The following is a 112,400-nucleotide window of genomic DNA, read 5'->3' as shown; positions in this document are numbered from 1 at the left end:
CTCCCCCTGAATAAACCGTCATGCCGCCGGAGGCCCCCCATGGAAATCGAAGTACAGCAACGCCAAAACGAACTGGCGACGTTGATCGAACGCTTCACCCCGGCACAAGGCCCCATGCAAACCGCCATCGGCCCGCTCAGCCTGATCCGCTTCGACCAGCCCACGCCAATATCGCGCGGCGTACACAAGCCGGCGCTATGCATCATTGCCCAGGGCCGTAAAGAGGTGCATCTGGGCGGTGAAAGTTATGTCTACGACGCGCTGAATTACCTGGTGGTATCGGTCACCCTGCCGGTGACTGGCCAAGTCACCGAAGCCTGCCCGGACAAACCCTACCTGTGCCTGCGCCTGGACCTCGACCCGGCGGAAATCACCCGCATGATCAGCGATGCCGGCCCCGTCGGCCTGCCGGCACGCCCGGCCAGCCGCGGCATGTACCTGGACCGCATCGACACCTCGCTGCTCGACACCGTATTGCGTCTGACCCGTCTGCTCGACACGCCACGGGACATTCCCATGCTCGCGCCCCTGGCGCTGCGGGAAATCTACTACCGCCTGCTGCGTAGCCAGCAAGGACAGCAATTGATCGAAATCGCCATGGCCGACAGCCAATCGCACCGCATCACCCGCGCCATCGAATGGCTCAACGCCAACTTCGACCAACCGCTGCGCATCGAAGACCTGGCGCGCGTCGCCAACCTCAGCGTGTCCGCCCTGCACCACCGTTTCAAAGCGGTCACCGCCATGAGCCCGCTGCAATACCAGAAGCAACTGCGTCTGCAGGAAGCGCAACGGCTGATGATGAGCGAAGGTCTGGAAGTAGCCGCCGCCGGCTACCGGGTCGGCTACGAAAGCCCCTCGCAATTCAGCCGCGAATACCGCCGCCTGTTCGGCGCGCCGCCGCTGAAAGACCTGGCGCGGCTGAAAAACATCGCCTGAGTGCTACAACGCCGCCAGCAACTCGGCGGTGGTCAATACCTATCGCGGCCGAAGCCCTTCATCGGGTTGGGCGGTCCCTGTGGGAGGGGGCTTAAGCCGCGAGCGGTTGATCTATCGGCGAACTACTTCGAGCAGTACAACCCCGCCAACTCCACGCGCCCGAACTTGGCCTTGTCGTTCAATGGCGTAATCGCCAGCAAACGATCAATGCGTAACTCCACCTTCTCGTCGTCCACCTGTACCAGCAGAAACTCTTCCTTCTGCGCATTGGTTCGGGTATCCAGCGCCACGGCTTCAAACCGCCCGCCTTCAACCATCTCCACCAGCAAGCGGTACTGGTACAAACAGGCCATTTCCAGGTAGTCGTAAAGGTTACAGTCAAGCGGTTGATACGGGGTGTCGGGGGTGGTCATGGGGCAAGTCTCCGTGCGGCAGTGGGAGCAGCGTAGCGGGTTCTCCTGCCGAGTGTCGAACGCTGATCCATACGCCAAACCAGCCCCCATTCCGCGCACCCGGAAAAAACCCATGAGCGGTGCCCAGCCAATTGAATCCGGCCCTGGCCTGGATGTGCTTGAGCTGACTCACGAGAGCTTCTTTGTCCGCTAGCTCAACGGCCGAAGCCCTTATTGGGACCAGGCCTGTGTAGCGCTGCATGGCTGGTCGGCCAGCTGCCCGGGGCTTTACCGGTTTAGCCGCGCTCAGCCGTTGACCACAGTGCCGCCATTGACGTGGATGACTTGCCCGCTGACATAGCTGGAATCGGCACTCGCCAGGTAGACAAAAGCCGGTGCCACCTCCGACGGTTGGCCCGGTCGGCCCATGGGCGTGTTGCTACCAAACTCGGCGACTTTCTCGGCGCTGAAGGTGGAAGGAATCAGCGGCGTCCAGATCGGCCCCGGGGCCACCGCGTTGACGCGGATGCCGCGCTTGGCCAGGTTCAGCGCCAGGGAACGGGTAAATGAGGTGATGGCACCCTTGGTGGAGGAGTAATCCAGCAGGGTCGGATTGCCTTTGTAGGCGGTGATCGACGTGGTGTTGATGATGCTTGCACCGGCATTCAGGTGCGGTAACACCGCCTTGGTCAGCTGGAACATGGCGAAGATATTGGTGCGGAAGGTTTTCTCCCACTGTTCTTCGCTGATGTCTTCCAGGTTGTCCTGCGGGTGCTGTTCAGCGGCATTGTTGACCAGCACATCCAGGCGTTTCCATTCACCCAGACAGTTGTCCACCACGCCCTGGCAGAAACCTTTGTCCGCCGCATCACCGGCAAATAGCAGGCACCCGCGGCCCATGGCGTGGATCTGGTCGCGGGTATGCGCCGCATCCTCGTGCTCGTCCAGATAGACAATCGCCACATTCGCGCCTTCACGGGCAAAGTGCACCGCCACGGCCCGACCGATACCGCTGTCGCCACCGGTAACAATCGCCACCAACCCTTCCAGCTTGCCGGCGGCCTGGTAGTACTCGCTGATGGTTTGCGGCTGCGGCTGCATGTGCGCTTCGCTGCCGGGTTGCTCGGTTTGGTGCTGAGGTGGCAGGGTTTGTTCTTCGCTCATTGTTCCCTCCAAAAGTAATGGCTTGCCAACGTCCCAACAGCAATGGCTCCTTAGCGTTATCCCAGCGCAGGCTGGGATCCAGTGTTGCGCAGGAGAGCGGTGTTTGCCGCACGATTCTGGGTCCCAGCCTGCGCTGGGACGACGGGGTATTAACCGATATCACACCGGCTTCTCACCCAGCTTTTTCCACTGCGCGCGGGTGATGCGCTGGCGGTTGTGGTAGTCGTGCCAGGGGTCTTGCTTAAGGCTGTCGAGGCGATCGCGCAGGTTGTCGACCGTCCATTGCCCGGCGCTTTTCAGTTCGCTGAGTTCGTCACGGCGAATCGGTACCGATACCGGCAACCCCGGCCGTGCGCGTACCGAGTAAGCGCTGACGGTGCTGGCACCGCGCTGGTTGCGCAGGTAGTCGAGGAAGATTTTCCCCACCCGGTTCTGCGGCCCCATCTTGTCGATAAAACGTTCGGGAATCTGCCGCGTCATAAAGCTCGCCAGGGCCTTGGCAAAGGCTTTTACGCTGTCCCAGCCGGCCTGCCTGGCCAACGGCACGACGATATGCATGCCCTTGCCGCCGCTGGTTTTCAGCCAGGCCTGCAGGCCCAGTTCGTCGAGTACCGCCAGGGTCAGCTGGGTGGCTTCCAGCATGCTGCGCCAGGGCAGCGCCGGGTCCGGGTCGAGGTCGAGAATCAGCCGGTCGGGTTTCTCCACCGTGGCGCTTTGCGCGCCCCAGGTGTGCAGTTCGATGCAGCCCATCTGCACCGCCCCCATCAGTGCCGGCAGGCTGTCGATCTGCATCAACGGAGCATGGCCAGGGTCGAGTTTTTGCCCGAGCTGGGTGATATGGGGAATGGCCAGGTGCTGCGCATGTTTTTGAAAGAACTGCTCGCCCTCCACGCCTTCCGGGGCGCGCAATAACGATACCGGCCGGCCCTGCAGATGGGGCAGCAGCCAGGGCGCGATGTGGTGGTAGAACTGCGCCAACTCGATTTTCTGCGTGCCGCTCTGGGTGTCGATCACCCGCTCGGGATGGCTGATGGCAACGTCGTCGAGGGTCTGCCGTGGTTGGCTTGCGCCGCGGGCATTGGTTTTGCTTGGTGGTTTATCCGCGGGCGGCGCAACGGCCTGTTCGCGGCTGATCTGCTTGGCCGGTTTGTCGGTGCGCTCGGCAATAAACGAGGCCTGGCGCACCAGCCCTTCGCGGGTCCATTCGGCGAATTCCACTTCCGCCACCAGGCTGGGTTTCAGCCATTGCACGCCACGCGCCAGGGCTGCACTCAGGGGCTTGGCCAGCGGCGTTTGCTGGCGTTTGAGGGCGTTCATCTGCTTGTGCAGGTGCTCCAGGCGCTGCTCGTCAAAGCCAGTGCCAACCCGCCCGGCATAACGCAGCTTGCTGTCTTCATACACGCCCAGCAGCAGCGCGCCAAAGGCACTGCGGCTGCCGTTCGGCGCGGTATAGCCGATCACCACAAACTCCTGACGCATACGGCATTTGAGCTTGATCCAGTCATCGCTGCGGCGTGACACGTAGTGGCTGCCGGCGCGCTTGCCAATCACCCCTTCCAGGTGCATGGCGCAGGCACTGGCGACGATATCTTCGTGGCTGGCGACAAAGGCCTTGGAAAACCGCAGCGGCCCGCGTTTCTGTTTGAGCACTTTTTGCAGCGCCTCGCGGCGTTGCTCCAGGCCGTGCTGACGCAGGTCCTGGCCATTGAGAAACGGCGCATCGAACAGGTAGTAGAGAATTGACTGGCTCTGGCCCTCATCGAAGGCATTCTGCAGTGCCTGAAAATCCGGCAGACCTTCCTCGTTCAGCACCACCACCTCGCCATCCAGCCACGAATCGCCGAGCTGCAAGCTGCGCAGCGCCTCCACCTGTTTCGGCAGGCGCGCGCTCCAGTCATTGCCGTTGCGGCTGAACAGGTGCACCTCGCCGCCCTGGATACGGGCGAGCATGCGGTAGCCGTCGAACTTGATTTCATACACCCAATCGCCGGCAGGCGGCTGGGTAACCAGGGTAGCCAGCTGCGGTTTGAACTGCTCCGGCACTTCACCATGGGCATGGTTGGCGGCCTGGGTGTCGGCCGGGCGCACCTTACTGGTACTGGCCCTTGATTTGGCTTTGCCGGCTTTACTCGACACCTTTTTATCCTTGCCCAGCGGGTTGCCGCTCAGCACGCTGAGGGGCAATTCATCCACCACGCTGTATTCACTGGCCGGGCGCGCCACCTCGTCACGCTCCTTGATCAACAGCCACTGCTCCTTGTCGCCGCTGCCTTTGAGCCGGGTGCGCACCAGGGCCCATTCACCGCTGAGCTTTTCCCCCACCAGCGTGAACTTGAGCTTGCCGGCCTTGTAGCTGTCCTGCGGGCTGCCATGGGGTTGCCAGATGCCCTGATCCCAGACGATTACATCCCCCGCGCCATACTGGCCCTTGGGAATGTTGCCCTCAAAGCTGGCGTAGCCCAGCGGGTGATCTTCCACATGCACGGCCAGGCGTTTGTCTTTTGGATCGAGGCTCGGGCCTTTGGGCACCGCCCAGCTTTTCAGGGTGCCATCGAGCTCCAGGCGAAAGTCGTAATGCAGGTGGCTGGCGTCGTGCTTTTGAATCACAAAGCGTAAGGCCCCGGGGCTTTTCGCCGGCTGGCGAGCGGTGTCTTCCGGCGGCTCCGAGGTGATGCTGAAGTTGCGCTTGCGGTTGTATTCGCTCATGGCCAAGCCCTCGACGCCTTAACTCGCCTTGCTGGTTTTGCTGGTTTTTTTCCCCGCCGGTTTGCTCGCTTTCGCGGCTGGGGCCTTGGCTGTTCTGGCCGGCGCTGACTTGGCCGACGCCGGCTTGCCGCCCAGGCTGCGTTTAAGCAGTTCGGTCAGGTCGATCACATCGGCGCTACGGCGGGTCTCCTCGCCCGGCGGCTGTTCCACCACTGCCACCTTGCCCTGCTGCGCCTTCTGCTCCACCAGCTGCATGATCTTCTCGGTAAAGCTGTCTTGATACTCGTCCGGGCTCCAGTCGGCGCTCATGTCTTTGACCAGACGTTTGGCCATCTCCAGTTCGCCCTTGGCCAGCTTGGCACTGCTGACTGCCGCCGGCAGTTCCAGGCTGGTCAGGCTGCGCACCTCACTGGGCCAGCGCAGCATCACCAGCACCATGGCGTCTTCCATCGGCATCACTGCCGCCAGGTGCTGACGGGTGTGCAACACCACCAGGGCCAGGGCGACCTTCTGCGTACTGGCCAGGGTTTCGCGCAGCAAGGCGTAGACCTTCTCGCCGCGTTTGTCCGGGCTCAGGTAATAGGGGGTGTCGATGTTTTGCAGGGGGATTTGCGCGCTATCGACAAAGGCAAAAATATCGATGGTCTGCGTCGAGGTAGGGTGCGCTTGGCGAATTTCCTCTTCGCTCAACACCACATAGCGGCCCTTCTCGTAGGCCACCCCTTTGACGATATTTTCCTTATCGATTTCCTTGCCGGTGACCTTGTTCACCCGCTTGTAGCCCACCGGGTCCATGCTGCGCTTGTCCAGCCAGTCGAAATCCACGCCCTGGGCGCTGGTGGCCGAACTCAGCGCGACCGGGATATGCACCAGGCCAAAACTGATGGCCCCTTTCCAGATAGCTCGTGGCATGGCGGCTTACCTCGTGGCCCGGGTGAGCATCACAACATCACCCCGTCGCTATAGGTCACCCGGTCCAGCTGGGTGATATCGGCGATCTCGCGCAACATATTGTCGGCAGCGGTTTCCGCTTCGTTCTCGCACACGCATCCCGGCACTATCACCCACAGCACGCGCACTTCAGCGCCCATGCGCTTGGGTTGGTATTCGATCAGACCAACGTAGTTGTGCCCTTCTTTCATGGCATCGGTCCAGGCGATGCAAGTGTCGAAATCGCGAAACATGGCTGGCCTCCCCTTAGCTGGCTTTATCGACTTCACAGCAATTGGGACGGCACTGACAAAGAAGAGTTGCAGTTTTGTTTGCCGCGCCTGTTCGGCGAAGTTCTCCGAATTAAAACCGCGCTCCGACCAAAAGATTGGAAATAAGTTTTGGCCATTGGTCGGAAGTTGCCGTTTCGCTTGGCAATTTAATGGCGCATGGCCCACGCCGAACTAACCTGTCGATGGCTCTGCCACGACCCCCCCTATTTGATCGCCTTTAATTAGCAGCAAAGTGCCATCAAATGCAGCAGAAGGATCTGTGTCAGCAACAACTTCCTCCGCACTTTGTCACCGTACTAAGTACGGCGATGGGCGGTAGCCTTGTGCTTTAAAAGGCTTGTTTATTAGCGAGTTAGCAAACTAAGCAAGCCTGCTAACGAAGTGTTAACTCAACGTTACAGATAATTATGGAACTTAGGTACCAACTAACCGCTATAAATAAGCACGATTAAAAGTACTAGCCAATTAATGGCCCTTAGGTAACTAACGAAATACACCCGCTTTATTTCCGTTATATCTCAACACCTGCCAAGGAAGAGTTAGCCGTACTTGTCGTCGGGTGGGTCCTCTGCATCGCATAGGAGTCGGCGTTATGGTTCAAGTCAGTTATCCCGGTGTGTACATAGTCGAAAAGGCCAGTGGCGTGCGCACCATTACCGGTGTCGCTACTTCCGTTGCCGCCTTTGTCGGCTATACCCGCAAAGGCGTGCCCGACAAGGCCGTGGCCATTACCAGCTTTGCCGACTTCGAGCGCGGCTATGGTGGGCTGGACCGAGACAGCCCGGTGTCCTACGCAGTGCGCCAGTTCTTTCTCAATGGCGGCACCCAGGCCCTGATCGTGCGCGTGGCCAACGGTTTTGCCAGTGCCGGCTGGGTGCTCGACAACAGTGCCGCAGCGCCCGCGCTCACGGTCACCGCCGCCAGCCCCGGCGGTTGGGGCAATGGCATCCGGCTGAGCGTTGAGCACACCGGCGTGCGCAATCCCGACAGCGACTTCAATCTGCTGGTAATCGACGGCACCACCCTGGCACCGCTGGAAACCCACCGCAATCTGAGCCTGGATTCCAAGTCTCCGCAGTATGTCGAGTCGGTGGTCAACTTCGCCTCGGCCTATATCCGCGTCGAGGTCGATGGCGGCCTGGTGTTTGCGCAAAACGGCCAGGCGGTCAGCGGCGCGATCACCTTCCCTCTGGCCCCGAGCAACAACACCCTCGGTGGCACCCTGGATGGCACCACGCCCTTTCTGTTGACCTTGGAAGATGGGCCATGGGCCGATATCGGCGATCTGGTTACCGCCGCCAATGACGCGATCATCGCCGCCGGCCTGGCCGCCAAGCTGCAAGCGTCGGAGACCGGGGCCGACGGCCAGGCCGGCAATGACCACCTGAGCCTGCAATCCCTCTCGCCCGGCGAATCGTCCAGCGTGGTAATCGCCGGCGGTGCGTTCGGCGGCCTTAGCGCCGTGGCCAAGCTCGGCGCGGCCAATGGCGGGCGCGAGTTCACCGGGGCCGCCGAGCATCGCCCGGCAGTGGTCAGCAAGGTTGCGCCAACAGCGGTCGGTGTGGATGGCAATCGCGGCACGGCCGTAGACCTGGTGGGCAGTGAACTGAACAAAACCGGGATCTACGCCCTGCTCGATGCCGACCTGTTCAATCTGCTGTTGATTCCGGAAACCTTCGATATGACCGGTGGCCAGGAAGGCGTGGTGGTCACCAGCGCCACCGCGCTCTGCGAAGCACGCCGGGCTTTCTATATCGTCGACGCCCCGGCCGGCAGCACCCTTACCGGCATCGTCAACTGGGTCAATGGCGCGCCGAAATCACGCAACGCTGCCACCTACTTCCCCGCCGTGCGCATTGTCGATCCCCTCGACGGCCTGCGACCGCGGGCCATGGCACCGTCCGGCACCCTGGCCGGGGTGTATGCGCGCACCGATGCCACCCGTGGCGTGTGGAAAGCGCCAGCCGGTACCGACGCTACCCTGAATGGCGTACTCGATCTGGCCTTGCCGGTGAACGACCTGGAAAACGGCCAGATCAACCCCTTGGGCATCAACGTGCTGCGCAGCTTTCCCGCCTACGGCCGGGTGGCCTGGGGCGCGCGTACCCTGAAGGGCGCTGACGCCCAGGCCGACGAATACAAGTACATCCCCATCCGCCGCCTGGCACTGTTCCTCGAAGAAAGCCTGTACCGCGGCACTCAGTGGGTGGTGTTCGAACCCAACGACGAACCGCTGTGGGCGCAGATCCGCCTCAACCTCGGCGCGTTTATGAACGGGCTGTTCCGCCAGGGCGCGTTCCAGGGCAAGACCCAGCAGGAAGCCTTCTTTGTGAAGTGCGACAAGGAGACCACCACCCAGGCCGACCGCAACCTCGGCATCGTCAATATCCAGGTGGGCTTCGCGCCGCTTAAACCAGCGGAATTCGTCGTCTTAACCATTCAGCAGATCGCTGGCGATCTGCAATAAAAGGAGTCGGACCATGGCCCAATTCGCGGTTAACACCCATCGCTTCGATCCCTACAAAAACTTCAAATTTCGCATCAAGTGGGATGGCCGCTATGTGGCCGGGGTCAGCAAGGTCGGGGCGCTCAAGCGCACCACCGAAGTGGTCGAGCACCGCGAAGGCGGCGACCCCTCGACCTCGCGCAAATCCCCCGGGCGCACCAAGTACGACGCCATCACCCTGGAGCGCGGCGTCACCCATGACCTGGAGTTCGAGGCCTGGGCCAACAAGGTCTGGCATACCGGCACCGGGCTGGGGGCGGAAGTCAGCCTCAAGGACTTTCGCAAAGACCTGATCCTGGAGGTGTACAACGAAGCCGGCCAGGTGGTGCTGGCCTACAAACTGTTCCGCTGCTGGGTCTCTGAATTCCAGGCGCTGCCAGATCTCGACGCCAACGCCAATGCCATTGCCATCCAGACCCTCAAGCTGGAAAACGAAGGCTGGGAACGTGACAGCGAAGTGGCCGAACCCTCCGAACCGGCGCTGGTGGGCTGAGCGCAATGGACAGCCGCACCCACACGCCACGGGCCTTTGGCACGCTGGAAGATCTCGACCTGGACTTTGCCAACGCCGACCGGCCGCAACTGGTCACCAGCCTGTTGGCCCAGTGCAGTGCGCCGCAGGACGCTGAGTTCTGGTGGCAGCAGCCGGTCAGCCTGCGCACGGCCGCCCTGCTGCAGTTGGCGGCGCGCACCGACGGCCTGCAGGTGCTGGCATTTAGCGCGCAGTGCAGCCTGTGTGCGGAAACCTTCGAGTTCGAGTTGGCGCTGGCCCCCTTGTTGGCCGCCAGCAGCGCCGTGGCCCCCCTGCAGGTGCAACTGCACAGCCGCACCCTGGCCCTGCGCCGCGCCACCGGCAATGACCTGCGCGATTGGCGCGCCGCCCGGCCGGGCAGTCGACAACAGGCAGTGCAACTGATGCTCGACAGCCTGCTGCTGGAGGGCGAAGTGCGCGCTGAAGAGCATGCCCTCCTGGCGGCCGCGCTGGCCGATGCCGATCCGCTGGCCGCCTTTGCCGTGGCCTGTCAATGCCCGGCCTGTGGTGCCGAGCGCGAAGTGGATATCGACCTCGACGCTGCCGCCCTCGCCCGTCTGCAGCAGCGGCAACGGACGCTGCTGCGCGAAGTGCATAGCTTGGCCAGTCGCTATGGCTGGAGCGAAGCCCAGGTGCTGGCCATTGCGCCGGCGCGGCGGGCCCAGTACCTGGCGTTGATCGAGAGCCATCATGAGTGACTACTTTGCCGCGCTATTGCGCGCCAGCGGTCTTGACGCCGCTACCGTCGACAGTCCGGCTGGGGAAGATGCTGGTTTACCCGAAGTGGAAACCTTCACCGCGGCACCGGCTAGCGCAGCGCCCACAGAAACAGTGCCGGCAGCCCAGGCCAGGCAGGCGCAAGTGGTGATTGCCGAGCAGCAACCGGCCATGCCTGCCGAACCGCGCGCCAACGTCGTTAGCCAGCCCCTTGCCGTCGCCCAGCCCGTACTTGAGCCGGCTGCCCTAACGCAGCAACCGGTTATCCACCCGAGCACCGCAACACCGCCGGCTGATGCGCCCATCAACCAGCAGGCGTTGCTGCAATCGGTGCTGCGCTGGGTGGCCAGCGATCCCCAGCCAAGCACTGCGCACGAGGCCGCCTCGCTGACCGCCAGCAGTCTGAATCTGCCGACCAGCGTGGCGGTTGCGAGCGCCGCACCAGCGGCACCGGCGGCGTTTGATTCAGCTGTTTTCAACGCGCCTCAACCGTTAGTGGCCGAGCCGCTGGTAACACCGCCCAACCAACAGCAAGCGAGCATTGCCATCGCCGCGCCGGCTGCTGTCAGCGCTGGCATAAACCAGCCGGCAACCCAGCTGCAACCGCCCGCAGCCAGTTTTATAGCAGCGCTGCCTGAAACCCCTGCCACGCCAACCGAACAGCCCATCAGCGTCTCCATCGGTGCCATCCATTTGCGGGTCGAAGCGCCACCGGCCCCGGCGCAACCTGTCGCTGCGCTAAAACCCGGCACCGGCAAAGCCAGCGCCGCCCCGCGTGGCGTCGCACCGGTCCGTAGCGGCCTCAGCCGCCGTGCCCTGAGGCATCTCTGACCATGGCCCTGGCCGATTCCGGACGCGCCATCGGCGCCGTCACCCGCCTGCTGCAAGACCAGCTGATTCGCCGGGGTTTTGAAGTGGCCGTGGGCAAGCCCGAACAGGCGGCGAAAACCAATACCGAGCAGAAACTCAATCTGTACCTGTTCGAAACCGCCTTCGACAGCCACCTGCGCAACCAGGTGCTGCGCGACGGCGAAGCGCCGCCCTTGTGGCTGGTGCTCAAGTACCTGCTGACCGCCTTCGATGTCGGCGAAAACAGCGACAGCGCCGCCGCCCACGAGCTGCTCGGGCGCGGTATCGCCGCCCTGCAGGAACTGGCTTTCTTACGCCTGGATGCGCTGGTGGCGCTGGATGTGCGCAAGGCCCTGGAAGGTAATCCTGAGCCCCTGAAACTGAGCTTCGACGATGCCCCGGTGGAGCTGATCGCCAAGACCATGCAAGGCAGCGACGAGCGTTATCGGCTGTCGGTGGCCTTCCAGATTCGCCCGGTCATGATCGTCCCCGCTGTGCTACCCCGGGGTGCCTTGCTGGTGGGCGTCGACTACAGCAGCGCGCCGCAGACCGTGATCGGTCGCGACGGCGTGCAGATCGATGTCAGCGCCTCCCTGGGTGCCACCTTGCTGCGGGTGGAACCGGCGCGTTTCGAACTGGGGGCGAGCTTCACCCTGTATGGCGAAGACCTGAATGCCAGTAGCCATGAAGTGCTGCTCGGCGACGTGGCGCTGACCATCCTCGAACGCGCCCCGGATCGCCTGCGGGTACAGGCCCAGGCCGCCAGCGGTGCCGCCCTGGAAGACGGCGCACGGCTGTCTGCCGGCGAGCTGCCGTTGCTGGTGCGCAGACGCCTGCTCAATGGCCGGTTTCGCTCCAGCAATCTGCTGGCTGCCAGCCTGTTGCCGACTCTCACGGGTGCCAACCTGGTGGGCGGCAACCTGCACCTGCAGGGGCTGCTGCTGGGCAAACAGGACGACGATGTCAGCGTGCTGTTCTATCGCCAGGACGACGGTGCCACGGTGCATCTGTTCGACACCTTCACCGCCAGCGCCGACCAGCACAGCCTCAGCGTGCCCGGTGCAGCGGCGGCCGTTGGCACCGGCAGTTATCGGGTGATACTGCGGGTCAACAACCAGCAGGCCCAGGGCAGTCCCCTGGTGACTGTGCCATGAGCGGTTTTGTGCCAGGCCTGCAGGCCCGCGACGCCACCGCGCAATATTGGCTGAGCCAGGTCAGCCTGCGTCTGCGCCGGGAAGTCTGCTGGCTGTGGCGCGAGCGCGGCGAACAAGGTACGGCGGCACTGCCGGAGGCGATCAACAGCAGCCTGTTCGCCCTTGATCTGCAGCGCTACCAACAGGACAAACAGCAATTCTTCGCCAGCGATATCACCGCCCGTTACCTCAGCGAACAGCTCGAAGCCGCGCCGCCCGCTGCCAGCACAAACCCTGGCAGCTTCGCCTGGCTGGTGGAGCAGTTGCAGCTGCAGGCCGTGGAGTGTTTTGTCCTGGCCCTGGCCCTGCTGCCGAGCTTTGATAGCGCAGCAGGCGCGGTGCTCGCCTGCTGCCAGAACGACCCGCAGCGCCAGGCACCCACCCTGGCCCTGGCACAACGCCTATGGCAGCAGCCGGATGAGCTGCTGCGCTGCTTCGACCCCGGTCACCGGCTGTTCAGCCATGGCGTGCTGAACGCCATCACCAGTTGGGATGCCCCCCTGCAGGTGCCCGCCCTGGTGGCCCGCGAGCTGCTGGTAAGCGGTGCCGAATTGCCAGCCGCATTACGCAGCATCAGCCCGCAGCGCCAAGCACTTCCAGCGCTGGCCACGACCCGGGTGCAGGCCGCGTTGCAGCGTTTAGCCCAGGGTGTGCAGGTGATTCCCCTGCTCGGCGCAACCGATGCGCCCCTGGCCGAAGTGGCCGCCGCCAGCAGCGCCCAAGCCGGGCTCAGGACCCTGCAACTGAGCCGCGCCCTGCCCCGCGAACATCTACCGGCGGTGATGACCCTGTGTTGGCTACGCCGCTGCGCCCTGTATCTGGATGCAAAAACCCTCAGCGACGAACACGGCCATGAACCCGCGACCCTGAGCCTGCCGCTACCCGCCTTGCCGCTGCTGCTATGGCTTGGCGCAGCAGAGGCGGCCAGCCTCAAGGGCCTGGGCAACACCCTGCCAGCGCTGCATCTGCCGCCACTGAACTACAGCCAGCGCCTGGCCCTGTGGCAAACGCTGCTGCCCAAGGCCCCGGCATTGGCGGAACTGGCCCGGCGTTTTCGCTACGAACAAGCCGCCATCGAACGGGTCGCGGCCGAAGTAAATGCTCGGGGCACAACGCCCGCCAGCGAGCAACTGTTCGCTGCTGCGCGGGCCGACCTGGACCTCGGCAGCCTGGCGCAACCGGTGCAGCCACGCTTCGCCCTCGACGAACTGATGCTGCCCGTAGCCCAAGCCACTCAGCTGCAGGAAATCATCACCGCCATGGGCAACCTGACCCGCGTCCACCATGACTGGGGCACCGCCCGCCCCTGGAATGAAGCTGGCCTGGCGGTACTCTTTGCCGGCCCCCCGGGCACCGGCAAGACCATGGCCGCCGAAGCCATCGCCAACCAACTGCAGCTGCCGCTGTACCGCATCGACCTGTCGCAAGTGGTGAACAAATACATCGGTGAAACCGAAAAGAACCTGCGCCGCCTGTTCGACGCCGCCGATGCCGCCGACCTGATCCTGTTTTTCGACGAAGCCGACGCCCTGTTTGGCAAACGCAGCGAAGTCAAAGACGCCCACGACCGCTACGCCAACCTGGAAATCAGCTACCTGCTGGAGCGCATGGAGCGCTGCAAAGGCCTGACCATCCTGGCCACCAACCGCCGCAAAGACCTCGACGAAGCCTTTCTGCGGCGCCTGCGCTTCGCCATCGAATTCCCCCTGCCAGGCCCGGAAGAACGCCTGCGCATCTGGCGCAGCGTGATTCCCCAAGGCGTAGACGCCAGCGCCCTGGACCTCGAATTCCTCGCCCAGCGTTTTGCCCTGGCGGGCGGCCATATCCGCGGCATCATCTTCAGCGCCTGCCTGCAAAGCGCCCAAGCCGACGCCGCCAAACGCCTGGACATGCCCGCCGTCGTGCGCGCCATCCAACGCGAATACCAAAAACTCGACCGCACCAACAGCCTCGACCAGTTCGGGCCGTATGCAGAGTGGGTGGTGGGGCAGCGGGTGGAACGATGAACGCCCTGCTCACGGTGTGCGCCGAAAGACTCTGGATCCCAGCCTGCGCGCAAGGCGCGAAACCAATCCCCACCCAACCGCGGTAATGCAGACAATCACCAAAAGGAGCGCAACCCGATGGACCAAAAAACCAAAAGCATCGCGGCTAAAGCCCCTGCCACAGGTGCCCTATTCCCTGCGGAACCCGGCATCACAATCGACAACCTGCACCTCAACCTGAAAGGCATTCCCCCAGCCACCGCCGAGGCCGCAGTCCACCTGCTTGGCCCAGCCCTGGCCCATGCCCTGCACCACCCACAAAACCTGACCATCACCCACACCAGCAACGCCCAAGACCTGGCCACCGCCATCGCCAACCAACTGGCCCAGCGCCTCAGGAGCGCCCAACCATGACCCTGCTGCGCGGTGCGCTGATCGAATACGGCACCAGCCTGATCGGCCCGATCCCCAACGTGGTGATCTTCCAATTCAACCCCGAATCCCTCTCCCGCGCCCTGGAAATCCCGCCGCGCCCCGGCGGTGCCACGCCACGGGAAACCACCCAGGCCGGCGAGAAAACCTACGAAAAGATCACCTTCAAGGCCCACTTCAGCGCCGCCAATATGCTCGACGAAGGCAAGGTCCTGGCCCAACTGTTCGGCATCGGTCCACAACTGGCGGCGCTGGAAAAAATGGTCCTGCCCAGCGCCAAACTCGCCGGCCTGCTGGGCGCTGCGCTGGACGCCATTGGCGACGCCCTGGGCGGCGGTGGCGGCGACGACCCGCCGGCGCAACCCATCCCCCGGGAAAAATACCCACGCATCCTGTTTATCTGGGGCCTGACCCGGGTGCTGCCGGTGACCATCGACTCGATGAGCATCAACGAACTGGAATACGACGCCCTGCTCAACCCCACCCGCGCCGAAGTGGACCTGCAACTGAGCGTGAACGCCGTCGACGACTGCTCCGACGACATCCTCGCCAAAGGTGCCCTGGAGTACTCGACCCTGGCCAAAGAAGTCCAGGCCATCGCCAACCTGGCCAATACGGCAGAACAGATTGTTGAGTTGATACCGCTATGAATTACGTCGCCTGAACGATTTATCGCGGTTAAGGCCCTCCCACAAGGTCACTCGATCCTGCTGGGAGGGGCTTTAGCCGCGATGCTCTTCAACCCCGGAGACACCTTATGTTCCTGCCCAACTCGCGTTACGCCAAAGTAGCCACGGTGCAAACCAGCAATGGCCCGGCACTTAAGTTGCGCCGTCTCACCCCCTTAACCGGCGACCCGCTGATGGTGCAAGCCGGCGACCGCCTCGACCTATTGGCCCAGGCGCTGAACGGTGACGCCACGCAGTTCTGGCATATCGCCGACGCCAATAGCGCGCTGGACAGCCGCACCCTCACCGCCGAGCCCGGCGATACCCTTGTGTTGCCCAGGAGCTGAGCATGGCCGAGCAGCAGTTTCGCCTGTGGTTTGGCAGCACGCCGGCCACTGCCGAGCAATTGCGGCGCGTCGAACGCATCGAGGTGACCCAGGAGATGGATGCGTTCTGGGAAGCACAGGTGCAGATAGTGTTGTGCCTGGATGCCAATGGCGTATGGCTGCATTGGCCGGGTGATAACCAGGCACCGTTTTCCCGGGTGCGTGTCGAGCTGGATATCGGCAATGGCCGTTTTGTGCCGCTGATCGATGGCCCGCTGGTGAGCATCGACGCCGCTCTGGATGCCTTGCCCGGGCGCAGCACCGCCACCCTGTTGGTGCGCGATGACAGCGCCTTTCTCAATCGCGAGGAACAAACCGAGCCGCCGTTCGAGCACCGCAGCGCCAGTGCCATCGCCAGTGAGCTGTTCGGCCGTTTCAGCCAGTTGGCCAGCACCCAGGTGGATGCCACCAGCAACACCCCGGAAACCACCACCCGGCGCGGCACCGTGTTGCAGTTTCTGCGCGAGCTGGCCCATGCCAACGACCGCCACACCTACGTGCTGCCAGGCGCTACCGCCGGAGCCAGTATCGGCTGCTTCCGTGCCGACCCCGAAGGCCCCGCCGGTCTGCCGCCGCTGGTGCTGATCGGTGCCAATCGCAACCTGGCCAATGCCAGCGTGACCCAGGACCCCGATGGCGGGGCGCGCACCCAGGCCCAGGTATTGCGGGTCGATGACCAGGGCGTCACCCGGTTCGAAACCAGCGCCACCGACCTCGGCCTGATGCGCAACCTGCCGGCGCTACCGGCCGACCTGGCCCCGGTACACCTGCTCAGCCCCGCCGACAGCAGCCGCGAAGACCCCACTGCGGCTGCCAGCGCCGCCGCACGCCGGGCCGGCTATGTCTATCGGCTGCACAGCGAAGTAGTCAGCGGCTGTTATGCGGCCGTGCTGACGCCCTACCAGAAGGTGCGGGTGGATGCCGGTGCCACGCCCTATAGCGGCGACTACCTGTTGACCAAGGTGGTGCACCTGATCACCCCGTCGGCCTACACCCAGAGCTTCGAGGCGAAAACCAATTCCACCAGCGAGGTCTCCGGCGCAGCGGTCGCCGAAGCCCTGGGCGGTGGGCTGAATATTTCCGTGTCGGTCAGCGTCAGCATCTTTTGAGTGGAGACGGTTTGATGGACGGCAACCTTGAGCAATTGGTGGCGCAACTGGTGGAACGCGTGGGCAGCCGCTACTACGGCAAGTACCGCGGTGTGGTCACCGATGTCAGCGACCCCAATAACCAGTGCCGGATCCGCGCCACCGTGCCGGCGGTGCTCGGTGAACACCCCTGTGGCTGGGCAATGCCGGCGGCACCTTTTGCCGGCGACGGGCATGGCGCGGTGCTGCTGCCGGAGATTGGCTCCGGGGTGTGGATTGAGTTCGAGGCCGGGCAACTGGACAACCCGATCTGGGCCGGTGCCTGGTGGGCCAGCGGCGAACGCCCGCAACCCCAGAGCGAGCAGGTGCGGGTGATAGTTTCCAAGGCCGGCCACCAGGTGATCCTCGATGACGCCGCCAATGAAGTGAAGATCGTCCATGGCGACAGCCTGATCGCCAAGACCATCACCCTGACCGCCAGCGATATCGTGATCAGCTGCGGTGCCTGTGAAATCAAGATCAGCAACGAGTCCATCTCGTTGAATAACGGCCTGATCAAGGTCGGTCTGGCCGGGGTCAGTCTGGTCAACGGTGCGATGACTTTCGGAGTGCCGCCGACATGATCCCGATCCTTACCGAAACCAGCACGGTGATCTGCCCCCATGGCGGCATGGCCGTGCTGACCACCAGCAATGTCGAGGCCAAGGTCGATGGCGCGGCCATGCTGCTGATCAGCGACCAGCACAGCATCGCCGGATGTCCCTTTACCACCACGGTGCCCATGCCCTGCTTGCGTATTCAGTGGCTAACGGCCGCCACCCAGACCAACCTGCATGGCATTCCGGTGCTGCTGCAAAACAGCGTCGGTCTGTGCCTGAACGTGGCCATGGCGCCCCAAGGCACGGCCGTGGTGGTGCAAACCCAGCAAAAGGCCAAAGGCATATGAGCAGCGCACATCCCCATGGCCGGCACCTGGCCTTTCCCTTTCGCATCGGCAGCGATGGCCGTACCGCCGCACCGGTAGACGACGCCGCCCAGGTGCGCGATGAACTGCTGCAACTGCTGCTGACCAGCCCGGGCGAACGCCTGTTTCTGCCGGAGTTTGGCGGCGGCGTGCGCAAGCTGGTGTTCGAGCCGGCCTCCGAGGCGTTGCGCGGGGTGGTCAAGGCACGCATTACCAACGGCCTGTCGCGTTGGCTGGGTACCCGGCTGACGGTGGAAATGATCGACGTCAACTGGGACGACAGCGCCGCCACCCTGGAGGTGACGGTGAAATACCGCCCCGCCGGCAGCCCGGATTCGCGGGTAGTGAAGTTTCAACGCAGTTCCAGATAAGTCGCCAAGCAGCGACCAACAAGGACTTGTTAAACCATGACTGCCATTACCTTCCCGGACTTGCTCGACGACCGTGCCGATGTGCTGCAAAGCCATGGCCTCAACGGCCTGAAACTGGCCCTGGTCAGCCTCGGCCCCGGCAGCAACCCGGCCTTTGCCGATATCGAGCTGAGCTTTTTCAATGGCCTGCACCTGGCCGCGATTGTCGCCGAGCTGAGTGCCGACCCCAGCCGCGTGCATCAGGTTTTTCGTCTGCGCGGTGGCAGCCGTCTGCTGGCTGGCAATGCGGCGGGTCAGGTGCAGGTGACGGCGGTCAGCGCCATGGACAGCCTGCGTTTGCGCCTGCGCATTGCGCCAGTAGGCGACTACTCCACCTACCGCCTGGAGCTGGTCTGGAACGCCAATCTGATTGATCCATTCTTCAGCAGCATCGGCTTCAAATTCCGCCCCGGCTGTTTCACCAATGACTGCGCCCCGGCACAACGGGGTCGCCCGGCCTTGCCCGGCCCGGCCATCGACTATCTGGCCAAAGACTACGACTCCTTCCGCCATACCCTGATGGTGGCCATGGCCGAACGGGTGCCCGGTTGGACCAGCACCAGTGAGGCCGACCATGACCAGGTGCTGATCGACCTGTTTGCCGCGGCCGCCGATGAGCTCAGCGACTATCAGGACCGGGTGATGGCCGAGGCCTATCTGGGCAGCACGCGCAAACGGGTGTCCCTGGCCCGCCATGCACGGCTGATGGATTACCACCTGCACCAGGGCAACCAGGCCAGTACCTGGCTGGCGGTGGATGTGATGGCCGGCCAGGCACCCTTTACTCTGGCTGATCAGGAACTGCTGGTGCGTACCGGCGAGGCCCAGGCCAGTGCTGATGCGGTGTACTTCGCCAGCCGACAGCAGCGCCTGCCGGCGGTGCAACGCCAGCGCCTGGACCCCTTGCTTAACCGCCTGCGTCTGTACACCTGGCGCGATGCCCAACCGGCCCTGGCCGCCGGCAGTACCAGCGCCGACCTGGTGCCCTTCGATGGCCTGGCCGATCAGGCCGCCGCCGATGCCCTGCGCGACCTGGTACGCAGCGGGCAATGGCGCGAGCTGCTGCTGGCCGAGCGGCTCAACCCCCTTACCGGTCAGGTTGCCGGTCGCCATCGCGGCAAGCGCCAGTTGCTGCGTCTACTCAGCGGCAACGACGGTGCCGAAACCCTGTTCGACCCGCTGCTTGGCGTATGGCTGGTGCGGGTCAATTGGCGCCGCGACGATGCCCTGCGCCACGACTACAGCTTCAGCACCTTTTGCCCCGGCCCGCCGCCGCAGACCATCCATGATGTCTCGGTGTTCTACGGCAACCTGCTGCCGGTGTATTCCGGGCGGCCGCTAAGCGTGCAGTTCCATGAGCCGGGTGGCCTGCTGCCTAGCGATAGCGCTGTGCTCAAGCACCGCCATTTCCAGCGCCTGGACCGTCATCAGGACGGCCGCGACTGGGTGCTCGCCGAACTACCCGATGAAGGCCCCTTGGCTTATCTGCCGACCGCGCAACGTGCCGGTGAAGTGCCGGCACAGTCCACCCTGTGGCTGGAGGTGGAGGCCGCCGGTGGCGCACGGGAAACCTGGGATGAAGTGGAAAGCCTGGTGCACAGCGATGACTCGGCGGAAAACGGCGACCACTTTATGGTCGAGACCGATGAGCTGCAGCGCAGCCTGTTGCGCTTTGGCAATGGCAGCAATGGCCGGCTGTTGCCGCTGGGTGCCACGCTGCATGCGCGTTACCAGATCGGCGGCGGCCCGGCCGGCAATATCGGTGCCGACCAGTTACTTCACAGCGAACCGCTACAAGGCGCGCTGAATGGCGCGGTGATCGCCAGCAGCAATCCCTTTGATGTAACGGACGGCCGCGACCCCGAACCGGCCGAGCGTATCCGCCGCAATGCGCCGGAAGCTTTTCGGGCCCGCCAGCTGCGGGCGGTGACCCTGGCCGACTACGTCAAACGCGCCGAAGAAGTGCCCGGGGTGTCCCGCGCGGTGGCGCGCTATGCCTGGACCGGTAGCTGGCGCACGGTGCGTATCACCCTCGACCCTGCAGGCTTTACCGCCCTCGGCGATGAACACTCGCAAGCCCTGTGGGACGAACTGCTGCCGCGGGTCTCGGCGCACCTGGAAGCCGTGCGCCTGATTGGCGAAGACCTGGAAATTCGGCCGCCACGTTATGTGCCGCTGGAGCTTCAGGTGGTGGTTTGCGCGGCGGCCGACTACTGGTGCGAAGACCTGCGTTTCGTCTTGGAGCAGGAGTTCTCCGAGCATTGGACCAGCGATGGCCGACCAGGCTTTTTCCACCCTGATCAATGGACCTTTGGCCAGGCCCTGCACCGCAGCCAGATTGAAGGCCGGCTGCTGGGGATTGCCGGCGTCGCCCATGTACTGAGCATCAGCATGAAACGCTTTGCCTCACCGCTGCCGGCCCTGGTGAATGGCGAGCAGTTGGCCATGGCCAGCGATGAAGTGCTGGTGCTGGCCAACGATCCCGACCATCTGGAACGCGGCCTGATCCGCTTTACCGTGCAGGGAGGACGCCGCTGATGGCCTGCAATCCGCTGATCACCGATCCCTTTGTCTTTCCCCTGCCCATCGATAACCGCCCGGGCTTGCCGCGCATTGCCGTGCGCATCGGCCGTTACGGCGAGTTTGTCGAAGCCATGACCCGTGGTATCGACGCCGCCCCGGAACTGGCCGCCTGGACCCACCGCGAAGCCGATGACCCGGGTATTGCCCTGCTGCAAGGCGCAGCGATTCTGGGCGATATCCTCAGCTTCTATCAGGAGCACTACGCCAACGAGGCCTACCTGCGCACCGCCAGCTGGCGTGAAAGCGTCGCCGAACTGGTGCGTCTCAGCGGTTACCGCCTGGCCCCGGGCATTGGCGGCCGGGCCACCCTGGCCTTCGAAGTGCGCGGCACGCAGCCGGTAACCTTGCGCAGCGGTTTCCCGATCAAGGCCGAACTGGCCGGACAGCCGAGCCCGGCAGACTTCCAGACCGATGCCGAGCTGCTGGCCTGGCCCCATCTGGGCCGTTTCCATCTGTACCGGCCCCGCAGCTATGCCGCCACATTGGCCGTCGGTAGCAGCCGTTTCGAGCTGCATAGCGTCGATGGTTACAACGACAGCCAGAGCCTGGCGGACTTCCAACTGAAACCCGGCGACCGCCTGTTGCTGCAAGCGCCGGAACCGGCCTGGACCAGCAGCGGCACCACCCTCAGTGCGCAACAGGCACCACAGATCATCAAGGTAAAAACCGTCACCCAGCTGCTCGGCCGGGTGCTGGTGGAAACCGACACGCCGCTGCAACAGGCCTGGAACCAGCCGGTGGCGGCGTACCGGGTGAATCGCTCGTTCCGCCACTTTGGCCATAACGCACCGCCCAAGACGGTGGCCAGCAAAACCAGCGGCAACGATATAGTCGGCGCCAGCGAATCCAGCACCACATTTTTCCGCCATCTGTACGCCGGCCATGGTTGCACCAACAGCAGCGCCAGCATCGCCCTGGCACCTGAGCTGCTGCCACTGGATGCCGAGTTCAGCGATCTGCATGCCGGCATGCGCGTGGTGGTGCAAGCGCGAGTCAGCAGCGCCAATACCAGCACAGCGGTGCCGCTTAGCGTGGTGCGCCGGGTCAGCGCAGTGCAGAGCGCCAGCCTTGGCTTCGGCAATCTGAATGGGGCCAGCACCTTTCTCAGCCTCGACCAGCCGCTGATTCGCCATGCCATGAGCACCCAGCCGGGCAGCGATGTGCGCGATATCGTTGTGCATGAAGTCAGCAGCCCGCCACTGACCCTGAAACCGCTGAATGCCCCGGCGGACGGCAGCTTTACCACTGGCAGCAATGCCCTGCACTTCTATGGCACCCAGGCCCAGGCGCGGGCGCTGGCCGGGCGGCGTCTGTATTTGCAGGGCGATGATGGTCGCCAGGTGGAGTTGTATTGCACCAACAGTGTCGCCAGTTTCACCACCTCGCTCCCCGAGGTGCCAAGGCTGTGGTGGCTGACCTTTGATCGCCCGCCCACGCCCTTTACCCGTGCCGATTTCGATGAGGTGGTGCCCCGGGTCACGGTGTTCGGCAACCTTGCCGATGCCAGTCAGGGCAAAAGCGAACCCCAGGTGGTGCTCGGCCATGGCGATCATCGCCAGGCCTGGCAGACCTTCGCCCTGAGCAAAGCGCCGCTGACTTACTTTCTCGCCCCGGCCGCTATTCCGGCGCAGCAGCCGGCGCTGCAGATCTGGGTTGAAGGACGCTTGTGGCAACGGGTCGACAGCTTCTTTGGCCATGGCCCGCAGGAGCCGATCTATATCGTTCGTGAAGACGCCCAGGGCAAAAGTTTTGTGCAGTTTGGCGACGGCGAAACCGGCGCGCGACTGCCCTCGGGGTTGAACAATGTGCTCGCCAATTACCGCAGTGGCAGTGGCGCATTCGGCGCGTTGAAAGCCGGCACCCAGCTCACCGCCAGCGAGCGTCCGCCGGGTTTCGACAAACTGGGCCTGGCCGGCATTGTCAGTGGCGGTGCCGCAGCGGAAGCGGCGGAAAAAGCCCGTCTGGCCGCGCCTGGCAAGGTGCAGAGCCTGGGCCGCTTGGTGAGTATTCAGGACTATGAAAGCGAAACCCTCGGCGTGCCCGGTGTGGTCACCGCCAGCGCTGCCTGGGATCTGCATGCCGGTGTGCCGGCGGTGATCCTGCGGGTGCTGCTGGAAGGCGGTCGCGAAGCCGAGTTCAACGCGGTAAAGGGCACCCTCGGCCATGCGCAGCGCTGCCGTGGGCCGGACCGTTTCCCCCTGATCGTCGAGCAGGCGCTGCTGCGTTATGTGTTTGTCGACCTCAGCTATGCCCGCGTGCCCAGCTATCCACAAGCCGATGTCGAAGCCGGCATTCGTGCGGCCCTGGGCCTGGTGGCCGATGGCGAGCATGAACGCAGTGGCCTGTTCGGTCTGCATAAACGCCGGCTCGGTGAGCGCGAATATGCCAGCAGCATCGAAGGCGTGGTGCAGAACGTGGCGGGCGTGCTGTGGTGCAAGGTCACGGCCTTTGGCCGCCTGGCCGACAGCGTGCAGCAGCCACTGACCGCGCCCCTGCCCTATGCGCCGCGCAGCCTGGCCGGCAGCGTGCCGTGCAGCGGCCATGAACTGCTGCAACTGGCCGCCCCACACCTGAGCCTGAGCGCCCTGGCCGAACCCAGCGCAGGGGAATGCCCATGAAGCGCGTGCCGCTATTCGAACGCCTGCCGGAGATCTACCGCACCCGCGATGCCGAGGCGGTGCCGGCCAATCAGCTGCGCGCCTATCTGGGTGCCATCGAGGGACCCTTCGCTGCCCTGCATGCCGATATCGAGCGGCTGTACGACAACCTGTTTATCGACACCTGCGAAGACTGGGTAATCCCCTATCTGGCCGATCTGCTCGGCACCTCGCACCTCAGTGGCGAGTCGCGCACCCTGCGTGCCGACGTGGCCGACAGCATCGCCCTGCGCCGGCGCAAAGGCACCCTCGGGGCCATCGAACGCCTGGCCTTCAATCTCACCGGCTGGAGCTGTCGCAGTGTGGAGCTGCGGGAAAACCTCAGCTGGACCCAGCACCTTAACCACCAGCGCGCCGATGCTGGCGGCGCTCCGCCCTATGCCAACCCCGCGCACAACCGCTTTGCGATTCCCCGTGGCGGCACCGCACCGCTTCGCGACCCGGCGGCCCTGGCCTTGCTCGGTACGCCGTTCGACCGTTTTGCCTATAGCGCCGACTGCAAGATCGCCCAGGACGGCAACCGCCCTATCAACCTGCCCAACCTGGCGATTTTTCTCTGGCGTCTGGCGGCGTATCGCCTGCCACGGGTGTTGCCGCTGTGCAAAGGGGTAAGCAGCCTCGGTGCCCTGCCCGCCGGCCTGGCCCGTCGAGCGTTGCGCTTTGATCTGCATCCGCTGGATATCCCGGTACAGCTGTTCAATACCGGGCGGCCGGGGTTTCTCACTGGCGAAGCCCTGACCCAAGCGGACGCCGTGCCCGGTCCCATGCTCGCCCCACGCCTGACCAGCGGCAGCGCCGATGGCCAGCCCGAGGCTTATGTGCAGCTGGATTATTTCGATGCCGCCAGCGATCCCCTGAGCGGCTTCGATCTCGCCGATAGCGGCCTGCAACTGTTTATCCCCCAGGGCCTGCAGGCACTGCTGCCGGCAGACTGGGTGTGGCGCTACCGCGGCGACAATCTGTGTGCCTGGGAAAGCGGATTGCGTCGGCCCTTGCAGCTGGGCGAGATCGTGATCGACCCGGCCATCGGCCGCCTGTTGATCGGCCTGCAAAGCACCGCCCAGGCCAATCAGCTGGTCAGCGACAGCGGCGGCCAGTTGCAGTCGCGGCTGTACACCAGCTTTACCTACGCCGCCGTCGGCCCGGTGGGTGCGCACCCGGTTGCGCGCAGTGTGCCGGTCAACCCGAGCGACGCCGAGATTCGTCGGGTCGGGGCGATTGCCGGGGGCATCAGCCTGCAGGCGGCGCTGGCCGATCTCGACAGCGCCAGTGGCCCGGTGATTATCGAAATCCACGACAGCCTGGTGCATAGCATCGATCTCGCCGCCCTGCCCGGCACCGCCATCGATGGCACGCGTTCCTTGCGCCTGGCGCAGTCCCTGACCCTGCGCGCCATGGGTGAACACCGGCCCATCGTATTGCTGGCCCAGCCGCTTTCGCTGCGCCCGGTGGATGCCGCCGCGGCCACCCCGGAATACCCGCAGGTGCGTTTGCAGGGCCTGTACCTGGCGGCGGCGCCGGGCTTTGCCGCTGGCGCCGCACTGATCGAACGGGCCGCCGTGGCGCGCCTGGAACTGCTGGGCTGCACCCTGGCCCCCGGTGGCCATGGCCTGCGCGACGGCAGCCGCGCGCCGATGCAGGCGGCACTGCGTTTACTCGACGGTTATGGCTTTGCCAGCAGCGCCGAGCGCGACGCCTTTGTGCCGACGCCAGACATCGTGATTCAACGCTGCATGGTCGGTGCCTTGGCCGTGGACAGCCGCTACCGCCTGGATATCCAGGACAGCGTGGTGGATGCCGGCCTCGGCTTCGCTGACGCAGCCACTGGCCTGCTGGCCATCGGTGCCGCCAGCGATCCGGCGAATGCCTGGGGTGCAGCGCTGGACTTTGCCGGCATCACCTGTTTTGGCGGCGTGCGGGTGGCCGCCGTGGGTGGCAGCGGCGGCATCTTCACCCAAGCCTTTCAGGTGCTCGATAACCAGCACGGCTGCATCAAATGGAGCGCCTTTGCCGCCGCCGACAACCGCAAACCGCCCAACCATTTCTGCGTGCAAGGCGCACGCATCGTCTTTACCGCCGAACGCTTCAATGCGCCGGGGTATGCACAACTGCAACGCGAAACCGACCGCCGCGTCCGTGAACTGGGCCCGGACGACGACGCCATGGGTGCCTTCGGCTTTCTGCTGGAAGCGCACAAGTGGACCAATCTGCACGTGCGGCTCAGGGAGTTCACGCCCATTGGCGTGAGGCCGCTGGTGATACCCATCAGTTGACGGAGGGAACCATGCAAGGCGATTTTTCCGTACTCAATTTTGTCCCCCACGAGCATGACAACGGCGTTGCCACGCCGGCTCAGGGCCTGCTGCGCAACCTCAACGGCGTGCTGCACCAACAGGGCCGGGTTACCACTGACGCCGACCTTACCGAGGGCCAACTGCTGGAGCTGGCCTGGGAGGGTCAGGCCGGACGCGACATCATCGGTGCCGGGGTGTGCGCAGTGCCGGCCACCGAACCCCAGGGCTTTCATGTGGAAGTGGCTGCGGTGGTCGATGGCCTGGTGCAGGTACAACTGCGCCCCGGCCGCGCCTGGGTGGATGGCATTCTTACCCGCCTGGCAGGCAGCGCAGCGGCACCGCTGGAGCCGGTCAGCCGGCAGGCCAGCTACCTGGGCGCGCCGCTCAGTGCGCCGCTGCCAAGCGTCGCCGAGATCGACGACAACACCCGCGACGCGGTGATTCTTGAGGTGTCGCAAGAGGCCGTGCATGGCTTCCAGTACCCGCAGCGTTTGCTCGAACCGGCCCTCGGTGGGCCGGACACCGCCGAGCGCGCTTTCGTCAATTTCCGCCTGCGTCTGCTGCGCCTGGCCCAGGGTGAAGACTGCACCAGTATCCTTGGCAAACTGCGTGACGACCCGGCCAGCAAGGGCCATCTCAGCGTCACCCTGACCCCGCAAGTGGCCATCGGCGGCGACTGCCCGGTGGTCGGTGGCGGCGGTTACAGCGGCTTCGAACACTGCCTGTACCGCATCGAGATTGCCGAGGGCGCCATCCCGCGCTTCAAGTGGAGCCAATGGAACGGCGGCCTGGTCGGCCGGGGCCGCTTTGACCCGAGCAGCGACCCCGACCGCGTTTACCTGGATGCCGGCCGCGCCGCCATCGTCAATTCCGGGCTGACCGAGTTCTACCTGGAGGCCCTGCAATACGACGAGGCCAGCGGCAGCTGGGAAGTGGTGTATGGCAGCCGCGCCACCCTGAATACCGACCACGATCTGGAACTGGCTGCGCCGGCCAGTTTCGGCACCTTGCCGAGCAGCGGCGACTCGGTGTTTATCCGTCTGTGGAACGGCCTGGGCGATATCGCCAGCTTTCCCGCCAGCGCCGCACCGCAGGAGTTGCACGACGGCATTCACCTGGCCTTCGATGCCGTCAGCGCCGGCAATTACCGGCCCGGCGATTACTGGACCTTCAGCGTCCGCGCCGGGGCCATCAGCAACCCGCAGGTATTGCTCGACCACCAGCCACCCAGTGGCATCGTCTACCACCGCGTACCCCTGGCGGAAATCAATTGGAGCGCACGGCGCAATACCGAAATCAGCGGCAGCCTTGAAGACTGCCGCAAGCGCTTTCGCCCGCTGGTCAACCAGAAGGTCTGCTGCACCTGGCTGGTGGGCAATGGCGTCAGCAGTTTTGGTGACTTCAACTCCTTGGAAGAAGCCGCCGAGCACCTGCCCGCCAGCGGTGGTGAGCTCTGCCTGTTACCCGGCGTACACCGCACCAACCTGCACCTGCGCGGCCGGCATAACGTGAAGATTCACGGCTGCCGCTGGCGCTCCCTGCTGCTGCCCGGCAGCGAGCAACGCCAGCAGCCCCTGCTGCGGTTTAGCGACTGCGTGGGCATTGAGGTGTGCGACCTCGATCTGGTGACCTTCGACGGCATCGCCGTGCTGATCGATGGCCGCAGCGAAGACAGCTGCCGCGATATCCAGGTGCATGACTGCCGGATGATCGCCCGTCGAAACTGCATCCGTCTGGACAACGCCGCCGCCGTGACCCTGACCAGCAACCGCCTGCACCTGCTGGATACCGTCGATGGCCTGGCGAGCATCTCCCTGGCCGCCGACGATGTGCTGCTGGAGCGCAATACCCTGGTGTTGCTGCCCTTTAGCGAGCCCAAGGGCGAGCAACCGCAGGAACCGGATGACGACCCCGGTCGCGACCCGGCGGACCCCTGCGCCAAGCCCGAAGTGTTGTACCTGTTTCCCTGGCTGATCCAGGCCTACGCCTTTAGCGTGTGGGGCATGCTGCTGGCCAAATTGCTGCCGCAGCAGCCCTATAAGGCCCTCGGCGGTATCCATGTGCGCGCCGGCAGCGAGCGTGTGCGCATTCTGGAAAACCAGTTGGTTGGCGGTGCCGGCAATGGCATCACCCTGGGCGGCGATCTCGACCCGCAAGCTAGTGAAGAGAACAATCCCGACGCCCCACCCGTAGCCACCGTTGCCGCCGCGGCCGAAAGCGCGGCAAACGACCCGGACCAGGCCAGCGTCACCGTCACCGCCAATGGCCAGTTCCTCGCGCTGCTGCAGGATGAAAAAGGCAAGCCGCTGGCCGATGTGGATATCTACCTGCAGGCCGCCAGCGTCGTCACCGACCGCAGCGACGCCCAGGGCATGCTCAGTATCAAGGCCGCGCCCGGCATCTACCGCCTGGACGTGGCACCGCCCTATCAGGTGCTGCGGGTTGGCGAGGCCTCTGACCAGGGGGTGCTGGTGACGGCGATTACCCTGGGCACCCGCGCCGTTAAAGAATCACGCGGCTTTATTCATGACCTCAGCATCGAAGCCAACGACATCGCCTTGATGGGCCTGTCGGCCATCGGTTTTGCCCCGCGTGCCGGGCACTCGCTGCTCGGCGAAACCCGGCAGATTCCGGCCAACGATCCAAAGGCCGCGTTGCTCGCCTATATCGACGCCGCCCTGCTCAATCTGGCGCTTACCCCGCTGCTGCGGGCCACCGATCCGGTGCGCGACCTGCTGATACTCAACAACCGCCTGCACCACAATCTGCAGAACCCCTTTACCGAACAGCTGCTCAAGGAGGCGCAATTTATCGGCCGGGGCGGGATTTCTCTGGCCCTGGTGGAGGCGGCACGGATCAGCGGCAACCATATCCACGACAACGGCCCGCGTGCTGCCGACCCGGTGTGCGGGGTGTTTATCGGCTATGGCGACAATATCGAAATCAGCGACAACCGCCTCAGCGCCAATGGTGCCGACACCCTCGACTACGAAGACAAGCGCAATGCCGGTCTGCGTGGCGGAATCTACCTGCGTTTCGCCGCCGCACTGACCAGCCAGCTATCCAGTTCCAGCGGCCGCAACGCGGCCCTGCGGGTGCACGACAACCGCGTCGAGCAACCGGTCGGCCGGGCCCTGACTGCCTTTGCCTTTGGCCCGGTTTCGGTGGGCAACAACCATTTCAATAGCGAATACACCGGGCTGTTCGGCCTGCTCGATGCCTTTATCGGCGGGGTGCTGCTGATCAACCTCGGCGGCATTCACCGCCTGCTGGCGCGCACCTTTGCCAAGTACCTGGAGCCACCGGTCACCAGTGCGCCCGGCAGCGATGCGCAGCACCTGTACGGTGCCAAACAGCGCTATGCCACGGTGGCCGAACAGGCGTTGCCCGGCGGCGAAACCCTGTTCAACGACAATTACATCCGTCTGGGCCTGGACAACCGCTCGCTGACCTCTCAGGTGCTGGCCTCGCTGGACGACCTCGGTTACTCGGCCAATACCTCGGCGGTGTACCGCGGCGACCCGTTTTTCGCCAATGCCGTGCTGCTTGGCGACAGTGTGCGGGCCACGGCCTCGCGGCTGCGTGAAGACGTGACCCGTACCCTGTCGTTGCTCAGCATCGGTATGCGCATGAACAACACCAGCCTGAATCAGGCCGACCACTGCATCGTGGCGCTGCCGACCGCCAAGATCAGCCCGTTGCCGACCATCGCCCAGCTCAATCAGGTGTTGGACGCCGACGTCTGCGCCAAGCTGTTTGCCGATCCCTCGGCCATCGGCCAGTTCCTGATCAGCGTGCTGCAAGCCAATGCCGCGCAGTTGGGCGGCAACCTCGGCAAAGACAGTTTCAGCGACAACCAGGTGGGCGAACTGACGCAGCACTCGGCGGCCCAGGCGGTCGGCCAGATCAATGCCACCCAGGTGCAAACCACCCAGCTGTACCAGTCCGAGGCCTACCGCATGGAGATCAAGCACGGCAGCCAATTTGCCGCCGTGCAAACCCTGAAAAGCCAAGCCTATGCCGGTGCCCAGACCAATCGCCTGCTGGTCACCAGCAAGGAAACCCTGAGCTTTCGCGACAGCCGCAAAAGCAACGACGGCGCGGCCTTTAGCGGTCGCCTGCTGAATGATCGCGACCAGGGCATTGGCGGCTACACCGTGGAACTGCTGCGCAGTAACGGCACCCTGGTGGAAACCGTTGGCCAGAGCGATGCCAATGGCTTCTTCAGCGCCAGTTACAGCAGCGAGCAGACGGCCGCCCTGGAGAAACAGAGCCCGCTGTTCGCACGCGTCAGCGATGGCAACGGCAAACAGGTGCTGCGCGACAGCACCACCCTGCAGTTTGCTGCCGGTGCCGAGCTGCAGGTCACCCTGGTGCTGCCGCTGCGCGCGGTACCGAAGTCAGTTTTTAAAGACGCCAGCGTGATCTTCGGCAGCCGCACCGACACGCCCGCTACACCGACACCACCTACCACGCCCAGCGAGCCGAGCACACCGACAGAGCCCAGCGTGCCCAATGTGCCGCCGAAACCGGCCGAGCCTGTGCCCGAGCCAAAGGTGCGTACCCCATTGGCCAAACTCGAACTGGATGAAGCCACCCTCAAGCAGCTGGCGCGGCTAAAGGTCATCGACGTTGAGGGTGTGCTGGAAACCGACCGTGAGCGCCTGGCCAAGGTGCTCGGCAGCGAAGAACAAGCCCAGGCCTTGCTGGAACGGGCCAAACGTATTCTCGACGGCGGCAAACCCAGCGGCAAAACCACGCCAGCGGATGTACGGATAGACAAGGTGGCGATCCCGACCAAAAAGGCTGTGGTGGTGGGCAAAACGCTGACCACCCGGATCACCAAAGCCAGCAACCCCGCCGGGGCGGCAGGTAGCAAAAAGGCGGCGAAAAAACCGCCGAGCAAGCCAACCAAGAAACCGTAGGTTGGGTTGAGCGCAAGCGAAGCCCAACAGACGATCTATCAGCGGAGCCCTGTGGGCTCCTTGTTGGGCTTCGCTGTGCTCAACCCAACTTACGGAGAATCACCCATGTCGAGCTTTTCCGTCGCCGAACAACTGCAACGCCACAATGCCAGCTCGCGGACCACTGCACCGGTGCCGCAGGCCAGCCCTGCCGAGGGCAAAAGCCAACTACCCGGTGCCTGCGCCTGTGGCGGTGGTTGCCCGCGTTGCCGGCACAAACAGCCGCTGCAAGCCAAGCTCAGCGTCAGCCAGCCTGGGGATCGCTATGAGCAGGAAGCCGACCGCGTCGCCGCCCAGGTCATGGCCAGCCCCAGTGCGCCGCAGTTGACTGCGCCAGTGCAGATCCAGCGCCTGGCCACTAGTAGCGGCGAGCACGCCCAGGCGGTGCCCGACAGCGTCGAGCAGACCCTGGCCGGCAGCGGCCGCCCGCTGGAACCGGCGGTGCGTGAGAGCATGGAGCAGCGCTTTGGCCACAGTTTTGCCGATGTGCAATTGCACCTCGGTGGCCAGGCCCAGCAGTCGGCGCGGGATGTTGGCGCAGAGGCCTATACCGTCGGCCGCAATCTGGTGTTCGACGCTGGCAAATACGCGCCCCAAACCAGCGCCGGGCAACACCTGCTGGCCCATGAACTGACCCATGTACTGCAGCAGACCGGCCCAGCGGCAGGCGTCGGCGCGCAACGGATGCTGGCGCGTTATCGTAATCCGAAGAGCAAGAATTCCATCGCCTTCGAAGGTGCCGACGAAACCCTGACCGACTCGAAAAACCAGCCCTGGATCGCGCATATCGATGTCGCCTTCACCGGTGCCGCTGTCGATACCGGGCATGTTGCCGACGCCAAGGCCGCCGGTGACCCGCAGGTACCACGGATGCCCACCGGCACCCTGACCGCCACCTACAGCGCCAAGTCCAGCACCACGCCAGGCCCGCTGAGCGTGCCCATAGTCGGCGGTTCGACCATGCGCGGCATCGGCCTGACCGATAAGGTCACCAACAACAAAGTGAGCCGCATGGAGGGCTCTGGCTACACCGACTCGGACAATGTCAGCAGCGGCAACCTCAGCGATCCGGTAGCAACCAAAGGCTGGGGCTCGCGCTATTCGAAAAGCGGTGACGGCACGATGAACTACGCGATCTTCTTCGCCGGCCCCCAGGCCATTCACGAAGGCGCGCTGGACACCGGTTCCCACGCCTGCGTGCATGTGGAAGACCACGACAAGATGCGCACCCTCAACCACCACACCTGGCGCGGCAAGACCACGGTGACCGTCACCTATACCGACGCCACCGCCAAAGACCTCTGCTGCACCCGCAAAGCCAATGGCAACCCGGGCTGGAAAAACAACCCGTGCAAAGGCACCAGTTGTCCATAGCTGCCGCCCCGGGCAGGAGGAGCAAGCCTATGTTCAGCCACGCCAACCAAGCCAGCATGGCTTCGCGCTGCGAGTCGTTGCTCGACCCGCCCCCCTTGCCCCTGCCCTGACACGTCCACCCTGTGCCCGAGGTGTTGCCATGTCCACGCTCTTCGAAGACCTGATCAGCCGCTACAAAACCCTCAATATCGCCTTCCCCGCCCTCAAGCCGGTAACCCTCGCGCAGTGGACCCTGGAGTCCGGCCACGGCACCTCGGAGCTGGCCAGCCAGCACCTGAATTTCGCCGGCCTGAAGTGGCGCTCGGAGATGGTCGGCTTCGCCACCCCGGTGGAGTACCACGCCCACGACGGCCAGGACTTCTACTGCAAGTTCGCCAGCCTGGAGGCGTTTATCCTCGGCTACTGGAAGTTTATTTCCCGCTCGCCGTACAAGGGCTGGGAAGACCACGCCGGCGATGGCAAAAGCTTTATCGAGTTTGTCGGGCCGATCTATAACCCCTCCGGTGCCGCCTATGTCAAACAGGTGCTGGCATTGGTGAGCGACGCAACCAAGCGCCTGAGTGACGCCACCAGCGTGGTGCTGCCAGCCACTCCAGTGGTGGCCGGCGCGCCGGCGGTGATCGTGATCGACCCCGGCCATGGCGGGCTGGCCAAAACCGGTGGCAGCAGCCCCAACAATGCCCACTCGCCGTCCGGTGAACTGGAGAAAAACTGGACCCTGGATTTTGCCAAGCGCACCCGCAACGCCGTGCTCACCAAGGCCCTGGCCGGCGGCAAGAACGTCAAGGTGCTGCTGACCCGCGAGAGCGATATCAATATCGGCCTCAACGCCCGCGCCAACGTGGCGAAAAGCAACGGCGCCAAGCTGTTTCTAAGCATCCACTTCAATGGCTTCAACGGTAAGGCGCGGGGTATCGAGGCGCTGGTCAGCAAGGTCAATAGCAACCCGGCGGCCGACCGCGCCTTTGCCCAGGTGGTCCACGACAAGGTGCTGGCGGTGCTGAAAAAACTCGACCCGGCCAGCGTCGCGCGCGGCGTCAAAGACCAGGCCCTGGGGGTGCTCAGCGATATCGAACTGGGCAATAGCACCGCCAGCCAGCCGTGCCGCGCCTGTCTGGTGGAGCTGGAGTTTATGGATGTGCCGGCGGTGGAGGCGTTACTGCGCCTGGAGCCGCCCCAGGCCGCGGCGGCGAAGAAGACCGCACAAAACCGCCAGGCGATTGCCGATGCCTTGGCCGACGCGCTGTTGAGCCAGGTCTGAGGGACCTTGCTCAGCGAACTGGCTGCCGCCCGACCAACATCGGCGCGTCTTGTTTATGGCCCAGATAATGGGCTGAGCCATTGCCCGAAAAACTGCTGGGCACAACGATCGAATGGTTCGCCAGATAGGTGCAGAGGCCCAGCATCATCAATCGGTAACAAACTGCGTTCACTCTGGCCCTACGCAATCTATGCGTGTGTGCTCGATTACGTGCCGACCTTGTGTTGGCATTTTTTTTGACCGGCTGAAAGCCAGCCGCAGGAGGCGAAAATGGATATCGCAGTGCAAAAAGAGACAACCGCCAGTCGCGAAACCTGGACGGTGAAAACCGGCAGCATGGCCATCTCCTTTTCCGATCAGAGCTCGGCCATCAACTTCGCCGACAAGCTCAAGGAGCGCGTGGAAGCCCCCCACCCGTTGCTGGGCGAGGTGCTGTTGTCGAGCTATGCCGGCTTGGGTGAAGTGCCCCAGTAAGGCAACGCTATTACGGCTGATGCCTTTGCCGGAGAAATCAGCCCAATTCCCTTTCAGCCTCGGTTTTTCACCAGGGTAAACATCCGGACCCGGTCGCTGATTTGCTGAAAGGTATGGCGAAAGGCATCCGCTTGGTCGCTGCTGCCGGGATCGGCAAAGTTCCACACTAGGGCTTCACCCGAAGTGGGCAGCAGTTGTTCTTCCTCCGATGACTTGTCGCACAGGTCGATCAGGTAGTCGAAATGCTGGCCGGCGAACTCCGCAATGGATTTGCTGCGCAGCCCGGCGGCGCTGACGCCGGCGTGTTCCAGGGTTTCGATGGCGCGTGGATCGAGCGGCCGCGGCCGGGTACCGGCGCTCTGTGCCTCGAAGTGTTCACTCTCCAGATGACGCAACAGCGCCTCGGCCATCGGCGAGCGGGCGTCGTTGGCGACACAGACGAATAGCACGCGAAGTTTGTCGGTCATGCCGTGTTCCTCCTGGGTGGACGGTCCCCAGCGGAGCATAAAGGCATTCGGTTACAGCTCTGTGTTGCCCCGCCAGGCCCTGCAGCAGGCGGATTTTGTTGCAACCAAAGCCCGCGACCGACGGTCCTTAATGCAGCCATCAAACCGCAATATCGCCGCCTTACAGTGCAGCCTCGAATTCAGGAGTTACCCCTTGTGAGCCGCGCCATCCGTTCCCTGTGCAAAACCCTCGATCTGATCGCCGCCAATAACGAAACTGCCGCCGTCGCCGTGATGCGCGCCGCCGAGGCCAGCAACGATCAGGTGTTGAAGCAGCAGCTGCTGAATGTCATCCATCGCCTGAATGTGGATGCCACCCTGCTGCAGGCCGCCCGCCATGAAATTGCCCATGAGGGTTTGAAGCGCGCCTGATCCGCTGCTTTTGGCCCGCTGGGCTGGCCCGAACGGCTGGCCATACCGGTCGTCGGCGTGTAAGGTTGCACCCGGGTGTCGCGACTGCGGGTGCAGTCAGGCAGGTTTTTTGTGTTGGTCGGGCCGCCACACAGTTGGAAAAAGTGAGCGACCATGAACCATCCCCTTTCCCCGAAGGCCCTGCCGGCTGCGCGTCGAGTAGCCGATAAAGCCTTTAGCGCCCTCGAACACTTCCTGCATATCGAAGCGGTCAGCGGCATCGTGCTGATGATTGCCGCCGCCATTGCCCTGATCTGGGCCAACTCCCCCGCTGCCGACAGTTACCACCATCTCTGGCATTTGCCGCTCGGCATCCATCTGGGTGAGCTGCAGATTTCCCAATCCCTGCATTTCTGGATCAACGACGGCTTGATGACCGTGTTCTTTCTGGTGGTGGGTCTGGAAATTCGCCGGGAAATTCATCAGGGTGCCCTCGCCACCCTCAAACTCGCCACCCTGCCTATGGCTGCCGCCCTGGGCGGCGTGGTGGTGCCGGCGCTGTTGTACCTGGCCATCAATGGCAGCCCGGAACTGCGTGCCGGCTGGGCGGTGCCAACCGCCACCGATATCGCCTTTGCCATGGGCGTGCTGGCCTTGCTGGGCAAGTCGATTCCACCGTCGGTACGGGTATTTTTGCTGGCCCTGGCGATCATCGACGATATCGCCGCAGTGCTGATCATTGCCCTGTTCTATTCCGGTGGCCTGGAGCCAAGCGGTTTTCTGATTGCCGCTGCCGGCATTCTGTTGGTGCTGGCGTTTCAACATATCGGCATCGCCTCGGCCTACGCCTATGTACTGCCCGGCGCGCTGCTGTGGTTCGGCCTGCTGAAAACCGGCGCACACCCGACCCTGGCGGGCGTGGTGTTGGGCCTGATGACGCCGGTGGTGTCCCGGGCTAGCCTGGAAAGCCCGTTGGAAATGGCGCGCCGCGCATTGAGCCGCATACATGGCGATACCCCCGCGCTGGTGCAGCCGGTGCGGGAACTGCGTGACGCCCAACGTGAATTGCTGCCGCCGGTAGTGCGGGTACAAGCGGCGCTGCACCCTTGGGTGGCGTATGGGGTGATGCCGCTATTCGCCTTGGCCAACGCCGGGGTCAGCCTGGGTGGTGTCGACCTCGGTGACGCCAGCGCGGTGACGGTGATGCTGGGTGTGCTGTTTGCGCTGGTGATCGGCAAGCCGGTCGGGGTGATGCTCAGCACCTGGCTGTTGGTCCGCCTGGGCTGGTGCAGCCTGCCGGAAGGCATGAATTGGTCGTGGGTCGCCTTGATTGGCTGCCTGGCGGGGATTGGTTTCACCATGTCGATCTTTATCGCGTCCCTGGCATTTGCCGACCCTGGTCTGCTCAGTGCGGCCAAGCTGGGCGTGCTGTTAGCCTCGGCGATTGCCGCGACCATCGGCTTGCTGCTGGGTGCCATCGTGGTTCGCCGAGCGCGAGCGCGACGCTAAAAGGCATCGCGGCTGAGCGCCATTGCGCCCAGCCGCTCCGGCCCTCAACCCAGACGCATGGTCAACTCGACCTCGCCGGCAAAGGGCACCGACAGGTAACCATTGCCCGGCTCACGCACATAGGCCAGGTACTCGGGGCTGTAATCGGCGTTGTCGGCGATGATCAGCGCCCCTGGCCGCAGGCGCTGCTCCAATTGCCGGAGAATCTGCGGGTACAGCGCCTTGGCACCATCGAGCAACACCAGATCGATACGCTCCGGCAGTTCCACGCTAAGGGTTTGCAGAGCGTCGCCCTGGCGAATCTCCACCAGATCGAGCAAACCACCCTGCTCCAGGTGCGCCCGGGCCTTCTGCACTTTCGAAGGTTCGAACTCGCTGCTGATCAGCCGTCCGCCGCCGTTGTCACGCAGCGCTGCGGCCAGGTGAATAGTGGAAATGCCGAACGAGGTGCCGAACTCGACAATCGCCTGGGCGCCAATGCTGCGCGCCAGCATATACAGCAAGGTGCCAGTGGCCGGCGACACTGCCAGGGGCAGGTCTTTCAGTTGCGCGTAGAACTCCAGGTACTCGGTTTTGCTCTGCATCAGTCGGGTCAGTTCCGCCGCCGGTAAATTGGCCAGGGCCGGATTGCTCGCTGGAGATACATCGGCTTCGCTGAACAGACGTTGCAACAGGCCGGCAACAGGTTGGCTGGTTAGGGTGCTCATAGGGGCTCCGAAAGGGCTATTGGAACGCTGGATTGCGCCCCGCTAGAATGCGAGCAATTAGTCGCCTTTTACTATTCGCATTACCGGAGCCGCCCATGACTGATCGCCAGAGCCCGCGGATTTCCTCGCGCAAACAGCCCAAGCAGGCCCGTTCGACGGAGCTGGTAGAAACCATTCTGCAGGCCGCTACTCAGGTTTTGGCCAAGGAAGGTGCGGCGCGCTTTACCACCGCCCGGGTAGCGGAACGGGCTGGGGTCAGCATTGGCTCGCTGTACCAGTATTTCCCCAACAAGGCCGCCATTCTGTTTCGCCTGCAGCGCGATGAATGGCAGCAGACCACCGACCTGCTCGGACAGATTCTCGGCGATCGCGCGCAGCCGCCAATGCAGCGAATCCACACCCTGGTGCAGGCCTTTATTCAGTCGGAATGTGATGAAGCGCAAATGCGCGTGGCGCTAAACGATGCCGCCCCGCTGTACCGCGACGCGCCGGAAGCGCAGGAGATAAAAGCGGCGGCCGAACAGACCATGCGCAGCTTTATGCAGCAGGTATTGCCAGCAGCCAGCGACGCCGAACGTGAGCTGGCCGGACAATTGATCACCGACACCATGAGCTGCGTGGGCAAACAGTTCTCTGAAAGCCCACGCACGCCGGCCGAGGTGCACACCTATGCCGACGCCATGGCGCGGATGTTTTGCAGTTACCTGCAGGGGCTTTAGAACGCCAACTGGTAGGAGGTCGCGAGCCAGAAATTGGGCATCTCGCTCTGGGTGGTGCCGTTGAGCATCAGCGACAGCTTGCCCGGGCCAACGTTGCCTTCCACGCCCACCCCGGCTTTCAGCCAGTCGTTGGTCACGTCCTCGCCCGGCAGGTTGAAGCTGAACAGGCCTTCTATCTGACCATTAACGCCGGCGCTGTGGTTCTCGAAGCGATGGGCTGCTTCCAGGTTGGCGACAAAGTTGTAGCCAGGAGCGAATGGCAGCGGGGTTTCAGTGTTGAAGCCCAGACGCGCTTCGGTATTGCTGTCGGTACGGCCGTCGAAGTGCGCCGGGATGCCGCCGCCCTTCTCGGTGTAGCTGTCGAGGTGGCTGTTGCTGTAGCTGAGGTCCACATAGGGGCTGACGCCGGTAGTGGCCAGAGTCACGGCGTTCTGCCAATCCAGACGGGTGCGCAGGCCCCAGGTCTGGGTGTCCGGGCTGGCCTTGGAGGAATCCAGCTCGCTGAAGTTGATATAGCCGCGACGGATATCCGCCTCGCCCCAGTGGCCGAACGCGCCAACGGTGGCGTAGACGCCATGTTCTTCCAACAGCGGGATGATGCTTTCCAGCATCAGGTATTGGCCGTCCGCTTTGACTTCACCGTCGTTCACCAGATTCTGCCGCGCCCAGGTCTGACCGATGGAGACGTTGAACTGAGCAAAGCCAAGGTTATGCCCCACCCCCACTTCGGCCATACCGGTACTGCCCTCGCGGTTGCCATGGTCATCACGACCCCAGTCACCGGCCACCCAGAAGGTTTTCTGCCCAGGTGCGACCAGACGATCCAGCGGGTGACTGTGGGCACCGTTGATCATCAGGTTGAGGTTGTTATTGATCGAATTAACCCCGGCGGAAGTGGATTGCAAACTTTCGGCAACTGAATCCAGGGTGATCAGTTGGTTGACATAGGCGTAGTACCAACTGGCTGCACTGGTGTTGCAGGTGACTTGGCAGTCGCTTACAGAACCATTTTGGAAGAATTTGATAAACGGATAGCCGCTGCCCTCGCCATAGGCGAAAAGGATGCCCGCGCCTGTCATCCCGTTGGAATAGCCGCCTGCCGTAGTGGTCAGCAGACCTGACAACGCAGAAGCGAGCGAGGCGTTGCCCCACCAGGGTTGCGCTCTGAAAACGGCCGCCGATGTCGGGTAGTTGGTGTAGAACGACGAAATGGAATACGTGCTGCCGCCATAGCTGACCACCACTGTAGGTCGCTCCACCGGGGTAACCGGCACCGCATAGGCCGAATTCAAATTGGCCAGACAAATACTGCCCAACAGGCTGTATGACAACAGTCTTTTAACGCTTCGCATGGAGTCCCCTGGTGTAAGTGCTGCAGGGCTTATTAAGTGCCCTGTCGTAATGGCGCGCGGAGACTAGCACTAATGGCTTATTGCCACCAAGCGGATTAACTGAAAATTTCGTTGCCAGTGTGAAGTGTCAAATAACAGCCGCTAGAAAAAACCAATGGCAAAAACTTGGCAGCGCTTATCGGTAGCCGGCCAACTTCGTCTGCCACAGCGGATCGCTAGCCAGCACGTCGATAACCCGGTTCAACTCGGGCAATAACCGCGCGTAGGCCGCCGGCACCAGTAGATGTCGGCGATACCGGCTCAACACCGGCTCAGCGACAAACAGCTGCGCCCGCAAGCCTGGCTGCTGCTTAAAAAAATACGCCAGGGTACGTTCACCCAACACGGTGGCATCCACCCAACCGCGCTGCAGGCGCTCCAGATTGACGTTCTCGCTGACGCTGTCTTCGCGACTGACCGTGCCTGCCAGCAGCCACTCGCCAAGTTCCGGGTACTGGTGCCCGGCGACCAGGCCCAGGCGATGACCAGCGAGGGTGCCCAGGGTCAGCTGACTAGCCTCGCCCGCAGCCCGGGAAACCAGGCGATTGCCATCATCGATAAAGGCCTGGCTGAAGCTGTACTGCGCGGAACTGGCAAACCACGTGGCGCTGACGCCAAGCACCAGACCCTGCAGTTGGCCGCTGGCCAACTGGCGATCCAGACGTCGTCTGGGCATTTCACGCACGGAAAAATGGTAGGCCGGCAGCAGTTCCTCGAGGCGTTGCGCCAGATCGAAGTACAGGCCCTGCTGCGCCTGAAAGTTCACCACATAGGGCGGCTGCTGCTGATAGGTAAACAAGGTGATGTTTTCGGCAGCCTGGATGGCTCCACCCTGACAAAGCCAGATCAGGCCAAACAACAACGCTCTCACCCTGTCACTCCCTCGCACCACACCGATGCTGTTTGACTATAGAGCATCGGTTGGCGGGGCGTTCAGGGCCAGACGCTGACGAAGTCTTCGAGGGCCAGGTCCTGCGGCGTGCGCAGCTCACGCTCCGGTTTGCCAAGGTACAGAAAGGCGATGATCTGCTCATTGCTGGCCAGCCCCAAGCCCTTGGCTACACGGGCGTTATACGCCAGCTCACCGGTGCGCCAGACCGCGCCTATGCCTTGTGCATGGGCAGCCAGCAGAATGCCGTGGGCCGCGCAGCCGGCGGCGATAACCTGTTCCTGCGCCGGCACCTTGGGGTTCTCTTCGACACGTGCAATCACCACCACCAGCAACGGCGCACGCAGCGGCATGGTCAGAGCTTTGGCCAGGGCTTCAGGCGTTGCGTCGGCACCCAGGGCGCTAGCGAACAGCTCGCCGAGCTGGTTACGGTCGCGACCCTCTACGGTGAGGAAACGCCAAGGGCGCATCTGGCCGTGATCCGGCGCGCGCAGGGCGGCGCGAAACAACGCCTGGCGTTGCAGCTGATCGGGGGCCGGTTCGGTCAGACGGGGCGCAGAAACACGATTGAGCAGAGCGTCAAGCGCATCCATGAGGAACATCTCCTGAATAAGGTCAGCGGGCATTCTAGTGGGGGAAACGGAAAATAGCCGGGGGGATTTAAGCCCGCACAGCGCTAACGCAGAAACCACGCGCTTTGCCGCACCTGATGTCGCTAGAATGTGCGCCTGCCCTTTGCCGAGCCTGTCTGCATGGTCTCACCGACGCTGCGCACCATTGGTTACATCAACGGTATTTTCCTGGTCACCCTGGCCATCAGCATGGTGGTGCCGGTGGTAACCCTGCTGATATTCAACCGCGCGTCAGAGATCAACACCTTCCTCTGGTCCAGCCTGATCACCTTTCTCGCCGGCCTGGCGCTGGTGCTACCCGGCAAACCCGAACATGTGCATCTGCGCCCACGGGACATGTATATGCTCACCGTCAGCAGCTGGATTGCAGTGTGCATTTTCGCCGCCCTGCCGTTTCTGCTGACCCAGCACATCAGTTACACCGACTCGTTTTTCGAAAGCATGTCCGGCATCACCGCCACCGGTTCCACGGTGCTTAGCGGTCTGGACCATATGTCACCCGGCATTCTGATCTGGCGCTCATTGCTGCACTGGCTGGGGGGCATCGGCTTTATCGGGATGGCGGTGGCGATCCTGCCGCTGCTGCGCATCGGTGGCATGCGCCTGTTCCAGACCGAGTCATCGGACCGCTCGGAAAAGGTCATGCCGCGCTCCCATATGGTGGCCAAGTACATCGCCCTGGCGTACACCGGCATCACCGTACTCGGCACCCTGGCCTTCTGGCTCGCCGGGATGAGCCTGTTCGATGCGATCAATCACGCCATGTCGGCGATCTCCACCGGCGGTTTTTCCACCTCGGACCAGTCCCTGGCGCATTGGACGCAACCGGCCGTGCATTGGGTGGCAGTGGTGGTGATGATCCTCGGCAGCCTGCCGTTCGCCCTGTATGTCGCCACCTTGAGGGGCAACCGCAAAGTGCTGTTTCGCGATGAACAGGTACGCGGCTTTTTCGGCCTGCTGCTCACCACCTGGCTGGTGATGACCCTCTGGTACTGGCTGACCACCGACCTGCCCTGGTACGAGGCCCTGCGCCATGTGGCCGTGAACGTCACCTCGGTGGTTACCACCACCGGCTTCGCTCTGGGCGATTACAGCCTGTGGGGCAACTTCTCGCTGATGATCTTTTTCTACCTGGGCTTTATCGGCGGCTGCTCCGGCTCCACCGCTGGCGGCATCAAGATTTTCCGCTTTCAGGTGGCCTATATTCTGCTGCGCGCCAACCTGCATCAGTTGATTCACCCACGCGCGGTGATCAAGCAGAACTACAACGGCCACCGCCTTGACGAAGACGTGGTGCGCTCGATTCTGACCTTCTCGTTCTTCTTCACCATCACCATCTGCGCCATGGCGCTGGGCCTGTCGTTGATGGGCCTGGACTGGATCACCTCGCTGACCGGCGCGGCCAGCACGGTGTCGGGCGTCGGCCCGGGCCTCGGTGAAGTGATCGGCCCGGCCGGCAACTTCGCCAGCTTGCCTGACGGCGCCAAGTGGCTGCTGTCGTTCGGCATGCTGCTGGGGCGCTTGGAGATCATCACCGTGCTGGTGTTGTTTGTGCCGGCGTTCTGGCGGCATTAAACAATTCACTGTCCCGTAGGAGCGGCTTTAGCCGCGATGCTCTTTACGCTGCAAAGCATCGCGGCTAACCGGAGCGCCGGACCAGCCGCTCCTAAGAAATGGCCCCCCCTACATCTGCGCGCGATATTCGCCCGGTGTGCTGTCGAACCAGCGGCGGAAGGCGCGGAAGAAGTTGCTCGGGTCGGCAAAGCCCAGCAGGTAGGCAATCTCCAATAACGTCAGGTCGGGCTGCGCCAGGTATTGCACCGCCAGCTCGCGTCGGGTGTCGTCCAGCAGCTGCTGAAAACTGGTGCCCTCCTCCTGCAAACGCCGCTGCAAAGTGCGCTGCGACAGATGCAGGGCCTGCGCCACGGTTTCCCGCTTGGGCTCGCCCTGGGGCAGCAAGCGGCACAGCAGCTGGCGGGCCTGATGGGTCATGCGGCTTTCGGAAAAACGCGCCAGGTACTCCCCGGCAAAGCGGTCATGCAATTGCGCCAGCGCCGGGTTGGCGCTGGGAATCGGCGCATCCAGATCGGCACGTTCGAACACCAGCGCATAGTGCTCGGCATTGAACTGCAAGGGGGCCTGGAACACCTGTTGATAGGGCAGCAGATCGGCCGGCGGCTCGCCCTGAAAACAGACCTTGAGTGGGCGCAACTCCTTGCCGGTGATCCAGCGACAGAACGCCAGGGTATAGGCCAGCGACGCTTCGGCGCTTTGCCGGGCGGGAATCAGCCGGTCACCGTGGATCGCCAGGGTCAGCGCATAGCCCTCAGGCAGCGGACGGAAATTGAGATCCGCCCCCTCGGCGATAATCCGCTGGAAACGCACCAGCCGGGTAAAGCCCTCTTTCAAGGAGCGGCTGGACATACAGGCATAGCCCACCACATGAAACGACGCCGGGCGCACCACCTTGGCCAGGTTCAAACCAATCGCCGGATTACCGGACAATTGCACGGCACGCCCCCAGAGACGGGTCATACCATCCTGAGAAAAGCGCGCATCCGGATCGGTCAGCGCCTCGTAATCCAGCCCCAGCTCACTGAATAACTGACGGCAATCGACACCACCCATCTCCAGGCCATTGACGATGGCCAGCACCCAACTCGAAGAAGTCGTACGTTCGCTCATGCAAGAGTTCTTGTTCTGGTCACGGGAAGCCGCGCATACAGGCAGCGTGCGCAAAGATAACAAAGTGGCGCTGATTGTCACTGGCCCACGAAGACACTCGTCCTACACTTCATTACACCCTGCCCCTACAACGTCTGCATACAACAACAGGAGGTGTGCCATGAGCACGCAAGCCGCCGAACGTTTCACCAGCTTTGCCCAGTTCTATCCCTATTACCTGCAAGAGCACAGCAATGCCGTATGCCGACGCCTGCATTACGTGGGTAGCTTGCTGGTGCTGAGCATCCTCGGTTACGCCCTGTTCACTCAGCAATGGCTGTGGCTGCTGGCCATGCCGCTGGCCGGTTATGGCTTTGCCTGGGTCGGGCATTTTATTTTCGAGAAAAATCGACCTGCCACCTTTGACTACCCGCTCTACAGCCTGGCGGGTGATTGGGTGATGCTGAAGGACGCTTTTACCGGAAGAATCCCCTTCTAAATGCGCCTGGTCTTCGGCCAGGCAGGCCGGGTAGCGAATGCAAAACAACAACAATAAAGCCGCCAACGAGCGGCCAAGCGGAGAAACCTGATGAATGCTCACGCCCGTTTTACCCATATGAAAGATGGCACCGCGGAAGATTGGGCAATCATTGCCCAGGACTTTATGGCCTTTGCCAAACAGTTGCCGGATCGGGTAATGACCCACCTCAAGCTGCTGGACGGCGACTTCGGCGGCTTTCCGGTGGACCGTCTGACCCATTCGCTGCAAACCGCCACCCGCGCCCACCGGGACGGCCGCGATGAGGAATATGTGGTGTGCGCGTTGCTGCATGACATCGGCGACACCCTGGGTACGTTCAACCACCCGGATATCGCCGCCGCCATGCTCAAGCCGTTTGTGAGCGAGGAAAACCACTGGATGGTGGAAAAGCACGGAATCTTCCAGGGCTACTACTTCTTTCACCACCTGGGCATGGACCGGCTGCTGCGCGAGCAATTCAAGGATCACCCCCAGTACCTGCCCACCATCGAGTTCTGCGCCAAATACGACGCTGCCGCCTTCGACCCGGAATACCAGCACCTGCCGCTGGAGTTTTTCGAGCCCATGCTGCGCCGGGTTTTTGCTCAACCGAAGAACTCGGTTTACAAGGCCGCCACCGCCCAGGCCAACTAAAGGCACATGGCCATCACACAACCGTCGGAGCCCCTGGCTCCGGCCATTCAGCGGGTACGCTTGGCGGTCGAACTTTTGCTGGTTATGATCGCCCACCAATCAAAAGCATGGCCTCTGTTTTGCAGAGAGCGAAGGCGTCCTACAGAGACGTCAGAAAACCAGCAGGGATCGTGTCAACGCCATGAAGTCAGTCAGTATCGAGCGCTCGATCGACCTACCATCTCTACCGCTGCGTGAGTATTACTCGCGGGTTCTGGCCTATATCGCCATGGCCGCCAGCATCGCCGCGGGCACTTTTGTGCAGTATTTCGGCTACAACGTCCTCTGGATGGTGCCGTACGCCCTGCTCTACCCCCACCTCGCTCATCACCTGAGCCAGCGTTTCAAGCAAGATCATCCGCAACAGACCAACCTGGTTCTGCTGTTTATCGATGCGCTGCATAGCGGCGCGGCGATAGCTCTGCTCGGCTTTTCTGCAGTACCGAGCCTGATGTTTGTCCTGACTCTGGTGTTCAGCGCCCTGATTATCGGCGGCCTGCGCTATCTGGGCCTGGCGCTGTTGATCCTGGTCAGCGGTATGGTGCTGACCAGCGTGGTGATCCAGCCGGAACTCAAGGCCACCACGCCGACCCTGGTGTCGCTGATCAGCGTGGTATTCAGCACCCTGTATATCTGCATCACCGCCTATTTCGTGCACCAACAGGGTCTGCGTCTGGATATCGCCCGTAACGAGATCAAGCGTGAGCAGGAAAAAGCCGCACGCCTGGCTCGCAACCTGGCCAAGTACCTGTCGCCCCAGGTGTGGGAGTCGATTTTCAGCGGCAAAAAAAGTGTGCGTCTGGAAACCCAGCGCAAAAAGCTGACGGTGTTCTTCTCGGATATCAAAGGCTTTACCGAACTGTCCGAAGAGCTGGAAGCCGAAGCCCTTACCGACCTGCTCAACACCTACCTCAACGAAATGTCGAAGATCACCCTCAAGTACGGTGGCACCATCGACAAGTTCATTGGTGACTGCGTGATGGTGTTCTTCGGTGACCCGGCCAGCCAGGGTGCCAAGAAAGATGCGGTAAATGCCGTATCCATGGCCATCGCCATGCGCAAACACATGAAAGTGCTGCGCCAGCAATGGCGTGCCCAGGGCATTACCAAGCCCCTGGAAATCCGCATGGGCCTGAACACCGGCTACTGCACGGTGGGCAACTTCGGTGCCGACACACGCATGGACTACACCATCATCGGCCGCGACGTAAACCTCGCCAGCCGCCTGGAAAGCGCCGCCGAGTCCGGGGAAATTCTGATTTCCCACGAAACCTACTCGCTGGTGAAAGACGTGATCATGTGCCGCGACAAGGGCCAGATCACCGTCAAGGGCTTTACCCGCCCGGTGCAGATCTACCAGGTGGTGGACTTCCGCCGCGACCTGGGCGCTGCCTCCAGCTATGTCGAACATGAACTGCCCGGTTTCTCCATGTATCTGGATACCAATGGCATTCAGAACTACGACAAGGAGCGGGTGATTCAGGCATTGAACCTGGCGGCGGAGAAGTTGCGGGACAAGGTGATCGTTTAACACCGTTGAACGTAGCGTAGGTTGGGTTGAGCGCAGCGAAGCCCAACGATCCCTACACCCTGCTGCAAATTGATAGACGTCCTTTTTGGCCACGGTGGCAAAGCGAACACTTGGGTATGGTTGGGCTTCGCCTTTGGCTCAACCCAACCTACGCCACAACCTCAACGCCCAGCTCCACCAACCCGCCATCCAGCAACGGCTACTGCGCCAGAAACTCCAGCGCCGACGCTCGCCACGATTGCTTGGCCGCCGCCAGAGCACAACGCTGACGATCCAGGCCCAAGGCCGCCAAGCAGGCATTGCGCAGGTCTTCGTCCATCACCCCGCTCACGCCTTGCTCCAGCACATCCAACGGCCCGGCCACTGGGAACGCTGCCACCGGTGTGCCACAGGCCAGGGCCTCGAGCATCACCAGGCCATAGGTGTCGGTACGCGAAGGGAACACCAACACGCTAGCCTCGGCATACGCCAGGGCCAATGCGTGGCCATGTTGGTAGCCGAGAAAACGTACCTGCGGATAGCGGCTTTCCAGCTCGGCCCGTTGCGGGCCGTCGCCGATTACGTGTTTTTCGCCGGGTAGATCCAGGCGCAAAAAACCCTCAAGGTTCTTTTCCGGGGCCACCCGGCCCACGTAGAGAAATATCAGTCGCCCCGGGACCTGCGCAGCGGCCGGCGACTGAAAGCGGCTGAGGTCAACGCCCTTGCGCCACAGGCCCAGACGCTGCAAACCCCAAGCGTGAAACTCCGCACGCAGACGCTCGGTGGTAACCAGCACCGCCTGACTGGGACGGTGAAAATGGCGCAGATAGGCGTAGCCCCAGGACAGCGGAATCGCGGGAAACCGCGTATGCACGTACTCGGGAAAACGGGTGTGAATGGCCGTGGAAAACGCCAGTCCACGCTTACTCAGCCAGCGTCTGGCGCTCCAGCCCAGGGGCCCTTCGGTGGCCAGGTGCACGCAGTCGGGACGAAAGTCGCGAATCGCCGCACCGACCTTCCACAGATTCCACACCAGCGGAATTTCCGGATAGGTCGGGCACGGCAGCGCGCGAAAATCCGCCGGCGACAGCAGTTTGACCAAGTGCCCCAGGCCACGCAGCTCGGCAATCAACGCCTGCAGACTGGTGACCACGCCATTCACCTGGGGCGACCAGGCATCCGTGACGATCAGCACCCTCATAAATGAGTAGCCGGTTCAACCACCGCTGTATCGGGCTGACTCACCGCGGCCAGCACCTCACTGACCACGGCCGCACTGGCGGCTTCCTGGGCTGCCAACGCGGCCTGACGCGCCTGATCATCGGCCAGGCGATACAGCTCGATGCTGCCGTCCAGGTGCTCGATCAGGGCGGTGCAGCTCTCCACCCAGTCACCGCAGTTCATATATTCCACCTCGCCCATCTGGCGGATTTCGGCGTGGTGGATATGGCCGCAAACCACCCCATTGAAACCGCGCTTGGTGCACTCGTGGGCGATGGCTTGTTCAAAATCGCTGATGAAATTCACCGCGCTCTTGACCTTGTGCTTAAGGTACGCCGACAGCGACCAGTAGCCATAGCCATACTTGCGCCGCCAGTGGTTGAGCCAGCGGTTGAGGGTCAGGGTGAATTCGTAGGCCGAGTCGCCGAGAAAGGCCAGCCAGCGGTGATAACGGGTGATCACATCGAACTGATCGCCATGCACCACCAGCAGACGGCGGCCATCGGCGGTGATGTGCTCGGCTTCATCCACCAACTGGATATTGCCGAGGATCAGCTTGGAATAGCGGCGCAGAAACTCGTCATGGTTGCCGGTGACATACACCACCTCGGTGCCGCGCTTACTCATGGTCAGCAGCCGGCGAATCACGTTGGTGTGGGCCTGCGGCCAGAAAATCCCGCTGCGCAGGCGCCAGCCGTCGATGATATCGCCCACCAGATAGACCTTGTCGGCCTGGTAACGCTTGAGGAACTGCGACAGGTGTTCGGCCTGACAATCCTTGGTGCCCAGGTGCACATCCGAGATCCACAGGGTGCGTACACGTTGCTTACGGCTGGGTTTTGCGAGCTGAGCGCTGCTCATGGGGCGGCCTCCGGCAGGGTTTAGCCGAGGTTGAGGCCTCGCGGTGACCTGGGTATTACAGGTGCAAGGCAAACTGATGACAGCGCTTTCCTGGATCATTGCCACAGGTAAACTGCGTCAGTCTGCCGAGGAACCTGCCATGCACTCGATTCTGTCCCTGCGTCATTACAGCGATGAGCTGATTGCCCATAGCCATGAACACGCGCAAATCGTCTTCGGCCTCAACGGCCAGCTGGAATTTGAATTAGAAGGCCAAGGCAGCGTGCTGCACGGTCAGCAGCTGTTAGTGATTCCCGGCGGTTCGCACCATGCCTGTGAAAGCCGCCAGGGCAGCGATTGCCTGGTGTTCGATGTACCCGACAGCGAGTGGCTACAGAGCCGCCTCGGCAACCATGCCAAGAATGGCCAGCGCCTGCTCGACCGTCCGCAGACCCTGCGCCTGGGCAGCGCCCAGCAACAGCTGGTGAGCTGGCTGGCCAACAGCCCGATCAACGATCCGGTGATCGCCCAGCAAGGCGCGGCTTTGCTGCTGGCCAGCTTGGCCAGTGCGCCGGTAGAAAGTAGCGACGCGGGCAAGCTGCCGCTCAGCAGCCTGGACCGCTATATCGACCAGCACGCCGCCCACCCCTTGCAGGTGACGGATCTGGCCCGCCTGAGCGGCCTCTCCGCTGCGCGCTTCCACACCCGCTTCCTCCAGCAAACCGGGCAGACACCCATGGACTATGTGCGTCACCGTCGTCTGCAACTGGCCATGCAGCTACTGCGCGACACCTCACTGGCAGTTGGCGAAATTGCCCAGCGAGTTGGTTACAGCTCGCAAAGCGCCTTTACCGCCGCCCTCACCCGCAGCTTTGGCACCACGCCACGGCAGGTGCGCGCACAGCACTGAACAAGAGCCTGGCGACAATTACCGCGAGTTTTGCGACAGACAAGCGCGCTACGCCGTCCTTACACTGCTGCGCTCAACCAGCCGCCGTAAGGAACGCAATGGACACCATCGAATGGCACGACTTTGAACGGGTTGAACTGCGGGTCGGCACCATCATCAACGCCGAGCCCAACGTCAAAGCGCGCAAGCCGGCCTATGTACTGCACGTCGACCTCGGCGAGCTCGGCGTGAAAACCTCCAGCGCGCAGATCACCGCGCACTACAGCGCCGAGAGCCTGATCGGCAAGCAGGTGCTGTGCGTGTGCAACTTCGCGCCGAAGTCCATCGCCGGCGTGCGCTCGGAAGTGCTGGTGAGCGGCGTTTATGACCAAGAAAATCGAGTAGTCTTGGCCAGCTTCGAGCATCCATTGCCCAATGGTGCCCGCCTGGCCTGACACGGATCTCGCAGGAGCGGCTTGCGCCGCGATGCTTGTGATCTTGCTGTTTGCAGGGATCGCGGCTAAAGCCGCGCCTACACAAAGGACCCTTCTTAAGGACTTCCATGAACCACCGCTCCGCCCTCACCGCCTTGCATTGCGGTGCCCTGATGTTCGGTTTCACCGGTGTGCTGGGCAAGCTCGCCACCACCACGCCGAGCATGATCGTGTTTGGCCGTGCGCTGTTTGCGGTGTTGGCGCTGGCGGTGTTCGCCGGGCTGATTGCGCGGATTCCATGGCAGCGCCTGCGCGCCAATGACTGGGGCCGCCTGGCCCTGGGTGGCGTGCTGCTGGCCGGGCACTGGGTGAGTTTCTTTATTTCGGTAAAGGTCGCCGGCGTGGCCATCGCCACCCTGGGCTTCACCAGCTTCCCGGCCCTGACGGTGATCCTCGAAGGGCTGATTTTCCGCGAGCGCATTCGCCGCAATGAGATCGTTCTGGTGTGCCTGGTCAGTATCGGTCTGGTGCTGGTCACCCCGGAATTCAATCTGGCCAGCGGTGCCACTGCCGGGCTGCTCTGGGGTGTGCTCTCGGGTCTGCTGTTCGCCTTGCTGTCGCTGGTCAATCGCGCCGGCTCCGGCAAGCTCGGGCCGGTGCAATCGGCGCTGTGTCAGAACCTGGCGGTGGCGCTGTGTCTGCTGCCCTTTGCGGCACCGGAGCTGGCCTCGGTGTCGGCACTCAACTGGCTGTGGATCGCCCTGCTCGGGGTGTTCTGCACCGGCGTCGCCCATAGCCTGTTCGTCGCCAGCCTGGATGTGCTCAAGGCGCGCACCGCCGCCGTGGTGTTCGCCCTCGAGCCGGTATACGGCATCACGTTCGCCTGGCTGATTTTCTCGGAAACCCCCACGGTGCGAATGATGGCCGGCGGTGTCTTGATCATCTTCGCCATCTTCCTGTCCGCGCGGATGGGCGATGGCAAAACCGCCGAACCGGTCGATGGCCAGCCGCTGAACAGCTAGAGCGGGCGTCATGTACCAAGGGCTTTACACTGCCTTTACCTTGGTCTGACACCCTGCCCCCATGGGCGCTTCGATAATACGGCGTGGCCTGCACCGGAAAGGCCAGGCGTATTTATCTGGAGTTCTCATGATCACGTTGTCGATGGCACGTGCAGCCGGCGTTGTCCTGCTGCTAACCGTTTCCCTGCAAGCCCTGGCCGGCCCTCCCGGCGGTCCTGGTGGGCCCGGTGGCGGCTGGGGCGGGCCCGGCCCGGGCCACGGCCATGGCCTGCCGGACTACTCCCGCGAGGTGTGGATTGGCAGCGCCCTGTATTTCCTCGCCGCCGGCAGCTACTACATGTGGAACGCCGACCGGAAGCAATACGTGGTGGTCGAGGCCCCGCAAACCGTCGCCAGCGTTCCGCCCACCAGCTACGACGTGATTGCCTACCCGGCCCGCGGCCAATCCGCCGACCAGCAAGCCCGGGACCGTTACGAATGCCACAGCTGGGCGGTTTCCCAGAGCGGTTTCGACCCAGCCGCGGCCAACAGCGCACCACCGGCTGCGGCGGCCGATATCTACCGCCGTGCCTTGGGTGCGTGCCTGAGTGGGCGGGGGTACAGCATCAACTGATCGTTCGGTAGGGTATTTCGTCAGGGCGGCAGACGGTACGCCGCTTCAGCTTCTGCGCGTGGCATCGTCCAGCGCCAGGATGGTATGGGCGTTGGCGACCGTGGTGGCCAATGTGTTGATCACGCCGGAGCGCAAGGCTCCCAAGGTCGCGGCAGCCTTGGTGTTTTCACTGGCAATAGCCACCACATCGGGAATTCTCGCTAACTCTTGCACGGTCAACCCGATCACCCGCCCCTGGATCGCGTTGACTGCGGGTTGCCCGTGAATATCGATGAAGTCGTAGCCCATCATGTCGCCCACGGTACCGGACAACCGCGCCTGGGCGATTTCGTGCGGCGAGAACCAACCCATACGTACCATATTGCTGTTTTCGCTCATATCGCCGATGCCAATCAACGCCATGTCGGCACGCCGAGCTCGGTCCAGCGTGGCGCGCACCGTGTCGTTATTGATCATCACGCCGCGCAGCTCCGGATTGGCCACCAGAGCAGGTGCATACAGGGTTTCACTCTCAGCACTAAAACGCAGGGCCAGACGCCGGCAGATATGATCGGGGTTCATATATTCACCTGCTCTGAGCGAACCGCCGATGGCACAGACAAAGGTGCAGTTGCGAGCCACGGGCACAAAGACGTTATCCGCCACCGCGCCGACGTTACGCCCCATCCCCACCGCCACAATCGTGCCGTCATTGAGCGTTCTGTTCAGGTAGCCGGCGACCAGGCTGGCCACTGCCGAACGCTGGATGTCCGGGTCGCTGTGGTCTACAGCGATCAGCGCACGATCCAACTGAAAACGCGCAACCAATGCCTGCTCCAGCTCAGTGTTCAGCGCCGGATGCTGCAACACCCGCACCTCGACCACCCCCTCATCCCGAGCGCGCTTGAGCAATCGACTGACCTTGGCCCGAGACAGGTCGAAGCGGTTGGCGATGACCTCCTGAGTGACGTTCTCGAGGTAGTAGAGCATTGCCACTTCGGTCATCAGATCGATGTCGCTGGCAATGCGCGGGGTACTGTCACTCATGGCGACGGGCTTCCATTTCGGCGTCAAAGGCGCATTCTCTAGGCTCTCGCCCCGTCCCGTCCAGCACTGATCCGCTAGCGCTGCGCGTCGTGCTCAATCGCCTTTATCCGCTCGACCTTAGCAGCGGAACGCGCGGCTTCGAACTCTGCTTCGAGAAACGCTTTGACAACGCTTTTGGCCAACTCCGCCCCAATCACCCGCGCTCCGATCGCCAGGATCTGCGCATCGTTGCTCTTACGTGCACGCTCGGCTGAATAAGTGTCATGGGCCTGCGCCGCACGTATGCCCTTCACCTTGTTGGCTGTAATAGCCATGCCTATGCCCGTACCGCACACCAGTACGCCGAGTCGCTGCTGGCCGGCACTGATGGCGCTGGCCACCGCCAGAGCTATGTCCGGATACAACACCGGCGCTCCTCCAAAGGTACCGAAGTCGGTCACTGGATAGCCGAGCGCTTCGATATGCCGCTTCAACAACTCCTTAAGTTCGAAACCTGCCTCATCACAGCCGATGGCAATTCGTAGCTCTGTGTTCATCGCGCTTCATCCTCCGCTGCCTGCACAATTCAGACTGATCATATGATCATCGACTGAACATACATTCACGCCACACAACAAAACAACTCGACGACAAGCAAGCAGGAACCAGCCTACAAAGAGTGAAGAAGCGTCTATTTCGGGCATTACGCGCAGAAAATAGCCACACAAAAAAACTCAGCAACAGACATTGACCGATCAGAATTTCATTTGATAAACATATGTTCATCTTAAATCTGTGCGCCTAACAACAACTCCACCGCACGAGGACTTCACCAATGGTCACGCCACTCCTGCTCCAGGCCGAACATGTGGGCAAAGCTTATGCCGGGGTCCCCGCCCTACGTGATGGGCGGCTGCTTTTACGGGCCGGCAGTGTTCATGCCCTGTGTGGCGGCAACGGTGCCGGCAAGTCGACCTTCCTGAATATCTTGATGGGCATCACTCAGCGCGATGCTGGGTCCATTCTGCTGAACGGCAAGGCGGTGCACTTCAGCAACCCCGGCGAGGCGCTCGCGGCGGGAATCACCATGATCACCCAGGAGCTCGAGCCGATCCTGCACATGACCGTTGCCGAAAACATCTGGCTGGGGCGCGAGCCCCGTATCGCCGGCTGCATCGTCGACAATGCGCGCATGCTGCAGCGCACCCGTGAACTGCTGGCCAGCCTCGAATTCAACGTCGACGCCAGCAGCCCCATGCATTGCCTGAGCGTCGCCCAGATGCAACTGGTGGAAATCGCCAAGGCGTTCAGTCATGACTGCCGGGTGATGATCATGGACGAACCGACCTCGGCTATCGGCGAGCGCGAGACCGAAACCCTGTTCAAAGCCATTCGCCGCCTCACCGCCCGCGGTGTTGGGATCGTTTATGTGTCCCATCGCCTTAGCGAACTGACCCAGATTGCCGATGACTACAGCATTTTTCGTGACGGTGCCTTCGTTGAAAGCGGGCGGATGGCCGCTATCGACCGTGCCCATCTGGTACGCGCTATCGTCGGCCAGGAGCTGCAACGTATCGATCACAAGGCCGGCCGCGAATGCACCAGTGCGTGCTGCCTGGATGTCGCGGGGCTAAGCCGCAACGGCGAGTTCGAGGACATCAGCCTGCAGTTACACCAAGGAGAAATTCTTGGCATCTATGGCCTGATGGGCTCCGGACGCAGTGAATTTCTCAACTGCATTTACGGCCTGACCAGCCCAGACGCGGGCAGCGTCACCCTGCTGGGCAAACCGATGCCCAGCGGCCTGCCCAAAGCCACCCTGCGCGCCGGTATTTCGCTGGTCACCGAAGACCGTAAAGAAAGCGGCCTGATCCTCAACAGCAGCATTTTGTCGAACATTGCATTGTCGGTTTACCAGCAACTGTCGAGCTGGTCGCTGATCAATGTGCGCAAAGAAACCCAACTGGCCCGAGACATGGTCAAGCGCCTGCAGATCAAAACCACCTCACTGGAGCTGCCGGTTGCCTCAATGAGCGGCGGCAACCAGCAGAAAGTGGTCCTCGCCAAATGCCTGTCGACCGAGCCGGTGTGCCTGCTCTGCGATGAGCCCACTCGCGGCATTGATGAAGGTGCCAAACAAGAGATCTATCACCTCCTGGACCAGTTCGTGCGCGCGGGTGGTGCCGCCATCGTGGTGTCTTCCGAGGCACCGGAGTTGCTGCATTTGAGTGATCGCATAGCGGTATTCAAGGCTGGGCGACTGGTCGCGATCAACAGCGACACCACCCTCACCCAGGAAGCCTTGCTGAGTCTTGCATCATGAATAGCAAAAGCATTGCCGCCCCCTCTCTTGCTCCCTCCCGCCAACGCCGAGGCTTGGCCCTTGACCGTCTCGGATTGCCGCTGGTGTTTATTCTGTTGTGCCTGGTTCTGGCATTCGCCAGCGAGTACTTCATGACCTGGCGTAACTGGATGGACATCCTGCGCCAGACCTCCATCAATGGCATCCTCGCCATCGGCATGACCTATGTGATTCTAAGCAAGGGCATCGACCTGTCGGTCGGCTCGATCCTGGCCTTTGCCGGTCTGTTCAGCGCCCTGGTAGCCAGCCACGGCTACGGCCTTCTGGCGGCAGTCAGTGCCGGAATGTTTGCCGGCACCATGCTCGGCGCGGCCAACGGCTTTATGGTTGCCAACCTGTCGATTCCGCCCTTTGTCGCCACCCTGGGCATGCTCAGCATCGCCCGCGGCATGACCTTCATCCTCAACGATGGCAGTCCGATCACCGACCTACCTGACAGCTATCTGGCCCTCGGCATTGGCAAGGTCGGCCCGATTGGCGTGCCGGTGCTGATCTTCGCTGCCGTCGCGCTGATGTTCTGGCTGGTGCTGCGTTACACCACCTATGGCCGCTATGTGTATGCGGTTGGAGGTAATGAGAAGAGCGCCCGCACCTCCGGAATCGGCGTACGCAAAGTGGTGTTTTCGGTGTACGTGGTGTCGGGCCTGCTTGCTGGCCTGGCAGGTGTCGTCCTGTCGGCGCGCACGACCTCTGCCCTACCACAGGCCGGCACTTCCTATGAGCTGGATGCCATCGCGGCTGTAGTCATCGGCGGCACCAGCCTGTCCGGTGGCACCGGCAGCATCGTTGGCACCCTGTTCGGGGCCCTCCTGATTGGCGTGATCAACAACGGGCTCAACCTGCTCGGCGTCTCCTCTTATTACCAACAGGTGGCCAAGGGTCTGATCATCGTTCTGGCGGTACTGATCGATGTATGGCGCAGGAAAAAACGCTAGTCCGCTTTTATCCGAAAACAACAATAACGAGGTGTACTCCATGAAGCTTTTTACCGCCACGCGGGGCATCACTCTGGCCGCCCTTGCCACGCTATCCCTACTTGCCGGCACCAGCGCCCTGGCTGCCGAAGGCAAGACCTACAAGATCGGCGCCGCCGTCTACGGCCTCAAGGGCCAGTTCATGCAGAGCTGGGTTCGTGAGCTCAAGGCGCACCCCGCCGTCAAGGATGGCACCGTGCAGCTCACCGTATTCGATGGCAACTACGACGCCCTCACCCAAAACAACCAGATCGAGAATATGGTCACCCAACACTACGACGCGATCATCTTCGTGCCCATCGACACCAAGGCCGGCGTCGGCACCGTCAAACAGGCCACGGCCAGTGGCGTGACGGTGATTGCGTCCAACACCAAAGTCGCCGACCCCACTGTGCCTTACGTAGGCAACGACGATGTGGAAGGCGGCCGTCTCCAGGCCCAGGCCATGGTCGACAAACTCAAAGGCAAAGGCACCGTGGTAATCATCCAGGGCCCCATCGGCCAGTCCGCGCAAATCGACCGGGAAAAGGGCGAACTGGAAGTCCTCGGCAAGTACCCGCAGATCAAGATCATCGAGAAAAAAACCGCCAACTGGGATCGCGCCCAGGCCCTGGCCTTGACTGAGGATTGGTTGAACGGCCACCCCAATGGTATTTCCGGCGTCATTGCACAGAACGACGACATGGCACTCGGCGCGCTACAGGCGCTCAAGTCCCACGGCCTGTCTCCCGCCGAAGTACCCGTCACCTCCATTGATGGCATGCCAGATGCCATCCAGGCCGCGCAGAAAGGTGACCTCACCACCTTCTTGCAAGATGCCCAGGCCCAGTCCCAAGGAGCCCTGGATGTCGCGCTGCGCAAACTCATCGGCAAACAGTACCAACCGCAGTCGGTGATCTGGCAGCGCTATGGCAACGACGTGAAATGGAGCGACGGCACCCAGACCAGCTACATCCTGCCGTGGGTACCCGTGACCAGCGCCAACGCCGACGCCCTTTATCGCCAGGTCAGCGGCAGTAACTAGACAACGATCAACACGAGCACGCGCCCTTTCGGCCTGCGTGCTCCCTCTCCCTCAGCACAGGAATCAGGTTCATGTCCAAACCCTGGAGTCAGGCATTCGACCTCAGTAATCGCTGCGCCGTGATAACGGGAGGGGCCGCAGGAATTGGCCTGGCCTGCGCACGCCTGCTTGTCGAGCGCGGCGCGCGAGTGGCGCTGCTAGACCGTGATCCGCAGGTCGTCGAAGTTGCCGCAAGCCTTGGCCACGGCCACCTCGGCATCACCGTCGACCTTACCCAATTGGAGCATGTGCGCAGCAGCATCGACGCCGTCTTCATGCACTTCCTGCGCTTGGATTACTTGATCAACAGCGCTGGCGTCGCCCTGTTGGACAAGGCTCTGGAGGTCGAGGAAAAGGCTTGGGACACCACGCTCGACATCAACCTCAAAGCCAGCTTTTTCGTGGCCCAGGCCTGCGCCCGCCACATGCTTGCCCAAGGCAGCGGACGGATCATCAATCTCGCCTCGCAGGCAGCGGTACTCGGCCTCGATCGTCATGTTGCCTACTGCGCCAGCAAGGCGGCCATCGTCGGCATGACCAAGGTGCTGGCGTTGGAATGGGCGCCGCACATCACCGTCAACGCCATTTCCCCGACCATCGTTGAAACCGCGCTTGGCCGCAAAGCCTGGGCCGGCGAAGCAGGAGAGCGGGCCAGAGCGCAGATCCCTGCGGGGCGCTTTGCCCAACCAGAGGAAATCGCCGGGCTGGCACTTTATCTGTTGAGTGATACGGCAACCATGGTCACCGGGACGAACGTGATGATCGATGGCGGCTACAGCATTCAATAAGCCCTTTTTCCGTGTGAGGTGTAGTCATGTCCACCGTAACCCAACCGGCTGCCGAGCATGCCGCCCCGACCATCCCGAAAACCATGCACGCTGTGGTCTGCTACGGGCCGCAAGACTATCGCCTGGAAACCGTTGCAGTGCCGACGCCTGGCCCCGATGAAATTCTGACCAAAGTCGAGCTGTGCGGCATCTGCATGGGCGACATCAAAACCTACCGGGGTGCGCCCTCGTTCTGGGGCGATAGCCAGCAACCGCGCTACGTCAAACCGCCAATGATCCCGGGGCATGAGTTTGTCTGCCGGGTGGTCGCCCTCGGCCCAGGTGCGCACACACGCGGTGTAAAGGTCGGCGACCGGGTGATCTCCGAGCAAATAGTGCCCTGCTGGGGTTGCCGCTTCTGCAACCACGGCCAGTACTGGATGTGCCAGAAACATGACCTCTACGGTTTTCAGAACAACGTTCAGGGTGCCATGGCCCAGTACATGATCTTCACCAAGGAAGGCATCGTCCACAAAGTGCCGGACGCCATTCCCCCGCAAGAAGCAATTCTGATTGAGCCGCTCGCCTGCTCACTGCACGCAGCTGAACGGGCCAATGTCGATTTCGATGATGTGGTCGTGGTGGCCGGCGCAGGCACGCTCGGCCTTGGCATCATTGGCGCGGTACGTATGCGCAATCCGAAAAAACTGATCGTCCTCGACATGAAGCCCGAGCGAGCCGCACTGGCCTTGCGCATGGGCGCAGACGAGGTATGGAACCCGGCACAGGTGGATGTCCTGGAAAAAATTCGCGCCATCACTGATGGCTATGGCTGCGACATTTATATCGAAGCCACCGGCCATCACCAAGCCGTAAACCAGGGCCTGGCGATGCTGCGCAAACTGGGGCGTTTCGTCGAGTTCAGCGTGTTCAACGACGAGGCCAGTGTGGACTGGTCGATCATTGGCGACCGCAAGGAACTGGATGTACTGGGCTCGCACCTCGGGCCCTACATGTACCCCCGCGCTATCGATTTTATTGGCAGTCGCAAGATCGATATGCGCGACGTGGTAACGCACAAATTTGCCCTGGCCGATTTTCAGCAAGCCTTTGCGGTGATGGAGCGTGGGGAGCATTCACTAAAAGTGGTACTGGAACCATGAACAGCTCAGCCCTTATAAAAAACACCCGGGAGACGGCGTCATGAATCGAGTCATCAACGACCCGGATCAGGTGGTCGAGGACTTTCTGCGCGGTATTCAGCTCGCCCACCCGGAGCTGTGTCAGGCGCAAAGCAACCCACGGGTGATCAAAAAAACCCGTCCCTCGCCGCCAGGCCAGGTTGGCATCGTCACGGGCGGTGGCTCCGGTCATGAACCGGCGTTCCTCGGCTACGTCGGCCCAGGTCTGGTGGATGCCGCTGCCGTCGGCGAAGTCTTCTCCTCGCCCACCGCAAAAAGCTTTTTTGACGCCTTCTGCGCTGCCGACCAGGGTGCCGGCGTTGCCTGCCTGTACGGCAACTACGCTGGCGACAACATGAATGTGAAGCTGGCGATGAAAATGGCCGCCAGCAAGAACCTGCAGGTTCGCACTGTGGTCGCCAACGATGACGTAGCCTCGGTAGCCAAAACCGATAGGGCAAAGCGGCGCGGAGTGGCCGGGGAAATTTTCATGTGGAAAGTCGGCGGTGCCGCCGCTGCAAATCAGTACGACCTGGACGGAGTAATTCGCGTCGCCCAGAAAGCCGTCGATCACTGCCGCTCCATAGGCGTAGGCCTCACGCCCTGCACCATCGCAGCAGTCGGAAAGCCGAACTTCCAGATTGCCGACGGCATGATGGAGCTGGGCATCGGCCACCACGGCGAGCCGGGTATTGCCGTGATGCCCATTGAGTCCGCTGCAGCGATGGCCGACCGCATGCTGGCGGCGATTCTCAGTGATCGTGATTTCAGCCAGGACGACAGTGTCGTGGTGTTGGTCTCAGGCCTGGGGGCGACGCCATTGATGGAGCTGTACATCTTCTATGCGGAAGTCGAACGGCAGCTGCGCGCAAAGGGTCTGGCAATCCACCGCTGCTACATCGGCAACTACTTCACCTCCCTCGAGATGATGGGCGTGACCCTGACCCTTCTGGGCCTGGACGAAGAACTGAAAACCCTGATCGACCATCCCTGCAGCGCCATCGGCATGACCCAGACGGAGTAAATCATGAGTCAGTCTTTTTCTTCCTATGAAGGCACTGCCCTGGTCGCCGATCTGGTCGACGTGATCGTCAACAACCGCGACTACTTAAGTGAAATAGATGGTGCCATCGGTGACGGCGACCACGGCATCAACATGGCCAAGGGTTTTGCTCATTGCGGTCGCGTTATCGAGGGCCGGCGCCTGACCTTGGCTGAAGCTCTGGATGCCTTGACGCTGAGTTTGATGGAGGGCATTGGCGGCTCCATGGGGCCGCTATACGGCAGCCTGTTCATTGGCATGGCGGATCAAGTGCGTGGCCACCAGCAGATAGATACCGCCACCTTCGCCCACCTGTTGCGCGGCGGCCTGACCTCCCTGCAGGACATCACCGAAGCAGGCGTGGGGGACAAATGCCTGATGGACACCTTGATCCCGGCGGTAGAAGCGTTCGAACGCGCACATGCGGCAGGGGCATCCTTCAGCGACGCTCTGCAACAAATGAAAGCAGCGGCCTGCAGCGGCCGTGACTCCACCAAAAATCTGCTGGCGAAAATCGGCCGGGCAAGCCGCCTGGGCGAGCGTTCATTGGGCGTTCTGGATGCAGGTGCCGTATCTTGCTGCCTGATCCTCACTCGGCTGGCGGACGCAGTGCAGCCGAGGCTGATCTGATACGGCACTGCCCCTGGGCAAGCGTTTTAGCGGCGGAAAATCTTGCCTGGGGTTATCAGTGCCGCCGCCTGTTTGGGGCTTTTTTATTCGGGCACCGCAACGCGGTCGTTATGGCCCAGATCGCGCTCGGGATCGATCACATCACGCACCCGCTGCTTCAATACCTTGGCCTCGGGGAAACCGCCGTCGGCCTTGCGCTCCCAGATCTGCACACCATCACAGGTCACCACAAACACCCCGCCGGTACCCGGCTGCAGGCTGACCTTGCCCAGATCATCGCCAAAGGTCGACAACAGTTCCTGCGCCAGCCAAGCGGCACGCAGCAACCACTGACATTGGGTGCAATAGGTGATGGTGACTTCCGGTTTGCTGGTGGTCATGGGGGAACTCGATTGATCCTGGGGACAGCTAGCTTACAAAAAAGCCCGCAAGCTTTATCAGCTTGCGGGCGTTTTGACCGGCTCGTCAGTTAAGCAATCTTTGCCAGCAGCTTGCTGGCTTCAAGCTTCTGCGCCTCATCGCCCTCGTTGATCAACTCGTTGAGGATATCGCAGGCGCTTTCCAGATGGCCTTGTTCGATATAGGCCAGGGCCTGGTTGAATTTGGCCAGATTGTCGCGCCGCGCCTCCAGATGATCGAGATCGCCCAAGGGCTCACCCTCTTCCACCACGGGCTGACTCAGGTACGCCTCGTCGTCGAGGCCTTCGCCAAACCAGCCTTCGTCGTGGGTTTCCTCCACCAGCATGGCCGAGCCGGCGAAAGGGCTGCCCACATCGCTGGTCTTGCCCAGGTCGATGTGCGGTGCGTCAGCCTCGTTACTGGCCTTCTGCGCGGCTTCGGCCTTGTTGCGGGCGTTGGCAGAGAACGGGCTGATCAGGTCCCAGTCGGGGTCCAGGGAGAAGTCGTCGAGGTTGAACTGGTCGTCCTCCGCCAATGGCTGGCTGGCCAGCGGTGCAGCATCGTCGAGCACCAGTACGGCGTCGTCGAGCGCATCCAGATCCAGCTCCGGCTCCAAGTCTTGAGCGACGGCAAACAGATCGGGGTGACGGGCCTTGAGTTGACTGATCGCGCTGTCGGCATAACCGGCATCCAGCAGAAGTTCCTCTTCGCGCTGGAAGCCCCGGGCATCGCCTAGTTGCGCCAGCACTTCCAACAGTCGGAAGCGGATATCGCTGCGCTGCGGCTCGGCATCCAGGGCGCGGCGCAGGCTGCCGGCGGCTTCGCTGAAACGACCGTAGGCGATGTAGATATTGGCCCCTTCCAGGGTGTCGGTCGGGCTGGCGGGACGCGGCTCGGCAAGCGTAACGGCAACCGGCGCGCGCGGAGCGCTGACCAGCGGAGCAGCCACTACGGGCGGGGTGACGATATCGTCCAGCTCGAAACGGTCGGCGTCTTCGGTCACCACGGCCACTGATGCAATTGGCGCGAAGGAACTCGGCTGCGGCTTCTCGCGGGTACGGCGCCACAGCAACAGGCCGATCAAACCGGCCACCAGCAAGCCCAGCAGGCCCCAGATGGCACCAAACCAGCTGCGGTTTTCGGCGGCAGGCACCGCGGCAGTGCTGTCAGCGGCCATCGGCTGGGCGACCGGTGCTGACGCTGCTGGCTGAGCGTCGAGCTGGGCGCGCAGATCGGCGATCTGCTGGTCTTTACTAACGGACTGCTGCATCAGCTGCTGCACCTGCACTTCCAGGTTGGCCAGCGACTGTTGCAGCTTGGTGTTTTCGTCGGCGTTCTGCGCCAACTCGTTGTCCAGGCGTTTCTGCAGCTGGGCGATCAGCTCGGCCTGGGTTTCCAGCGGCGCTGGCACCGGCGGCGCTTCGTCATCCACCACGCTGAGGGTCGCCGGCGGCTCGGCATCGGCAGCTGAACCAGGCACCGCAGCCACAGGCGCGGCATCCGGCAGCAAGAGGTTGGCACCGGCCTGCAGGCGGCTTATGTCATTGCCACCGAAGGCCTGCGGATTGAGGGCGTGGATATCCGCCATCAACTGCTCCTGGGAGGCCGTGCTGCCTTGCGTGCGCAGACGCGCGGCGATAGTCCACACGCTGTCACCGTTGCTCACCTGGTAGTGCTTACCGAGCTTGGCAGGCGGTGGCGTACGGGGCTTGGCCGGGGCCGCTGCGGCGCGACTCTTGCCACTGGCAGCCGAACTGGCGGCCGCTGGGGCAGCAGCTACGCGGTTATACGCCGAGGCATTGGGCGGATCGAGCAGCACGGTGTATTCGCGGTACAGCTGGCCGTTGGGCCGGGCCAGCTCGACGATGAAATTAAGGTAGGGCTCGCGCACCGGTTTGCTCGAGACCACGCGAATCACGCTTTTGCCGCCGCCAAGCAACGGGGTAAAGCGCAGGTCGTTGAGAAAGATGATGCGGTCGACGCCAGAGCGCGCGTACACGGCATCGGAAGCCAGGCGCACCTTCATATCGGCAGCGCCGAGGTCGCCCACTTCCAGTAATTCGATATCTGCTTCCAACGGTTGGTTGAGGGCCGAATGCAAGGTGATGTCGCCCAGCCCCAGCGCCGACACCATCCCCGAATACAACGCCGAACCAGAAGCCAAACCCAGCAACAAATGTCGAACCTGCACCATCGACGCCTCCCGGTACTACCGCTCCATGTTCACACCACTGCGCGAATGATCGCGCACATCCCAAATTGATGGTGCTAACAAAAGGTTTAGCAAAAGACTGAAATCGGGAGAAACATCCGTGTAGGCCCGCGCCTAAGAGTATGGTCACGTTTGGCAATTTGTGACGCAGTTAACCAGGCATATGGCCATGATACGCAAAAGAGCGGAAAAACAGTCAAATAAATGGCAAAGAAAAGATGCACTTAGGTGACCTGAGACGAAAGTGTCAAAAAGCTTACAAAGTGCTGAGGGCGTTTGGGGCACAGGTTCTGGACCTGCCCCCTAACGGGAATGCGGGGGGTTAACGTTTTTCCAGATTGGCGAGAATCTGCGCGTGTACCAACTGGCAACGGCGAATTTCTTCTTCATCGACACCGGCGAACAATTCCAGCCGCAACTGGCTGGAGATGGCTTCAATCTGCTCAATCAAGGGCCGGGCCGAATCACTGAGGCAGATCTTCTTCGCCCGACGGTCTTCCACTACGGCCTGCCGGGTGACCAAGCCCTGGGCTTCCAGACTATCAAGCAGGCGCGCCAGGGTTGGCCCTTCCACGCCGACGCTCTGCGCCAACTCGCGCTGGGTGGGCAATTCATCGCTGAACCGGGCCAGGTGCAACAGCACCAGCCAGCGCGCCTGGGACAGGCCCAGGCCAGCCAGGCGGCGGTCCAGTTCGGCACGCCAGGCGCGCGACAACTGGGCTAGTTGCATACCAAAACGGTGTTGATCGGTGTGGGGCATAGAAGGCTCGTGATCACAGCTAAAACTAATAATTAGCCAGCTAACCATAACCTTGAACAAAGTGGAAGACGTTGAGCTGTAAGACTTAGTACGTTCGTAACAGGGAAAACTGCCCGGCTACCACTTCACATACTGGTCCTCAACGAAGCCCCACAGATTGTCTATCACCACGGCTGGACGCCCTTTTGGTCGCAATTCCCCACGGAACTGGCCGAATATCTGTTTGAAGTTACTGGCGATAAATCCGAGATTCAGCCGCTCTTTATGCAGCCCGCGCGCCTCGAACTGCAGGTCGACCTGACCATCGAACGACTGGATGCGCCAAGGTGCCATCTCGTTATCGCGGTCGTAGGTAAAGCGCACCGTATCCACCTTGATCAGCACGCCATCCAACCAGAAGCAGTTCTCGGTAAAGCTGGTTTCGTTGACCCCGCAGGACAGGTTCAAGCCCACCCGCAACGCCCCCGCCTGCCCCGACAAACAGGCCCAGTTCCAGAAGGTTTCCGGGCGCATGTAGCCGGCCGACCAATCGTGATGGGCAAACGCATTGATGTTGGCCAGCTCGAAAGTGCCCAACGGGCTCTGCACACTGCCCTCGCAGCGCACCCCCGCCACCTTTTGCGCATACACCCAGCCATTGGTGGCGGTGGGCGTATTCAGACACATCGGCTGAAACGCCGGCGTTTGTTCATTGAAATGGGCGTCGATACGGGTGCCGTCGTCCAGCTCCACCTGCAGGCGTTTCTCGCTGCCGTGGTTTTCCAGGCGCAGCAGGTTGTTGCCACTGCGTAACTCGCAGACGCCGTTATTGGGTTGTTGGGAAAACCGGCTGCCCAGGCCCAGCGGCAGCTTGAACTGGCGCTCGATCATGCGCCCGCTGGCCGGATGAAACAGGTAGACAAAACCGATGCCCGCCAGGCTCAGATTGGCCAAGGCGCAGCCACCGATCAGTTGCTCGCTGATCAGGCCGAAGTATTGAAATTGGTGAAAACGCCGCCATTTGGCGAGGGCACCCAGCGGGCGGCCCATGGGCGACCGGAAGTCGAAGTCGCGGTAGTTAACCTCGCCGACTGCCTGGGGAAAGATGCCGAAATGCGGCTGGCCGTTGGCCTGAATCAGACGCTCCATCTACTGCTGCCTCCCCGGAAATATCCGAGGATGCTAGCACCGGGTGGTCGCGGCTGGAGTCACGATCAGCGCCACCTGAGCGACATAATCGGCCAGGCGGCATGCCCGCTATTCGGGCGCTGGAACAGTTGTCGCGCTCGCTTAGCGTCTGCGTTGCTGCGCAGCCAGGCGGCGTTGCTGTTCCTCAGTAGGAATCGGGATGGGTTGCAGGCGGTTGATGCCCAACAGTACGGACAGTTTCCAGGCCAAAGTGCTAAGCCAGATTTTCATCGTTTGTTCCTCTCTAAACAGCGAGTGGGCGGTCGCTTGCTACACGCTATATGCGGCCGTCTCCTCGGAACTCAAGCCCTAAACAGTCACGTAGGCTTACCACGAAGGTCGTTCTCTTTGGGAATCAGCCTACCTTGAATTAAGCGTAGTACTGAAAAGAGCGCTTCCGGTTGATCTGTGGCAACGTCACGTTACTCCTCGGCAACCCGCGATTTAGCGCGAGCTGCACGCTGAGAGTGGCATTAACCCCAGCGCCGCGCCACTTCCCCCAGGGCTTTGCCGTAGGAAAAACTGGGATTAGCCGATGTACGGTATGTCCTACACACTAAGTAGACTTTACCCGCAGAATGCCATTCCAGGGACGCCCATGAGCGCCAGCGCCACCAACAGCACCAGCAGCGCCCCGGCGCTCAAGGAAATCTTCAACCGCGAACGCCTGCGCCATATCGCCCAAGAGACCCAGGCGGTGTACCCCGCCTTTGCTGGCAAACGCTTTCTCGCCCTGGCCAGCGACGGCCTCGATGAACTCTCGGTAATGCAACGCATGGCGCGGGTCAGCGAAAGCCTGCAGGCCACCCTGCCCGCCGACTTCGCCAGCGCCCTGGCGATTGTTCAGCAACTGGCACCACGCCTGAACAGCGGGTTTTTCAGCATGTGCCTGCCGCACTTTGTAGCCAGCTATGGCCAGGCGCATTTCGAGTTGGCCATGTCCGCGCTGAAATACTTCACCTGCTTTGGTTCAGCGGAATTTGCCATCCGCCACTTTCTGCAGGCGCAGCCCGAACGCACCCTGGCGCTGATGACCAGCTGGGCCGAAGACGACAACGAGCATGTGCGCCGCCTGGCCAGCGAAGGCTGCCGGCCGCGTTTGCCCTGGTCGTTCCGCCTGGCGCAGATGCAGGCCAACCCGCAGCTGGCCTGGCCGATCCTCGAACGGCTGAAGGCCGACCCCAGCCTGTATGTGCGCAAATCAGTGGCCAATCACCTCAACGACATCAGCAAGGACCACCCCGAGTGGCTGCTCAACCAACTCGAAAGGTGGGCGCTGGATGATCCGCGCACTGCCTGGATCACCCGCCACGCCCTGCGCAGCCTGATCAAACAAGGTGATCGTCGCGCCCTGGCCTTGCTTGGTGCCGGCGAGCCGGCGCAGGTGCAGTTGCGCGAGCTGCAGGTCACGCCCGGCAAACTGCGTCTGGGCCAGAGCATGACGCTCTCCTTCACCCTGCACTCCACCCGCGACACACCGCAGCGGCTGGTGGTGGATTACGCCATCGACTACGTCAAAGCCTCCGGCAAAAGCGCGCGCAAGGTGTTCAAACTGAAAACCCTCGACCTCACGCCCGGGGCAATGCTGGTGCTAGCGCGCAGCCAACAGCTTCGCCAGCTGACCACGCGCAAGCTCTACTACGGCCAGCATGCCGTGCATGTGCTGGTGAATGGCGAGTGTCTGGCCAGCACCGGCTTTGACTTGCAGCCCTGAACCGGGGGCCAGCTCAACCTTGCCAGCCGCCCAGATACACCTCCACCACCGCACCGCTCAAGCGTACCGGCCAGACCTTCAGCGACTGCTCTGGATACTCCAGGCAGGTGCCGTCCTGCAGACGAAAGTGTTGTTTGTACAGCGGTGCGGCAATCACCAGATCACCGGCCAGGCTGCCGATGATGCCGCGCCCGATCACATTGGCACCGGACAGCGGATCGCGGTTCTCGACGGCGAACAATTGCTCGCCGTCGGGCAGATAAAACAGCGCCACCTGCACCCCGTCCACCAGCGACACCACGCCGGAATTGGCCACCAGATCGTCCCGTGCGCACACGGCGCTCCAGCCTTGCACATGCTCGTTTGCCATGGCCTGCATCACACCACCTCCACTGCGTTGATCAGCGTGAGTTCATCCAGCTGAATGGGGCGGATCTGCCCGCGCTCTCTGACGAAATGAATATCCGGATCGCCGCCCTTGGCATTGACGAAGGTGCGGAAGCGTTTGAGTTTTTCCGGGTCTTTAAGGGCATTGGCCCACTCGCACTCGTAGCGGTCCACCACCAGTTGCATCTGCGCCTCCAATTCGGCCGCCAGGCCCAGGCTGTCGTCGATAACCACCGCCTTGAGGTAGTCCAACCCGCCTTCCAGGCTTTCGCGCCATACCGAGGTGCGCTGCAGCTTGTCGGCGGTGCGGATGTACAGCATCAGAAAGCGGTCGATATAGCGGATCAGCGTGTCGTCATCGAGGTCGGTGGCGAACAGTTCGGCATGCCGTGGGCGCATGCCGCCGTTACCGCTGATGTACAGGTTCCAGCCCTTCTCGGTGGCGATCACGCCAACGTCTTTGCTCTGCGCCTCGGCGCATTCGCGGGTGCAACCGGACACCGCGAACTTGAGCTTGTGCGGCGAACGCAGGCCCTTGTAACGGTCCTCGATAAGCAGCGCCATTTTCACGCTGTCCTGCACGCCATAACGGCACCAGGTGCTGCCGACGCAGCTCTTCACCGTACGGGTGGATTTGCCATAGGCATGGCCGGTTTCAAAACCGGCAGCGATCAGTTCGCCCCAGATATCCGGCAGCTCGTGCAGTTGCGCGCCAAACAGGTCGATGCGCTGGCCGCCGGTGATCTTGGTGTACAGGTCGTATTTCTTCGCCACCGCACCAATGGCGATCAGGCCGTCCGGGGTGATTTCGCCACCGGGAATACGCGGCACCACCGAGTAGGTGCCGTTCTTCTGCATATTGGCCATAAAGGTGTCGTTGGTGTCTTGCAGCGGCACCAGCCACGGCTCCTGAATCGGCCGGTTCCAGCACGAGGCGAGAATCGAGCCAATGGCCGGCTTGCAGATGTCGCAGCCGACGTGGCCTTTGCCATGACGGGCGAGCATGTCTTCAAAGCTTTCGATGCCGCCGACGCGTACCAGCGAGTACAGCTCCTGGCGGGTATAGGCGAAGTGTTCGCACAGGCTCTTGTCCACCACCACGCCACGGGCAGTGAGTTCGTGCTCGAACACCTGCTTGAGCAGCCCGGCGCAACCGCCGCACCCAGTCGCCGCCTTGGTTTGCGCCTTGAGCCCGGCCAGGTCGCTGCAGCCATTGTCGATGGCGCAGCAGATCGCGCCCTTGCTGACGTTATGGCAGGAGCACACGGTGGCGGTGGCTGGCAGCGCATCCACGCCGAGGGCCGGGGCAGCGGCACCTTGCGGCAGAATCAGCGCCGCCGGATCGGCCGGCAGGGCAATGCCGTTCTGCACGTATTGCAGCAGGGTGTCGTAGTAGCTGTTGTCACCCACCAGCACCGCACCCAGGGCCTGTTTGCCGTCGGCGGAAACGATCAGGCGGCGATAGGTGGAAGTGGCTTCGTCGATAAACCGGTAGCTGCGTGCACCGGCGGTAGCGCCATGGGCATCACCGATGGAGCCCACATCCACCCCCAGCAGCTTGAGCTTGGTGGACATATCGGCACCGAGAAATGGTGCCGCGCTGTCTTCGCTCAGTCCCACCGCGTCGCACAGCTGGGCGGCCACGCTGCGGGCCATCTGATAACCCGGTGCCACCAGGCCGAAGATGCTGCCATTCCAGGCTGCGCATTCGCCGATGGCAAAAATCCGCGCGTCGCTGGAACGGCACTGGCTATCGATGGCGATACCGCCACGGGTGCCGAGCTCCAGATCGCAGGCTTTGGCCAGGGCGTCCTGCGGGCGGATGCCGGCGGAGAAGACGATCAGATCGGTTTCGAGAAACTCCTCGTTGGCGAAGTTCATCCGGTAGCGGTAGTCGCTGCCCGGGGTGATCGACTGGGTGCCGCGCGACAGATGCACGCTGACGCCCAGCTCTTCGATCCGCGCCTTCAGCGCCTGACCACCGTGGTCATCCAACTGCACCGGCATCAGGCGCGGGGCGAACTCCACCACATGGGCTTCGAGGCCCAGCGACTTGAGCGCATTGGCCGCTTCCAGACCGAGCAAGCCCCCGCCCACCACCACGCCACGGCGGGCGTTCTTCGCGGCGGCCTGAATGGTGTCGAGATCGGCCAGGGTGCGATACACCAGACGCGAATCTCCGGCCGCGCCCTCAATCGGCGGCACAAAGGGATAGGAACCGGTGGCCAGCACCAACTGCGCATACGGCACACAGCCATTGGCGGTGATCACCTCCTGGCGGGTGCGATCGATTTCCAGCACCGGCACACCCAGATGCAGGGTTACTCCGGGGGTCTGATACAGCGCCGCTTCGCCGAGGGCCAGCGACTCGGCATCGCGGCCGCCGAAGTACTCGGACAGGTGCACGCGGTCATAGGCACGCAGCGGCTCTTCGCTGAACACATGGATCTGGTAATGCGCCAGAGCGCCCCGCTCCACCAACTGCTCCACGCAGTGATGGCCGACCATGCCGTTGCCGATTACCACCAGGGTTTGCCGATCATTTGTGCTGTTCATAAGTGCACCCGCCAAGGCCAATCAGGTTTCGTTGAGCAAAAAAAAACGCCTGGAACCAAAAGGTTCCAGGCGCCTTTGCCTGTTCGTGCTGCCGGCCCATGGGCCTGTCGCAGTCATTGTTACCCGGGCCTTGAGTGGCCAAACGATCGCCGTTGATCGACAGGGCATGCCACACGCGACAACGCGGTGGTTGCTTGGGCGTATGCAGTGGTTGTGCCAGAAGGAATTAAATGCCGCTTGAGTGGGCGTGGTTGGCGGGTTGGGGTGTGAAGTGCGGGCGTTTCGCCGCGCAAATTACAGAGCCAAAACGGTGCGACTTGCACCACAGCGCCCCAAGCTGACGCGGTTTTTTCCCATGCACATTCTGTAGGAGCGGCGTTAGCCGCGATGCTCTTCAGATCACAAGCATCGCGGCTGAAGCCGCTGCTAGGGGTTCGCGGCAGTGTTCACGGTTGTTGGCCCAGCCATTGCTACACACACGCAAAGGCCATCAACGTCGATGGCCACATCTACAGGCAAAGGCGCCATGCAGCTCCCGTTGAAAAACGGTCCAGCTGCATGGCGCCTTTTTCGTTTTGGCGGGGAAAGGCATGGTCGACTCAGTGACGGCAACCACCAGCAAATCGGTTCGCAGCGTCTGCCCGTATTGCGGGGTGGGCTGCGGCATTGTCATGCAGGTGGAAAACAACCTGATCGTCAAAGTCTCCGGCGACAAACAGCACCCCGCAAACGCCGGGCGGCTGTGCACCAAGGGCAGCACCTGTGGTCAGGCGGTTGCCAACAGCGGGCGCATGGAGCACGCCTTTATGCGCCAGGAGCGCAACCGCGACCCGGTGCGCGTCGGTATAGAGCAAGCCATCGAGGCCACCGCCAGCCGCCTGCGCAGCATCATCGATATGCATGGGCCAGATGCCGTGGCCCTGTATGTGTCCGGGCAGATGTCGCTGGAGGCCCAATACCTGGCCAACAAGCTGACCAAGGGGTTTATCCGCAGCCGGCATATCGAATCCAACTCGCGGCTGTGCATGGCCAGCGCTGGCAGCGGCTACAAACTGTCCCTGGGTGCCGACGGGCCACCTGGCTCCTACGATGACTTCGACCACAGCGACCTGTTCGTGGTGATCGGCGCCAATATGGCCGACTGTCACCCGATCCTGTTTCTGCGCCTGCTCGACCGGGTAAAGGCCGGTGCCAAGCTGGTGGTTATCGATCCGCGGCGCAGCGCCACGGCCGACAAGGCCGATCTGTTTCTGCAGATCCGCCCTGGCACCGACCTGGCGCTGCTCAATGGCCTGCTGCACCTGCTGGTGAAAAACGGCCACAGCGATCCGGCGTTTATCCAGTCGTTTACCCAAGGCTGGGAGGTGATGGAAGACTTTCTCGAGGCCTACACACCGGCCCATGTCGCTGAGGTCACCGGCCTGGCCGAAGCCGCTATCCGCCAGACCGCGCAGTGGATCGGCAACGCCGCCAACTGGATGAGCTGCTGGACCATGGGCCTTAATCAGAGCGTGCACGGCACCTGGCACACCAACGCCCTGTGCAACCTGCATCTGGCCACCGGGGCCATTTGCCGACAGGGCAGCGGGCCGTTTTCCCTCACCGGCCAACCCAATGCCATGGGCGGCCGCGAGATGGGCTATATGGGCCCTGGCCTGCCCGGCCAACGCTCTGCCCTGGTGGCCGACGACCGCGCCTTTATCGAACAGCTTTGGCAAATCCCGAGCGGCAGCCTGCGCGCCGAAGCCGGTGACGGCACGGTGGCCATGTTCGAGCAGATGCGCGAAGGCACCATCAAGGCCTGCTGGATTATCTGCACCAACCCGGTGGCCAGTGCGCCGAACCGGCAGACCGTGATCCAAGCGCTGCAGCACGCCGAACTGGTGATCACCCAGGACGCCTACCTGGATACTGAAACCAACCGCTACGCCGACATCCTGTTGCCGGGCGCGCTATGGGCCGAAGCTGAAGGCGTGATGATCAACTCCGAGCGCAACCTGACCCTGATGCAGCCCGCCGTGCAGCCCCCCGGCGACACCCTGGCCGATTGGCAACTGATTGCCCGCGTGGCCTGCGCCATGGGTTATGGCGAGGCCTTCAGCTACAGCAGCGCCGAGCAAGTGTTCGAAGAAATCAAACAAGCCGCCAACCCCAGGACCGGCTATGACATCCGTGGCGCGAGCTATGCCCGCTTACAGCAAGCGCCACTGCAATGGCCATGCGCCGACGCCAGCAGCAACGCGCGCAACCCGATCCGCTACCGCGACCCGCACACCACCCGGTTCGCCACCGACAGCGGCAAGGCGCAGTTCTTCGCCCGCCCTTATCTGCCGCCGGCGGAATTGCCCGATGACGACTTTCCCCTGGTGCTCAACACCGGCCGTGTGCAGCACCAATGGCACACCCTGACCAAAACCGGCAAGGTGCCCACCCTGAACAAACTCAACCCCGGCCCCTTCGTCGAAATCCACCCCAGCGATGCTGCGCGCCTGGGCATTAGCGAGCGCAGCAAGGTGGAAATCCGCTCACGGCGCGGCCGTGCGGTATTGCCGGCGCTGCTTAGCGAGCGCGTACGCCCCGGTAACTGCTTTGCGCCCTTCCACTGGAACGATGTGTTTGGAGAAAACCTGGCCATCAACGCCGTCACCAGCGATGCCATCGACCCCACGTCCCTGCAGCCGGCATTCAAGTTCTGCGCGGTTGCTCTGCTGCCTATCGCTACGCCCGTCGACGCGCTGCCGCCGTCTTCAGCCAAGGAACTCGCGCCCATGCAGATCGATGCCTTCGCCCGCCAGCTCAACCTCGACCAGCCCGCAGCGCTGGCACTCAACGCCGACGAGCAGCTGTATATGCAGGGCTATCTGCTGGGCCTGCGCAACACCGAGGCGCGCCAGGGTGGTGTGCCGACGCTACCGGCCAGCGCGCCCTTTGCCGCAAGCAAACGCCTGTTGCTCGATGGTCTATTGGCCGGTCTGTTCTCCCGCGCCGGCGATGAACCCGCGCCAACGGCGTTGCTGACCAGCAGCAACGAACCCGAATGGCTGGTGCTCTGGGCCTCGCAAACCGGCAACAGCGAAACCCTCGCCGCCACCTGCGCGCAACGCCTGGGCAGCGCCGGCCAGCGGACGCGCCTGCAAGCCATGGACGAAGCCAAGCTCGACGACATGCGCAACGCCGCCGGGGTTTTGCTGGTCACCAGCACCTTTGGCGACGGCGACCCACCGGACAATGCCAGCGACTTCTGGCACAACCTGCAAAACGCCGATGCCCAGGCGCTGGCCAATAGCCGCTTCAGCGTGCTGGCCCTGGGCGATTCCAGCTACCAACAGTTCTGCGGCTTTGGTCGCAAGCTCGACGAACGCCTGGTCGAACTGGGCGCCGAACGCTTGCAGCCGCGACTGGACTGCGAAGCGGATTTTCAGGTGCCAGCCGAGCAATGGCTGAATGCCCTGTGCAGCCGTTTTGCCGCCGCCAGCGCGGCACCGGCGAGCGCTGCCCTGCTGCGTCCGACGCCCGTGGAAAGCAGCACCTACAACCGCGCCAATCCGCTGCGCACCACCCTGCTGAGCAATCAGTTGCTGAACCGTCCTGGCGCGCAGAAAGAAACCCGCCACCTGGCCTTCGACCTCAGCGGCCATGACTTCCCCTACCAGGCCGGCGATGCCCTGGGCGTATGGCCCAGCAATGACCCAAGCCTGGTGGACGAACTGCTGAGCACCCTGCGCCTGTCCGGCGACAGCCTGGTGGAACTGGACAATCAGCCGCCCATGCCCCTGCGCGAAGCGCTCACCGAACACCTGGAAATCGCCCGCATCAGCCCGGATCTGCTGCGCCGCGTGGCCGGCCATAATGCCAGCCCGCTTCTCGAGGAACTGCTGCACGAAGGCAACCAGAACGCCCTGCAGGATTGGCTCTGGGGGCGGCAGGTGCCGACCCTGTTGCGCGAGTACCCCATCGCCCTGGATGCGCAGCAACTGGCGCGCTTGCTCAAGCCGTTGCAGCCGCGCCTGTACTCCATCAGCTCCAGCCCCAAGGTAACGCCAGACCAGGTGCACCTCACCGTGGCCACCGTGCGCTACCAGCATCAGGGTCAGGCCCGTGGCGGCGTGTGCTCCACCTTTCTCGCCGACCGCGCGGCCAACAGCGGTGTGCGCATCTTTCTGCAACGCTCCACCCACTTCCGCCCGCCGCAAGACCCGGCCACTCCGCTGATCATGATCGGCCCCGGCACTGGTATCGCGCCGTTTCGTGCCTTTCTGCAGGAACGCCAGGCGCAATCTCAAGAAGGGCGCGGAAACGGCAAGAACTGGCTGTTCTTCGGCGAACAGCGCGCCCTCAGCGACTTCTACTACCACGACGAATTGCGCAGCTGGCAACGCAGCGGCCTGCTCACCCGGCTGGACACCGCGTTTTCCCGCGACCAGAAAGAAAAAATCTACGTACAGCAACGCATGCTCGAAGAAGGTGCCGCGCTCTGGCAGTGGCTGGAACAAGGTGCCCATATCTGCGTCTGTGGCGATGCCAGCCGCATGGCCAAAGACGTGGATGCCGCGCTGAAAAAGATCGTGCAGCTACACGGCAAGATGAGCGCCGGGGCAGCGACGCTTTACGTGAGTGGCATGAGCAAAGACCGGCGTTACCTGCGCGACGTGTATTGACGCCACGACGCTGGATCCCAGCCTGCGCTGGGATGACGGAGGTTGGTGGAAGTTCACCGCCGCCCCGGCGCAGGCTGGGATGACGGAGATCGGTGGGGAGTTCACCGTCACCCCAGCGCAGGCTGGGGCCCAGAATTTATCAGGCCAGCGGTTATCAATCGGCGCACCAATTGACCGTTGGGGCGGCGACCTTGTATGTCGGTGACAGAAGCAAGGATCGGCGTTACCTACGTGACCTGTATTGAAGCGACGACTCTGGCTCCCAGCCTGCGCTGGGATGACGGAGGTTGGTGGAAGTTCACCGCCCCACCGGCGCAGGCTGGGATGACGGAGGTTAGTGGGGAGTTCACCGTCACCCCAGCGCAGGCTGGGGCCCAGAATTTATCAGGCAGCGGTTATCAATCGGCACACCAATTGCTCATCAAACTCCAAAGGCTGCCTTCCAACGCTGGAACTCGGCCACTACAGACATGACAATGGCGTCGTGCTCGACCGGCTTCAGGCTGGGAGGTACGGCGCTTTTTTTTGCGAAAACGGTTTGGGAATAGCGCCATGAGCGATATCAGCACCCCCTTGGACGCCCTGCACGCTCTGGCCTGGGTGGCCGGCAGCGATGCGCCGGAAAAGAACGTGCTTAATCTGGGCTTTATGCCATTGAGCGACTGCGCCTCAGTAGTAGTCGCCGCCACCCAGGGCTTTGCCCAGCCCTATGGCCTGACCCTCAACCTGAAACGGCAAAGCTCCTGGGCCGGCCTCAGCGACAAATTGCTGAGCGGCGAATTGGATGCCGCCCATAGCCTGTACGGCATGGTCTACGCCCTGCAGCTGGGCATCAGCGGTGCGCCGGCCACCGATATGGCCGTGCTCATGGGGCTGAACCAGAACGGCCAGAGCATCAACCTGTCGCAACCGCTGAAAGAGGCCGGGGTGACCACTGCCAGTGCACTGGCGCAGCGCGTGCACCAAAGCGGCACCCCATTGACCTTCGCTCAGACCTTTCCCACCGGCACCCACGCCATGTGGCTGTACTACTGGCTGGCCGCCCAGGGCATTCATCCGCTGCAAGATGTAAAGAGCGTGGTGGTGCCGCCGCCGCAAATGCTTGCGCACTTACAGGCCGGGCGTATCGACGGTTTCTGCGTTGGCGAACCCTGGGGTGCCCATGCCATTGCCCACCAGCAAGGCTTTACCGTCAGCACCAGCCAGGCGATCTGGCCGGAGCACCCGGAAAAAGTGCTGGCCTGCACCCGCGAATTTGTCGAGCAATACCCCAACACTTCCCGCGCCCTGGTGATGGCCGTGCTGGAAGCCAGCCGGTTTATCGAAGAAAGCCTGGAAAACCGCCGCAGCACCGCGCAGTTGCTTAGCTCGGCGGAGTTTCTTGATGCGCCCTTGGCCAGCGTCGAACCCCGTCTGCTTGGCCAATACAGCGATGGCCTGGGCAACAGCTGGGAGGATGAGCACGCCCTGCGGCTGCACGACAACGGTGCCGCCAACTACCCCTACCTCTCCGATGGCATGTGGTTTATGACCCAGTTCCGCCGCTGGGGTCTGTTGCGTGACGAGCCGGACTACCTGGCCGTGGCGCAACAGGTGCAGCAACTCGAGGTGTACAGCCGCGCCGCCGGCAGCCTGGAAATCGCCCTGCCCGCCTCGCCACTGCGCAGCAGCACCTTGCTCGACGGCAGCGTCTGGGACGGCAGCAACCCCGCCGCCTACGCACGCAGCTTTGCCCTGCATGCCCTTAGTGATCAGTGAGCCGACGACCATGTTGCGCATCCTGCTGATCAATGACACCTCGAAAAAAGTCGGCCGCCTGCGGGCGGCCCTGAGCGAGGCCGGTTTTGAGGTGATCGACGAATCCGGCCTGACCATCGACCTGCCCGCGCGGGTGGAAGCCGTGCGCCCGGACGTGGTGCTGATCGACACCGAATCCCCTAGCCGCGACGTGATGGAACAAGTGGTGCTGCTCAGCCGCGACCAGCCCCGGCCGATCGTGATGTTTACCGACGAACATGATCCCGGCGTGATGCGCCAGGCGATCAAATCCGGGGTCAGCGCCTATATCGTCGAAGGCATCCACGCCCAGCGCCTGCAACCGATCATGGACGTGGCCATGGCTCGCTTCGAAAGCGACCAGGTGCTGCGCGCCCAACTGCACGCCCGCGACCAGCAACTGGCCGAACGCAAACGGGTGGAACTGGCCAAGGGCCTGCTGATGAAGATGAAAGATTGCAACGAAGATGAGGCCTACACCCTCATGCGTCGTCAGGCCATGAGCCGGCAACAGAAACTGATTCAGGTGGCCGAGCAGATTATCGCCATGAGCGAGATGTTGAACTGACGGCAAGCGCCGACTTCTCCCGTAGGAGCGGCTTTAGCCGCGATGCTCTTGATCGCCGCGTTTGCAGGAAATCGCGGCTGAAGCCGCCCCTACAGGCTCACACCATGGTGCGCACCACGCACCCTGCGCGCCATAACGCAGCACGCCGAACCTAGCCAACCCCCTAATTAACGCTAAAACCATTGATCTAGAGCCTCCCACCCAACCTGGCACACAATCTGCTCAGGCAACTGCACAGGTAACCAACGGCGGTTGCCCCACCCCGACAAAGACGTCGCTATTCCCTGAGCCCAGTGCCCAGTGGAGTGCGGCGTTTTTTGCGTTTTGGCCTCGGCAACGAGGCAGTGGGATGACCGCCGATGGTCACCCACCTGCAAGCACACAACCTTCCGTGATTTCTTTTGCAGATGAGGTGCTGGATGAACAACAACAGTTTCTGGAAAGCCGGCCATACACCCACGCTGTTTGCCGCGTTCCTGTATTTCGACTTGAGCTTTATGGTCTGGTACCTGCTCGGCCCCATGGCCGTGCAGATCGCCACCGACCTGCAACTGACCACCCAGCAGCGCGGCTTTATGGTCGCCACGCCGATTCTGGCCGGTGCCCTGCTGCGTTTTCTGATGGGCATGCTGGCCGACCAGGTGTCGCCGAAAACCGCCGGCATCATCGGCCAGATCATTGTCATCGCCGCCCTGGCCGTGGCCTGGCAGCTGGGCATCCACAGTTATGAACAGGCGCTGCTGCTCGGCGTATTCCTCGGTATGGCCGGTGCCTCGTTCGCCGTGGCCCTGCCGCTGGCCTCGCAGTGGTACCCGGCCGAGCACCAGGGCAAAGCCATGGGCATTGCCGGGGCCGGTAACTCGGGCACGGTGATTGCCGCCTTGGCCGCGCCGGTATTGGCCGCGGCATTCGGCTGGACCAACGTATTCGGTCTGGCGCTGATCCCACTGCTGATTACCCTGGCGCTGTTCAGCCTGCTGGCGCGCAATGCCCCCAATCGCGCCAAACCGAAATCCATGGCCGACTACTTCAAGGCCCTGGGCGACCGTGACAGCTGGTGGTTTATGTTTTTCTACAGCGTCACCTTCGGCGGCTTTATCGGCCTGGCCAGCGCCCTGCCCGGCTACTTCCATGACCAGTACGACCTCAACCCGGTGACCGCCGGTTACTACACCGCCGCCTGCGTATTTGGTGGCAGCCTGATGCGGCCCCTGGGCGGTGCCCTGGCCGACCGGTTTGGCGGCATTCGCACCCTGCTCGGCATGTATGCCCTGGCGGCCATCTGCATCGCGGCGGTGGGTTTCCACCTGTCCAGCTCGGTTGCTGCCCTGGCGCTGTTCGTGGCTGCCATGCTCGGCCTGGGTGCCGGCAATGGCGCGGTGTTCCAACTGGTACCTCAGCGTTTCCGTAAAGAGATCGGCGTGATGACCGGCCTGATCGGCATGGCCGGCGGCATTGGTGGCTTCCTGCTGGCCGCCGGCCTTGGTGCAATCAAACAGAACACCGGCGACTACCAGCTCGGTCTGTGGCTGTTCGCCAGTCTGGGCCTGGTGGCCTGGTTCGGTCTGCACGGGGTGAAAAGCCGTTGGAGAACCACCTGGGGTTCGGCCGCCTTCACCGCTGCGCGCGTTTAAGGGCACGCCATGGGCCTGCAATTGAGCTACGCCGAAGCCAGCGCCAGCGGGCCACGGGCGGAGAACCAGGATGCCGTTCGCCTGGTCACCCCCGCCCCGGCGCTGGCCGCCAGCAAGGGTTACCTGTTTGCCCTGGCCGACGGTGTCAGCCAATGCGCCGACGGTGGCCTGGCGGCGCGCTCAACCTTGCAGGCGCTGGCCCTGGACTACTACGCCACCCCGGAAACCTGGGGCGTGGCGCAAGCCCTGGACCGTCTGCTATTGGCGCAAAACCGCTGGCTGCATGCCAACGGTGGCGACCAGCCGCTGCTCACCACCCTCAGTGCCCTGGTGGTGCGCGGTAAACAATTTACCCTCGCCCATATCGGCGATTGCCGGGTGTACCGCTGGTTTGCCGGGCAACTGCAACGCATCAGCGAAGACCACGTCTGGGGCCAACCGGGCATGCAGCATGTGCTCAAGCGCGCCATGGGCCTGGAGCAGCACCTGGTGGTCGATTATCTGGATGGCGAACTGCGCCAGGGCGAGAGTTTTCTGCTGGTCAGCGATGGCATCTGGGCCACCCTCAGCGAGGCCTCGATTGCCGGCATTCTGCGTGACGAAAGCCAGCTGCAGGCAGCCACTCAGGCGCTGGTCCGTGCGGCTCACCAGGCCGGCAGCCAGGACAACGCCAGCGCCGTTCTGGTGCGGGTCGAGACCCTCGGTGAAAACAGCCTCGGCGATGTGCTCGGCCAGATCGAACAATGGCCATTGCCGCCGCTCCTGAAAGCTGGGCAACGCTTCGAAGGCTGGCAGGTACAAAGCCTGCTCAGCGAAAGTCGCCAGTCCATGCTTTACCGCGTAAGCGACACCCACCAACAACCCTGGCTGCTGAAAACCCTGCCAGCCAGTCGGGCCAGTGACAGCAGCGCCGCCCAGGCCCTGCTGCAGGAAGAATGGTTTCTGCGCCGGGTTGCCGGTCGTTACTTTCCCGAGGTGCACCACGCCAACCAGCGTCAGCACCTGTACTACCTGATGCGCGAACACCAAGGCATCACCTTGGCCGAGCACTTCACCCTGCACGGCAACCTCGGCCTTAACCAATGGCTGGAAATCGCCGCGCGCCTGCTACGGGCGCTGGGCATGCTGCACCGGCGCAATATCCTGCACCGGGACATCAAACCGGCAAACCTGCTGTTGAGCAGCGACGGTGAACTGCGTGTGCTGGATTTTGGTCTCGCCTATTGCCCTGGCTTGTCGCCGCAGGACAGTGGCGAACTCCCCGGCACCCCCAGTTTTATCGCCCCGGAAGCCTATGCCGGTGCCGCCCCCAGTGTGGCGCAGGACCTCTACAGTGCCGCCGTGAGCCTTTACTACCTGCTCACCGGCCACTACCCCCATGGCGAAATCGAAGCCTTCCAGCGCCCCCGTTTCGGCGCGCCGGTGGCCGCCAGTCGCTATCGCCCGGACCTGCCGGAGTGGCTGGTGCAGCACCTCGACAAAGCCCTGGCCAACGACCCGGCGCAACGTTTCGAAACCGCCGAAGAATGGCTGCTGGCCCTGCAACAAGGCGAACACCAACCCGTCGTTCGTGCCCGCCCGTTGCTCGAGCGCGAACCCCTGAAAGTCTGGCGCAGCCTGGCCCTGGCCTCGCTGCTGGGCAACCTGCTGTTGCTCGCCTGGCTACTGCACAGCTGATTGAAGAGGACACATCCATGAGCGCAAAAGTCTGGCTGGTTGGCGCCGGCCCCGGTGATCCGGAACTGCTTACCCTCAAAGCCGTGCGAGCCCTCAACGCGGCGCAGGTGGTGATGATCGACGACCTGGTCAACCCGGCCGTACTGGAACACTGCCCCGACGCCAAGATCATCCCGGTCGGCAAACGCGGCGGCTGCCGCTCCACCCCGCAGGAATTTATCCACCGCCTGATGCTGCGCTACGCCCGCCAGGGGTACTGCGTGGTGCGTCTGAAAGGCGGCGACCCGTGCATCTTCGGCCGTGGCAGCGAAGAGGCCGACTGGCTCAGTGCCCATGGCATCGAAGTGGAACTGGTCAACGGCATCACCGCGGGCCTGGCCGGTGCCACCCAATGTGGCATCCCCCTGACCCTGCGCGGCGTCGCCCGCGGGGTCACGCTGGTGACTGCCCACACGCAGGACGACAGCAGCCTTAACTGGCCGGCGCTGGCGCAAAGCGGCACCACCCTGGTGATCTATATGGGCGTGGCAAAGCTCGAGGAAGTGCAGCGGGAATTGCTCGCCGGCGGCCTGCCCGCCAGCACCCCGGTGGCGATGATCGAAAACGCCTCACTCCCCCAGCAACGCGAATGCCGCACCGACCTCGCCGGTATGCAGCAAGCGGCACAAGCCTTCGAACTCAAGGCACCGGCGGTGTTGGTGATTGGCGCGGTGGCGGGGTTGGGGCAGATGGCGGTGGTTGAGCGCCAAGTGGGTTGAGCCCCGCCGAGAAACTAAGGATTCAACCGTGCCGGCTGAGACTCCGCGAGTATGGCGGTGTCCGCCGAAACCTGTGCTTGCCGAGATTTGGATCCATTTACGGCCGAGCTCAATGCCGGGCACCTCGATCAGCCGGTAGGTGATTTCAGCCGCCGCTAGAACGGCCAAGAGAGTGAGCGCCGCGCAGACAAAATAGGCATAGGTGCTTAGATAGCCCGACGTCGCTGCGTAGATGTCAACCAGCATTCCTTTGCCGTAAAAAATGATGATCGGGTGCAGCAGATAAATGCTGAAACTGCGTTCGCCTACAGCTTGCAGAAACGAGTTGGCCAGCAACCTTATCGGTGCCACTGCCTGCCAGATAACCAGCAGGGTAAACACCAGCCCCCAAAGAATTATGTCCAGGCGGCCGCCATACTTCAGGTCCGCGGCCACCCCCATCACGAGTAGCGCTATGAGCAATGAAACTGCAGTGGTGGGAATGAGCCAACGAATCACCGCAGAGTCGGCAGTGAGACGCTGACTTACCCGGTAGGCGAACATACCCATGGTGAAAAAACACAAGTTCGGCGCAAAGGAGTAGTACGACCAGTTCAGTCCGGACACCGATTCGGTCGCCGAATATTTCGCGTCCAGCACATCGCGCAGGCTATAACTCAGCACAATGCTCGCGAGCATGAGTAACAGCGCCGCCCTGTCGGTTCGGCAGATCACAATCAGCACCGGAAACACGGCATAGAACATCATCTCGACGCTCACTGACCAGCCGGCCCAGACAATCTCCGAAAAGGGCACAAAACCGGTGCTAAAGGACAGATTGACAATAACGGTTTGAATGCTCGCCTGAATGCCACCGTTGAAAAATTGCCTGGTCAACTCAAAGGCCAGTACGGCGTAAAACAAGGGGGCTATTCGCATCAGGCGTCGAACAAAATACTCGCCACACCAGTTTTTGGATTGCAGACGAGTTTGCGTTGAGTGCATCAACGAAAAGGCACTCAGCACAAAAAAAGATGTACGGCAAAACCAAAGTCGCGATGGATAAACCAGAAGGCATCTGGCAGCGCCAGGTTAGCCATATAGTGCGAATGGAACAGCACAATGGCGATTGCCGCCACGCCGCGCAGACCATGAATCCCCTTCAATAGCTGCGCGGCTTTTATTGTTTTTGAAACCTGCGGCTCAACCATTTTCCCTGGCTCTTCATCTATATTGCGGGCTAATGGATCAGCCCGCATTGCAGGCACGCTAACTTAATTTCGCCATAAAGCGCCGAAAAGTTCGTACAAACGGCAGCAGTAAACGGTGCAGCACGCGCACCCGTTTAATCGCCTCTTTTATTCTGGAAAACAGCTTCAAGCCGTGAAACTTGGCAAGCTCGGCCAAGTCGGCAAAAAAGCCCCGACGTTGCTGGCCTGACATGGGTGCCTGGGTGTGGGGAAACGCTGCGCGAGAAAAGCGCCGAACGCCCTGCTTGGCATTCAAGGTCGCTTGCAGAAAGCCGTGACCATACTTGCGGTCCGGCTCCAGGTGGCAACCCTCGGCCCATTCGTTCCAGGCGTTGATAAACACCAGGTTTTCACCCGTGTGTGCTTGCTGCAGATCTAACGTTTCCGATAGCCAACATTCGTAATTGTCCGGTGTGCCATTCAACACCACCAACGCACGGTTATTAGTTCTGGCGGTATTGTCCCAGGACGGGAAAACCGTCTTGAATACGCGGCCGTCCTTGTAATCACGGTCCAGATAACTGTTGGCTACCGCCTCATAACGCATCACCGTTCCGGCGAACGCCTTATGAAACTCCACCTCATGGTTGGCGTTGCCATGCTTGAGGTTATGCGGTGGGAATTCAACGCCGCTATCAAACCCGTGCAGCTGGTAGTTTTCGTTGCCGTGGGTCAGTGCCGCGCACAGGTGAATCTCGCCCAAGCCAATTTCGCGACAGTAGTCGCGCCATACCTTGAGGGTGTTCGAGGGATCAGGCAGATGCTGATGCCGATAGACGATCAATAGCGGTTTGCCGTCCACGCGAATGTAGCGCGGGTCTTCAAAGATCGGTACCAGCGACTTGATGAAGTCGACATCGTCAGTCGGCAGATACTGCTGCGCGATCAGTATTTCGTGGTCGGCACCATCCCAGCGCCGGGTCCAGTTTTCGTTGGCCCAGCACAGACAAAATGGCATGTCGCTTTGCGGGTCGGCGAGCATATCGTCCAGCGGTTGATTCAATATTCTTTTGCCGGAAAACCAGTAGTAGTGATAGCAAAAGCCGTCGACCCCATACTCTTTGGCCGTCTTGATCTGATCACGTCGGGTGTCGCGCAAGCGAAGATCATAAAAACCGAAGTCAGTCGGCAGATGCGGCTGGTAATGGCCTTCATACAACGGCTCGGCTTTGGTGACGTTGGTCCATTCAGTAAAGCCTTTGCCCCACCACTTATCGTTTTCAGCGGTGGGGTGAAACTGGGTGAGATAGAAGGCGATCAGTCGTGCCGGTGCCGGTTGATTGAGCAGGTGATGTTCGGTTGGCGTATTCATTATTTTTTTGTCAGCGGAATCACGAGTGGAATAAGGCATCACAGTTTGATCCCAAGCAGACCGGCACCCTTGCGGAGGAACTGCTTGGCACGTGGGCCCAGCGCGCGTCGCACGCGCATGCTCAGCGCTGTATGGCTGCTTATCCGCGTGGGTTTGGGCGCAGGTGGCAGCAGGGCAACGGCGGCGCCGGCATAGGCGACAGGCACGGCCTTCACCACCACCTGATAGACGTGCGCGTGGCGGCTGCTGGAAAGCGCCTTGCGCACGCTGCCAGGCAGGGTCGCCCACACCGGCGCGAATTCGGTTTCTTCTGGCGGCTTGATCACGTAGCGCGCTTCAATGATTTTCAGCCCGGCCTGCGCAAACAGCGCTTCGATATTTTTCAGGCCGAAGAAGCGAATGTGCGTGCGGTCCAACAAGCCCCAGTCGCGGTAATCGAAATCGCCGTCGTACAAGCAGCCGGAAATTGCCGCGTGACCGGCATGTGGCAGGGAAATCACCAGATAACCGTCAGCGCTGATCAGCGGCACCATGCGTTGCAAGGTACGCCAGGGGTCGTACAGATGCTCCAGTACATCGGCAGCTACCACTACGTCGAACTTCTCATGCTGGGCCAGCAACAGCGGCCAGTCGCTGGCGTTGAGATCGGCGCTTATCACGGACTCACAAAACGGCGTGACCCGTTTGATCGCTTCAGGGTCCACTTCCAGCCCCGTAATCCGGCATTGCCCCTGTTGCGCCAGCAGCTTGGTAATAGAGCCCGGACCGCAACCCATCTCCAAGACGCGTTTGTGCTCGCCGACCATGCGGATCACATGGGCTGGCGCCGTTTGCGAGGCCGGGTCGACGTCATACTCGTAGGTGTGGCGATCGCTACTCATTGGCCGCTTCCCACCTTGCGAAACCTGTCCCGCAACGTGCGTAAAGGTGCCGTCACTCGCCATGACAGGCTGTTGTGGAGTAACGAGACAGCCTGAGTCTGGTCTTGCAACTGCACGATCAAACGCTCTATCGCCGCGTCCTTCTCTGCCTCAATCGTCTGATAGCGGGCCAGATCAATTTCGCGTTTGACCATCGACTGCACCAGCTGCCTGATGGCGACCTGGTTGAGCCGCTGCAGCGCGGCATTCAGGCCAGCAGCCAACTCGGCGTCCGCTACCGGTTCGGCGTTTGGCACCGCGGGTTGCAACGCCGGCTCGGTCTTTTTCCAATACACACCCACGCCGTCAATTTCGATCAGGGGCGGGTTTATGCCAAGGCTGGCGAAGTAGTCGTGCACGGCCAATTTGCAGGCCGGTACCACATGGTAGTCATCGACAATCACATAGCCGTTCTGCGACAGCTTCGGGTACAGGCTGACCAGTCCGTCCATTGTCGACTCATACATATCGCCATCCAGACGAATCAACGCCAGTTGCTGAATGGGCGCGCTGGGCAAGGTATCTTTGAACCAGCCCTGAAGAAATTCGATCTGAGCATCAAGCAGCCCATAATCGCGGAAGTTGTTTTTCACCGTTTCCAGCGAAACAGCCAATTGCTCGTAGACATGGAAGTCCGACCCAGCATCGGCGGGATAAAGCCCTTCGTCACCGGGGGGCAAGCCGGCAAACGAATCGGCCACCCACACTCGGCGATCGGTTACGCCGAAAGCGAGCAGGATGGCGCGCATCAAAATGCACGAGCCGCCGCGCCACACTCCCGTCTCGATAAAGTCACCAGGAACTCTTTCCTGCAGGGCTGTGGCAATCAGCTCGCGCAAATTAGCCAGGCGCTTGTCGCCCACCATGGTTTGTGCGCGCTCTGGCCAATCCAGGCCATGCTCGCGCGCGCTCTGGTCAAAACTGCGGGAGCCAAAAGGCGCAAACGAAACATCGCTGTAAAGCGTGCCCGTCAGGCACTGCTGCAACAGACTCAGGTAGTAGTCGCGTTGTGGGCCAATGCCTGCCTCAGTCAAAGCTGACGGCGCGGTCTTTTCGAAGCGTTGGGTGATTTCGGTGAAGCGCCGTGAGGATGCATTTTTTCTCGCCCATGCTGCCTCATACAGACGCCGATCCAGCTCGGTAAGCCCGTACAGCAGGTTTCGGCTGGTCGCCGATAGCTCGTGGACTAAACGGCCCCACTCATTGGCGTTGTCGACGACATCGCCTTGCGCAATAGCGATACCCAAGTCACGAAGAATGGCATCGCGGTCTTTCGCGAATGTTTCCTTGAAGCCTACATATGAAAACTTCTCGATATTTTCCAGCGCCGAGGCCAACAGCTGTTCGGGTGGGATCGCCACGGTCGCTTTCCAGTTGGAAACACCAACGCCGCTGGCGAGTTGCCAGGTCTGGTTATTCCAGATGAACGCTTTCACCTCGGGATCGGTAAAACCCAGTGCCAGGAACTCCTCCAACGAAAGTTGCTGAGCCAAGGCATATATTCTGAGTTGCTTGGGATCGCCCGCTTTGCAGAAGTAATAAAACGACAAGATCCGGTCTATCGGATCACGCAAAAACGTAAATGAATAACGACCGTCCATCAATGGTTTGGCATAGTCGAAACCAAAGTGCCCAGACACAAAGGGCAGGCTCTGATAATCGGCGACGGACTTCAATTGCACGTGCTCTGGCGAGCCAAAGGCATCGGCACCGAACAGGCCATGGCGAACAACAAAGTCACTATGGCTCACCACATTCTCGCGGCCATAGTGCTGCTGCGCCAAACCGACCATGGTCGTGCCCGCGGTTTTTTGAATGTGCAAAAACAGCGCCGGCTTGAGTGACATGTTCATTCCTTAAATTTTACCCAAGGTAATTTGTTTATATGGCAGGCCAATGCCGGACACCACACTGCTGGTGCGCGATTCGATAACGAGCGCATCATGTAACCACTGCAACTGTTGAACATCCGGAGGGATGCCCTGCGCGATGGCAATATCCACCGAATACGTACCCACCGCTAACACCGGCATATCGAAAGTAAACACGGCGCGCACCGCATCGCCGGCTTCGGCGCTTACCGGCGCGTTAAAACCTGGTAGATAGGTGTTCTGGCCAAAAAGCACCTGACCCAGTCGATTTTTAACTTGAAAACCGACGATCAAATGGCTGTTGCTGGAGTGAATGGAGGCATCGACAACAATGCTGACGCACTCCCCGCCGACCACCCAGGCCAAAGGTTGCTTTTCTGCATCGAGAAACTGCGCCTGGGTAATGACCGCACCACCATCACCAAAACCATTGGCGTGCGGATTGAATTCGACCAACTGCAAATCGTTGCGCAAGTTCGAAGCATTAATAAACTTCATGCGCATGTCGTGCTTCGCTGTTGAAACGCCTTGCGATTCGACTGCATTGCTCGCCGCATCAACTGCAGTGGAGCCGGCAGCAATAGACGGTGAGTTATAACGACCGGCGAGATACTGATTGGTTACCGAGCGTGCTACCCCCTGCCCTTTGAGAATGCCTTTTTCCAGCCAGAGGGCGTGTTCACACAAACTCAGCACCGCTGCCGGATCGTGGCTGACAAACAGTAAGGAGCCACGGGTTTTGAACTCGTGCAAAAAGCGCATGCATTTCTGCGCAAATTGGATATCGCCTACGGCTAATGCTTCGTCAATGATCAATACGTCAGCGTCGACATTGGCAATAATCGAAAAAGCCAAACGCACGTACATACCAGACGAGTAACTTCTGACCGGCTGTTCCATAAACTCGCCAATCTCGGAGAACTCCGCAATCGCGGCAAACTTAGAATCGATTTCCTGTTTGCTCAATCCCAAAATGGCGGCGTTCAGGTAAACGTTTTCACGGCCAGTGAACTCCGGATTGAAGCCCGAGCCCAGTTCCAGTAGCGCGGCAACCCGGCCGGCAGTCTGAACACTTCCGGTGGTGGGATTGAGCGTGCCACACACCAGTTGCAGAAGCGTCGATTTGCCGCTGCCGTTGTAGCCGATGATGGCAACTGCTTCGCCTTTATTGACCTTCAACGACACATCGCGCAGCGCCCAGAATTCGCGGTAGTACTGCTTCGCCGGCAACCCGAGCAAGCGTTGCAGGGGCGGCAGAAAGAACTGTTTCAGACGGTCATGCGGCTTCTCGTAAACCTGATAACACTTGCTCAGGTTCTCGACCTGAATTACTACGTCAGAGCACATCGGCGAACACCTTCCGCGTTTTCTGGAAACAGGCGAAGCCCAGCCAGGCGATAAGCGCAGACGCCACCCACAACAGCCCCAGTGCCTGAAAGTCCGGGGCATTGCCCCAGAACAGCACAGCGCGCGTCTGCTCAATGACAGTGGTAAGCGGGTTCAGGTAAAGCAGGTGACGAAGATTCTCCGGTAACGCCGTCGCCGGGTAGAAAATCGGGCTCAGGAACATCAGGATCGTCGTAATAGCGCCAATCAACTGTGAAATATCCCGAAGAAATACGCCCAACGCAGCCAATACCCAACTCACGCCGAGAATTAACAGTACCCATGGCAGAATGATCAGCGGCAAATACAAAGCGCTGGCATGGGGTAGACCCACCGCGATCACGTATACCAGCAGCCAAACCAGCAGGCTGATCAAGCCATGGAACAGCGCACATAAAACGCCGACGACGGGTAAGGTTTCTAAGGGATAGATAACCTTCTTTACATAATTCGGATTGCCAGTAACCAGGGTAGGCGCCCGGTTGATGCATTCAGCAAACAGATTGAAAACCAACAAACCGGCAAACAGCAACAACGCAAATTCAATTTTCGATTCACTGCCCACGCTCCAGCGTGCGTTAAATACAAAACCAAATACAAACGTATAGACGGTCAGCATCAGCAGTGGATTGAAGAAGGACCAGAGAATACCCAGTACCGAACCGCGGTAGCGGCCCAGCACTTCGCGTTTGGAGGCAACCTTTACCAGTTCACGGTAACGCCAGACACTGGCAATCATCTCGCGCGGGGTGGCGGAAAAATTTCGCATCAGGCCACAATCCCCATCCAGCGCAGCAATTTCCAATAACCACCATCTATAACAACTGAATCAGACTGCAAAAGAAACATCGCTCAAATTTTCCCTAATACGGCACCGGCAATTAACGCAATGTTACCCAGAAAAGTTTGGCGATAAACCCCACTACGCTTCAGATAAACCAGCCTTGGGATCAGACTTCTGCTGCGTGCTTGGGCAAAGCGCTCCAGCGTTTCACGATTTTGTGGCGTGAGCTTGTGCTCCAGAGCCCGCAGGGCAGCGATATTTCTATCACTCCAATGACGAAACCGTCCTTCCCATAGCATGCCAATGCGTTTGAAACGTGAGGCCCAGTCGGAACTCGAGCCAACCACGTTGTAGCCATGCTGACGATAACGCAACGACGGTTTGCTATCGTAGAACACCTGGCCACCACAGCCGGTCACCACCATATAGACCCACCAATCATGGGTAACAATGGTGTTGTTCTCGCCCACTTCGAGCAACAACTGGCGCGTAGCGTTGTTGAACACCATGGTGTTGCCACCGCCAATATTTTGCATCAAAGCATTGGCAAAACTGGGTGGTTTGTGAAACTGCGGGGAGATACCGATTTCATTGTTATCGGCATCCACCAAGCGAGTACGCGAGCAATACAGGGCGGGAACATCAGCAGGTACGGTTTCAAGCCAGGCCACGGCCCGGGCCAATTTATCCGCTTCCCAAATATCGTCCTGATCGGAGTAAGCAAAGTAATCGGCTTCGATACCAGGCTTGCAAGTCAAAGACAGAAAATTGGCGGCAAACCCATTAGCGGGGCCACGATGAACCGACAATCGACCGGCAGTCCACTGCTGTTTATAGGCATGAAGTGCCGTCAAAGTGCCATCTTTGGAGCCATCATCCGACGCCCAGACTTCCCAGTTGGTATGTGTCTGCTGGACGAAAGATTCCATCTGGTCGGTTAAATACAGGAGGCCATCATACGTACAAAGAAGAATGGCCACTTTCGCTAACTGTGGCACCGGCACGTTGGCCATGGAAGGTTCCAGCATCGCTGTCTGAATAGTAGACATAAGCGTCATCCTTAATGAACGGGGGGGTAATAACGTTCACTGCTTGTTAGCCGACATTCCATCGCCCACTACGAACCCATACACTTTCGCAAAGTGATGGCGAACTATAACCGAGTTTTTTTCAATCTTGATACATTTTGCAGGTGCCCGAAAAATATTTCCGCTGCGCTGCCTTGGCGTGTTAAACAGCCGCCCCCCGTAAGGCGTCTACCAAAGCGCTGGGCATGCCACCGCTCACCGAACGCCGGCACTCCAAACATGCCGTACGATGTCGGTCTCTACCGGACTTCGTGGGTATAGTGCTTGGCCGCCCCTTCGAATCTTTGCGCCCATGAAGCTGCTCACCGTCCTCACCTGCCTGCTGGTCTGCCCCCTGGCATTTTGCGCTGACCTCGACCCCAACCTCCCCGCCCCCGCGCCGTGGCCGGTGCAGCAGGTGGAATGGCGCGCGGCGTTGGCGGAGATCAAGGTGCCTGTGGCCAATCTGGAGGCCCGCGCCAACCGCGAGGCCAGCCTGCTGCACGGTACTGCGGAGGTCGCCGCCGAGGGCCTGGTCGACCGCATCGCCGGCAACGACAACTACCAGCTGCAAGCGCTGCAGCCATTCGTGGCAGCAATCGGCAGCTCGGCCACTCTCTCCACGTTTGTCGATACCCAACGCAACCAGGCGGTGCGCCAGAACGGCACGCTGGTCAATCAGCCGCAGCCGTTGCGGGTGGGCTATTCGATTGTGCTCACCCCCAACCTGCAGCCAGGTACGCCGGAAGGTGTGGTGATGAGTGAGGTGGTGGTGGCGCAGACCCTGGCCGATGGCAATGCGGTGCATCAGGCCAATGCCTATAACAAGACTGGGCTGCGGGAGGGGGATTTTCAGACGTTGGTGTGGACGACCGGGAGTCGGCAGTTTTTGTTGGTGTTGCGCAGGAAGGGGGTGTCGTTTTAGACCGCATTACCCCTTGAGATTCTGGGTCCCAGCCTGCGCTGGGACGACGGTGTTTTTAGCGCTATCACCGTGACCCCAGTATCCCCGTCATCCCAGCGCAGGCTGGGATCCATAATTTCGGACCTTGCTTCGTTATCCGATCAAAAACTGAAATCCACCTTGGTCCAGAACGTGCGCCCCGGTTCGTTGATCGCCACATCATCCGCCGGATAACCAAAGCCGGCGTTGCCCGCCAGGTTGAGGTGTTCGGCGTAAGCCTTGTCGAACAGGTTGTCGACCCCGGTGCTGACTTTGAACTGTTTGTTCAGGCGGTAGGCGGCATTCAGGGAGAACACGCCAAAGCCCGCGCTTTCGCCGAAGTCCTGCCCCACTACGTTGCCTTTGCCTTCGGCGATCCGTCCCTGGCTGGCGACCACGCGCCACAACGCCCCAGCGCTGAAGGCCGCTTGTTCGTAGGTAAGGCCGAAGCGGGTTTCCAGCGGTGGCATTTGCGGTAGCGCTTCGTCGTCCGAGCTGTTTTTGCCCCAGGCATAGGCCAGGGTGGCATCGGTTTTCCAGTTGCTGGTCAACTGATACGCCACACCCAGTTCGCCGCCCATGATCCGCGCGTCGATGTTCTCCACCTGGGTGCTGTCGCCCATCATGCCGGGGCTGTAGGTGAACAGCAGATAGTCGCGCACCTGGCCGACATAGCCCGAGGCCCAGGCCTGGAGTTTTTCGCCGCCGTATTGCACGCCGAAATCCACTTGGGTGGTTTTTTCCGGCTGACTGCCAGCGAAGGCGTTGACGCTGCCGCTAGGTCCGGTTGTGGCGGAAAACAGCTCCCAGTAATCGGGGAAGCGCTCGGCATGACCGAGGCCGGCATAGAGCGTGGTAGGTGAATCGGCCAGGTCATATTCGTAGCGCACAAAGCCGCTGGGCAAGGTGTCGCCGCGGGTTTTGTCGGCGGTCGGGTTGGCCATGTTCATCATGCCTACGGTTTGCCGGTAGTCGCTGGCTTCGCTGCGGTCTAGCCGCGCGCCGCCGATCAGGCGGGTGCGTTCGGCGGCGTTCCAGGTCAGTTCGCTGAAGGCGCCGTAGCTGTGGAACACGGCGTCTTTGCTCCAGGGGAACTGGTCGGCGTCGGTGTACTGGCGGGTCATCATGGCGTAGCTGGAGCTGCGTTCGCGGTGTTCGCTGCGCAGGGCGTCGACGCCGGTCACCAGCTCGTACGTGCTCCACTCCCAGGTGGCGGCCAGGCGGCCACCCAGGGTACGGCGGTCCACTTGCGCGGCCATGGGCATCGGCATGCTGCTGGTGGGGTCGGGATCGCGCAGGCGGAAGTTGTCCATCACATGGTCGGCGTAGTTGTAGTAAACCTGCGCTTCGACCTTGCTCAGCACTTCGCTGAGGTTGGTTTTTTCCACCCGCAGCCCCAGGCTTTCGCGCTGGAACTGGGTGCCGTCCATGCCGCGGCCGGCGTAGCGAGCCTGGCCATCGCCCTTGCCGGCGGTGAGTTCGACCAGGGTGTCGGGGTCCGGGGTCCAGCCCAGGGCGACATCGCCGTTCCATTTGTCCCAGCGCGAGGGCACGGTGTCGCCGTTGCCATCCTGGTAATCATCCGCATGACTCTGGTTACCGACCATCCGCAGGTAGCCCAGTTGGCTGCCGACGGCACCATCCAGCACCTGGTCGAAACGACCGTTGGAGCCGGCCAGCAGGCTGCCGTTCAAACGCCCGCCAAGCTCGCTGAAGGTTTCCGGTTCACGTTCGAACAGCACGGTACCGGCGGAAGCACCAGGGCCCCAGAGCACGGTTTGCGGGCCTTTGATCACGGTAAGTTTGTCGAAGGTTTCCGGTGAGATATAGGACGTGGGTGCGTCCATTCGCCCGGGACAGGCTCCCATCATCAGCCCGCCATTGGTGCGAATATTCAGGCGCGAGCCAAACATGCCGCGCAGCACCGGGTCACCGTTGCTGCCGCCATTTCGCACCACGGAAAATCCGGGAATGGTCTTCAGGTAATCGGCGCCGTCGCTGGCCGGTACCGGTTGGCGGGCGTCCTTGGGATTGGTCACTACGGTCAGCGGCGAGCTCTGCTGCACGGCGGTGATGATGGTGGTTTGCAGCTCATTGCTGTCGTGCTGGTGGGCGCTGTGATCTTCGCTGGTGGTGTCGGCGCTGGCGATGCCGGTGAGGGGAGCCAGGGCAGCGAGCAGACAGACCTTTTTAAACGGCATGGGGAAATCCTTGCGTACTTCGTGAGCGTCAGAATCCCTGGTGCCAGGCGCAACCGTGGGCCGGGGTCGACCAGGGAATTCAAGGGAAAAGGCGGCCGGCAATCAGCCGCCGAGACGATCAAACGAAGGGCGATGCGCGCGGATTAAGCGAAGGCCAGCTATAGCGCGGCGGCGCTTGCGGCCAGCTGTTGGTCAGTTGCAGGGTAACGGCGATGGCCGGGGTGTAGGTCAGCGACCAACCGGCGCTATTGAGCGCCACCGCCGCGGCGAAGGAGGAACACAGCGGGCAGCTGACTTGATCCAGGTGCGGTGCCTGCTGGTCGGTGCCGCTGGCATCGATGGCCGGGCCGCCCTCGCCCTCCATGGAACAGAAACCACCCCCCAGGCCGCTAAGACTCAGGCCACTCATCTGGCCATGGTGAATACCGCAGGCGAACAGACTGAACAGCACGCTGGCATACAGCAGCCAGGCGGTCAGTGAGCGGGTGCGTGGGGTACGGGTGAGGTTCATGGGGGGCGACTCTAGCACCGAGTTTTGCCGCGCGACAGCCGGGCCCGCGCGGTGGATTGCCACAGTGCTGGCGTGTCGCTGGGTACCACGCTTAGGGCTTGTCGTCCGGGGTCTTTTCCAAGCGACTGATCACATGCGGCAGCAGATTGAGAACGATCAAACCAAAACCCGTCCCCAGCAACGCCGTGGCTTCACGGCCGAGGCCCACGGTGATGCCGATGGCGCAGGTCAGCCAGATTCCGGCGGCGGTGGTCAGGCCCTGCACTTGGCTGGGGTCGCGGCCCTTGAGGATGGTGCCGGCACAAAGAAAACCGATACCGGCAACCACGCCCTGAATCACTCGGCTCATGGCGTCGTCGGCAGCGCCCATCTGTTCGGCGGCAATCACAAACAGCGCGCGGCCCAGGGCCACCAGCATATGGGTGCGCACCCCGGCGGCCTTGCCATGTTGTTCACGCTCCCAACCGAGCAAGCCACCGAGAATGGTGGCCAGGGCCATGCGCAGGGTGACGCGGGTGGTGTGCTCGACATCATTGAGATCGGAAAACTCGCTGCTCAGGGTGGCGAGAATGGTCTCCCAGACACTCAAGCGGGATCTCCGGAATCCGTCGGCGTTTGCGGCAGGTAACGATGAGCGCCGCAGCGTGAGCAGCATTGGCACAGCAGCAGTTCAGTACCGAACAGCTCGTGCGTGGCTTCCATCCAGGTACAACCCTTTAAAAAGCACATAAAGGTCATCTCACCACCTCCTGCGGGCTCGGCCGCAAGTTTCGGGACACCCCTTTTCCGGGGGCTACCCAATTATCGACTGGCGGCCGTTTCGTTTGGTTTAACGATTTTTACCCAGGCGGCAGCGAAAACCGCAGAAAAGCCCGGCAAAAGTGGCGAGATAGACGGTAGCGCCGGTCGGCAAAAAAGCTGAACCCTTTGCCCTGCGCGGGGGCCAAAGTCTGTAACTGCCCCCCGTTGGAGAGGCCTTGAAGATGAGTGGCACCTACCCGTTTGTGGTGCATTACCGGCTGCATGGCCAGGCCAGGAGCGTCGAGGTACAGAGCAACAGCGAAGCCTTTACCCCCGAGCAGGCGCGCAGCCATGTCGAGTCCTTGCACAGCTCAGTAACAAGCAGCGATATCACGGATATCAGCGTCACCGCCGGGCAACACGGCGGCCCCAGTCAGCCAGGACGTCAGCAAGCGTCCTGAGCGCTGCCCCCCTCTATAACAACCACAACCACGAGTACGCCCTGATGAAAAACCTCGAAACGCCTGCGGTAAAACTCGCCGTTTATGGAGCCCAGAGCAGCGTTGGCAACGCGTTGATGGTTGAAGCCTTGGCGCGGCAGTTCGAAACCACGCTGGTTCTGGATGACCTTAACGCCGTAGCTGCGCGCCCCGGTCTGAGCACCGTGCAGGGCGATCTATTCGACCCCATCAGCGTCAGCCAGAGCATTGCCGGCAAGGACGCGGTGGTCTGTGTGTTGCCCACCGGCAACGCCGACACCAGGTTTCACCAGACTTTCAAAGCAGTGGCCGCCCTGCTCGACGGTTTGCCGGTCGCCGGGGTGAAACGCCTGCTGCTGGTGGGCGATTTCAGTTGGCTGGACGACAGCACTGCGAGCTTGAGCGAGCCATTGCAGCAATTGCAGGACCGGCTCACCGGCAGCCCGGTGGTCTGGACCCTGTTCGACGCTCCTTCGGCCGACGACGATGTGCAACAGCTGGGCAGCTTTGCCGGACAGGTGGTGGACGAGGTCTGCCATGCCGACAACATGCACCAGCGCATTCGCATTCACAGTCAGGCAAGCCAGACGGTGCAGACCGATATCGACGTGATGCCCCAGCCATAGGCCGCTGAAGGAGGCCCTATGCCACCGGAAAGCATTGTTTTGCTATTGATCGGAACCTGGCTGCTGGTTGCAGCGGCCACCTTGTGGGGGATGCTGCGCATTGCCCGCCGCCACCATAAGGCCGCGGCGCGCCCTGCCCTGCGTGCGCTGCCTACGCGGCACAAGCCGGCCCGTGCGGGCCATTGAGGGGAGCTGCGGATGATGGATAAACAGGCGGTCGACACCCCGGCGTTTCTCGATGCGTTTATGACGCTGCTGCACGAGTGCGCCATGCCGTTGTTCGAAGAAGCCAGAACCTATGCCCAGAGCGCGGGGCTGGAAGTGCGGGTGGAACTGCACGGCGCGGAAAAAGCCAGCCCCGGGTTATGCCTGCTGGTGGCGTACCCCGACGGGCAACTGGAACACAGCTTCAACAGCTGCTGCATCACCGCCGAACCCGAGCAGCAGAAAGTGCTGCACGAAGACTTCTATAGCGACAGCAAACAGCGCCGGGTACAGCGCGGCACGCTCACCTCGATCAACCAGATGGTGCTGCACACCCGACTGGCCGGCTTCTTCCAGACTGCCTTTGGCCTGCAGCCGGACTATATCGCCAAGCAGCACGCGACCGGGTTCTGGTAGGCCAGCTAGCGATCAACAGCATCGCGGCGCTCCTACGGCAATGTGCGGTTCGTAGGAGCGGCTTGAGCCGCGATTGGTCAGGCCTGAAAACGAAGATTACTTACCCTTCTTCTCCACCGGCATGGCCTTCCAGATATCTTCGGCGTACTCGCGAATCGTCCGGTCCGAGGAGAACCAGCCAGTGCGCGCGGTATTGAGCACCGCCGAGCGCCACCACTGATTGGGGTTTTGCCATAGCTCATCGACCTTGCGCTGGGCGTCCCAGTAGGAGTCGAAGTCGGAACAGAGCATATAGCGGTCGTGGTGCACCAGGCCGTCGATCAAGCCGACATAACGCTCCGGGTCATCCGGGGAAAACACCCCTTTGCTAATGGCTTCCAACGCGGCGTTAAGGCGTTCGGACTGTTGAATCACATGGATGGTGTCGAAGTCGCCATTGTTCATCCGCGCTTTCACTTCCTGGGCGGTCATGCCGAAGATAAACATATGCTCGGCACCGATCAGTTGGCTCATCTCCACGTTGGCACCATCCAGGGTGCCGATGGTCAGCGCGCCATTCAGGGCGAACTTCATATTGCTGGTGCCCGAGGCCTCCATGCCGGCCGTGGAAATCTGCTCGGAGAGGTCGGCGGCCGGAATGATCACTTCGGCCAGGCTGACGTTGTAGTTGGGGATAAACACCACCTTGAGCAAGCCGCGCACGGTGGGGTCGTCATTGATGGTGCGACTGATGTCGTTGGCCAGTTTGATGATCAGCTTGGCCTGGTGGTAACTGGCGGCCGCCTTGCCGGCGAAGATTTTTACCCGCGGCACCCAATCGGTGGTCGGCTCGTTGCGGATCGCCTGGTACAACGCCACGGTGTGCAACAGGTTGAGCAGCTGGCGCTTGTATTCGTGGATCCGTTTCACCTGCACATCGAAGATCGCTTCGGTGTTCAGGTCGATGTTCAGCCGCTCCTTCACCAGTCGCGCCAGGGCCGTTTTATTGTGATGGCGCTGGGCGATGAACTGTTTGCGAAAGGCCGGTTTGTCGGCGAAGGGTTCCAGCTTGATCAGCGAGCTTTCCGGACTGTCCAGCACGCCCTGGCCGATATTGTCGATCAGCAACTGGGTGAGCTGCGGATTGACCTGGTACAGCCAGCGGCGAAAGGTCACCCCGTTGGTTTTATTGCGGATGCGCTCGGGGTAGAGGTTATGCAGATCGCGAAAAACGGTCTGGCGCATCAGTTCGGTATGCAGCCCGGAAACGCCGTTGATGCTGTGGGAACCGAGGAACGCCAGGTTACCCATGCGTACCCGGCGACCGTGCTCTTCGTCGATCAGCGACACCGAGCGCAGCAGGTCGAAGTCGTGGATGTCCTGGGCCCGCAACGAGTCGATATGGTAGGCGTTGATCAGGTAGATGATCTGCATATGCCGCGGCAACAGGCGCTCCATCAGCGATACCGGCCAGGATTCCAGCGCCTCGGGTAGCAGGGTGTGGTTGGTGTAGGACAGGGTTGCCACCGTCAGTTCCCAGGCCTGGAACCACTCGATGCGGTACACGTCCACCAGTTGCCGCATCAACTCGGCGACGGCGATGGCCGGGTGGGTATCGTTAAGCTGGATCGCCACTTTCTCCGGCAGCGAATGGATATCGCCATGCAGGCGCATATGGCGGTGCAGCAGGTCTTGCAGCGAGGCGGAGACGAAAAAGAACTCCTGACGCAGGCGCAGTTCCTGACCAGCCTCGGTGCTATCGGCCGGGTACAGCACCCGGGAAATGCTTTCCGCGCGCACCACATCGGCGACCGCGCCCATGTGGTCACCGGCGTTGAAGCGTTCCAGCTGCAGATCTTCCATGGCCCTGGCCCGCCACAGCCGCAGGGTGTTGACCCCGGCGCGACGCCAGCCGACTACCGGGGTGTCGTAGGCGATGGCGCGAAGAATTTCGGTCGGTTGCCAGTGTTGGCGCGGCACATCATTGCGCTCGGTGACGGTGTTGACGCTGCCACCAAAGCCGATGTTGTAGCTGACTTCCGGACGTTCGAATTCCCAGGGGTTACCGAAGTCCAGCCAGGTTTCCGTGTGCTCATGCTGCCAGCCATCGCTGATCACCTGCTTGAACAGGCCATGCTCGTAGCGGATGCCATAACCGTGACCGGCGATATTGAGGGTGGCCATGCTTTCCATAAAGCACGCGGCAAGACGCCCGAGACCGCCATTGCCGAGCGCCGCATCGGGCTCCACTTCGCGGATTCGCTCGATATCGACATCCAGCTCGGCCAGGGCCAGGCGTGCGGTATCCAGCAGGCCCAGGTTGCTCAGGCAATCCACCAGCAGGCGGCCGATGAGAAATTCCAGCGACAGGTAATACACGCGTTTCTGCGGCTTGCGGTCAACCCGTGCTTCCGACTCTTCCCAGTTGTCCACCAGGTGGTCACGGGCAGCCAGGGCGATGGCTTCGAACCAGTCATGGATATAGGCGTTGGCCGGGTCTTTGCCGACGGCGTACTTGAGCTTGGCCAGAATGGCTTGCTTGAACGCCTCGACCTCCGCGCTGCTGGCGGAAGTGGGCGCATCTTGCGGCTTGCGTTCGGCGGACATGGGCGGTGCCTCGGTCAGATAAAGTGAGCGCGAGCGGATTCGGCGACTAGTGCAGCGACCAGTGCCGCAGGCAGGCGGTAACCGCGGGCTACCGACGCCTTGGGGTGATCGTGCCGATCAATTGAAAATGGCGTCGTTCTGCGCGTTACGCGAGACATGGAACGAGCCGCCACTGTCGCTGGGGTACAGGGCCATGGTGGATTTCAGCGCATCGATGGTGATGCCACCGAGGTGCTCGGTGAGAAAGGCTTTCTTCACCAGCCAGAGGTTTTCGTCGCGAATCAGGTCGAGCAGGTCATGCCCGGTGAGGGTCAGGGATTTGCCGATGCGTATCAGCTCGCCGCTCAGTGGACGGTGGTCAGCGCCTTCCACCAGGCCGGCTTGCTCCAGCAAGTGCAAGTGGTAGCTGACGCTGTCAGTGGAATGTTCATCGATACGGTGGGGAAAAAAATGGTGGCCTTTGTCCAGGCCTTCGATCTCCAGCAACATCTCGCGTACCAGCTCCCAATCTCTCTTCATTGCCGTGCTCCTCGTCCCCGTTTCCCGGTCTCCTTTCCCCTGCCGAAAGCCCGCGCAGCAGGAAGATTTGCAGGGGACCGTTACCAATGACTGAAGCCAGTCGACCATCGAGTCTGCGCGCAATAACTGGTGCTTGAGCGATTGGCTGACCGGCCCCCTACTGGATAGGTGTGCAGATGGGCGCGAGAGTTCAACAATTTTGCCCAGGCGGATGACCGTTCGCGGAAAAACCTGAACTCTCCTGGCGAGGCTCGATTCAGAAGCTTTAACCACCGCGCCAGAACAGGAGCTGCCCATGAACAATCCCGGTTATCTCGAACGCTTGCTCGCCGTGGCTGGCGGCATTCTGCTGATCCGCAAGGGTATGGCGGTCAAGGGTGTAATTGGCGCGGCGGATATCGTCCTCGGTTCGGTGGCCATCTACCGCGGCCTGGGCCGTGCCAGCAGCGAGCTGCCGCCGCGTTATCAGCTCAAACACCTGCCGCAAGTCGCCCTGCGCGCACCGCGCAAACCGCTGCGGCGCAGCTATATCCCGGAAGTGTTCGAGGCCGATGAGCTGGGGCCGGATCTGCCGGTCAAAACCCCGTTCCAGCAGCCCGACAGCTAGGCGAGCTTGCACTTTGCAAGGTGGGCTTTGCGCCGATCATGCAAAGTGCACGACCGAAGCGCCAAGAAAAATACATAACCTATTGTTTTATAAGCTTTTTTATCGAGAGCAATTTCTGGCATGCCATCTGCTCTAGTACTTCCATCTGAAAAGAATCGATGGAGTACATGGAATGCAACTGGCCATAAAAGAATTCTTCGACGCCTTCCCAAACCACCGCGTAGCGATCAAACCACGCCCGGACGGCAGCCTGCTGTTGTCGCTGGTGGGTGAGAACGGCAAACCGTTGTGCAAGGCGATCAAGAGTGAGGAGATCCTCAGCCCGGTGCGTATGCAATCGCTGATTCGCGAATTGCACCGTGAGATCAAGATCGAGGCTGGTCTGCTGCGCTGGCGTGGCGATGAGGCCGCCTGGGTGGAGCGCGAGCTGCCAACCTATGTGGAAGGTCCGATTCATGTGACCAAGGCGAAAACCCTGGCCCGCCGCTCGAATCAGGAATTGCGTCAGCGCCGTGTGCAAAAGGCTGTGGCCTGCTGAGTAACGGCCACTCGAAACGCTGAATCCCCGCCTTCGCGGGGATTCAGCGTTTCAGGTCAACCATTTCCCTGCAGATGTGCTGCGCTATCTGCCGTTACCGGCTTGCTGTTGCGCCGCAACAAGATCACATCAGTGATATCCACCCCACAGGCGCGCATCCATTCCAGCACCGGCTGACCGGCCACCTTATCCACCGGCGGCTTCTCGCCAAACACCTCCATCACCGCGCGAAACGCCACGACCTGAATATTCGGCACGGTACGAGCCTGGAGCTGCAGATGACGTTCGACGTTCTCGTATTTATAGGTGACCAGCCAGTCCATATTGCGGACCTCTTTTGTTTCGGCAGTAAGTCATGACTATAGACGCTGGCAAAACGCCGCCACCTATTGCTGCGTGACCTCGTCGGCATTTTTCTTCAGGCCCCGGCAATTCATGGCGCACAGGCAGAATTGCAAAAGGATCAGGGCAAAGGCGCTGCTGTGCAGGCCCCAGACCACCCACAGCACGTTGCTGGCAATAAACACCCAGAAACCCGCCATACGCCGACGCGGGCTTTGCGCGCCGATCAGCCAGGCGGCCAGCACCGTCACGGCCATGGCTGGCCATTGCAATAAATCGAGATAGTCCATGGGCTTCCTTATTTCGTCTGGTGACCGCTGGTGCCAGACAGCAGGGCAACTGCTCGCCGCCGACACCCATAGTTCGGACAGCAGCGCCAAGGAAATGAGCGCGGCAATTCTGCAAGAGCCAGGTATTGCCGAGGAGGCGCTGAGCAATATCAGCGCTTGAAACTTAGAAGCATCGCGGCTGAAGCCACTCCCACGGGATCGCACAATCCGTAGGAGCGACTTCAGCCGCGATTGTTTTTGAGGGCGGAAATCAGGCCAGCTGCGCCGCCTTGTCCTGCGCGACAAAACGCATCATCCACTCGGCCACTGCGGTGCCGTGGTGGTCGTGCTGCAGACTGTCGATGCCGGTTTTATAGATCTGCTCGCCGAGGTGCTGCTGACGGATATCCAGCAGTGCGCGGGAGTAGTCGTGGATAAATTCCGGGTGGCCCTGGAAGCACAGCACCTGGTCGTTGATGCGGTAGGCGGCAATCGGGCAGAAGGCGCTGGAGGCCACCACTGTGGCGTTGTCTGGCAACGCGGTGACCTGGTCCTGGTGGCTGATCAACAGGGTCAGCTCTTCCATCGCCGGGCTCATCCAGCTTGGTTGCTCGGCTACCTGATACCGGTGAGTGCCAACGCCCCAGCCCTGGTGGGCACGTTCGCTCTTGCCACCCAGCAACAGGGCCAGCAGTTGATGGCCGAAGCAGATACCCAGCAGCTTGTCGCCACGCTGGTAGCGATCCAGCAGGTAGGTTTTCAGGGTTTGAATCCACGGGTCGGTGCCGAACGAGTCAGCCTTGCTGCCGGTCACCAGGTAGGCGTCGAAACGCTGGTCATCTGCGGGGTAGTCACCGTCCACCACGTTGTAGGTGATGAACTCGGCGGCGATGGGCTGACGGGCAAACAATTGCTCGAACATGCGGCCATAGCTTTGATATTGGTCAACCAGTTCCGGACGCAGAATGTCTGTTTCCAGAATGCAGATACGTAACGACATAGGGGATTTCCTGAAGCGATGAAGGTGAAGGCCAGCTGTGCGTTTTATTTAACATAGCAGCGCGCACAAAGGAACCCATAAACCGCTGGCTGCCCTGCTTTCGCTGTTTTATTTGTGAAAGTGCGCGCGGAAAGGCATCGCCTGCATTCGTCAATAAAATTTTACGAACCGGTTAGTTTTCTGAGCAATTCGCCTCCCCAGCCGGTCTGCCTGCCGCCCTTCATATCCGCCAGTCGATAGTGCCGCTGCGCGGTATCACTGGCTTCGATAGTCACCATGCCGACCATTCACTTCTGGCTTTCCTGCCGCTCGGCAATCATGCAACCCATCGGGCAACACCGCCCACCCCAGATGAGGATTATCGCCATGAACAAATTCGGAGCCATCGCCAGCCTTGTAGCCGCGTCTGCATTCGCCAGCCACCTGAATGCCGAGCTGTATCGCGCCGCCGACAAACACCCCGCCCCGGTGAAAACCGAACAGAAACCGGCTCGCCACTGAGCGAAGTGCTTAGCCACGTAGAACCTAGGAGAACGCCATGGGCAGCATGTACAGCACCACCTCCGAAAACGCCTATGGCGTGACCTACGCCACCCTCGACGAAAGCGGTTTGCACTTTGAAACCGAGTTGGCCATCCAGTTGCTGGATGGCCATTTGGTAACCCTGAAGATGCCCACCCAGATCACTGAGCGGCAGGCGCTCAGCCAGTTAATCTGCGGTGCCCAGGCATGTGCTGGGATGACGGAGCTTTTCTGAAGACCACCGTCATCCCAGCGCAGGCTGGGATCCAGATTCGTCAAGACAACACAGCCTAGAACCCCTGCCCCTTGGCCGCCTTCTCCAGCAACAACGCCGGCGGCAGGAAGCGTTCGCCGTACTGCTCGGCCAGGTATTGCGCCCGCGCCACAAAGTCCTGCAGACCGTACTGGTTGATAAATTGCAGCGCCCCACCGGTCCAGGCGGCAAAGCCGATGCCGAAGATCGAGCCGATGTTGGCGTCGGCGGTGGATAGCAACACCCCCTCCTCTACACAACGCACGGTTTCGATGGCCTGGATAAACAGAATGCGGTCGCGCACGTCTTCCGGGGAAATCTGCGCGTCGGCCTGTTCAAAGCGGCTTTTCAGCTCGGGCCACAAGTGTTTCTTGCCGCCCGCCGGATACTCGTAGAAACCACCGCCAGCGGCTTTGCCCGGGCGTTTGTATTCGTTGAGCATCAGATCGACCACCGCGAACGCCGGGTGCTCGGGGATCTGTTTGCCTTCAGCGGCAAGGTCTTTGACGGTCTGCTGGCGAATGTGATTCATCAGGCTCATCGACACTTCATCGCTGATCGCCAGCGGCCCCACCGGCATACCAGCCTTGCGCGCTTCGGTTTCGATCATCGCCGCGTTCACCCCTTCACCCAACATGGCCAGGCCTTCGTTGGTAAAGGTGCCGAACACACGGGAGGTGAAGAAGCCACGGCTGTCGGTGACCACGATCGGCGTCTTGTTGATCTGCATAACGTAGTCGAAACCACGGGCCAGGGTTTCGTCGCTGGTCTGCGCACCTTTGATGATTTCCACCAGTGGCATCTTGTCCACCGGGCTGAAGAAATGCAGGCCGATAAACTTGTCCTGTTTCTCCACCGCCTTGGCCAGGCCAGTGATTGGCAAGGTCGAGGTGTTGGAGGCGATCACCGCATCCGCCAGGGCATGGCGTTCGGCGGCGGCAGTGACCTTGGCTTTGAGGTCGCGGTCTTCGAACACGGCTTCGATAATCAGGTCGCAACCGGCGAAGTCGGCATCGTCTACCGATGGCTTGATGCGGGCCAGAATGCCGTCGCGTTTTTCCGCGCTCATCTGGCCACGGCTGACCTTCTTGTCGAGCAAGGTGGCCGAGTAGCTTTTGCCTTTCTCGGCGGCTTCCAGCGACACATCCTTGAGCACCACCTCGATACCGGCCACGGCCGAGACATAGGCAATGCCTGCGCCCATCATGCCGGCACCGAGCACACCGACTTTCTGGGTGACGTACTTGGGCTGGTCTTTGGGTCGCGAGCCACCGGCGTTGATTTCATTGAGCTGGAACCAGAAGGTGCCAATCATGTTTTTTGCCACCTGGCCGGTGGTCAGCTCGGTGAAGTAACGCGCTTCGATCAACTGCGCGGTGTCGAAATCCACTTGGGCACCTTCCACGGCGGCGCACATGATTTTTTCCGGTGCCGGGAAGCAGCCTTTGGTTTTGTCACGCAGCACCGAGGGGGCGATGGCCAGCATCTGCGCCACGTTGGGGCTCGACGGCGTGCCGCCGGGAATCTTGTAGCCCTTTACATCCCACGGCTGCACCGCGCTCGGGTTGGCCGCGATAAAGGCGCGGGCCTTGGCCAGCATCTCGTCGCGGTCAGCGGCGATGTCGTGGATCAGGCCAGCCTTGAGGGCTTCGGCCGGGCGCACTTTCTTACCCTCGGCCAGGTATGGCAGAGCCTTTTCCAGACCGAGCAGGCGCACCATGCGCACCACACCGCCGCCGCCCGGTAACAGGCCGAGGGTCACTTCCGGCAGACCCAGTTGCACAGAGCTGCTGTCCAGGGCGATCCGGTGATGGCAAGCCAGGCAGATTTCCCAGCCGCCGCCCAGGGCCGCGCCGTTGATGGCGGCGACCACTGGCTTGCCGAGGGTTTCCAGACGACGCAGTTGCGCCTTGATATTGAGGATCATCTGATAGAAGTGCTTGGCGTCGGCCTTGGTGACTTTCACCAGCTCATTCAGGTCGCCGCCGGCGAAGAAGGTTTTCTTCGCCGAGGTAACGATCACCCCGGCAATCTCGGCCTTTTCCGCTTCCAGGCGCGCGACGGTGGCGGCCATGGCTTCGCGGTACACGGCGTTCATGGTGTTGGCGCTTTGGCCGGGCATATCGATGGTCAGGACGACGATATTGTCCTGGCCTTTTTCATAACGGATGGCGTCAGTCATTTCTTTGCTACCCCGATGTTGGGGGAGCTCTTCAGAAGCGAAGCGCAGGCAAGGCGGAAGCCGGCTGAGGAAGCGGAGTTGGCTGTAGCCAATGAGCATTCCGAAACGGGTTCCAACGCAGCCTGATCAAGCGCAGTAGCTTCTGAAAGCTCCTTAGATGCGTTCAATGATCGTGGCTATGCCCATGCCGCCGCCCACGCAAAGGGTGGCCAGGCCGTAACGCAAGTTACGTTTCTCCAGTTCGTCCAGCAGCGTGCCGAGAATCGCGCAACCGGTGGCACCCAAGGGGTGGCCCATGGCGATGGAGCCGCCGTTGACGTTGACCTTTTCTTCGCTGACGCCCATGTCTTTCATGAATTTCATCACCACCGAGGCGAAGGCTTCGTTGACTTCGAACAGGTCGATGTCTTCAACGCCAAGGCCAGCCTTGGCCAGCACTTTGCGGGTGGCCGGTGCCGGGCCGGTGAGCATGATGGTGGGATCGGTGCTGGTGACGGCGGTGGCAACGATGCGCGCCCGCGCTTTCAAGCCCAGCTCCTTACCCTTGGCTTCCGAGCCGATCAGCATGGCGGCGGCCCCATCGACGATGCCGGAGCTGTTGCCCGGGGTGTGCACGTGGTTGATGCGCTCGACATGGCTGTACTGGCGGATGGCGGTGGCGTCAAAGCCCATCTGGCCCATCATTTCGAAGCTCGGCTTCAGCGAACCCAGGCCTTCGAGGGTGGAATCGCCACGAATAAATTCGTCGTGGTCGAGCAGCACGATGCCGTTCTGGTCAGTGACCGGAATCAGCGATTTATTGAATGAGCCATTGGCGCTGGCGCGGGCCGCTTTCTGTTGCGAACGCAGGGCGAAGGCGTCGACATCGGTGCGGCTGAAACCTTCGAGGGTGGCGATCAGATCAGCACCGATGCCTTGCGGCACAAAGCTGGTGCTGAGGTTGGTTTCCGGATCCATAACCCAGGCACCGCCGTCCGACCCCATGGGCACCCGCGACATCGATTCGACGCCGCCGACCACCACCAGGTCTTCGAAACCGGAGCGCACTTTCATCGCGCCGAGGTTGATGGCTTCCAGGCCCGAAGCGCAGAAACGGTTGATCTGCACGCCGGATACACTCACATCCCACTTGGCCACCATGGGTGCGGTCTTGGCGATATCGGCACCCTGATCGCCCACCGGTGTCACGCAACCGAGAACGATGTCATCCACCTGGCTGGTGTCGAGGTTGTTGCGCGTTTGCAGCGCCGTAAGCAGGCCGGCCATCAGGTTGACGGGTTTGACGCTGTGCAACGCGCCGTCCTTTTTACCCTTGCCGCGCGGGGTGCGCACCGCGTCGAAAATGAATGCTTCGGTCATGACATCCTCTGGCCTTCTGCTGAAGGACTGGCTATCGGTGCGCGACGCACCTGTTGTTGTATGCCGCTACACCTTACCCCCAGACGCCCCAGGCTCAATGACCGAAATGCTCAGGGCCATTGACCACACTGCTCAGACGAACGGTCGGCTGTTTACCCGAGTCGCTGGCTGGGCAGCGAGGCGTCTGGCGCAAGGGTTGGTTGCTGATATCAACTTTTGGCATAACCAAGGCGAACAAGCAGCAGCTTTCTTGATACCAAGTCTTCTAAGCGGCATGTGACGTGGCCCCTAAGGTTTACAGAGCTAGGGCGTCGCGGCCGGGTCTTGCCGGCGCGATTTTTCTACTGAGCCAAGGCATGCCGGGCCGAAGGGATTTGGGCTGGGCCGCTGCCAACAAGAACAAAGGCTGTCTGCCATGTTTAAAAAACCGAAAATCCGCCAGGCCGGATGGATACTCGTTGCCACCACGGTCGTTCTGATACTTCCCAACCTCTCGCGGCTGATCAGCTGATTGCATGCGCTTTTGTGGGAGGGGCTTTAGCCGGAATGCTTTTGATGTTGAAACGCTCGCGGCTAATGCCCCTCCCACAGGAAAAGCGACCTCCTTTTCACGCCAAATCCTGTGCTAGGGTTGCGCCACATCCCCCGATGGAGCGGTTGCATGCGTGCGCTTTTCACTGGTTTTCTGCTTCTGCTGAGCCTGCCGAGCCTGGCAGCCGAGCTTACCCTCAGCCTGCCCTCCGGCACCCGCACCTTGAGCAGCGCCGAGCTGCTCAAGCACCCGCAATTGCAAAGCCTGGACATACCCAACGACGTGGCTTATGAGCGGCCAATGCACTACCGCGCCATACCCATTGCGGCGTTACTGGACGGGGTAAAAGCCAGTGATCACCTGCAGATGGTGGCGCTCGACGGCTTTGCCGCGGAACTGCCGGCCGGCCCTCTTCTGCAAAGGAGCGGCAGCCGCGCCTGGCTGGCGATTGAAGACCCGGCCGCGCCCTGGCCGCCGTTGGGCAAGGACAAACCCGGTGCCGGCCCCTTCTATCTGGTGTGGAGTGACCCGCAAATCGACCATATCGGACCGGAGCAGTGGCCCTTTCAGGTAGCCAAAATCAGCCGCCTCGCGCCGCTTGCAGAGCGTTTTCCCGCGCTGCTCCCGGCCACCGATGCCAGCGCCGAGGTGCAGGCCGGTTTTAGCCAGCTGCAGAAAAACTGCCTGGCCTGTCATCGCCTGAATGGCGCCGGCGATGCCCAGTTCGGCCCTGACCTCAACCTGCCGCACAACCCCACCGAATACTTCGCTGACGACTTCCTCGCCCGCTATATCCGCGACCCGCAAAGCCTGCGGCGCTGGCCGCAGGGCAAGATGCCGGGGTTTTCCGCGCAGGTGCTCAGCGACACCGAGCTGCAGCAATTGATCGCCTATCTGCGCCATATGGCCGGGCGCAAGGCCTCCTGAATTAATCCCTTCTGCGGTAGGTTGGGTTGAGCGCAGCGAAGCCCAACATGGGCCGACCCAACCTACGCGATGACCGCTCGCCGTGGTTTAGGCCCCCAGCCGCGCTGCATGCCAGCCACCGCCAGCAGAATCATGCTGACCCCCAGCCATTGCAGCGCGCTGAGGCGATGGTCGAAGGCCAGCCAGTCCACCAGGATCGCGGCAATCGGGTAAACAAACGACAGCGCGCCGGTCAGCGCCGTGGGCAGTTTCTGGATAGCGCTATAGAGCAGCACATACATCACCCCGGTATGCGCCATGCCCAGGGTCAACAGGCTGCCCCAGGCCACGCTGCCGCTGGGCAGTGGGCTACTGGCCAGAAACGGTGCCAGCATCAGCACCCCGGTGCAGACCTGGATCAGCGCGATCAGATGTGGCGGCGTGCCCGTCAGGCGCTTGATGATCAGCGCCGCAATGGCGTACAGAAACGCCGCGCCGCAGGCCAGGGCGATGCCCAATAAATACTCCGTGCCGCTGCCGCCACTGCTGCCATGGGCGCTGACAATCGCCAACATGCCAAGAAAGGCCACCCCCAGCCAGGACGGCTTCAGCAAGGTGATGCGCTCACCGAGAAACAGCGCCGCCAGACCCACCAACATAAACGGCTGCACGTTGTATACCGCCGTGGCAATGGCGATGGAGGCGCGTGAATAAGCGGCAAACAGCAGCAGCCAGTTACCGACTATGGCCACCCCGCTAAGCACCGCCAGGGCAAAGGTCAGCCGGGTCAGCAGGCCGGCGCGGAGAAAGCCCATGGCCGCGCAGATCACCAGCAAAGTGCCGGCACCGATCAGGCAGCGCCAGAACACCACCTCCAGCACCGGCTGCCCGGACACCAGCACAAACCAGCCGATGGTGCCGGAAATCAGCATGGCGGCGACCATTTCCAACATGCCGCGCCGTTGTGTTGTGGCCATTGCCTGCTGTGTTGTATCCATCGCCAAGCCCACCCCGTTCGGAAATCAGTGGGCTCAGTATGCCGAAGGTAAACGGGGGCTCTCCATGGCGAAAACAAGGCTAGAATCGCCGGGAGCCTTTTTTATCAAGGCGGATTTAGCCCAACAGCCTTCTTTGAAAAACGCACAGCCATGACCGATAAAATCGACCAGCAATTGATCACCGCACTCATGGAAGATTCGCGCCGCTCGCTCAAGGCCCTGGCGCAGCTCAGCGGCCTCAGCGCGCCCAGCGTCGCCGAGCGGTTGCGCCGCTTGGAAGAACGCGGCGTGTTGACCGGCTATACGGTCGACATCGACGCCAAAGCCTTTGGCTACCAGTTGCAAGCCATAGTGCGCATCCGCCCGCTGCCGGGCCAGTTGCAGGAAGTGGAGCGGCAGATTCAGGCCATCGGCGAATTCACCGAATGCGACAAGGTGACGGGCGATGACTGTTTTATCGCCCGTCTGCATGTGCGCTCGATGGAGCAGCTAGACACCCTGCTCGACCGCCTTAATCACTACGCCGAAACCAATACCGCGATCGTCAAGAAAACCCCAGTGAAGCGGCGATTACCGCCGATGGTGTGATGGCCCAAGGCGCGCTATTGCGCGGCCACCGCCGGCTGTGGCGTCACCACCTGCTTGGCCAGCCATTCAGCCGTGCTGAACGGCTTGCGAATCAAGCGCTGCCCGCTGGCCAGTTTCACCGAGCCATCCAGCTTGCTGAGGAATTCTGCATCCAGTTGGGTCTGGAACAGTTCGCCCAGCTTTTCGTCGCCCAGATCGCTTTGCAGAATCACCGGCGGGTAGCCCGCCAGGCGTGACACCAGCTGGATATAGGCGTCCTTGTTGGCGTCCTCGCTGACCCACTGCAAGGCCGTTTGCTGGGCGGCAAGCAGGCGTTTGACGATATCCGGATGGGCATCGACAAAGGCACCGGAACCGACCAGCACGCTCTGGATGCTGCCCGCGCCGTTCAGGTCCTTGGTGGTCAGGGGAATATCCACCAGCCCGCGAAGCCGCAAGGCGGTGAGGTTGGACGCGCCCCAGGTGGCGTCGATCTGCTTGGCCACCAGCGCCGAAGCGGCGGCGGACAAGTCCAGGTTGATGACCTTCAGGTCCTTCTCCGTCAGGCCCTGGCTGACCAGGGCGGCATCAAACGACAGCTGCGCCGCCGTGCCACGGAAAATCCCCACCCGTTTGCCTTTCAGATCCGCCAGGGTCTTGATCTCCGATCCAGGCTGCACGCCCAGGTACAGCTTGATATCCCGCCCGGTGGCGCTCAGCAGGCGGGTATCCAGGCCACTGGATTTGCCGACGATGGCCGCCAGATCGCCCAGATAGGCCAGGTCTACCTGACCGTTGGCAAAGGCTTCGTTAATGGCTGGGCCAGCGCCCTTGAAGAAGTTCCACTGCACCTTGATGCCATCGGCGGCCAACGCTTTTTCGAACAGCTGCTGCTCGCGCACCACATCCACCAGGCCAGCGCCGGCGTGGGTAGCAACGATGCTCAGATCCGGCACGGCAATCCGCACTTCCTTCAACGGCTCGGGCGCGCCGTGGGCAACCAGGGGAAAGGCACCGAGCAGGCCAGCCAATAAAGGAGAGGCAAACAGGCTTAACGCCGAGTCAAAAAAGGCTTTCATGGTCAGGCTCCGCCGCAAAATTGGGTAAGACCCGCGCGCTGCGGGCCGTTGCGGCGAAATAAGGCACATCCCGAACAAAACCATAAATACTATTAAATTATTTTTTAGTAACTATTAGACATATACAACGCTGATCAAGGCCTGGGGAGAAGATGCACAAAAGGCATAAAAATTATTCAGCGAATGCATTTGCCCGGTTGCAGGCGTGCTCATTAAATGCGGTTCTTAGCCATTAAATGCCTAGATAACCGAATTTAATATATCTATGAAGAATATATCTAAGCCCTCCTCCACCGCACCTGCGCCCAGGGGTAAATGATATGACCGCCAGCCGCATCGCCAGTCTGCCAGCCCCCACTCGCCGCTTTAATCTGAATGCAGCCACCCTGCGCCATACCCTCTTGCCCTGGGTAGTGCCGGCGCTGTTGCTGCTGTTGTGGATGCTGGCCAGCCGCTACGGCTGGATGTCCGCGCAAACCCTGCCGGCACCAAGCCTGGTGTGGCAAAGCGCCTTGGAACTGGGCCAGCAGGATTTGCTCAGCAACCTGTGGATCAGCCTGCAACGCCTGGCCTGGGGCCTGACCGCCGGGGTGGCGATTGGTGCCGTGCTGGGGGCGACGCTGGGCTTTAGCCCACGGGCCGAGCGCTTGGTATTCCCCACCTTCAGCGCCCTGGCGCAGATCCCCACACTGGCGTGGATTCCGTTGTTTATGCTGCTGTTCGGCATCGGCGAAACCCTCAAATTGGTGGTGCTGGTCAAGGCTGTAGTTGTGCCGGTGACCATCCATACCCTGGTCGGCGTGCGGGACGCCCAGCCCAAGCTGCGCGAAGCCGCAGCGGTATTGCGGCTGCCCAGTTACTTGCTGATCTGGCGCCTGGTGCTGCCGGCAGCCCTGCCCTCGTTTATGGCCGGTCTGCGCTTGGCGCTGGCTACCGGTTGGTCGTCGCTGCTGGCGGTGGAGCTGCTGGCTTCCAGCGAAGGCATTGGCTACCTGATGGTCTGGGGTCGGCAGCTGTTTATGCTCGATGTGGTGTTCGTCTGCATCCTGGTGATTGGCGTAGTCGGCGTGCTGATGGACCGCGGCATCAACCTGCTCGACCAGCAACTGCTGTTCTGGCCCCACCCGCCCACCGCCGAGTTCCGCCGTCGCCCGCTGGGCCAAGGTTGGCAGCGGCTGCAGCCCTGGTTTCTGCCGCTGGCGATTGTTGCCTTCTGGCAACTGACCAGCCAGATGCAGTGGGTGGACAGCAATATTCTGGTCAGCCCCTGGCAAGTGCTGCTCAGCACCTACGAAGGCTTCAGCGACGGCAGCCTGCCGCGCGCCATGGGCAGCAGCCTGCTGCGTACCGTCGGCGGGCTGGCGCTGGGCGGCGGCCTGGGGTTTGTTCTCGGTGTGGTACTGGGCTTGTCGAATCGCAGCGAGCGACTGCTCGGCCCGAGCCTGTCGGCCTTCCGGCAGATCGCCATTTTCGCCTGGGTGCCGTTGCTGACCGCCTGGTTCGGCCTGGGTGAGCTGGCCAAGCTGGTGTTTGTCGGCCTGGCCGCCTTCTTTCCGTTGCTGATCGCCACCCAACGGGGCATTCGCAGCCTTTCGCCACAACTGGGCGAAGCCGCCCAGGCGCTGCGCCTGAACCTGCCGCAACGTTTGCGCTTACTGATTCTGCCTGGCGCGACCCCGGCGATTTTCGCCGGCCTGCGCCTGGGCCTGATCTACGCCTGGCTGGGCACCATCGGTGCCGAATATTTCATGGCCTCGGGCTACGGCATCGGCACCTTGATGATCGGTGCCCAGCAGCTGTTCCGCATGGACCAGGTAATGGCGGCGATGCTGCTGATCGGCCTCACCGGTGCCGCCCTGAATGCCCTTGGCCAATTTATTGAAGCGCGTGCCACACGCTGGAGAACCGCATGACCCACCTCGCCTCCCCCAACCCTGCGGCACCGCTGGTGCGTTTTACCCATGTCGGCAAACTGTTTGCCGTCGATGGCGGTGAGCTGGAAGCCATCCGCGAATTCAATCTGGATATCGCTCCCGGCGAATTCGTCGCCATCGTCGGTTCCAGCGGCTGCGGCAAATCCACCCTGTTGCGCCTGTTGGTGGGCCTGGATGGCGAGTTCCGCGGCCATATCGAAGTGGCCGGCAAGCCGGTGCAAGGCATCGGCGGCGACCGCGGCATCGTGTTTCAGGAGCACCGGCTGTTCCCCTGGCTGACGGTGGAACAGAACATCGGCTTGGGGCTGGTGAATGAACACCTGACCCAGGCTGAACGCTTTCGCCGGGTGCATGAGTTTGTTCAACTGGTGGGCCTGCAAGGCTTCGAGCGCGCCTACCCGCATCAGCTGTCCGGCGGCATGGCCCAGCGCGTGGCGATTGCCCGGGGCCTGGTGGCCAGCCCGCAGATTCTGCTGCTGGATGAACCCTTCGGTGCCCTCGACGCCCTCACTCGCCAGCAGATGCAGGACGAGCTGCTGGCCATCCGCAGCCGTGCGCAGATCACCACCTTGCTGGTCACCCACGATGTGGAAGAAGCGATTTTCCTCGCCGACCGGGTGGTGGTGATGGAGCCGCGACCCGGACGGATCAAGCGCGTGGTGAATATCGACCTGCCCCACCCGCGCACCCGCAGCAGCTTCGAGTTCCATCAGCTGCGCGAAGAACTGCTGCATGAACTGACCAGCGACGGCGCTTATGTGGCACCGCCGGTAGTGCGCGTGGAAGACCTGCCGCTGGCCTATATCGCTTATTGAAAAGGGAAAGGACTGTCTGCCATGAGTAAACGCCCCAACTTCCTGGTGATCGTCGCCGACGACCTGGGCTTTTCCGACCTCGGCTCGTTTGGTGGCGAGATCGCCACGCCGAACCTGGATGCGCTGGCCAACGCCGGCGTGCGCCTGACCGATTTCCACACCGCGCCCACCTGCTCGCCGACCCGCTCAATGCTGCTGACCGGAACCGACCACCATATCGCCGGGATCGGCGCCATGGCCGAAGCCATCCACCCCGATCAACAGGGCAAACCCGGTTACGAGGGTTACTTGAATGACCGCGTGGTGGCCTTGCCGGAGCTGCTGCGCGAAGCCGGTTACCAAACCCTGATGGCGGGCAAATGGCACCTGGGCCTGACCGCCGACCTGGCACCCCACGCCCGTGGCTTCGAGCGCTCCTTCTCCCTGCTGCCCGGCGCGGCAAACCACTACGGTTACGAGCCGCCCGAGGACGAAAACACCCCAGGCATCATCAAAGGCACGCCGGTGCTGTATATCGAGGACGACCAATTCGTCGACAAC

103 protein-coding genes and 1 pseudogene (1 of these 104 running past the window's edge) are annotated in these 112,400 nt (G+C 61.8%); 61 read left to right on the top strand and 43 right to left on the bottom strand.

The window, feature by feature from the left end:
- Positions 1–39 precede the first annotated feature (39 nt).
- Positions 40–939 (top strand): AraC family transcriptional regulator N-terminal domain-containing protein, encoded by a 900-nt coding sequence (locus ACVW0Y_RS05710; RefSeq protein ID WP_457436648.1) that lies wholly within the window; start codon positions 40–42, stop codon positions 937–939.
- Between the two features lie 122 nt (positions 940–1,061).
- On the opposite strand, the gene ACVW0Y_RS05705 is transcribed toward ACVW0Y_RS05710, so the two are convergent.
- The 5 genes from ACVW0Y_RS05705 to ACVW0Y_RS05685 form a co-directional block, all read right to left on the bottom strand.
- Complete coding sequence (locus tag ACVW0Y_RS05705; protein WP_457436647.1) at positions 1,062–1,352, bottom strand: Rho-binding antiterminator; 291 nt, start codon at positions 1,350–1,352, stop codon at positions 1,062–1,064.
- 285 nt (positions 1,353–1,637) lie between these two features.
- A complete protein-coding gene (locus ACVW0Y_RS05700; protein ID WP_457436646.1) occupies positions 1,638–2,495 on the bottom strand; it encodes an SDR family oxidoreductase in 858 nt (285 codons plus the stop codon).
- 159 nt (positions 2,496–2,654) lie between these two features.
- Positions 2,655–5,201: a DNA ligase D gene (gene ligD / locus ACVW0Y_RS05695; protein ID WP_457436644.1), complete on the bottom strand. Its 2,547-nt coding sequence runs from the start codon at positions 5,199–5,201 to the stop codon at positions 2,655–2,657.
- Between the two features lie 18 nt (positions 5,202–5,219).
- On the bottom strand, positions 5,220–6,113 hold the full coding sequence (gene ku / locus ACVW0Y_RS05690; RefSeq protein WP_457436642.1) for a non-homologous end joining protein Ku: 894 nt from the start codon (positions 6,111–6,113) through the stop codon (positions 5,220–5,222).
- A 29-nt stretch (positions 6,114–6,142) separates the two neighbouring features.
- Complete coding sequence (locus tag ACVW0Y_RS05685) at positions 6,143–6,385, bottom strand: hypothetical protein (RefSeq protein ID WP_457436641.1); 243 nt, start codon at positions 6,383–6,385, stop codon at positions 6,143–6,145.
- Positions 6,386–7,016: 631 nt separating this feature from the next.
- Here ACVW0Y_RS05685 and ACVW0Y_RS05680 point away from each other — a divergent pair.
- The 20 genes from ACVW0Y_RS05680 to ACVW0Y_RS05585 all read left to right on the top strand — a co-directional run bounded on the left by ACVW0Y_RS05680 (position 7,017) and on the right by ACVW0Y_RS05585 (position 33,761).
- A complete protein-coding gene (locus ACVW0Y_RS05680; RefSeq protein WP_457436640.1) occupies positions 7,017–8,891 on the top strand; it encodes a phage tail sheath family protein in 1,875 nt (624 codons plus the stop codon).
- 13 nt (positions 8,892–8,904) lie between these two features.
- A complete protein-coding gene (locus ACVW0Y_RS05675) occupies positions 8,905–9,423 on the top strand; it encodes a phage tail protein (protein WP_457436639.1) in 519 nt (172 codons plus the stop codon).
- A 5-nt stretch (positions 9,424–9,428) separates the two neighbouring features.
- Complete coding sequence (locus ACVW0Y_RS05670; RefSeq protein WP_457436638.1) at positions 9,429–10,160, top strand: hypothetical protein; 732 nt, start codon at positions 9,429–9,431, stop codon at positions 10,158–10,160.
- A complete protein-coding gene (locus tag ACVW0Y_RS05665; RefSeq protein ID WP_457436637.1) occupies positions 10,153–11,010 on the top strand; it encodes a hypothetical protein in 858 nt (285 codons plus the stop codon). The genes ACVW0Y_RS05670 and ACVW0Y_RS05665 overlap by 8 nt, the downstream gene beginning before the upstream one ends.
- A gap of 2 nt (positions 11,011–11,012) precedes the next feature.
- A complete protein-coding gene (locus ACVW0Y_RS05660) occupies positions 11,013–12,182 on the top strand; it encodes a Pvc16 family protein (protein ID WP_457436636.1) in 1,170 nt (389 codons plus the stop codon).
- Entirely contained in the window at positions 12,179–14,227 is a 2,049-nt protein-coding gene (locus ACVW0Y_RS05655) for an ATP-binding protein (protein ID WP_457436635.1), read from the top strand. Before ACVW0Y_RS05660 ends, ACVW0Y_RS05655 begins: the two co-directional genes overlap by 4 nt.
- A gap of 117 nt (positions 14,228–14,344) precedes the next feature.
- Entirely contained in the window at positions 14,345–14,620 is a 276-nt protein-coding gene (locus ACVW0Y_RS05650) for a hypothetical protein (protein WP_457436634.1), read from the top strand.
- Positions 14,617–15,288 (top strand): hypothetical protein, encoded by a 672-nt coding sequence (locus ACVW0Y_RS05645; RefSeq protein ID WP_457436633.1) that lies wholly within the window; start codon positions 14,617–14,619, stop codon positions 15,286–15,288. The genes ACVW0Y_RS05650 and ACVW0Y_RS05645 overlap by 4 nt, the downstream gene beginning before the upstream one ends.
- Before the next feature lie 107 nt (positions 15,289–15,395).
- The gene (locus ACVW0Y_RS05640; RefSeq protein ID WP_457436632.1) at positions 15,396–15,653 is read left to right on the top strand and encodes a hypothetical protein; all 258 of its coding nucleotides are present in this window, start codon (positions 15,396–15,398) and stop codon (positions 15,651–15,653) included.
- Between the two features lie 2 nt (positions 15,654–15,655).
- Positions 15,656–16,801, top strand: coding sequence for a hypothetical protein (locus tag ACVW0Y_RS05635; RefSeq protein WP_457436631.1), 1,146 nt, complete (start codon positions 15,656–15,658; stop codon positions 16,799–16,801).
- Positions 16,802–16,815: 14 nt separating this feature from the next.
- Positions 16,816–17,403 (top strand): phage baseplate assembly protein V, encoded by a 588-nt coding sequence (locus ACVW0Y_RS05630; protein WP_457436629.1) that lies wholly within the window; start codon positions 16,816–16,818, stop codon positions 17,401–17,403.
- Positions 17,400–17,726: a hypothetical protein gene (locus ACVW0Y_RS05625; protein WP_457436628.1), complete on the top strand. Its 327-nt coding sequence runs from the start codon at positions 17,400–17,402 to the stop codon at positions 17,724–17,726. Before ACVW0Y_RS05630 ends, ACVW0Y_RS05625 begins: the two co-directional genes overlap by 4 nt.
- Positions 17,723–18,115, top strand: a complete 393-nt coding sequence (locus ACVW0Y_RS05620) for a GPW/gp25 family protein (RefSeq protein ID WP_457436627.1) — start codon at positions 17,723–17,725, stop codon at positions 18,113–18,115. The genes ACVW0Y_RS05625 and ACVW0Y_RS05620 overlap by 4 nt, the downstream gene beginning before the upstream one ends.
- 36 nt (positions 18,116–18,151) lie before the next feature.
- Positions 18,152–20,692 (top strand): baseplate J/gp47 family protein, encoded by a 2,541-nt coding sequence (locus ACVW0Y_RS05615; protein ID WP_457436626.1) that lies wholly within the window; start codon positions 18,152–18,154, stop codon positions 20,690–20,692.
- Positions 20,692–23,355 carry a hypothetical protein gene (locus tag ACVW0Y_RS05610; RefSeq protein WP_457436625.1) on the top strand — a complete coding sequence of 888 codons (2,664 nt, stop codon included), beginning with the start codon at positions 20,692–20,694 and terminating at the stop codon, positions 23,353–23,355. The genes ACVW0Y_RS05615 and ACVW0Y_RS05610 overlap by 1 nt, the downstream gene beginning before the upstream one ends.
- Complete coding sequence (locus tag ACVW0Y_RS05605) at positions 23,352–25,667, top strand: phage tail protein (RefSeq protein ID WP_457436624.1); 2,316 nt, start codon at positions 23,352–23,354, stop codon at positions 25,665–25,667. The genes ACVW0Y_RS05610 and ACVW0Y_RS05605 overlap by 4 nt, the downstream gene beginning before the upstream one ends.
- 11 nt (positions 25,668–25,678) lie before the next feature.
- A complete protein-coding gene (locus tag ACVW0Y_RS05600; protein ID WP_457436623.1) occupies positions 25,679–30,613 on the top strand; it encodes a hypothetical protein in 4,935 nt (1,644 codons plus the stop codon).
- 105 nt (positions 30,614–30,718) lie between these two features.
- On the top strand, positions 30,719–32,026 hold the full coding sequence (locus ACVW0Y_RS05595; RefSeq protein ID WP_457436622.1) for an eCIS core domain-containing protein: 1,308 nt from the start codon (positions 30,719–30,721) through the stop codon (positions 32,024–32,026).
- A 139-nt stretch (positions 32,027–32,165) separates the two neighbouring features.
- Positions 32,166–33,287: an N-acetylmuramoyl-L-alanine amidase gene (locus tag ACVW0Y_RS05590; RefSeq protein ID WP_457436620.1), complete on the top strand. Its 1,122-nt coding sequence runs from the start codon at positions 32,166–32,168 to the stop codon at positions 33,285–33,287.
- Positions 33,288–33,557: 270 nt separating this feature from the next.
- Positions 33,558–33,761, top strand: a complete 204-nt coding sequence (locus ACVW0Y_RS05585) for a hypothetical protein (protein WP_457436619.1) — start codon at positions 33,558–33,560, stop codon at positions 33,759–33,761.
- A 53-nt stretch (positions 33,762–33,814) separates the two neighbouring features.
- Here ACVW0Y_RS05585 and ACVW0Y_RS05580 read toward each other — a convergent pair whose 3' ends face one another.
- Positions 33,815–34,228, bottom strand: a complete 414-nt coding sequence (locus ACVW0Y_RS05580; protein WP_457436618.1) for an arsenate reductase ArsC — start codon at positions 34,226–34,228, stop codon at positions 33,815–33,817.
- Positions 34,229–34,423: 195 nt separating this feature from the next.
- Between ACVW0Y_RS05580 and ACVW0Y_RS05575 the strand changes: the two genes are divergently transcribed.
- Together ACVW0Y_RS05575 and nhaA are read left to right on the top strand one after the other, a co-directional pair.
- Positions 34,424–34,639 (top strand): hypothetical protein, encoded by a 216-nt coding sequence (locus ACVW0Y_RS05575; RefSeq protein ID WP_457436617.1) that lies wholly within the window; start codon positions 34,424–34,426, stop codon positions 34,637–34,639.
- Between the two features lie 153 nt (positions 34,640–34,792).
- Entirely contained in the window at positions 34,793–36,127 is a 1,335-nt protein-coding gene (nhaA, locus tag ACVW0Y_RS05570; RefSeq protein ID WP_457436616.1) for a Na+/H+ antiporter NhaA, read from the top strand.
- Between the two features lie 44 nt (positions 36,128–36,171).
- Here the strand turns inward: nhaA and ACVW0Y_RS05565 are convergent, their stop codons facing one another.
- Entirely contained in the window at positions 36,172–36,834 is a 663-nt protein-coding gene (locus tag ACVW0Y_RS05565; protein ID WP_457436615.1) for an O-methyltransferase, read from the bottom strand.
- 95 nt (positions 36,835–36,929) lie between these two features.
- Between ACVW0Y_RS05565 and ACVW0Y_RS05560 the strand changes: the two genes are divergently transcribed.
- Positions 36,930–37,553 (top strand): TetR family transcriptional regulator, encoded by a 624-nt coding sequence (locus ACVW0Y_RS05560; RefSeq protein WP_457436614.1) that lies wholly within the window; start codon positions 36,930–36,932, stop codon positions 37,551–37,553.
- Here ACVW0Y_RS05560 and ACVW0Y_RS05555 read toward each other — a convergent pair.
- The 3 genes from ACVW0Y_RS05555 to ACVW0Y_RS05545 form a co-directional block, all read right to left on the bottom strand.
- Complete coding sequence (locus ACVW0Y_RS05555) at positions 37,550–38,905, bottom strand: autotransporter outer membrane beta-barrel domain-containing protein (RefSeq protein ID WP_457436612.1); 1,356 nt, start codon at positions 38,903–38,905, stop codon at positions 37,550–37,552. The genes ACVW0Y_RS05560 and ACVW0Y_RS05555 overlap by 4 nt on opposite strands.
- Before the next feature lie 175 nt (positions 38,906–39,080).
- Positions 39,081–39,815, bottom strand: a complete 735-nt coding sequence (locus ACVW0Y_RS05550) for a substrate-binding periplasmic protein (protein ID WP_457436611.1) — start codon at positions 39,813–39,815, stop codon at positions 39,081–39,083.
- A gap of 62 nt (positions 39,816–39,877) precedes the next feature.
- On the bottom strand, positions 39,878–40,426 hold the full coding sequence (locus ACVW0Y_RS05545) for a nitroreductase family protein (protein ID WP_457436609.1): 549 nt from the start codon (positions 40,424–40,426) through the stop codon (positions 39,878–39,880).
- A gap of 159 nt (positions 40,427–40,585) precedes the next feature.
- Here ACVW0Y_RS05545 and ACVW0Y_RS05540 point away from each other — a divergent pair, with 159 nt between their 5' ends.
- Complete coding sequence (locus tag ACVW0Y_RS05540; protein ID WP_457436608.1) at positions 40,586–42,040, top strand: TrkH family potassium uptake protein; 1,455 nt, start codon at positions 40,586–40,588, stop codon at positions 42,038–42,040.
- 108 nt (positions 42,041–42,148) lie between these two features.
- On the opposite strand, the gene ACVW0Y_RS05535 is transcribed toward ACVW0Y_RS05540, so the two are convergent.
- Positions 42,149–43,150, bottom strand: coding sequence for an AraC family transcriptional regulator (locus ACVW0Y_RS05535; protein WP_457436607.1), 1,002 nt, complete (start codon positions 43,148–43,150; stop codon positions 42,149–42,151).
- A gap of 160 nt (positions 43,151–43,310) precedes the next feature.
- Here ACVW0Y_RS05535 and ACVW0Y_RS05530 point away from each other — a divergent pair, with 160 nt between their 5' ends.
- From ACVW0Y_RS05530 to ACVW0Y_RS05520, 3 genes are all read left to right on the top strand, one after another.
- Positions 43,311–43,628 carry an Mpo1-like protein gene (locus tag ACVW0Y_RS05530; protein WP_457436606.1) on the top strand — a complete coding sequence of 106 codons (318 nt, stop codon included), beginning with the start codon at positions 43,311–43,313 and terminating at the stop codon, positions 43,626–43,628.
- Positions 43,629–43,718: 90 nt separating this feature from the next.
- On the top strand, positions 43,719–44,303 hold the full coding sequence (locus tag ACVW0Y_RS05525; RefSeq protein ID WP_457436605.1) for an HD domain-containing protein: 585 nt from the start codon (positions 43,719–43,721) through the stop codon (positions 44,301–44,303).
- 181 nt (positions 44,304–44,484) lie between these two features.
- A complete protein-coding gene (locus tag ACVW0Y_RS05520; RefSeq protein ID WP_457436604.1) occupies positions 44,485–45,873 on the top strand; it encodes an adenylate/guanylate cyclase domain-containing protein in 1,389 nt (462 codons plus the stop codon).
- 199 nt (positions 45,874–46,072) lie between these two features.
- Here ACVW0Y_RS05520 and ACVW0Y_RS05515 read toward each other — a convergent pair whose 3' ends face one another.
- Both ACVW0Y_RS05515 and ACVW0Y_RS05510 read right to left on the bottom strand, forming a co-directional pair.
- Entirely contained in the window at positions 46,073–47,053 is a 981-nt protein-coding gene (locus ACVW0Y_RS05515) for a glycosyltransferase family 4 protein (RefSeq protein WP_457436602.1), read from the bottom strand.
- A complete protein-coding gene (locus tag ACVW0Y_RS05510) occupies positions 47,050–47,934 on the bottom strand; it encodes a UDP-2,3-diacylglucosamine diphosphatase (protein WP_457436601.1) in 885 nt (294 codons plus the stop codon). Before ACVW0Y_RS05510 ends, ACVW0Y_RS05515 begins: the two co-directional genes overlap by 4 nt.
- Positions 47,935–48,073: 139 nt before the next feature.
- On the opposite strand from ACVW0Y_RS05510, the gene ACVW0Y_RS05505 reads away from it, so the two are divergent.
- From ACVW0Y_RS05505 to ACVW0Y_RS05490, 4 genes are all read left to right on the top strand, one after another.
- Positions 48,074–48,823 (top strand): AraC family transcriptional regulator, encoded by a 750-nt coding sequence (locus ACVW0Y_RS05505; protein ID WP_457436599.1) that lies wholly within the window; start codon positions 48,074–48,076, stop codon positions 48,821–48,823.
- Between the two features lie 98 nt (positions 48,824–48,921).
- Entirely contained in the window at positions 48,922–49,257 is a 336-nt protein-coding gene (locus ACVW0Y_RS05500; RefSeq protein WP_457436598.1) for a tRNA-binding protein, read from the top strand.
- Positions 49,258–49,364: 107 nt separating this feature from the next.
- Positions 49,365–50,258: a DMT family transporter gene (locus ACVW0Y_RS05495; RefSeq protein WP_457436597.1), complete on the top strand. Its 894-nt coding sequence runs from the start codon at positions 49,365–49,367 to the stop codon at positions 50,256–50,258.
- A 127-nt stretch (positions 50,259–50,385) separates the two neighbouring features.
- The gene (locus ACVW0Y_RS05490) at positions 50,386–50,871 is read left to right on the top strand and encodes a hypothetical protein (protein WP_457436595.1); all 486 of its coding nucleotides are present in this window, start codon (positions 50,386–50,388) and stop codon (positions 50,869–50,871) included.
- Between the two features lie 45 nt (positions 50,872–50,916).
- Here ACVW0Y_RS05490 and ACVW0Y_RS05485 read toward each other — a convergent pair whose 3' ends face one another.
- Both ACVW0Y_RS05485 and rpiB read right to left on the bottom strand, forming a co-directional pair.
- Positions 50,917–51,897, bottom strand: a complete 981-nt coding sequence (locus tag ACVW0Y_RS05485; RefSeq protein WP_457436594.1) for a sugar-binding transcriptional regulator — start codon at positions 51,895–51,897, stop codon at positions 50,917–50,919.
- A gap of 74 nt (positions 51,898–51,971) precedes the next feature.
- Positions 51,972–52,433: a ribose 5-phosphate isomerase B gene (gene rpiB, locus ACVW0Y_RS05480; RefSeq protein ID WP_457436592.1), complete on the bottom strand. Its 462-nt coding sequence runs from the start codon at positions 52,431–52,433 to the stop codon at positions 51,972–51,974.
- A gap of 278 nt (positions 52,434–52,711) precedes the next feature.
- On the opposite strand from rpiB, the gene ACVW0Y_RS05475 reads away from it, so the two are divergent.
- From ACVW0Y_RS05475 to dhaL, 7 genes are all read left to right on the top strand, one after another.
- Positions 52,712–54,199, top strand: coding sequence for a sugar ABC transporter ATP-binding protein (locus ACVW0Y_RS05475; RefSeq protein ID WP_457436590.1), 1,488 nt, complete (start codon positions 52,712–52,714; stop codon positions 54,197–54,199).
- A complete protein-coding gene (locus ACVW0Y_RS05470; protein ID WP_457436589.1) occupies positions 54,196–55,173 on the top strand; it encodes an ABC transporter permease in 978 nt (325 codons plus the stop codon). Before ACVW0Y_RS05475 ends, ACVW0Y_RS05470 begins: the two co-directional genes overlap by 4 nt.
- Positions 55,174–55,213: 40 nt before the next feature.
- Complete coding sequence (locus tag ACVW0Y_RS05465) at positions 55,214–56,236, top strand: substrate-binding domain-containing protein (RefSeq protein WP_457436588.1); 1,023 nt, start codon at positions 55,214–55,216, stop codon at positions 56,234–56,236.
- Between the two features lie 71 nt (positions 56,237–56,307).
- Positions 56,308–57,063, top strand: a complete 756-nt coding sequence (locus ACVW0Y_RS05460; protein WP_457436586.1) for an SDR family oxidoreductase — start codon at positions 56,308–56,310, stop codon at positions 57,061–57,063.
- Between the two features lie 26 nt (positions 57,064–57,089).
- A complete protein-coding gene (locus tag ACVW0Y_RS05455; protein WP_457436585.1) occupies positions 57,090–58,205 on the top strand; it encodes an MDR/zinc-dependent alcohol dehydrogenase-like family protein in 1,116 nt (371 codons plus the stop codon).
- 40 nt (positions 58,206–58,245) lie between these two features.
- The gene (locus tag ACVW0Y_RS05450) at positions 58,246–59,247 is read left to right on the top strand and encodes a dihydroxyacetone kinase subunit DhaK (protein WP_457436583.1); all 1,002 of its coding nucleotides are present in this window, start codon (positions 58,246–58,248) and stop codon (positions 59,245–59,247) included.
- A gap of 3 nt (positions 59,248–59,250) precedes the next feature.
- The gene (dhaL, locus tag ACVW0Y_RS05445) at positions 59,251–59,895 is read left to right on the top strand and encodes a dihydroxyacetone kinase subunit DhaL (RefSeq protein ID WP_457436582.1); all 645 of its coding nucleotides are present in this window, start codon (positions 59,251–59,253) and stop codon (positions 59,893–59,895) included.
- 83 nt (positions 59,896–59,978) lie between these two features.
- Here the strand turns inward: dhaL and ACVW0Y_RS05440 are convergent, their stop codons facing one another.
- The 5 genes from ACVW0Y_RS05440 to ACVW0Y_RS05420 all read right to left on the bottom strand — a co-directional run bounded on the left by ACVW0Y_RS05440 (position 59,979) and on the right by ACVW0Y_RS05420 (position 64,664).
- A complete protein-coding gene (locus ACVW0Y_RS05440) occupies positions 59,979–60,275 on the bottom strand; it encodes a SelT/SelW/SelH family protein (protein WP_457436580.1) in 297 nt (98 codons plus the stop codon).
- 89 nt (positions 60,276–60,364) lie between these two features.
- The gene (locus tag ACVW0Y_RS05435) at positions 60,365–62,488 is read right to left on the bottom strand and encodes a FimV/HubP family polar landmark protein (protein ID WP_457436579.1); all 2,124 of its coding nucleotides are present in this window, start codon (positions 62,486–62,488) and stop codon (positions 60,365–60,367) included.
- 340 nt (positions 62,489–62,828) lie between these two features.
- Entirely contained in the window at positions 62,829–63,266 is a 438-nt protein-coding gene (locus tag ACVW0Y_RS05430) for a MarR family transcriptional regulator (RefSeq protein ID WP_457436578.1), read from the bottom strand.
- Positions 63,267–63,383: 117 nt separating this feature from the next.
- Positions 63,384–64,394 carry a DUF2804 domain-containing protein gene (locus tag ACVW0Y_RS05425; protein WP_457436576.1) on the bottom strand — a complete coding sequence of 337 codons (1,011 nt, stop codon included), beginning with the start codon at positions 64,392–64,394 and terminating at the stop codon, positions 63,384–63,386.
- Positions 64,395–64,535: 141 nt separating this feature from the next.
- Positions 64,536–64,664 carry a PA1414 family protein gene (locus ACVW0Y_RS05420; protein WP_457436575.1) on the bottom strand — a complete coding sequence of 43 codons (129 nt, stop codon included), beginning with the start codon at positions 64,662–64,664 and terminating at the stop codon, positions 64,536–64,538.
- Between the two features lie 367 nt (positions 64,665–65,031).
- Here ACVW0Y_RS05420 and ACVW0Y_RS05415 point away from each other — a divergent pair, with 367 nt between their 5' ends.
- A complete protein-coding gene (locus ACVW0Y_RS05415; RefSeq protein ID WP_457436574.1) occupies positions 65,032–66,147 on the top strand; it encodes a DNA alkylation repair protein in 1,116 nt (371 codons plus the stop codon).
- A gap of 13 nt (positions 66,148–66,160) precedes the next feature.
- Here ACVW0Y_RS05415 and nirD read toward each other — a convergent pair whose 3' ends face one another.
- Both nirD and nirB read right to left on the bottom strand, forming a co-directional pair.
- Positions 66,161–66,526 (bottom strand): nitrite reductase small subunit NirD, encoded by a 366-nt coding sequence (gene nirD, locus ACVW0Y_RS05410; RefSeq protein WP_457436573.1) that lies wholly within the window; start codon positions 66,524–66,526, stop codon positions 66,161–66,163.
- On the bottom strand, positions 66,526–69,090 hold the full coding sequence (gene nirB, locus ACVW0Y_RS05405; protein WP_457436572.1) for a nitrite reductase large subunit NirB: 2,565 nt from the start codon (positions 69,088–69,090) through the stop codon (positions 66,526–66,528). The genes nirD and nirB overlap by 1 nt, the downstream gene beginning before the upstream one ends.
- Before the next feature lie 590 nt (positions 69,091–69,680).
- Between nirB and ACVW0Y_RS05400 the strand changes: the two genes are divergently transcribed.
- From ACVW0Y_RS05400 to cobA, 6 genes are all read left to right on the top strand, one after another.
- Complete coding sequence (locus tag ACVW0Y_RS05400) at positions 69,681–73,748, top strand: molybdopterin-dependent oxidoreductase (RefSeq protein WP_457436571.1); 4,068 nt, start codon at positions 69,681–69,683, stop codon at positions 73,746–73,748.
- A gap of 552 nt (positions 73,749–74,300) precedes the next feature.
- On the top strand, positions 74,301–75,506 hold the full coding sequence (locus ACVW0Y_RS05395; RefSeq protein WP_457436570.1) for a CmpA/NrtA family ABC transporter substrate-binding protein: 1,206 nt from the start codon (positions 74,301–74,303) through the stop codon (positions 75,504–75,506).
- Between the two features lie 10 nt (positions 75,507–75,516).
- Positions 75,517–76,092, top strand: coding sequence for an ANTAR domain-containing response regulator (locus ACVW0Y_RS05390; protein ID WP_457436569.1), 576 nt, complete (start codon positions 75,517–75,519; stop codon positions 76,090–76,092).
- A gap of 419 nt (positions 76,093–76,511) precedes the next feature.
- Positions 76,512–77,726, top strand: a complete 1,215-nt coding sequence (locus ACVW0Y_RS05385; RefSeq protein ID WP_457436568.1) for a nitrate/nitrite transporter — start codon at positions 76,512–76,514, stop codon at positions 77,724–77,726.
- Positions 77,727–77,735: 9 nt separating this feature from the next.
- On the top strand, positions 77,736–79,403 hold the full coding sequence (locus tag ACVW0Y_RS05380) for a protein kinase domain-containing protein (RefSeq protein ID WP_457436567.1): 1,668 nt from the start codon (positions 77,736–77,738) through the stop codon (positions 79,401–79,403).
- 17 nt (positions 79,404–79,420) lie between these two features.
- Positions 79,421–80,161 carry a uroporphyrinogen-III C-methyltransferase gene (gene cobA / locus ACVW0Y_RS05375; RefSeq protein WP_457436565.1) on the top strand — a complete coding sequence of 247 codons (741 nt, stop codon included), beginning with the start codon at positions 79,421–79,423 and terminating at the stop codon, positions 80,159–80,161.
- Positions 80,162–80,374: 213 nt separating this feature from the next.
- On the opposite strand, the pseudogene ACVW0Y_RS05370 reads toward cobA, so the two are convergent.
- The 8 genes and pseudogenes from ACVW0Y_RS05370 to ACVW0Y_RS05335 all read right to left on the bottom strand — a co-directional run.
- A pseudogene (locus tag ACVW0Y_RS05370) lies at positions 80,375–81,145 on the bottom strand (acyltransferase family protein); the annotation flags it as partial.
- Positions 81,146–81,159: 14 nt separating this feature from the next.
- Positions 81,160–81,351 (bottom strand): hypothetical protein, encoded by a 192-nt coding sequence (locus tag ACVW0Y_RS05365; RefSeq protein WP_457436564.1) that lies wholly within the window; start codon positions 81,349–81,351, stop codon positions 81,160–81,162.
- A 58-nt stretch (positions 81,352–81,409) separates the two neighbouring features.
- Positions 81,410–82,741: a glycosyltransferase WbsX family protein gene (locus tag ACVW0Y_RS05360; RefSeq protein ID WP_457436563.1), complete on the bottom strand. Its 1,332-nt coding sequence runs from the start codon at positions 82,739–82,741 to the stop codon at positions 81,410–81,412.
- Positions 82,741–83,583: a class I SAM-dependent methyltransferase gene (locus ACVW0Y_RS05355; protein WP_457436562.1), complete on the bottom strand. Its 843-nt coding sequence runs from the start codon at positions 83,581–83,583 to the stop codon at positions 82,741–82,743. The genes ACVW0Y_RS05360 and ACVW0Y_RS05355 overlap by 1 nt, the downstream gene beginning before the upstream one ends.
- Positions 83,580–85,469 carry a TylF/MycF/NovP-related O-methyltransferase gene (locus ACVW0Y_RS05350; protein WP_457436561.1) on the bottom strand — a complete coding sequence of 630 codons (1,890 nt, stop codon included), beginning with the start codon at positions 85,467–85,469 and terminating at the stop codon, positions 83,580–83,582. Before ACVW0Y_RS05350 ends, ACVW0Y_RS05355 begins: the two co-directional genes overlap by 4 nt.
- 9 nt (positions 85,470–85,478) lie before the next feature.
- The gene (locus ACVW0Y_RS05345; protein ID WP_457436560.1) at positions 85,479–86,840 is read right to left on the bottom strand and encodes an ABC transporter ATP-binding protein; all 1,362 of its coding nucleotides are present in this window, start codon (positions 86,838–86,840) and stop codon (positions 85,479–85,481) included.
- Entirely contained in the window at positions 86,830–87,648 is an 819-nt protein-coding gene (locus ACVW0Y_RS05340) for an ABC transporter permease (protein ID WP_457436775.1), read from the bottom strand. Before ACVW0Y_RS05340 ends, ACVW0Y_RS05345 begins: the two co-directional genes overlap by 11 nt.
- An 83-nt stretch (positions 87,649–87,731) precedes the next feature.
- The gene (locus ACVW0Y_RS05335; protein WP_457436559.1) at positions 87,732–88,712 is read right to left on the bottom strand and encodes a glycosyltransferase family 2 protein; all 981 of its coding nucleotides are present in this window, start codon (positions 88,710–88,712) and stop codon (positions 87,732–87,734) included.
- 331 nt (positions 88,713–89,043) lie between these two features.
- Between ACVW0Y_RS05335 and ACVW0Y_RS05330 the strand changes: the two genes are divergently transcribed.
- Positions 89,044–89,655 carry a hypothetical protein gene (locus ACVW0Y_RS05330; protein ID WP_457436557.1) on the top strand — a complete coding sequence of 204 codons (612 nt, stop codon included), beginning with the start codon at positions 89,044–89,046 and terminating at the stop codon, positions 89,653–89,655.
- Positions 89,656–89,795: 140 nt separating this feature from the next.
- On the opposite strand, the gene ACVW0Y_RS05325 is transcribed toward ACVW0Y_RS05330, so the two are convergent.
- The 4 genes from ACVW0Y_RS05325 to ACVW0Y_RS05310 all read right to left on the bottom strand — a co-directional run bounded on the left by ACVW0Y_RS05325 (position 89,796) and on the right by ACVW0Y_RS05310 (position 93,123).
- Entirely contained in the window at positions 89,796–91,874 is a 2,079-nt protein-coding gene (locus tag ACVW0Y_RS05325) for a TonB-dependent copper receptor (RefSeq protein WP_457436556.1), read from the bottom strand.
- A 118-nt stretch (positions 91,875–91,992) separates the two neighbouring features.
- Complete coding sequence (locus ACVW0Y_RS05320; protein WP_457436554.1) at positions 91,993–92,385, bottom strand: DUF2946 domain-containing protein; 393 nt, start codon at positions 92,383–92,385, stop codon at positions 91,993–91,995.
- Between the two features lie 91 nt (positions 92,386–92,476).
- Entirely contained in the window at positions 92,477–92,974 is a 498-nt protein-coding gene (locus ACVW0Y_RS05315) for an MgtC/SapB family protein (protein WP_457436553.1), read from the bottom strand.
- Positions 92,971–93,123, bottom strand: a complete 153-nt coding sequence (locus ACVW0Y_RS05310; RefSeq protein ID WP_457436551.1) for a PSPA7_2676 family Cys-rich small protein — start codon at positions 93,121–93,123, stop codon at positions 92,971–92,973. Before ACVW0Y_RS05310 ends, ACVW0Y_RS05315 begins: the two co-directional genes overlap by 4 nt.
- A gap of 245 nt (positions 93,124–93,368) precedes the next feature.
- On the opposite strand from ACVW0Y_RS05310, the gene ACVW0Y_RS05305 reads away from it, so the two are divergent.
- Genes ACVW0Y_RS05305 through ACVW0Y_RS05290 form a run of 4 tightly spaced genes read left to right on the top strand, consistent with a single transcriptional unit; the run spans position 93,369 to position 94,852 of the window.
- Positions 93,369–93,587, top strand: coding sequence for a hypothetical protein (locus ACVW0Y_RS05305; protein ID WP_457436550.1), 219 nt, complete (start codon positions 93,369–93,371; stop codon positions 93,585–93,587).
- Positions 93,588–93,631: 44 nt separating this feature from the next.
- On the top strand, positions 93,632–94,231 hold the full coding sequence (locus ACVW0Y_RS05300) for an NAD(P)H-binding protein (protein WP_457436549.1): 600 nt from the start codon (positions 93,632–93,634) through the stop codon (positions 94,229–94,231).
- A gap of 18 nt (positions 94,232–94,249) precedes the next feature.
- Entirely contained in the window at positions 94,250–94,417 is a 168-nt protein-coding gene (locus ACVW0Y_RS05295; RefSeq protein ID WP_457436548.1) for a hypothetical protein, read from the top strand.
- A gap of 15 nt (positions 94,418–94,432) precedes the next feature.
- Positions 94,433–94,852, top strand: a complete 420-nt coding sequence (locus ACVW0Y_RS05290; RefSeq protein WP_457436547.1) for a hypothetical protein — start codon at positions 94,433–94,435, stop codon at positions 94,850–94,852.
- Between the two features lie 96 nt (positions 94,853–94,948).
- Here ACVW0Y_RS05290 and ACVW0Y_RS05285 read toward each other — a convergent pair whose 3' ends face one another.
- Both ACVW0Y_RS05285 and ACVW0Y_RS05280 read right to left on the bottom strand, forming a co-directional pair.
- Positions 94,949–97,438, bottom strand: a complete 2,490-nt coding sequence (locus tag ACVW0Y_RS05285; RefSeq protein WP_457436545.1) for a glycogen/starch/alpha-glucan phosphorylase — start codon at positions 97,436–97,438, stop codon at positions 94,949–94,951.
- 117 nt (positions 97,439–97,555) lie between these two features.
- Positions 97,556–97,957 carry a DUF2513 domain-containing protein gene (locus tag ACVW0Y_RS05280; protein ID WP_457436544.1) on the bottom strand — a complete coding sequence of 134 codons (402 nt, stop codon included), beginning with the start codon at positions 97,955–97,957 and terminating at the stop codon, positions 97,556–97,558.
- A 295-nt stretch (positions 97,958–98,252) separates the two neighbouring features.
- Here ACVW0Y_RS05280 and ACVW0Y_RS05275 point away from each other — a divergent pair, with 295 nt between their 5' ends.
- A complete protein-coding gene (locus ACVW0Y_RS05275; protein WP_457436543.1) occupies positions 98,253–98,564 on the top strand; it encodes a hypothetical protein in 312 nt (103 codons plus the stop codon).
- 172 nt (positions 98,565–98,736) lie between these two features.
- Complete coding sequence (locus tag ACVW0Y_RS05270) at positions 98,737–99,102, top strand: DUF3509 domain-containing protein (RefSeq protein ID WP_457436542.1); 366 nt, start codon at positions 98,737–98,739, stop codon at positions 99,100–99,102.
- Between the two features lie 56 nt (positions 99,103–99,158).
- Here ACVW0Y_RS05270 and ACVW0Y_RS05265 read toward each other — a convergent pair whose 3' ends face one another.
- Positions 99,159–99,425, bottom strand: coding sequence for a hypothetical protein (locus ACVW0Y_RS05265; protein WP_457436540.1), 267 nt, complete (start codon positions 99,423–99,425; stop codon positions 99,159–99,161).
- Positions 99,426–99,488: 63 nt separating this feature from the next.
- Complete coding sequence (locus ACVW0Y_RS05260) at positions 99,489–99,734, bottom strand: hypothetical protein (RefSeq protein WP_457436538.1); 246 nt, start codon at positions 99,732–99,734, stop codon at positions 99,489–99,491.
- Here ACVW0Y_RS05260 and ACVW0Y_RS05255 point away from each other — a divergent pair.
- Positions 99,733–99,894 (top strand): hypothetical protein, encoded by a 162-nt coding sequence (locus ACVW0Y_RS05255; RefSeq protein WP_457436537.1) that lies wholly within the window; start codon positions 99,733–99,735, stop codon positions 99,892–99,894. The genes ACVW0Y_RS05260 and ACVW0Y_RS05255 overlap by 2 nt on opposite strands.
- 90 nt (positions 99,895–99,984) lie before the next feature.
- Here the strand turns inward: ACVW0Y_RS05255 and ACVW0Y_RS05250 are convergent, their stop codons facing one another.
- Positions 99,985–100,713 carry an amidotransferase gene (locus tag ACVW0Y_RS05250; RefSeq protein WP_457436535.1) on the bottom strand — a complete coding sequence of 243 codons (729 nt, stop codon included), beginning with the start codon at positions 100,711–100,713 and terminating at the stop codon, positions 99,985–99,987.
- Positions 100,714–101,079: 366 nt separating this feature from the next.
- On the opposite strand from ACVW0Y_RS05250, the gene ACVW0Y_RS05245 reads away from it, so the two are divergent.
- Positions 101,080–101,214, top strand: a complete 135-nt coding sequence (locus ACVW0Y_RS05245) for a hypothetical protein (protein ID WP_457436534.1) — start codon at positions 101,080–101,082, stop codon at positions 101,212–101,214.
- Positions 101,215–101,251: 37 nt separating this feature from the next.
- Positions 101,252–101,470 (top strand): type III secretion system co-regulatory protein PtrC, encoded by a 219-nt coding sequence (gene ptrC / locus ACVW0Y_RS05240; protein WP_457436533.1) that lies wholly within the window; start codon positions 101,252–101,254, stop codon positions 101,468–101,470.
- A 55-nt stretch (positions 101,471–101,525) separates the two neighbouring features.
- Here ptrC and ACVW0Y_RS05235 read toward each other — a convergent pair whose 3' ends face one another.
- Both ACVW0Y_RS05235 and ACVW0Y_RS05230 read right to left on the bottom strand, forming a co-directional pair.
- On the bottom strand, positions 101,526–103,670 hold the full coding sequence (locus tag ACVW0Y_RS05235) for a 3-hydroxyacyl-CoA dehydrogenase NAD-binding domain-containing protein (protein ID WP_457436532.1): 2,145 nt from the start codon (positions 103,668–103,670) through the stop codon (positions 101,526–101,528).
- Between the two features lie 153 nt (positions 103,671–103,823).
- Entirely contained in the window at positions 103,824–105,029 is a 1,206-nt protein-coding gene (locus ACVW0Y_RS05230) for an acetyl-CoA C-acetyltransferase (protein ID WP_457436531.1), read from the bottom strand.
- A gap of 661 nt (positions 105,030–105,690) precedes the next feature.
- On the opposite strand from ACVW0Y_RS05230, the gene ACVW0Y_RS05225 reads away from it, so the two are divergent.
- A complete protein-coding gene (locus ACVW0Y_RS05225) occupies positions 105,691–106,488 on the top strand; it encodes a c-type cytochrome (protein ID WP_457436530.1) in 798 nt (265 codons plus the stop codon).
- 62 nt (positions 106,489–106,550) lie between these two features.
- Here the strand turns inward: ACVW0Y_RS05225 and ACVW0Y_RS05220 are convergent, their stop codons facing one another.
- On the bottom strand, positions 106,551–107,444 hold the full coding sequence (locus ACVW0Y_RS05220; protein WP_457436529.1) for a DMT family transporter: 894 nt from the start codon (positions 107,442–107,444) through the stop codon (positions 106,551–106,553).
- Positions 107,445–107,615: 171 nt separating this feature from the next.
- Here ACVW0Y_RS05220 and ACVW0Y_RS05215 point away from each other — a divergent pair, with 171 nt between their 5' ends.
- The gene (locus tag ACVW0Y_RS05215) at positions 107,616–108,053 is read left to right on the top strand and encodes an Lrp/AsnC family transcriptional regulator (protein ID WP_457436528.1); all 438 of its coding nucleotides are present in this window, start codon (positions 107,616–107,618) and stop codon (positions 108,051–108,053) included.
- A 14-nt stretch (positions 108,054–108,067) separates the two neighbouring features.
- On the opposite strand, the gene ACVW0Y_RS05210 is transcribed toward ACVW0Y_RS05215, so the two are convergent.
- Entirely contained in the window at positions 108,068–109,111 is a 1,044-nt protein-coding gene (locus tag ACVW0Y_RS05210) for an ABC transporter substrate-binding protein (protein ID WP_457436526.1), read from the bottom strand.
- 320 nt (positions 109,112–109,431) lie between these two features.
- Between ACVW0Y_RS05210 and ACVW0Y_RS05205 the strand changes: the two genes are divergently transcribed.
- The 3 genes in view from ACVW0Y_RS05205 to ACVW0Y_RS05195 are tightly spaced (at most 21 nt apart) and all read left to right on the top strand, a layout consistent with a single transcriptional unit that may run on beyond the window.
- Positions 109,432–111,024, top strand: a complete 1,593-nt coding sequence (locus tag ACVW0Y_RS05205) for an ABC transporter permease (RefSeq protein ID WP_457436525.1) — start codon at positions 109,432–109,434, stop codon at positions 111,022–111,024.
- Positions 111,021–111,860 carry an ABC transporter ATP-binding protein gene (locus ACVW0Y_RS05200; protein ID WP_457436524.1) on the top strand — a complete coding sequence of 280 codons (840 nt, stop codon included), beginning with the start codon at positions 111,021–111,023 and terminating at the stop codon, positions 111,858–111,860. The genes ACVW0Y_RS05205 and ACVW0Y_RS05200 overlap by 4 nt, the downstream gene beginning before the upstream one ends.
- A gap of 21 nt (positions 111,861–111,881) precedes the next feature.
- On the top strand, positions 111,882–112,400 hold the beginning of the coding sequence (locus ACVW0Y_RS05195; protein WP_457436523.1) for an arylsulfatase. It continues 1,089 nt past the right edge of the window; 519 of the gene's 1,608 nt are visible here — the first part of the coding sequence; its start codon is at positions 111,882–111,884; the stop codon falls past the right edge of the window.

The organism is Pseudomonas sp. TE3786 (assembly GCF_054057335.1).
The sequence above is the reverse complement of the archived record's forward strand: the minus strand, read 5'-3'. Positions and strand labels throughout refer to the sequence as shown.

Excerpts from the sequence above, each read along its gene's own strand:
- ACVW0Y_RS05710 (WP_457436648.1), top strand. The coding sequence starts at position 40 with ATGGAAATCGAAGTACAGCAACGCCAAAACGAACTGGCGACGTTGATC.
- ACVW0Y_RS05705 (WP_457436647.1), bottom strand. The coding sequence starts at position 1,352 with ATGACCACCCCCGACACCCCGTATCAACCGCTTGACTGTAACCTTTAC.
- ACVW0Y_RS05700 (WP_457436646.1), bottom strand. The coding sequence starts at position 2,495 with ATGAGCGAAGAACAAACCCTGCCACCTCAGCACCAAACCGAGCAACCC.
- ligD (WP_457436644.1), bottom strand. The coding sequence starts at position 5,201 with ATGAGCGAATACAACCGCAAGCGCAACTTCAGCATCACCTCGGAGCCG.
- ku (WP_457436642.1), bottom strand. The coding sequence starts at position 6,113 with ATGCCACGAGCTATCTGGAAAGGGGCCATCAGTTTTGGCCTGGTGCAT.
- ACVW0Y_RS05685 (WP_457436641.1), bottom strand. The coding sequence starts at position 6,385 with ATGTTTCGCGATTTCGACACTTGCATCGCCTGGACCGATGCCATGAAA.
- ACVW0Y_RS05680 (WP_457436640.1), top strand. The coding sequence starts at position 7,017 with ATGGTTCAAGTCAGTTATCCCGGTGTGTACATAGTCGAAAAGGCCAGT.
- ACVW0Y_RS05675 (WP_457436639.1), top strand. The coding sequence starts at position 8,905 with ATGGCCCAATTCGCGGTTAACACCCATCGCTTCGATCCCTACAAAAAC.
- ACVW0Y_RS05670 (WP_457436638.1), top strand. The coding sequence starts at position 9,429 with ATGGACAGCCGCACCCACACGCCACGGGCCTTTGGCACGCTGGAAGAT.
- ACVW0Y_RS05665 (WP_457436637.1), top strand. The coding sequence starts at position 10,153 with ATGAGTGACTACTTTGCCGCGCTATTGCGCGCCAGCGGTCTTGACGCC.
- ACVW0Y_RS05660 (WP_457436636.1), top strand. The coding sequence starts at position 11,013 with ATGGCCCTGGCCGATTCCGGACGCGCCATCGGCGCCGTCACCCGCCTG.
- ACVW0Y_RS05655 (WP_457436635.1), top strand. The coding sequence starts at position 12,179 with ATGAGCGGTTTTGTGCCAGGCCTGCAGGCCCGCGACGCCACCGCGCAA.
- ACVW0Y_RS05650 (WP_457436634.1), top strand. The coding sequence starts at position 14,345 with ATGGACCAAAAAACCAAAAGCATCGCGGCTAAAGCCCCTGCCACAGGT.
- ACVW0Y_RS05645 (WP_457436633.1), top strand. The coding sequence starts at position 14,617 with ATGACCCTGCTGCGCGGTGCGCTGATCGAATACGGCACCAGCCTGATC.
- ACVW0Y_RS05640 (WP_457436632.1), top strand. The coding sequence starts at position 15,396 with ATGTTCCTGCCCAACTCGCGTTACGCCAAAGTAGCCACGGTGCAAACC.
- ACVW0Y_RS05635 (WP_457436631.1), top strand. The coding sequence starts at position 15,656 with ATGGCCGAGCAGCAGTTTCGCCTGTGGTTTGGCAGCACGCCGGCCACT.
- ACVW0Y_RS05630 (WP_457436629.1), top strand. The coding sequence starts at position 16,816 with ATGGACGGCAACCTTGAGCAATTGGTGGCGCAACTGGTGGAACGCGTG.
- ACVW0Y_RS05625 (WP_457436628.1), top strand. The coding sequence starts at position 17,400 with ATGATCCCGATCCTTACCGAAACCAGCACGGTGATCTGCCCCCATGGC.
- ACVW0Y_RS05620 (WP_457436627.1), top strand. The coding sequence starts at position 17,723 with ATGAGCAGCGCACATCCCCATGGCCGGCACCTGGCCTTTCCCTTTCGC.
- ACVW0Y_RS05615 (WP_457436626.1), top strand. The coding sequence starts at position 18,152 with ATGACTGCCATTACCTTCCCGGACTTGCTCGACGACCGTGCCGATGTG.
- ACVW0Y_RS05610 (WP_457436625.1), top strand. The coding sequence starts at position 20,692 with ATGGCCTGCAATCCGCTGATCACCGATCCCTTTGTCTTTCCCCTGCCC.
- ACVW0Y_RS05605 (WP_457436624.1), top strand. The coding sequence starts at position 23,352 with ATGAAGCGCGTGCCGCTATTCGAACGCCTGCCGGAGATCTACCGCACC.
- ACVW0Y_RS05600 (WP_457436623.1), top strand. The coding sequence starts at position 25,679 with ATGCAAGGCGATTTTTCCGTACTCAATTTTGTCCCCCACGAGCATGAC.
- ACVW0Y_RS05595 (WP_457436622.1), top strand. The coding sequence starts at position 30,719 with ATGTCGAGCTTTTCCGTCGCCGAACAACTGCAACGCCACAATGCCAGC.
- ACVW0Y_RS05590 (WP_457436620.1), top strand. The coding sequence starts at position 32,166 with ATGTCCACGCTCTTCGAAGACCTGATCAGCCGCTACAAAACCCTCAAT.
- ACVW0Y_RS05585 (WP_457436619.1), top strand. The coding sequence starts at position 33,558 with ATGGATATCGCAGTGCAAAAAGAGACAACCGCCAGTCGCGAAACCTGG.
- ACVW0Y_RS05580 (WP_457436618.1), bottom strand. The coding sequence starts at position 34,228 with ATGACCGACAAACTTCGCGTGCTATTCGTCTGTGTCGCCAACGACGCC.
- nhaA (WP_457436616.1), top strand. The coding sequence starts at position 34,793 with ATGAACCATCCCCTTTCCCCGAAGGCCCTGCCGGCTGCGCGTCGAGTA.
- ACVW0Y_RS05565 (WP_457436615.1), bottom strand. The coding sequence starts at position 36,834 with ATGAGCACCCTAACCAGCCAACCTGTTGCCGGCCTGTTGCAACGTCTG.
- ACVW0Y_RS05560 (WP_457436614.1), top strand. The coding sequence starts at position 36,930 with ATGACTGATCGCCAGAGCCCGCGGATTTCCTCGCGCAAACAGCCCAAG.
- ACVW0Y_RS05555 (WP_457436612.1), bottom strand. The coding sequence starts at position 38,905 with ATGCGAAGCGTTAAAAGACTGTTGTCATACAGCCTGTTGGGCAGTATT.
- ACVW0Y_RS05545 (WP_457436609.1), bottom strand. The coding sequence starts at position 40,426 with ATGGATGCGCTTGACGCTCTGCTCAATCGTGTTTCTGCGCCCCGTCTG.
- ACVW0Y_RS05540 (WP_457436608.1), top strand. The coding sequence starts at position 40,586 with ATGGTCTCACCGACGCTGCGCACCATTGGTTACATCAACGGTATTTTC.
- ACVW0Y_RS05535 (WP_457436607.1), bottom strand. The coding sequence starts at position 43,150 with ATGAGCGAACGTACGACTTCTTCGAGTTGGGTGCTGGCCATCGTCAAT.
- ACVW0Y_RS05530 (WP_457436606.1), top strand. The coding sequence starts at position 43,311 with ATGAGCACGCAAGCCGCCGAACGTTTCACCAGCTTTGCCCAGTTCTAT.
- ACVW0Y_RS05525 (WP_457436605.1), top strand. The coding sequence starts at position 43,719 with ATGAATGCTCACGCCCGTTTTACCCATATGAAAGATGGCACCGCGGAA.
- ACVW0Y_RS05520 (WP_457436604.1), top strand. The coding sequence starts at position 44,485 with ATGAAGTCAGTCAGTATCGAGCGCTCGATCGACCTACCATCTCTACCG.
- ACVW0Y_RS05515 (WP_457436602.1), bottom strand. The coding sequence starts at position 47,053 with ATGAGGGTGCTGATCGTCACGGATGCCTGGTCGCCCCAGGTGAATGGC.
- ACVW0Y_RS05510 (WP_457436601.1), bottom strand. The coding sequence starts at position 47,934 with ATGAGCAGCGCTCAGCTCGCAAAACCCAGCCGTAAGCAACGTGTACGC.
- ACVW0Y_RS05505 (WP_457436599.1), top strand. The coding sequence starts at position 48,074 with ATGCACTCGATTCTGTCCCTGCGTCATTACAGCGATGAGCTGATTGCC.
- ACVW0Y_RS05500 (WP_457436598.1), top strand. The coding sequence starts at position 48,922 with ATGGACACCATCGAATGGCACGACTTTGAACGGGTTGAACTGCGGGTC.
- ACVW0Y_RS05495 (WP_457436597.1), top strand. The coding sequence starts at position 49,365 with ATGAACCACCGCTCCGCCCTCACCGCCTTGCATTGCGGTGCCCTGATG.
- ACVW0Y_RS05490 (WP_457436595.1), top strand. The coding sequence starts at position 50,386 with ATGATCACGTTGTCGATGGCACGTGCAGCCGGCGTTGTCCTGCTGCTA.
- ACVW0Y_RS05485 (WP_457436594.1), bottom strand. The coding sequence starts at position 51,897 with ATGAGTGACAGTACCCCGCGCATTGCCAGCGACATCGATCTGATGACC.
- rpiB (WP_457436592.1), bottom strand. The coding sequence starts at position 52,433 with ATGAACACAGAGCTACGAATTGCCATCGGCTGTGATGAGGCAGGTTTC.
- ACVW0Y_RS05475 (WP_457436590.1), top strand. The coding sequence starts at position 52,712 with ATGGTCACGCCACTCCTGCTCCAGGCCGAACATGTGGGCAAAGCTTAT.
- ACVW0Y_RS05470 (WP_457436589.1), top strand. The coding sequence starts at position 54,196 with ATGAATAGCAAAAGCATTGCCGCCCCCTCTCTTGCTCCCTCCCGCCAA.
- ACVW0Y_RS05465 (WP_457436588.1), top strand. The coding sequence starts at position 55,214 with ATGAAGCTTTTTACCGCCACGCGGGGCATCACTCTGGCCGCCCTTGCC.
- ACVW0Y_RS05460 (WP_457436586.1), top strand. The coding sequence starts at position 56,308 with ATGTCCAAACCCTGGAGTCAGGCATTCGACCTCAGTAATCGCTGCGCC.
- ACVW0Y_RS05455 (WP_457436585.1), top strand. The coding sequence starts at position 57,090 with ATGTCCACCGTAACCCAACCGGCTGCCGAGCATGCCGCCCCGACCATC.
- ACVW0Y_RS05450 (WP_457436583.1), top strand. The coding sequence starts at position 58,246 with ATGAATCGAGTCATCAACGACCCGGATCAGGTGGTCGAGGACTTTCTG.
- dhaL (WP_457436582.1), top strand. The coding sequence starts at position 59,251 with ATGAGTCAGTCTTTTTCTTCCTATGAAGGCACTGCCCTGGTCGCCGAT.
- ACVW0Y_RS05440 (WP_457436580.1), bottom strand. The coding sequence starts at position 60,275 with ATGACCACCAGCAAACCGGAAGTCACCATCACCTATTGCACCCAATGT.
- ACVW0Y_RS05435 (WP_457436579.1), bottom strand. The coding sequence starts at position 62,488 with ATGGTGCAGGTTCGACATTTGTTGCTGGGTTTGGCTTCTGGTTCGGCG.
- ACVW0Y_RS05430 (WP_457436578.1), bottom strand. The coding sequence starts at position 63,266 with ATGCCCCACACCGATCAACACCGTTTTGGTATGCAACTAGCCCAGTTG.
- ACVW0Y_RS05425 (WP_457436576.1), bottom strand. The coding sequence starts at position 64,394 with ATGGAGCGTCTGATTCAGGCCAACGGCCAGCCGCATTTCGGCATCTTT.
- ACVW0Y_RS05420 (WP_457436575.1), bottom strand. The coding sequence starts at position 64,664 with ATGAAAATCTGGCTTAGCACTTTGGCCTGGAAACTGTCCGTACTGTTG.
- ACVW0Y_RS05415 (WP_457436574.1), top strand. The coding sequence starts at position 65,032 with ATGAGCGCCAGCGCCACCAACAGCACCAGCAGCGCCCCGGCGCTCAAG.
- nirD (WP_457436573.1), bottom strand. The coding sequence starts at position 66,526 with ATGCAGGCCATGGCAAACGAGCATGTGCAAGGCTGGAGCGCCGTGTGC.
- nirB (WP_457436572.1), bottom strand. The coding sequence starts at position 69,090 with ATGAACAGCACAAATGATCGGCAAACCCTGGTGGTAATCGGCAACGGC.
- ACVW0Y_RS05400 (WP_457436571.1), top strand. The coding sequence starts at position 69,681 with ATGGTCGACTCAGTGACGGCAACCACCAGCAAATCGGTTCGCAGCGTC.
- ACVW0Y_RS05395 (WP_457436570.1), top strand. The coding sequence starts at position 74,301 with ATGAGCGATATCAGCACCCCCTTGGACGCCCTGCACGCTCTGGCCTGG.
- ACVW0Y_RS05390 (WP_457436569.1), top strand. The coding sequence starts at position 75,517 with ATGTTGCGCATCCTGCTGATCAATGACACCTCGAAAAAAGTCGGCCGC.
- ACVW0Y_RS05385 (WP_457436568.1), top strand. The coding sequence starts at position 76,512 with ATGAACAACAACAGTTTCTGGAAAGCCGGCCATACACCCACGCTGTTT.
- ACVW0Y_RS05380 (WP_457436567.1), top strand. The coding sequence starts at position 77,736 with ATGGGCCTGCAATTGAGCTACGCCGAAGCCAGCGCCAGCGGGCCACGG.
- cobA (WP_457436565.1), top strand. The coding sequence starts at position 79,421 with ATGAGCGCAAAAGTCTGGCTGGTTGGCGCCGGCCCCGGTGATCCGGAA.
- ACVW0Y_RS05365 (WP_457436564.1), bottom strand. The coding sequence starts at position 81,351 with ATGGTTGAGCCGCAGGTTTCAAAAACAATAAAAGCCGCGCAGCTATTG.
- ACVW0Y_RS05360 (WP_457436563.1), bottom strand. The coding sequence starts at position 82,741 with ATGCCTTATTCCACTCGTGATTCCGCTGACAAAAAAATAATGAATACG.
- ACVW0Y_RS05355 (WP_457436562.1), bottom strand. The coding sequence starts at position 83,583 with ATGAGTAGCGATCGCCACACCTACGAGTATGACGTCGACCCGGCCTCG.
- ACVW0Y_RS05350 (WP_457436561.1), bottom strand. The coding sequence starts at position 85,469 with ATGTCACTCAAGCCGGCGCTGTTTTTGCACATTCAAAAAACCGCGGGC.
- ACVW0Y_RS05345 (WP_457436560.1), bottom strand. The coding sequence starts at position 86,840 with ATGTGCTCTGACGTAGTAATTCAGGTCGAGAACCTGAGCAAGTGTTAT.
- ACVW0Y_RS05340 (WP_457436775.1), bottom strand. The coding sequence starts at position 87,648 with ATGCGAAATTTTTCCGCCACCCCGCGCGAGATGATTGCCAGTGTCTGG.
- ACVW0Y_RS05335 (WP_457436559.1), bottom strand. The coding sequence starts at position 88,712 with ATGTCTACTATTCAGACAGCGATGCTGGAACCTTCCATGGCCAACGTG.
- ACVW0Y_RS05330 (WP_457436557.1), top strand. The coding sequence starts at position 89,044 with ATGAAGCTGCTCACCGTCCTCACCTGCCTGCTGGTCTGCCCCCTGGCA.
- ACVW0Y_RS05325 (WP_457436556.1), bottom strand. The coding sequence starts at position 91,874 with ATGCCGTTTAAAAAGGTCTGTCTGCTCGCTGCCCTGGCTCCCCTCACC.
- ACVW0Y_RS05320 (WP_457436554.1), bottom strand. The coding sequence starts at position 92,385 with ATGAACCTCACCCGTACCCCACGCACCCGCTCACTGACCGCCTGGCTG.
- ACVW0Y_RS05310 (WP_457436551.1), bottom strand. The coding sequence starts at position 93,123 with ATGACCTTTATGTGCTTTTTAAAGGGTTGTACCTGGATGGAAGCCACG.
- ACVW0Y_RS05305 (WP_457436550.1), top strand. The coding sequence starts at position 93,369 with ATGAGTGGCACCTACCCGTTTGTGGTGCATTACCGGCTGCATGGCCAG.
- ACVW0Y_RS05300 (WP_457436549.1), top strand. The coding sequence starts at position 93,632 with ATGAAAAACCTCGAAACGCCTGCGGTAAAACTCGCCGTTTATGGAGCC.
- ACVW0Y_RS05295 (WP_457436548.1), top strand. The coding sequence starts at position 94,250 with ATGCCACCGGAAAGCATTGTTTTGCTATTGATCGGAACCTGGCTGCTG.
- ACVW0Y_RS05290 (WP_457436547.1), top strand. The coding sequence starts at position 94,433 with ATGGATAAACAGGCGGTCGACACCCCGGCGTTTCTCGATGCGTTTATG.
- ACVW0Y_RS05285 (WP_457436545.1), bottom strand. The coding sequence starts at position 97,438 with ATGTCCGCCGAACGCAAGCCGCAAGATGCGCCCACTTCCGCCAGCAGC.
- ACVW0Y_RS05280 (WP_457436544.1), bottom strand. The coding sequence starts at position 97,957 with ATGAAGAGAGATTGGGAGCTGGTACGCGAGATGTTGCTGGAGATCGAA.
- ACVW0Y_RS05275 (WP_457436543.1), top strand. The coding sequence starts at position 98,253 with ATGAACAATCCCGGTTATCTCGAACGCTTGCTCGCCGTGGCTGGCGGC.
- ACVW0Y_RS05270 (WP_457436542.1), top strand. The coding sequence starts at position 98,737 with ATGCAACTGGCCATAAAAGAATTCTTCGACGCCTTCCCAAACCACCGC.
- ACVW0Y_RS05265 (WP_457436540.1), bottom strand. The coding sequence starts at position 99,425 with ATGGACTGGCTGGTCACCTATAAATACGAGAACGTCGAACGTCATCTG.
- ACVW0Y_RS05255 (WP_457436537.1), top strand. The coding sequence starts at position 99,733 with ATGGGCTTCCTTATTTCGTCTGGTGACCGCTGGTGCCAGACAGCAGGG.
- ACVW0Y_RS05260 (WP_457436538.1), bottom strand. The coding sequence starts at position 99,734 with ATGGACTATCTCGATTTATTGCAATGGCCAGCCATGGCCGTGACGGTG.
- ACVW0Y_RS05250 (WP_457436535.1), bottom strand. The coding sequence starts at position 100,713 with ATGTCGTTACGTATCTGCATTCTGGAAACAGACATTCTGCGTCCGGAA.
- ACVW0Y_RS05245 (WP_457436534.1), top strand. The coding sequence starts at position 101,080 with ATGAACAAATTCGGAGCCATCGCCAGCCTTGTAGCCGCGTCTGCATTC.
- ptrC (WP_457436533.1), top strand. The coding sequence starts at position 101,252 with ATGGGCAGCATGTACAGCACCACCTCCGAAAACGCCTATGGCGTGACC.
- ACVW0Y_RS05235 (WP_457436532.1), bottom strand. The coding sequence starts at position 103,670 with ATGACTGACGCCATCCGTTATGAAAAAGGCCAGGACAATATCGTCGTC.
- ACVW0Y_RS05230 (WP_457436531.1), bottom strand. The coding sequence starts at position 105,029 with ATGACCGAAGCATTCATTTTCGACGCGGTGCGCACCCCGCGCGGCAAG.
- ACVW0Y_RS05225 (WP_457436530.1), top strand. The coding sequence starts at position 105,691 with ATGCGTGCGCTTTTCACTGGTTTTCTGCTTCTGCTGAGCCTGCCGAGC.
- ACVW0Y_RS05220 (WP_457436529.1), bottom strand. The coding sequence starts at position 107,444 with ATGGCCACAACACAACGGCGCGGCATGTTGGAAATGGTCGCCGCCATG.
- ACVW0Y_RS05215 (WP_457436528.1), top strand. The coding sequence starts at position 107,616 with ATGACCGATAAAATCGACCAGCAATTGATCACCGCACTCATGGAAGAT.
- ACVW0Y_RS05210 (WP_457436526.1), bottom strand. The coding sequence starts at position 109,111 with ATGAAAGCCTTTTTTGACTCGGCGTTAAGCCTGTTTGCCTCTCCTTTA.
- ACVW0Y_RS05205 (WP_457436525.1), top strand. The coding sequence starts at position 109,432 with ATGACCGCCAGCCGCATCGCCAGTCTGCCAGCCCCCACTCGCCGCTTT.
- ACVW0Y_RS05200 (WP_457436524.1), top strand. The coding sequence starts at position 111,021 with ATGACCCACCTCGCCTCCCCCAACCCTGCGGCACCGCTGGTGCGTTTT.